The organism is Salsipaludibacter albus (assembly GCF_019798055.1).
Classification (GTDB): domain Bacteria; phylum Actinomycetota; class Nitriliruptoria; order Nitriliruptorales; family Nitriliruptoraceae; genus Salsipaludibacter; species Salsipaludibacter albus.
In genome coordinates, this window is sequence record NZ_JAHOPH010000003.1 from 56,928 (window position 1) to 172,270 (window position 115,343).

Here is a 115,343-nt window from a genome sequence, read left to right on the forward strand (position 1 = left end):
GGTGCCCAGGAGTTGAGTAGGGGTATCGACTCGTCTTGCGGGACAATTGTTGGCTATCGTTCAGAGAGTCGCAGGCAGACCTAGCTCATGGCGGCGAGCGAGGGTCTCGAGACCGCTGCGTTTTGACGCAATCAGGGTAGAGCAAAGGGCCTGAGCGAGCTCGTTATCCAGCGAATTGAAGTCATCGCGACCGTCCAAGACTGTACGGATGAAGTTGACGTTGGTGCGTTCTCCCAGTCCAGATATCGCAGGCAGTACGCGTGATACGACGAGCCGTGACGGCGCAAAGGGCTCTTCGCGCATTCGGTTGACAAGGGCAGAAACTCTGCCATAGTCGACATCGGAAGGATCAACGTGAAGACGAAGCCAGTCCACAAATACTTCCGAAACTAGCGTGTCGGATATGTCGAGAAGGAGCGCGGCCTCCTCTTCGGAGGCATTCATCGCGATGTATCGAGCCAGTCCTTCAGAGAAGTGCGTTCGCACGAAGCGATCAGGAAACGTGTCGACCCCATGATCGAGCCATGAGTGTTCGAGGGAGGGATCCAAATCGAGGCTCGAAAAAAGAGAGCCGAGTTCGTCCCAGCAACTGTCCTGGCGCAGAATAGACTCTAGGAAGAAGCGAAAAATAAGTGGCGATCCGAGAATCTGCCGCCTAAGCGATGCCACGGCCTCGGCACACCCAACAGCCCTTGCCGACAATCTAAAGCCGTTGTCCGTCCAGAGTGCGAGACTATCGACTATCCAACCCCTTACGGCCGCATCCTGCACTGCAGGAAGTTCCTCAGCGATGGTCGTCGCGACCTCGGACCGATCGCCCCCCCGCCGGAAAGACAAGTCAAGTACTTGTAGATAGGGAAACCCCTGGGAACCCAGGAAGGCTGAAGTCCAACTAGCGGGAGCCGGGGCCTGCAAATCAGATATCTTGAAGCCAGCCGTCGTCCAGCGCTCTTCCGTTGCCAGCAGCCCGTCCACTGTCACGCGAGGAAGGTCGTTGACCGCAGCCCGCACGACATCCCATCCATGATGACCGCCAGCAGCGATGAGGATCGCAAGAGGCCACGGGAAGGATGAAGACACAAAGTCGCGCTGAACTTCTCCCAATGCTTCGAGAACATCTACCATCGCCCGCAAGTCTAGATCTGAGTCCGTTCTCAACAGGCGCACGAGTGGTCTCAGAGAGGCCCACCCAGGCTGCTCAAGTGAAAGCAGCCACTCCAAGTCACCGGCGATAACTCCGTCGCTGTCTCTGAGGGATGTAAAACTGACTCTAGCAACAGAACCCGAGGGACTAGAGCGCAAGTCACCATCATCTTCCCTTCGCAGTAAAGCCGAGACAGATCTGCGCCCCTTTCCTAGGTGAATCGTGCGCGCATCCAAAACATGTTCGAGATCATGGCCACCTAGCAAGAAAGAAGTGTCAATTGGTATCGGTCCTGACATCTCCAGCGAATCTCGAATTAGATCGAGGGACGTGCCAGCCAGAACAGGCGAATGGATGTGGGCAGCCACAATCCCCGACTGCGTCAGCTCCTCGAGCATTTCTGGCTCTTCGAGCCGTTCTCGGACTCGATCGGAACGATCGGCCAGGTCGAGCGCAAAGGACAGAAGGGGAATGTCCGGGTTGGATGCGGCCAGCTTCTCAAGGACAAAGTGTTCAAACACCTCTAGCGCAGCGTGGTCATCCAGCATAGTAGCGGCGTGGATCCAGCCGTGGCCACGCTTTCCAACAGCCTTAAGGACTTCACGTGCGAGGGACTTCCGAAACTTCGGGGCACTTACCGAACCGTCCTCAAGTAGATCTCGAGCCAAGTCCGCACCCGCGCAGTACCACCCGAGCAAGAAGTCTTCCGTAGGCTCGTTCAAGAATTGGCATGTCTGAACGACAACTCGGCCCAAGTAGCCACGCCTGGCAAAGATGCCTCCGGCAAAGAAGAGAAGCACATTGCGCCAGCTTGTCAGCGCACCCATGTACTCGAAACGAGCCTCAACCTCGTCGTCAGGGGCGTCGAGCAACGCCTGAGCTGCCATGAACTCTTGAAGTGAGCGGATCTCGAAACCTACTTGAAACTCCTCTAGCTCTACTAGGAAGACCAGCCGCTGAGCAGCGGCTTCCATAATTTGCTCGGAAATTTGTTCCAGTTCATCCCCTGAGTAGCCTTGGCTAGTGAGTTGTCTGCGAACGATGGTTCGCAATTCATTCCGCGAGAGTCGGGCGTCCGTTCCACCGCTTGACTCAGCCTCGATCTGCAGTCGGAGACCAACGTGCCTGTGAATAGCCTCGATGTCGATCCTGTGGCTTCGCAGGATCGCACTGGTATCGATGCCGCGTTCGAGCTCTCTGTTGTACATGACAGTGAAGTATGAGTCGAAGAGTTCAAATCTCTCGCGTGGCGGCGCTCCGATACGCTCCAGCAACGTAGTCATAATTGTGACTTGCAGAGGCGTGGTCATGAGCCGTTGAGTAGAAGGTTCTTCGGCGGCAGTGTTCAACCTTCTAACTGTGGTGCGCTGCTTCTCGGTGTCGCCACGGAACCGAGCGGTGACCAGCTTCTTTGCGTATGAAAGCGCGGACCTCGCGTCCAGGTTTTGAAGCGTCAGATGTATATATCCATCTTCGAACTCCGCCGAGTATCCCTGCGGTCTTGTGGTAACTACTAATTGCAAGTTCGTATCGGGAGATGCGACATCCACTGATAGTTCCGTGATTGCCTGGACAACGTCAGACCGATTCGACGAAGCGGGCACTTCGTCAAGCCCGTCCAACAAGATTGCGACGGGTGTCTTGCGAAGCCACTCTCGAAGTTGTGCGACAGAAAGATCTAGATCGGCAATCTCGGAGAGGCGCTTGCATAGGTACCGGATCAGCGATTGAGAGTTGCTAGTATCAAGCCACTTTGCGAATGACGGTAGATCAACGTGGAACGGAAACCGCGAGACCGGAGGTAGGGTCAAGGCTTCACTGGCGAGGCCTTCTTCGACGTCCCGAAGGATCTTGATGGTTTCCTCTGATAGCCTGTCCTTCGGTACTCGACCAAGAATGGCGGCCCGCTGAGCTTGGGCATAGAACTGGATGATGGTGGACTTGCCTTGACCTGGCCCCCCAAGCAAGACGAATCGTGATTCGAGTCGACTCTTCGCCTGCGATCTCGAATCTTCGGACTCCATACTGATGGGTTGTTGCCCTCCTGACAAGAGAGCATTCATGACTGTCTGAGACGGTTCTCCCCGTCCGCGCCCCCTTGTCTGAGTACCTGCTTGAACATCGATGTCCGTGAAGACGTTTCCAATCAGGATCCGACGATCGGTGGAGACGGTAGTTTGTTCCAAGCGGGCGTATTGGTCCCTCAGGAACTCCTTTTGCATGGCCAGCTCAATGCCTTGACGAACAGTTTCTTCGAAATCTTTAACTTGTTCACACAAGACGGCTATTATGTCAGAAGGCGTTATGAACTCCGAGTAGGTTTTGCGGACGGTGTCATGAATATCTAGTAATCTGCAGAGTTCAGAGTAGTCCCATACTCGGTAGTCGATCAGGGAGGAGTTCTGCTGGTACTCCTTGAGTTTTCGGCTAGCTGAATCCTTTCCGCCCGTTCTCAGAACTCCACTTAGCGATACATTTGTGGCAAATATATAATAGGCGGGAATCCTTTTTGCGTCTGATAGAGATTTGAGCTCACTGGACAATTGGCTGAGCGCCCAAGGGGAATCATTTTGTTTCAGTACCTGGCGATACTTGACTTGAATTATGCCTGGCTTGTCCCACGCAGCGTCATCCGATCGATATTTCGGTACCTCTCGAAACGTCCCGTCGCGCTGCCCGTCTCGTCCGTCCCCGAATACCACGGTCGTTGGGCCAAGTTCCGCTTTGGCCAAGGCGCCAACCATGTGTTCGAAGTACCTGGGCCCGAGGCGTTGGAAGTCATAATCGCTCATACAGTCCATCCTGCAAACAAGGTGTCCCTCTTGGTGGAGCGGTCGCGAAGTGCTGATGGGTCTCGACAGTCTTGCGATCAGTCGTGAGATTTCTTGTAGGAGGCTAGCGCTGGATGACTACGGATGGTGGCTGAGGGAGGTCTGCTTGAGTCCTGCAAATGTGCTAGACGGAGCCGGCCACCAAGATCCTGATCGACCGCGACACCGACACCATCGTTGGTGCGCACATGTTCGGGCCTGAGTACGGCGAACTCATCAACTTCTGCGCCCTGGCCATCAAACTCGGCCTCACCACCCGCCAGCTCAAATCCATGACCGCCAGCTACCCAAGTGTGGGCTCCGACCTCGGATCCATGCTCTGACACCACAACCTGTCCACCCACTCGCCGCCACGGCACAAGCCGCGGGATGTCTGCGCACTGACCGTCAGGACCTGGCCCGCCGCCCGACCGGCCGCGCACAGCGATTGTCCTGCTCTCAACAAGGGAGTACGGGTATCTACGGGATCTCCGAGGTTCCGGAGCACCTGAACGGAGCGGCGCGACATCGCACGCCTGGATATTGCACGCCTCGCAAGGTCCGGATCCTCATTCAAGTCGGCGTGGTCCGTTGGCCCGCGGGGTTGGCGGGCCGGGGTTGTGCCGCGGTCAGCGTCGGGTTGGACCAGGGCGGCGGCGATCGCACTGTTGGTGGAGCCTCCCATCCCTTCCTTCGTACCCAGCCTTCGGTCGATTGTCCGTCGGTTTGTAACTCGTGGTCATCTTTCGTGTGCAACGTGGAGGCTGGTCAACGTGGGGTGGCGTCGTGCGAGTGCGGGGTCGGTGCTCAAGGTGCGGCGATGGCGTGCTGGCGTCGTGGGTCGCAGGTCTGTGGGGAGAGTTGAAGAAGAGGTTGAGTTCGTACAACCTGCGTCGGTTCGACGGTTTGGTCGCGCGCCGCGTCGCCGTCGAGGATGCCGTCGTCAGTGTCGCGACCTGAGCGCGTCCGGACCTGACCCGCCGAGCGCGACACCATTGATGGGGCAGGACCGGGGCAGGGGTCGGCGACCTGCTGGCGGCCAGCACCGGAGAGGGCTTCTCCCGACCGGTGCTCGCATGGTCGGTCGCATTAGGGTGAACCTGCATGACGTCAGGCCTCAGGCCATTCTGGTGAGGAGTTCGTCGACTGTGGCCCGAATGCTGGCCATCGTCCTCGATGTGCGAGTCGAGATGAACCCGCTCCACCAAGACCCGGTCCGTCCGCAGATCGGCCAGCGCGGGTACGTCGTCAACCCGCTTCGCGCTACTCCCTCTGTGAGGCTCGACCCGGACGTTCCGATGTCTGTCCACGAACTGGAACCGGACGTGCGCTACCGCAGCTGCGGCTTCGAGTACTTGACGGACGGCGATGGCCTGCCTGCGAGAGTCGAGGTCTCTTGGCTCTGATCGAACCCCGAGCTCGCTTCCGTCACCGAGCACAACAACGCACCGCGCCCCTAGGGAGTGCGATCAGCCGGGCACACGGTGGGCACATCATCGCGGTCAGTCTCGGAGGCTTCGCGTCCGGCCCGAACCTCATCCCGCAGGCGGCCAACGTGAACGTGTCCACCTACGCCCGGGTCGAGCACGGATGGCGGCGAGTCGGGGCCGGGGCGATTCGATCGTGAAGACGGACAGCATCTACCGGTCGCTCAGCTCCATGACGCGCAGGAACATCCAGAGGGCTCGTCCAACGTTCAGGGCCACGAAAACGACCGCCCACATGGCGACCCACCCGAGCCACCCCCACCCGAAGGACGTGTCGACCACCCAGCTCAGCGCCACCAGACCAGTGCCGAGAAGGGCACGGCCGATCGACATGACCCATGTCTTCGTTAACTTCGTCATGGAGCGCTCGTCGCGCAGGTGTGGGCTGCGGCTCCGAACAAGGCGAGCGATGCTCAGGGCGGCCATTAGAAAGCCGGTGACTGTGGCCAGCCACGTGGCCGACTGCACCATCAGAGTCCTGCGTGAAGCCTCATCGACGACGGCCCACAGGCCGAAGATCCAACTCAGGACGAGCCCCGTGCCAACCGCAACCGTGGCGATGACGAAGTCCCTGCCAGGGCGATCAAGGATTTGCACTCTGACTTGGCGGTTGCCCCAGCGTCCGAGGGCTACCGCCAAGAGAACCATTTGGCTCCGTCGAGTGGTCTCTGGCGCTTCCGACCTACTCGTCGTCGCTAGCGAGGATTCGGGCGAGGCGACCATGCTCTGCATCATAAGCCCCTTCGATCGCGGAAACAGCATGTGTCCGGAGAACGCTCCGGCTCTCTCCAACGTCCACCTGGATCCGGTGGATCACCAGTTGCTCTAGGAGGTCGATCGGTTCGGCGCCATCCTCGTAGTCCATTCGCAATTTGGCGCGCTTCACCGTTCCTCGACGCTCGAGAGCGCTGATGAACCGTTGAATCCAGCCCTCCTCCTTCACCGCCTCGGTCTGGTCGTCGTCGTCATCCCACCAGATCGACATGGAGATCTTCTTCGGGTCGCCCGTCGACCGCCTCGCATGATCCACCATTGAGGCGACTCCCGTCGCGTCGTCGTCGTCATCGTCGATCACGGGAAGGAGATCATCCACAGTGATCGAAAGAGACTTCAACTCGTTCCCCTCCTGCAGCTGCGCAACTACGTCCGGCTCGATCACGGGGTGCAGGGACACCCGGTACGTCTCGGCCGCGAACGACAGATAGCGGCCCAATCCGGCTGAACTGGGACCATCAGTGTTGCGGAGCACTGCGACAAGGGGCGCGTCGAACAGCACCAAGTTCGTGCCCTCGCCCAAGCTGCGACCCTCACCGATGGCGTCTTCGAGGCGAGTTATGTTCCCGTCGTCATCGATGAGCTTGGGGAAGCCGGTGTCTCTGATGCGGTGAACGCGAATCCAACGGCGTCCGTTGATCATGTCAGCGTCTGCGATCATCTGAGGTCGAGTGCCGTGCTGACGATCGCCCATCGGTAACCCAACGATCCGATCATGAATGGCCTTGACCTCGGCGGCGGTGCAATAGGGCCGAGTCTCGGATTCCACGCGGTGAAGGGTGTAGAAGTCGACAGTTGCTTTGGGCATCTGGGGGGACCTATCTGTCAGGGCACGCGCACATCCATCGGGGGACGATCGGCAAACTCAGAGCGAGGATCGGGTGGCCTGATACGCCCCGCACGCCAAGCGCTCCGGAACAGGATCTGAGTCCCAACTAGTGGGGACTCTCGTCACCCGCCGAGAACTAGGCGTCATGTGCCTCACTGGGGCGGGACCGGCCGCGAAAGTGTCGAGACCCTTTGATCAACCGCTGGGCTGACAGAGGCCCGGATCCCCATTTCGAGTCGGCGTGGTCCGGTGGCCCGCGGGGTTTGTGGGCCTCGAGTTGTGCCGCGGTCAGCGTCGGGTTGGACCATGACGGCGGCGATCGCACGGTGGGTTGAACCCGCCCGCCCTTCGTCATGCCCAGCCTCCGATCGATGGTCGTCCGGCCGTAGCCCGTTGTCATGCCGGCAGGGTCGGATGATCGAAGTGTCGGAGTAGGCCGCCCTTGATCGGTCGAGATGGTGGCGCGTGTTGTTTGGCCGTGTTGTCAATCTGCATGCGGGGGCGCAGGTGTTGTGGGCGGCGCAGGCGAGTCGGCCCCAGCGTGTGGCAGTGTTTACGGGCACACCGATGAGTCTCGGGGCCCTTGAGCACCCAGGCGAGAGTGGCGACACCGGCGGGCTCTCCGAGCTCTCGTAGGGCCTGTCCGCCAGGGCGGCTCGCTTCTTTGGGGTTCGAGTGCCGACGCATGGCGGGTCAGGCGGCAACGTCGATCATGTGGCGCCTTCGAACAGGTAGGCCAAGGCTGGCCTGGTGTAGGCGATGCCGCGGCCTGAGCGGTGGAGCCACTCGACGGTGATCTCCTGGTCGCGCTTGGGGATCATGGAGGAGTCGAGGTCAGTGGTGCGGACCCGGTGGCGCCCGGACCGGAGCCCATCTGGATTTTGGACTTCGCCGCCGCTCGCGCTGCGTCGTGGCCCGGAGTAGACCCTCCCCAAGGGCGGCCGTTTGAGAAGGCAGCTGGGTTGGTGGTGTCACCCCCAAAGCACAATCCGGCTGTTGTGGTCTCTTGCTAGTCGCCGTGGTCCGCTGGCTCGCCGGGTGGGCGGGCCTCTGTTGTGCCGCGGTCAGCGTCAGGTTGGACCAGGGCCGGCGGCGATCGCACTGTCGGTGGAGCACTCGTACGTTGCTTCGTACCAAGCCTCCACTCGATTGTCTGTCTGGAAGTTGTCAGTGTTCGTGGGCCAGGTGGAGGTGGTCGCGATGCGCCGCGTCGTGGAAGTGGCCGGGACGGTCTTCGAGGTGAGCCCAGGGGGTGCCGACCTCGTTGGGTCGCAGGTCCGGGGGGAGGGTGGAGAGCCAGAGGGTGAGGGTGTAGGCGTCGCGGTTGGTGTCGGTGACGGGGGTGCCGTTGACGGTGAAGATGTCCATGCCGCGGCCGTACCAGTGGTTGGAGACGGTGCACCCGGGGTAGTTGCCGCCGCCGACGCATTTGGAGTGGCCGGTCTGCAGGCTGGTGACGGAGATGGTCCAGCGGTCGGCGGCGCGGGCCATGATGGCCAGGATGCGGTTGTCGATCCGCCGGGCGGTGATGTCGTCCCGGCCGCCCTCGTAGATGCTGATCCGGGGATGGCTGAGGACGGTGTCGACCAGGACTGGGTCGCCCGGCCCGGCCGGGGTGGCGGTGGCGTAGCGGTCAGCCCAGTCGAGAACACGGTCGACGTAGTCCCAAGAGTGGTTGTAGCTATAGATGGCCTGGCGGAGCCGTCCGCGTTGTGCGGCACCGCCGTCACACAGCAGGCCGGCGGCGGCGGGGATGGCGTCGTCGGCGTCGTGGGGGTTAGCGATCCCGTCGCCGTCGCCGTCGACACCCATCGAAGCCCACGTCGACGGGATGAACTGCATCGGCCCGACCGCCCGGTCATACACCACGTCCCCATCGAGCACGCCGCCGTCGGTGTCCCGGATGAGCGCGACCGGACCTAACCCGTCGAGGGCCACGCCGATGATGCGCGGGGCGATGATCCCGTCGGGTCCGGGTTGGCTGCCGCCGATGCGGCCGTGGTCGGACTCGACCTTCCCGATGGCGGCGAGCACGCTCCAGGCCAGTCCAGGGCACTGGTCGGCGGCGTGCTGGTAGGCGGCCAGCATCGGTGCGGGGATGTCAGCCAGGGCCTCGCCGGACGGCGACGCACCCGGGGCGTGGTCGGTGGCGGTGGCGACCACCGCGGCGGGCAGCACGAGGAGTGCGAGCAGCACCAGGGTGGCTGCGGCGACGGCGATCTTGACCATGGAGACTCCTGTCAGAACGCGGCGTCGTCGACGAGCCACCGGCCGTCGACGAGCACGACGGCGACGGCGACGGTCTCGAGTCGCACGCCGTTGTCGGTGGTGCGGTGGACGATGACGTCGGCGAGGACGCGGCCGGGTTGGAGGTCGCGGGTGATCGTGCCTTCCACGGTCACCCGGCCTGTCGAGCCGGTCGTGTGGCGGGTTGGGGTGAGGAGGGTTGCGGCGAGCCGGTCGGTGGTGAGCTGCTCGAGTGCGTCGAGGTCGTGGGTGGTGTAGAGGGCGGCCGCGAACGCCTCGGCGGCCGCCAGGGCGGAGTCGAGATCGGCCGGCGCCTGAAGCGTGTCAAGCGCTTCTCGGGCAACTGTGGACGGCGACTCACTGGTCGGAACCGCGGGCGGATCAGGCGCGTCGGGACGCAAGCCAATCCAGAGTCCGATGACCGCTGCGACCAGCGCCGCGCCGACGGCCAAGCACCGCAATTCGTGGCCAATCATGGTCGATTCCGCCTCCCTTGACCCATTCCGCCGTGCTGTCGGAGCGCTTCGACATCTGGGCCGTGCTGTCAACGCCGGCGCCAGTGTTTATCCACAGCCCCCGAACCAGCAGTCCGATCGGTCCGTCTGTGGGCAACCCTTGGCCCATGACCGACCGGCCGACGCGGCCGGTGCCCGAGGCGGAGGACCCCATGACCAGTTTCGAAGCCGACAGGGAAGACGTCGTTCCGATCGATGCCCTGGATGACGCCGCGTCGAGGCTGCACGGCAGCGGCGACACGGGGGCGCAGCTGCGGACGGATCCCCCTCCGGCGCCGCGAGTCGCGTGCAGCGTCCTCACCGGCGCCGCCACGACCGGTGAGCCGACCGAGGCGACCGATCCGCCGCCGGCGGCCTCCGCCCTGCCACCCCCGTCAAGCGCGCAGCCCGTGGCGCCGTTGACCGCGGGCGACATCAGCGAGGACCGGCTCCTGGATGACCGGACCTCCGGCCCCGACTCGGGGTGGCGCCGGGCGGTGCACTGGCTCACCGGCGGGCTCGTCTCGCCGCCGCCGTCCAAGGCGGAGCTGGCCGAACGGGCCGAGATCGCCACGGTGAAGACGCCGGTGCGGGGCAGCCGGGTGATCGCGGCGGTGTCGACCAAGGGTGGGGTCGGCAAGACCACCACCACGGTCAACCTCGGCCACACCTTCGCGGCCCACCGCGGCGACCGCGTCGTCGCGCTGGACGGCAACCCCGACGCCGGCTCACTCGGCTACCGCATCCGCAACGAAACCCCTGCCACCGCCGACGACCTGCTCCGCCAGCTGGATGACGTGTCGCGGTATGCCGACATACGGGCGTTCACCTCCCAGGCCGCATCACGGCTCGAGGTCGTCGCCGCACCGGACGACCCGCGGGCCTCCACAGCGCTGGGCGAAGCGGACTACCGGCGGCTGCTGGGCCTGTTGGAGGCGCACTACCAGCTGATCCTGGTGGACTGCGGCACCGGGATCCTCGACGACGCCACCCGCGGCATCGTCGACCACGCGGACCAACTCGTCGTCGTCACCGCCCCATCGGTCGACGCGGCCCGGGCCACGTCGTTCCTGTTGGACTGGCTCGAAACCCACGGCCACGCCGACCTCGTCGCCGACGCCGTCGCCGTGATCAACGCCGCCCCGTCGGGCCGCAACAGCCTGGTCGACCTTGACGAGGTCGAAGCCCACTTCGCCGCCCGGTGCCGCACCGTCGTGCGGATCCCGTGGGACCGCCACCTCGCTGCCGGCGCAACCACCGGCCTCGACCTGCTCCACGACACCACCACGGCCGCCTACCGGCGTCTGGCGGCCGCCGTTGCTGAAGGGTTCACCCCCACCCCCCGAAAAGGAGAACACCCATGGTGAACACCACGATCCTCACCGACCTCCCTGCCCGCCTCCTGGGGCAGGTCAATGCCGACCCGGACACCTCCCAGCTGCCCGGCGGCCAGGTGTTGCAGAACCTCACCGACGGGGTGATGGGCTGGGCCCTGATCCTCGCCCTGGTCGCCCTGCTCGCGTCCTCCGCGGCGTGGGCGCTGGGCGCCAATTCGCAGAACCACCACTACACCACGGCCGGCAAGCGTGGCGTGATGGTGTCCGGCCTCGCGGCGCTGTTGATCGGTGCGGCGCCGGCGATCATCAACTTCTTCTTCAACTCCGGGACCGGGGTGTCCTGACATGGGCACCACGACCTGGACCCTGGACCCTGCCCGGCACCGTCGACCGTCTCGTGCTGTCCGCCTCGGCACAGGACTAGTCGCACTGGTGGTTGCGGTTGCGGTCGGGGTGGCCATCGGCCGGGTGACCGGCGATCCGGGGGGACCGCCCGCCCCGGCCGATGGCCCAACCCTCACCCGCACCGCCCCGTCTGGCCCCGGACCGACCCGGACCGTCGACGGCGTCCCGGTCGGCTACACCCGGACCCGTGCCGGCGCCATCGCCGCAGCCGCCAACTACGCCGTCGTGCTGGACAGTCCAGCGGTACTTGACGCTGCCAGGGTCGGACCTGCGCTCGACCAGATTGCCACTGATGTGGCCCGAGCTGACCTTCGTGAGCAGTTCGCACGCGCCGCTGCGCTTATCGAGGAACGGCTGAACCTCGACACCGATCAGCTGGAGTCCTCGGACATCGCGATGCGAAGCGCCCCACTGGGCTACCGCGTTGTCGAGCACACCCCCGACACCGCGACGATCGCGGTATGGGGTACCAGCGTCTTCGCAGCGGCCGGTCGTCAAGCAGTCGGGCCCGCTTGGGGCACCACCGAGGTCGGCCTGCATTGGGAGGCAGGGGACTGGCGAGTCGCCTCCCTTGAGACCACTTCGGGCCCTGTCCCGCCCGAGGCGGGATCGGAAATGGGCGGCGTGGTCGCATCCCAGATCAACCGCTTCGAGCCGTTCTGGCAGATCCCACCTGTGAAGGAATGAACATGCGCCTTTGGCCTGCCTGTTTCCTCATCATGCTCGTGCTGGTCACCCTCCCCGGAGGCGTCGCTGGTGCCCAGTCGACGCCGGAGCCATCCCCAGCTGGTCAGCCCACTAGCCCGTCGCCCGACCCAAGCGTGTGCGACATCCCCGGGTGGGGCGTGGAGAACCTCGCATGTGAGGCCATCACGGGTGCCATTGATGCTGGCGCCGGGGCCGTCGTGGCTGGCGGGGCCAAGGCTGCGCTCGCGGGGATCGTGGAGTTCGTGATCGACGGGACTGGGTGGCTGCTCGGCCAACTCACTGGCCTGATCGACGGGTCCACCCGGCCTGATGTCACGTCGGGCTGGTTCCGGGGCGCTTACGGGGATATGGCCGCGATCGCCCTGTTGGGGCTGTTGCCGTTTCTGTTGTTGGCGATCATTCAGGGCATCGTCCGTCAGGACCTCGGGCAGCTGGTGCGGTCGGCGTTCGTGTTCGTTCCGCTGGCGGCGTTGGGGACCGGTGCTGCTGTGGTGGTGGTGGACATGCTGGTCACGATCACCGATGGGATGTCGAACTGGATCGGCCGCAATATGGGGTCAGATCTGAACGACTTCGCTACCGGCCTGGGTACCGCGGTCGCTGCGTTGGCGTTGCCGACCGGCGGGGCTGCGGCCGGGTTCGCGGCGCTGTTGGGGGCGATCGTGGTCGGATTTGCGACGTTTGTGATCTGGCTTGAGCTGGTGTTGCGGCAGGGCGCGATCTACGTGGCGGTGCTGTTTCTGCCGTTGGGGTTCATGGCGATGGTGTGGCCGGCCACGGCGCATTGGCTGCGGCGGCTTGTGCAGGGGCTGGTTGCGATCATCCTGTCCAAGTTCGTGATCGTGGCCGTAATGGCGCTGGCCGCGACCGCGTTGGACACCGACGTCGCCACCGATGGCTATGGGGTCGTGGTGGGTGGCGGTGCGCTGCTGTCGCTGGCTGCGTTGGCGCCGTATGTGCTGTTGCGGTTGATTCCGGTGTTCGATGCGGGGATGACCAGCCAGCTCGAAGGGACGTTGCGTCGGCCGACGGCGGCGGTGGCGCCGCCGGGTGGTGGCCGCAGCCAGATCGCCCACATGCTCCACCAGCGCCTCGCCAACACGGGCGGCGGGGCCGGACCGACGGTCGCTGCAGCGGGGGCGGCGGGTGGCGGCCCGAGCGGGTTGATGGGCGCGGTCGGACTGAATGGCGGCAAGCCGGGTGCCGCGGCAGTCGCCGGGGGAGCGGCCGCGGCCGGGACGTTGGGTGTGGCGACTGCCGGTGCGAAAGCTGCCCAAGCGGGGCTCGGTACGGCGTCCCAGACCGGTGAGGCGACCGTGTCGAAGGGCACAGAGTCGGAGTCGAAAGGTCGCCTCCCCCGCGCTGGTGCTTCGGGTGACGTGGCCTCCACGGAGGGTCTGGGCGGGTCGCCTGCCTCGCAGGATGGGCCATCGCACAACGGCACCGGCCTCCCGCGACAGGACGGAGTCCGTGGCCCTGCAATCGGTCCTACTCAGCCATCCTTGGCCAACGGTCACCAGCCGTCGACCCCCTCGGGCAACGACGACCCGCCTCCGGGCCGTCCTCCCGGACCGCCTGGCCCGGGACTCGAACACCTCCGGATCCACCCGCTCGTCGACGAGCCGGGACCTGATCCTGATGGGAGGCAGCCATGAGTGCGGTCGAGCCACGCCGATACGAGTTCGGATCGGCTGCCGAGGACGACACGTTGATCGCCGGGCTGAGGGCCGGCCAGGTCGCCGTCATCGTCGTCGCCCTTCTGCTCGCCGTCATGACGATCCGTCGGGCCACCAACACTGCCGGGCTGGGCGTGGCGCTGGCGATCGTCGGGTCGGCGGCGGTTGCGGCGTTCTGGCACATCGGCGGCCGCACCGTCGAGCAGTGGATCCCGATCGGCGCCCGCTGGCTCGCCCGGCTCGTCACCGGCAAGACCCGCCACCTGTCGACGTTGCCGCTGTTGGGCGAGACCGATGACGGCAAACCCAACCTGCCACCCGACACCCTCACCGGCGTCGAGATCCTCTCTGCCCCGATCAGCGGGCAGTCCGGCCGGACGGTGGGGGTGGTGTGTGACCGCAAGACGGGCGTGTACGCGGCGGTGTTGGCGGTGCGGGGGCGCAGCTTCCAGTTGGCCGACACTCCCGAGAAGCAACGCCGCCTGGCCGGCTGGGGCGCGGTGCTTGCAGGGTTGGCGCGGGCGTCGTCACCGATCCACCGGCTGCAGTGGGTCGAACGCACCGTCCCCGACGACGGCGACGCGATGGGCCGCTACCTCGCCCGCACCGTCGCCGTCGACACCGGCCACCCCTCCCTCGCGTCGTACCTCGAGCTGGTCGACCAAGGTGGCCCCGCCGCCCCCCAGCACGAGACCTTCCTGGTCGTGTCCATCTCCACCCTCAAGGCCCGCCGGCAGGTCAAGCAGGCCGGCGGCGGCGACTCCGGCGCCGTCGCCGTCCTGCTCCGGGAAGTGTCCGCACTGCGACGCCGGCTGCCGTCAGCCGAGGTCCTCGTCGACGGGCTCCTGCCACCCCGCATGGTCGCTGCCGCGATGCGGACCGCGTTCGACCCGCACGCCCGCATCGGCATGGCCCGCCGCGCCGCGGCAGCTGACGACGAGGCAGGGACGGATCCGGCGAACGCCTGGCCGCTGGCGACCGAGACGGCATGGGGGTCGTATCGGTCGGGGCCGGTGGTGCATGCGACCTACTGGGTGGCGCACTGGCCCCGCACCGCCGTCGGCGCCGACTTCCTCGCCCCCCTCCTGCTCGGCACCGGCGGGATGCGCACCATCGCGTTGACCATGGAACCGGTCTCGCCGCTCAAGGCGCACCGGCAGGTCGAACAGCAGGTCGTCAAGACCATGGCCGACGAAGAACTCCGCGCCAAGGCTGGGTTCACGTTCACCGCCCGCCGCCGCCGCGCCCAGGAAGCCGTGTCCCGACGCGAACAGGAACTGGCGGACGGACATGCCGACTACCGCGTCGCCGGCTACGTCACCGTCACCGCCCAAGACGATGGCGAGCTCGAGGGGGCGTGTGGGGAGCTGGAGCAGGCCGCTCAGCAGTCCCACCTCGAGGTCCGCCGGCTGTACGGGCAGCAGGACGTCGCGTTCACCTGGACCCTCCCGCTCGCACGAGGGCTGGGATCGTGAGGGCCGGGGCGGGGGCGCATCGGGTGTCGACGGCGCATCTGCAGGCGGCGTATCCGTTCGTGTCCGAAGGCGGCCTCGGCGGCGAGGGCGTCTACATCGGCCGCGAAGTCCTCGGTGGGGCGTTCTGCTACGACCCCTGGGTGCTATACCGACGCGGGGTGTTGACGAATCCGAACATGCTGGTCGCCGGCCAAGTCGGCCGCGGCAAGTCGTCGTTCGTCAAGACCTACCTGTGGCGCCAACAGGTCTTCGGCCGCCGCGCCTGGATCATCGACCCCAAAGGCGAATACGGCCCCCTCGCTGCGGCCTGCGGAATCGATCCGATCCGCATCGGGCCAGGCTTGCCCGTCCGCCTGAACCCGCTCGCACCCACTGCCGAGACCGTCGACCGCGCCGCCGTCGACCGCGCCGCCGTCGACCGCCGGCGGATCTCGCTGCTCACGTCGCTCGCCGCCTCCTCGCTCGGGCGCACACTTCAGCCCGAGGAACAGACCGCGGTCGAGCTCGCGGTTACCACCGCAGCCGGCACACACGGCGACGAGCTGGTGTTGCCGCAGGTTGTGGATGCGTTGTTGTGGCCCGACGACGACACCGCCGCCCAGGTCGCCTCCGACGCCGACGCGTTTGCCCAGGCCGGCCGTCAGGTCGCCCTCGAGCTGCGGCGGCTGTGTCAGGGCGACCTGGCCGGGATGTTCGACGGCCCCACCACGGCCGGGATCGACCTCGACGCCCCCGTGGTGGTGTTGGACCTGTCGGCGTTGTATGGGTCGGACGCGCTCGGGCTGTTGATGCTGTGCGCGACCGCATGGCTGCAAGCCTCCCTCCAGGCACACGATCACGAGGACCGGCTGATCTTGGTGATCGACGAGGCCTGGGCGATCCTGCGCCACCTCGAGATCGCCCGCTGGCTGCAAGCCTCCTGGAAACTGTCGCGGCAGTATGGGGTGGCAAACATCGCCGTCGTCCACCGCCTGTCCGACCTCACCGCCGCCGGCGCGCACGGCTCTGAACAGGTCGCCCTCGCCCAAGGCCTGCTCGCCGACTCCGAGACCCGCGTCGTCTACGGCCAATCCCCGGCCGAAACCGACCGCGCTACCGATCTGCTCGGCCTGACCGACGTCGAGGCCGACATCCTGTCCGAACTGGGCCGCGGCGTCGGCCTGTGGCGGGTCGGCGCCCGCTCCTTCCTCGTCGAACACGTCCTCGGGCACACCACCGAGCGGGTGATCGTCGACACCGACGCCAGAATGGGTTGACGGATGGCCACTTCGACCGCGCCCACGTCCCGGCCGCCGAAGCCCGGGCGGATGTCCCCGCTCGAACTGGTCGTTCTCTCGACCCTTGGTGTAGTGGTCGGCGCCACCGCACTCGTGTGGACCACCGCGCAAGTGTCTGCGAAGGTCTGGTTGGGGGAGTCGCCGCAACTGGGGCTTGTCGACACCGTCCCCGTCCTGCTCGCTCTGGTCGACAGTCCCGGTGATCCGGCCGCGGCGTTCCCATCTGAAACCGCCGTACTCGTTCCCGGACCTGTTCCGTTCTGGACCACCCTCGCACTGCTGCTCCTCGTCCCACTGGCGGTGGCGATCGTGTTCCTTCAGTGGCGCATCCGCCGCCGACCCCCCGAAGTCGACACGTCGGCCCGGTGGGCCACCACCAAGGACCTCAAGCCACTCATCGTCAAGAGGCCCACCCCGGGCAGGCTCACCCTCGGCACCGCCCACGGCAGGTTGTTGGCGGCCGAGCCGGGCCACTCCCTGATCGTCATGGGACCCACCCAGTCCGGCAAGACCTCCGGCCTGGCCATTCCTGCCATCCTCGAATGGGACGGCCCCGTCCTCGCGACCTCGGTCAAGACTGACCTGCTCGACGACACGATCACCACTCGCCTCGACCGCGGCGATGTGTGGATCTACGACCCCACGGACACGGTCGCCGACTTCCCATCTGCTACGTGGTCCGCTCTGGCCGAATCGACAACCTGGCAGGGCGCGCTGCGAACCGCGACCTGGCTCACCGACGCCGCGCGCGACGGCGGCTTCCACGATGCCGACTTCTGGTACGCCAACGCCGCCAAACTCCTCGCTCCCATGTTGTACGCGGCAGCCACCTCCGGCCGCACCATGACCGACGTCGTCCGGTGGGTCGACGTGCAGGAACAGCCCGAGGTCGACCTTGAACTCGAGGTCGCCGGGAACCCCGACGCCATCGCCGCGTTCGCCGCCTCAACCGGCCGCGAGGACCGTGCCCGCTCGTCCGTCTACACCACCGCAGAAACCATCCTCCGAGCCTTCGCCGACCCCGCCGTCGCACGCTCCTCGACGACCAGCGAGATCGACCCGGCCCGGCTTCTCGACGGCGGCAGCCACACCCTGTACGTGTCCGCACCCATCCACGAACAGGCCCGGCTCCGACCGCTGTTCACCGCCCTCATCCAGTCCGTGCTCACCGCGGCCTACGACCGCGCCGCCGGTCGTAGTCGGCTCGACCCGCCCCTGCTGGTCGTGCTCGACGAAGCCGCCAACATCGCCCCCCTTCCCGACCTCGCCCAACTCGCCTCGACCGCCGCCGGACTGGGCATCCAGCTGGTGACGGTGTGGCAGGACCGCGCCCAGATCGCCCACCGCTACGGCGCTTCAGCCGCCACCGTGGTCAACAACCACCGCGCCAAGCTCGTCCTCGGCGGCGTGGCAGACACCGCCACCACCGGCGACGTCGCCCAACTGGTCGGTGAGACCGACGTGGCCCGACACTCCACGAGCACCGATGCCGACGGCCGAGTAACAGCCACTGAGGCGACACAGACACAGCTGCTTGCGTCGGCCTCGATGATCCGCACCATGCGACCCTTCGAGGGCCTGCTGGTGTACGGAAGCTTGCCGCCCGCCCGCCTGCGACTGCGGCCCTGGTTCGAGGGCCGATGAGCACTCGGCTCGCGTCTGGGCCGACTCGGAGAAGGGCTTGCCGACACCTGGCGGCTTCTTCCCTGATGACGTCACGCCACTGCTCAGCGAGCAGTGACGGGTGCACCAGGGACTCGCCTCACCGTCGACCATCGGTCGCCTCGGGCTTCTATCGGACTCTACGCTTCCGGCCTAAGACGACCGTGGGAAGATCTAGACTTGGGTGTCTCTGCAGTTCTTGACCAGATCCGGGCGACGGCCACCAGCGAGTACGACAAAGGCGCTGCCTTCGAGCGGATGATGGCCTCGGCCTTTCGACTTGATCGGACATACCGAGAGCGCTTCGAGAAGGTCTGGTTGTGGGCGGACTGGCCCGACCGCCCGGGGTTAGATCTGGGCATCGATCTCGTGGCGAGGACCAGTGACGGTGGACTGATCGCGATCCAGTGCAAGTTCTACGCAGCAGAGCACCAAATCACCAAGTCTGACATCGACAGCTTCTTCACCGAGAGCGGTCGACAACACCTCATAGACGGTGTCCTGCGCGGTTTCGACGAGCGCATCATCGTCGCGACTAGCGACCAGTGGTCGACCAACGCTGAAGGGTCACTCGACAACCAGACCATCCCTGTTATCCGTATCGGGGTTGACGAACTCGACCAGATGACCATCGACTGGGATGCGTTCGATCCTGGCAGCCCGTCGGATCTCGTTCCAACAGCGCGCCACGAGTTGCGGCCGCACCAGACAACGGCCGTCGACAAAGTCCGGTCGGGCTTCTCGTCTTCGGACCGCGGGCAGCTCGTGATGGCTTGCGGCACTGGAAAGACGTTCACGAGCCTGCGAATTGCCGAAGAACATGCCGGTAAGGGGGCGACGGTGCTATTTCTGGCTCCGTCGATCGCGCTGATATCCCAGACTCTGAAGGAGTGGACGGCCCAGACGAAGACCCCGATCCGTCCCTTCGCGATCTGCTCGGACACCACGGCCGGCAGACCGGTGGAGGGCGAGCTCGGCACGCCCTATGACCTGGCGGTTCCACCGACCACAGACGCGGCCGCACTTCAACAAGCCACCGCGCACACACCTCGAGACGACGCCATGACGGTGATCTTCTCGACGTACCAATCCATCGCCGTCGCCGCAGACCTGCAAGCTGCGACCGGCCTCACCTTCGACCTGGTGGTGTGCGACGAGGCTCACCGCACTGCCGGTACCACCGAGGCTGGCGAGGACGCGACCGCGTTCGTCACAGTGCATGACAACGAGCTGATCCCAGCAGCCAAGCGGTTGTACATGACCGCCACGCCGAGGGTCTACAAGCCGGCAGCCAAGACCGACGCGACCGAACACGACGTGATCGTGGCGTCCATGGACGACCCGGAGGTGTTCGGTCCGGAGTTCCACCGGCTCGGGTTCGGCCAAGCCGTCTCGCTCGGGCTGCTAGCTGACTACCGAGTCCTCATCATGACGGTCGGTGAGGACGCGATCAGCGAGTCCTTCCAAGACCTGCTCTCGACCGACGGGAATCTGAATCTGCCGGACGTCGCCAAGATCGTGGGCTGCCTGGCCGGGCTCGGGAAGCGTCGTGGCGTCGGCGCAGGGGCGTTCAGCGGCCTAGACGAGCCGATGCGCCGTGCCGTGGCGTTCTGGTCCACCATCGCAGAGTCGCAGCAGTTCGCGGAACAGTTCGACCTGGTCGCCGAACGCTACGTGGAGATGCAGGAGGAGGAGGGCCGCGAAGTCATCGACCTGCGCGTGCCAACGCGGCACGTCGACGGCACCACCAATATCCGTGCGCGACGCTCCGACATCCGATGGCTCAAAGGCGACCCGGCCGACGACGAGTGCCGCGTGCTCACCAACGCCAAGTGCCTGACCGAGGGCGTCGACGTCCCGGCGCTGGACGCCGTCATGTTCCTCAAACCCAAACGATCCACGGTCGACATCGTCCAGGCCGTCGGCCGCGTGATGCGCAAACCGCCGGGCAAGCAGATGGGCTACATCATCCTGCCCGTTGTAGTCCCGACCGGCCAGTCTGCCGAGACCGTGCTGGAGTCCAACACCGACTACGACGTCGTCTGGTCGGTGCTCCAAGCCCTCCGCAGCCACGACGAGCGGTTCAACAGCTACATCAACCGCATCCAGTACCTGTCGGACTCCCCCTCGGAAGACCCGGACAACCCGATCCAGATCGTTGACGTCGACGCCGACCTCGGCACGGACGATGACAGCGCGAGCCAGCTCACCTTCGGTGGATTCTCGTGGCAGGACTGGACAGCAGCGATTTACACCCGAATCGTCAAGAAGGTCGGCACCCGCGGCTACTGGGAGGACTGGGCAGCCGACGTCGCCGACATCGCACGTCGACACCACCAACGAATCCTCGACATCCTCAACCAACAGCCCGAGGCCAACGAAGCCTTCGCAGGATTCCTGGCCGGACTGCGCGTCAACCTCAACGGCGACATCTCACAGGACGACGCCATCGCCATGCTGTCGCAGCACCTCATTACCGCGCCCATCTTCGAAGCACTGTTCGACTCCAGCAGCTTCGCTCTAACCAACCCGGTCTCGCAGGCCATGGCTGAGATCACGTCGGTCCTCGACCAGTACAGCCTCGACACCGAGACCGCGTCGCTGGATCGCTTCTACGACTCCGTGCGGCAGCGCGTCGAAGGGATCCCGCCTCAAGACGGCGCGGCCCGCCAACGCATCATCAAGGATCTCTACGGACGCTTCTTCGCCAACGCCTTCCCCGAGACCGCCAAGTCACTGGGCATCGTCTACACGCCAATTGAGATCGTCGACTTCATCCTCCGAGCCGCCGAAGCCGTCCTCGCCGAACACTTCGACGGCGCATCCATGTCCGACGAGGGCGTTCATGTTCTCGACCCGTTCACCGGAACCGGGACGTTCCTCGCCCGTCTGCTCCGATCAGGCATCATTCAGCCCAGCGACCTGGCCCGAAAGTTTGCGAACGAGCTCCACGCCAACGAAATCCTGCTGCTGGCCTACTACATCGCCGCCGTCAACATCGAGACGACCTACCAGCAGATCGTGGACTCCGAGGAGTACACACCGTTCCCCGGCGTCGTCCTGACCGACACCTTCGCCATGGCCGAAGGCAACGTCGCCCTCACGCTCGACGTCTTCCCGATCAACAGCGACCGCGCACAGAAGCAACGCGAACTCGACATCCGCGTCATCGTCGGCAACCCCCCTTACTCGGCGACCGGCAACCTCGCCTACCCGGCCCTAGACAAACTGATCGCCGACACCTACGTCGCCAAGTCGGCCGGCACTCGGTTCGGCTCGGTCTACGACGCCTACATCCGAGCCATCAGATGGGCCTCACAGCGCGTGCTCGACTCGACTCTGGGGGGCGTGGTGGCCTTCGTCACCAACGGCGGCTTCATCGACTCCAACGTCATGGACGGGCTGCGTCTGACCCTTGCCGACGAGTTCCACCACGTCTACGTCTACAACCTGCGCGGCAACCAACGCACTGCTGGCGAGCTATCACGAAAGGAGGGTGGAAAGGTCTTCGGCAGCGGCAGTCGCAACACCGTGGCCATCACCCTCCTGGTCTCGCTTCCGGGAGACCCTCCACCGGACGGCGCCCAGATCCACTACATCGACATCGGCGACTACCTAAGCAGAACAGACAAGCTTCGCATCTTGGACAACAATCTCCGGCCTCAGGGCGCTGCCCAGGCAAAGCTGGCCGACCTCCCGTGGACACCCATCGAACCCAACGCCTATGGCGACTGGATCAACCAGCGGTCAGCGAAATTCGAGGACTTAGTCCCGCTTCACGACGACGATGAAGGTTCGATATTCGCGATCAGGTCACACGGCCTGAAGTCGAATCGAGACGCCTGGAACTACAACTCCTCCGAGCAGGGAGTCAGGACGAACGTCGAGCGCATGCTCGCTCACTACAACGACCAGGTCACGGCATTCGCTCAAGCGCACCCAAACCTCACCGGAACGCAGTCGAAGCGCGCGAAGATCGCGAAAGCGACGGTCGATCGAGACCCCACCAAGTTCAGTTGGGACCGAGCTGACTACAAGCGCCTCGTGGACGGCCAGACCTACAGCATGGACGACGCCGTGCTGCAGCCGGCCATGTACAGACCGTTCGTTTCAAGACACGCAAACTCAGGTCGGCTGCTGAACAACACCGTCTACAAGCAGCCGCGGATCTTCCCGTCCGCAGAGACGGCCAATCTAGCGATCGGGGTGCTGGAACCCGGGGGGAGCGCTCCCTTTACGGCCCTCATGGTCGATCGGCTCCCCGACGACAAGCTGGCTGGCGCTGGCAACGCCATGCAGTTCCTGCCCCGCTGGATCTATCCCGACAGGGATGTCGCCTCGACCGACCAGACCGAACCGGGCAGCCGTCGAGACGGGGTGACCAACCACGCCCACGAGCTGTTCCAAGTAGCCGATCCCGACATCACCAAGGACGACATCTTCTTCATCGTGTACGCCATCCTCCACCACCCGCAATACCGCGACACCTTCGCCAACGACGTCGCTAGATCACTGGCACGAATCCCCGTCCCCGACAAGCCCACCACACTTCGCGCTCTTGGCGAGGCGGGACGCCAGCTCGCGTCGCTGCATGTCAGTTACGACGACGTGCAACCCTGGCCCAAGCTCACCATCGACCGAAGAGACGACTTCGATCAAGCCAACCGCGACCACCTGCGCATCACGAAGATGCGCTATGCCAAGAAGCCCAACCCGAGCGACCCAGGCGGCCGAAAGATCGATGACAAGTCGGTGCTCGTCTACAACCCGTGGATCACCATCCGCGGCATCCCCGAGCGCGCCCATCATTACCGGTTGGGGTCACGCTCCGCGCTGGACTGGGTCGTTGATCAGCAGCGAGTCAGGACATACACGAAGTCCGGCATCACAAACGACCCGAACGACTCGGCTGACGAGCACGACGACCCTAGCTATCTGCTGAACCTGATCGGTCGAGTCGTCACCGTGTCAATGCAGACACTCGACGTCATCGAGGGTCTCCCAGACCTGGAGATGGAGTAGCGAGAAGCCGAACCGTGCTGGGAGGCTCGGCAGAACGGCCCGGCACCTCATCGTCGAAGCAGGTGATAGGGCTTGGTCGCCATCCAACATGAACTGCCAACCCTAACGACCCTTGGGCTTCTTGGCCCGATCGGAGCGGTCGCAAGCCAGAGCGACGAGGTCGTGGCCTTCCAGTTGTACTTCGTACGCCTCTACCGCGGCTGAGTTCTCGGCGGATCGTCTCACCCCGTGGACTTGCCGTCGTCAGTCTCCGACCAACCTCAGGTGCCGTTCGCCGGATTTGGAAGTGGCCGCTCGGGGAGGGATGTCCCCGCCCACCGGAGTCAAGGCCAGCCCAAATACAACTTTGTCCAGTTCGGCGACGGGAATCTGCAGGGTTTCGGCCACATGCGTACGTCCCAGTTGCTCGTCAGCTAGAGAACCGAAGACCTTGAGCAGCACCTGTGATGACTCGCGTTGCATGCCGTTGGGCTCGGTTTTCCTAAACCCCTGCTCGCTCAATTCGATGTAGACAGATCGGTACTGCCAGTCACTCAGCAGACCAAGGTCGTGCATTCTGTAGGCAAGCGCAGCAGCTGAAACACCCCAGCGCCGCTTGTCCTGAATGAGGTGCGACAGTCGAGCCCCCGCGCGAGCCTCTGCCAAGACACTGCCACGGGGCATCAGGAATGCCGATCCAAACCGCTTTGCCTCTGTCTCAGCGGCCCGACCCCTAGGCCGGTCATGCCCCCAGTGCAGGACCAGATGACCCAGCTCGTGGGCGGCATCCATGCGGCTTCGCTCTGCAGTCTTGAGCGTGTTCAAGAAGACGTAGGGCAATCCATCGCTGTTCCAGAACGAGTAAGCATCAATTTCAGCGCACTCGTCAGCCAACGAAAAGACCCGTGTGCCATGGGCCTCGAGGAGATGAATCATGTTCGACACGGGACGCTGACCTAGGCCCCACTCCTGACGGACCGCCTCAGCCGCTGTCTCGGGATCGACCCCGGTGAGCTTTGGCACATCGATGCTTGGAAGTACGAACTGGTCATCGATCCAGGTTGCCAGGGAACTCGCGTACCAGGCTGAGGCGAACGCTTGCTTCTGCTGTCGCGCCGTAAGGGTTGAGAGGGCACGAAAGCTTGCGGCAGCCAACCGAGGTTCGGGAAGGTCCGGTCCGGTGAAGTAACTCTCCGGAAAACCCAACGCTTCTGCGAGCCTCCGCACGGTCTCGCTGCTGGGTTCCTGGTCGGCGTTGTCACTCTCGTAGGCGGACAGGCTCCGTGTCGAGACGCCGGCGGCCTCTGCGAGCGCACGCTTCGTCATCCCTCGCCTCTCGCGGGCGAGAGCCAGGCGGATTGGACTGAACCTCGGCAAAGTGTGTCCCCGTACAGTTTGCGCTTTGGCTTGTCAGGCTCGCCGGCGGATGTCAATGTCGACGTCGTCGACATCCTCGGCTGCGAGTGGGGCATCCTCAGAGAACGGCTCCGGCAGGTGCGGGATCGGCGACAGGATGATGCGCTGTTGCCAGCCGGTCACCCGACCCGTTTCATCCATGTTGACCGGCAGGGACAGCTCAACGCGGATCTCCTCGGCCTCGTCATCGACGTAGTGCAGCAGCAGCCAAGTACGCACCCCCTCATCGGGTAGAGCGCGAGGGCTCGGGAACTGCTCCGCGACCATCTCGAACAGCGAGAGCTGGTTCTTCGCAGTGCGCGATCGCGTCAGTGGGCCTTTGGTCGTCCGGGTGGCGACGACTTCACTGGCACGACCGGTCGCCGCGTTGCCGGCCGCCACGGCAATCGCGTCCTGGCCGGTCGGGCTGATGACTGTGGCGTAGTTGGATGCATTGTTGGACTGCCATTTGGCAGCCACGAGTCGGTCGCGTAGCGCGCGGACGATCTTGCCCCACGCGATGATCCCCGGCACCGAGGGGGGCTCATGGAGCGTGCAACTGAACGCGTGACGCAGCCCCCACTCAGCGGACTCGAGCAGCAGGGACTCTGTCAACCCCAGTGCGGCAAGAGCGGCGGCCGTCTCCTGCCCCTCGTGGATCACGGTCGTGTCGACAGCCTGCGGGTGACTGATTCCCATCATGATCCTCATCTCACACACGCCTCTCGGCCCAGAACGGTTCCCGGCTACGGCGCTTCGCGTTACGGTACCTCACATGAGGTCGCAAAACCCGCAACCTCAACCCACGGCCAAGGAGTCGGGCCGTCGAGGAGCGAAGTGACGTGCTAGCAGAAGGGCATGCCGCCACCTAGCTCAGGTCCAGCCTTGACGAGTGTTCATGGGACCTGTTCGGCCCCCAGCGGTGCGGCTTCGAAGGAGCTCGCGGAGTAGGTCGCCGGTCGCTTCCTGGTGAGCGGCATTCCTGGGGACGGAAGGCGGCGGTCCAAGAATTGAGTCGTGCGACACGTTGAATCGGTGCCGGTAGTCCAGGAGGACGTGCCGGATCAACGACGGGCAGCGATGTGTCGACCAAGCCGTGGCCATGCACGGCACTAGTCCGACGTGATCTACCGCCCGATGCCTGCCGATCACCGGCACGAGCACACGGCCCGGGATGGACAGAAAGAGACGTCCCCGAGGCATCCGTGACCGCCCTCAGCCCCCAGTCGGCTCTTCCTTCCCGCCATCAACGCTCAAGAGCGTGGCTGCGGTCGGGAGAGATGGCAAGGTCTGAGTTGTTCCGTCGGAGCTGTTGCTGGATGGCTTGCGTGAGTCGGGCGACCTCGCTGCGGGCTTCCTGCTGCTCTTGGTTTGTCGGGAGTGGGCCAAGTGCGGCGTCGCCTTCGACTTGGTAGCACTGCCGGTACTCCTCGATAGCGTCGCGCGCTGAGTCCCACTGAAGTCGCTGCCAGGTGTTGTGGGCGGGTGGTTGACCGAGGAGCTTGGTGACGTATAGCGGTGGCGCTTCCAGGCTGTGCTTGGTGGCCTCGACCTGCTCACGGTGGGAGACCCGGGTTTGCAGGTCCGCAACTTCGCGGTCGAGTTCGGCAAGGCGGCTGGCGTGCCTAGACGTGGAGGATCCGGCCTCGCGTTCTGCGACATGCCCCGCCTCAACGATGTCGCGCTCTCGTTCCACCCACTCGAGGAGACCTCGAAGGTCGGACTGGGCCGAGCGTTCGACGTGTCGCGCGAGCGGCCGCTGGGGAACACGTTGCAGTTCGGACACGGCGAGCTGTCCGTCGCGGCCGGTTGTGAGCTGCAGAAGGATGGCGCTCCAGCGGTCGTGTTGTTCCCGGGCGGTGAGCGATGCGTGGATGCGGCCGTCGGCGTAGCGGGTGAGCTGGGGGGTGCCGATGTCGCGTGGGTGTACGGGTCCACCGTGGGGGAAGACACGGCGGGGGTTCAGTTGGATTTGGCGCTGTGCTGCCGGGGTGAGGTAGGGGGCGAGATGCTGGGGCGGGCGCAGTCCCCGTTCGACCTCGAGGTGGAGGCGGACGAGGCTGCCGATGACCTCGACGATCTGGTCGTCGGTCAGGTGGCGTGCGTCGGCGCGGGCGGGCTGGTCCGCGAGGGCTGCTGCCGGTGCCGGGGTCATGGCAGCTCCTTTGTCAGGCTCGGCGACGGGCGGGGAGGTCGCGCACGGGTGTTGGGTCGTGGACGTCACGGTCCGGCTGACGGTGGGCGTCGGGGAGTTGCGACGCGATCGCGTCGTGGGCACGTCGTTGGGTCAGGTCGGATGGCCGGGGGCCGAGAGGGGTTCGTGGGTCGTCGATGCCCCAGGTGGTGCGGTAGTGCTCGATCGCGGTGACGAGGGCGGTCCACCCGTTGCGCTCGGCCGGCGTGTCCGGGCGCGGCCCAAATGTGCTGGTCAGGTGGTCGGAGAGTTCGTGGCCAGCAGCGACTGATCGGAGGTGGGCACGGCGGCCGAGCTCCTGGTCGACGTCCTCGAAGGCCTCCAAGAGGTCCGATAGCTCGTGTGAGGACTCCGGGTGGGCGAGTCCGCTTGCGACCTCTGCGAGGTGCCGCTCGGTCATCTCCAGTGCCGCCTGGACCCGCGCGGTCTCGTCGGGGTTGGGCCGGCGCCGCCAGCGGCTTGGCGGCTTGGCCTCGAGCGCGTCGAGCTGCTGGGCCAGTTCGTCCACTCGGGCCGTGAGCTCGTGGTGGCGGGCCTCGACTTGGTCGTGGTTCGGTGTCGGCTCGGTCCGGGCGGCTTGGAGTAGCCGAGTGCGCAGTTGGTCGTGCACGGCCTGCAGGTCGTGGTCGTCGCGGCCTGTGAAGTCCTGGCCGGTGTGGTCGAGCGCAAGGTGTTGGCCTTGGGAGCGACGTAGCCGGGCGGCCAACCTCCGGGCTGCGTCACCCGTAGCCCCGAGGACGGTGTCGTGGCCGGCTGGGTCCGGGATCGGGTCGGCGACGATGTAGAGGTGGTTTTGGTGGCGGCCGCGGGACAGGGCGACGTAGCCCCACTCGCGGTACATCGCGTCGGAGCCGAGGATCCAGGTGGCGTCGGTGGTGAGGCCTTGGGCCTTGTGGCCGGTGATGGCGTAGGCGTGGTCGACGTGCCCGGCGTCGAGGTAGCTGGCCGGCAAATCGACGGGCCGGTTGCCGACGTCGATTCGGATGGTCAGGGTGCGGGCCGCTTCGTCAACGCTCTCGACTTTCCCGCGGGTGCCGTTGACGACGTCGAGGCGGCGGTCGTTGCGCAGGCACACGATCCGGTCGCCGGCCTGAAACGTGCTGCCCCCGACGTCGAGCTCGGGGCCGGTGAGTTCGCCGTCGGCGGCCATCCGAGTCCGGGCGCGGGTGTTGAGGTCGTCGACGTCGGTCCGGCGCAGGGCGACCATGACGCCGTCGAGGTCGTGTTCGGTGCGGGCGTGCCACCAGTCGGACACGAGTTGTTCGCGGGCGGCGTCGACGGTCTCGCCGATGTGGATGCGGCCGGCGGCGTGGTAGGCGGACAGTCCGGTGGTGGGGTCGCCGTTGCGGAGGTGGTCGAGGGCGTCGCGTTCCCAGCCGGCGGACTGGCGGCGGTTGTCGGACAGCTCGATCACGTGCAGTCGGTTGGCGAGTCCGCGGAGGAGCCCGCCCGCGTCGATCTCGGGCAGCTGGTAGGGATCGCCGACGAGGACGACCTTGGCGTTGGCCGTGGCGGCGGCGTCGAGGAGGCGGGCGAGCTTGCGGGTGCCGACCATCCCAGCCTCATCCACCACCAGGACACTGTTCGGTGCGAGCCCGCCGTGGTGGGGGTGTTCGACGTCGGCGAGGAGCCGGTCGATGGTGTAGCTGTCGATCCCGGCGCCGGTTTCGAGCTCGAGGGCGGCGCGGGCGGCCAGAGCGGTGCCGATGACGCGCCGTCCGGAGGCGTGCCAGGCGGCGCGGGCGGCGTCGAGGGCGTAGGTCTTGCCGGCGCCGGCCTTGCCGATCACGACCTCGATCCCGGCTCCGGATCCGGTGAGGCGGCGGACCATGGCGGCCTGTTCGCCGGCGATGGACGGTCGGTCGGCCAGCACCCGATCCACCGTTGCGTCGTCGACGATCGCGACGCCGGCGCTGATGCGGGTTGTGGACTGGTGGACGAGGCGTTGTTCGAGGGCGAGCAGGTCGGGGGTGGAGTAGCGGGTGTCGTCCGGCAGGGCCGCCACTGCGGTGCCGTCGGGTCGGCGGATCACGTCGCGCGACGACAGCAGCTGCACCGTGCCGTCGGGCTGGTCCAGCGCCACGACGCCGCCCGCCTCGTCGTCCAGCAGCACGTCGGCAAGGCGCTCGACACGGCCGATGGGGGAGCCGTCGGGAAGCTGTTGGCACCAGGCCCGCAGGACGTCTCGCCGGGTGAACGTCGAGGCACGAGCCGTCAACCCGTCCGGTCCGAGCAGCTCGTCTGCGACGCCGGCCAGTCGGTCGCCGGCGACCGGCTCGAGGACCCGGCTGTGGACGATGGCGGAGAGCTCGGCGGGGTCGAACCCGAGCTGAGTGGCCTGGTCCGCCCAGCGGTCGCGGAGGGTGGCCTGGTCGGGGAGGTCGGCCTTCGATTCGCGGGTCTCGAGTGTGGCGATCTGGGCGGCGCGGGCAGAGGTCTCTCCGCGTCGTTCCATGAGGTCGAGGATCTCGGCGCGGCGCTGGGAGAACGCCTCGATCACCTCGCGGGGCACGCCGGTCAGATCCGCGGTGCCGTTGGTGACTGGGGTCCAGGCGACGCCGAGGGTGCGGGTGAGGTGGTCGCGGAGGTGGGCTTGGTAGAGGTAGCCGGCGGTCTTGGCATGGGCATACAGACGTCGTGAATCGACGGTGCGCCACTGGCCGTCGTCGGCGGCCTGGGCGAGGTTGGCGACCAGGACGTGGGTGTGCAGCAGCGGGTCCCCGGCCCGGGAGGTGCGGTGCATGAACGCCGCAGCAACTGCCCCCGTGGTCGGGACCCGTTCGGCGCCGCCGCGGCCGCGGCGGGTCCAGACGGCTTCGCGTTCGAGGTAGCCCACCGCGGCTTCGATTGCGTCGTCGTGGGCTTGGCGGACCTGGTCGGCGACGTCGTCGTCGCCGAGCCCATACAACAGGGACACCGACTTCGGAGCACGGAAGGTCAGGTCGAACCCGGGCACGGTCCGCTGCCGCTGCGCCAACAGCGGCGCATCATCAGCCGGGTCTCGGCCACCCAGCACGGTCCGCAGTTGCTCCGGCGTCACACGTCCTGACAGGCCGAGGGTGTCGGCGCCGCCGCCGAGCCAGCGGCCGGGGAGCTCGCCGTGGCCGAAGTAGTACTCCTCCACGCCGTCGGCGACCGTGGCGAGGTAGTAGTCCTCGCCGCCGGGGGCCATGCGACCGATGTTCAGCATCACCGATCACCCCCGCCGGAGGCGTCACCGGAGCCGTCACGGCGGGGGTGTGCATCCCCCGGTGCCAGTCTGTGTGGTTGCTTCTGGAGGTCGGACGGAACGTCCGTGTAGTGGTCCTCGTAGTTGGGGGTCTGCGTGGTCACTGGGGTGACCTCGCTGTGGAGCTCCTCGAGGTGTTGGAGCTCTGGTGGGTCGTCGTCGAGGACGACGATCTCGGTGTTGATGTGGGTGGTGCATCGTTGGCCTGGCTCCTCGACGTGTTGGCTGCAGATGCATCGGGGTGTCCACACTTGCGTGGCGGTCGGGTCGGTCAGCAGGTCGAGGTGACGTCCGGGCTGGCAGTACACGCACTTGCACGCGACGTCGTCGACCAGGCGTGTCCGGTAGGCGTTGGGGCAGCCGACGGCCCGGCGGCGAGCCGCGTCGGCTTCGCGACGCTCACGGGCCCGGCGGTTGGCCTCGGCCAGCGACACCAGGGTGCGTTCGTGCTCGGGGTCGATGTAGCTGCTGAGCAGGTTCGGCTTGCCGGCCGGGGCGGTCCCGGTGTTCGCGCCGGCGAACGCCACCCGCTGTTGCGCGACCAGCTCGCCGTGCGTGCCCGGTGTCCCCGCGACCGCGGAGGCCTCGACCACGACGCCCAGCCGTGCGGTGGCGGCCGCGACCCGCTCGGCGACCCGGCGGGCGCGCCGGTGTGCGGTCTCGACCCGGGTGCCGCCGGCGACGGTGTAGGTGACCGCGACGGTGTAGGTCGCGGCGTTGCGGAACTCATCGGTCTCGTGGGGCGCGGTCATGGCCGACCCCCCGAGGTCGAGGCCGTGGCTGGGTCGTGGCCGGGGGATGCCAGGACGACATCGGCCAGGTCGACGAGTTCGCCGATCAGGTCGCGGGCGAGCTCACGCACCGTGGCGCGGATGTCGCCGCCCCCGTTGACCGCGGCCTCGTGGATCGCGCCGGCCAGCTCGAACAGCCGCCGCAGCTGCGGCGCGTACTCGGCGCCGGGCGTGTCCCCGTCGGGGTCCACCAGGTGGAGCCGTCCAGACCGCTCGGGGTAGGTGCGCCGGTAGGTCTCGATCGCACCCCACACGAGCTGGTAGGCGACGTAGTGGTCGAAGGGCACCCGCAGCTCGTCGGCGACGTAGGCGTCGGCGTCTCCCTGCGGGATGCCCTCGGCGATCGCGAGCTGTTCGATCGCTGCGAGGGTGGGTTCGTGGTCGTGGTTCATCTCGGCTCCAAGCTGCGCGAGGCGGTCGTCGTGCGTTCGGTGGTCGGGGTGTCGAGGTCTGGCAGGAGACGCGCCACACGGGCCCTCAGCGGCGCCGCGGGGCCGGTCTGGGTAGGTGGCTCGGGCAGGGACTCCTCGACGCCAGGGGGACGGCTGGCCGGTCCGGAGGACCCGCGAGAGCCGGGCGCTGGCGTGGGGTCGCCTGCCAGGAGGCGGGGGAGGAGGTCGGCGAGCGGCGCACCCGGATCCGCACGGTGGGCGGCGACGGCCCAGCCGACGATCTGGGCGGTGGCCACCGGGACCGACCGGCGTCCGACCACGCCGGCCAGCGGTGACGTGTGGACCTCGAGGGCTCGGGCCAGCTGGTCGTTGTCGAGCGCGCCGGACACGGCGGCTTCCCATCGCGTGCTGCGATCGAGCTGGCGATCCTCCCGCTGACGAGCGAGGCGCCGAAGGGCCCCGTCCCGGGCCCGCAAGCGCCGGGCCTTCCGCTCACTGCGCAGCTGCTCGGCGGCCTGGGAGACGTCCCAGCCGTCACGGATCGCGGTGACCACCCACCCCGCTGGACTGCGGGCCTCGGTGACCTCGACGGCGTCCAGCACGTCGACGACCTGGGCGACCGGATGCGCGGCGATCAGCGACCGCGCCTGGCCGTCCGCGACGCCCACGCTGACGAGCCGCTCGATCAACTCAGCGTGTTCGCCCGGGTCTCCCTCGAGCTCGTGTGACGAGTCCAGGTCGGTCGGGTCGTCCGCGACCGCGGAGGAGAAGTCCTGCTCAGGCTCACCGAGACGGCTGGTCGGCGGCGGCTCGTCGTTCGATTCGCGCGCGGTCTGTTGTTGTTCTTCTTCTCCAACAACAACTTCTCTGTTATGTCGCAAATCACGGTGTCGCGTGGATTGCGACACGGTGGACGGCACCGTGTCGCAAGAATTGCGACACGGTCTGGAAACGTCGTCTGTGGACGATTCAGCCCGATCTGTGGATTCGGCCGCAGAGTTATCCACAGTTGCGGGATTGTGGGTTGACGAGACGTCATGGGAGTTGTCCACAGCCGCGCGATTGGGGGTTGACGCCGCAGTGGCGCCCGACGGTGGGGTGTGGGTGAACCGCTCCAGGCACGCTGACGGGTCCAGCACGTAGCGCGACGCGGCGTACATCCCCGAGCCCGCCTCGCGGTGCTCCTCGTGCAGCACGAACCCGTGGTCGCGCAGCCGCCCGAGGTGCTTGGTGACGGTGTTGTTCGCCAGACCGAGGTTGTCGGCCAGGCGGCGGACGTTGGTCTCGGCGACCAGCCTTCCTGCGTCGTCGAGCCGGGCGTCCAGGGCGATGTCTTCCAGGATCGCCCACGCGATCGGGCCGACGGCACGCTTGACGGCGCGCGACGAGGGGAAGACCTTGGCGAAGGGTTCGGCGCGGCCGATGATGCGGCCGTCGGACAGCACCCGGCCGAACTCCTGGCCGAACGCGACGATGTCGCGTGCCTGCAGGCCCCGGTCAGCTCCGTCGGCGGTCATGGCGCGACCGCGGCTCGAGCTCTCTCCGGAGGTCGGTCCCGACCCGGTGGCCAGGCCAGTCGAGGCAGGTCTCCGAAACGTCGATCGCCTGACTGGGGGTCAGACGATTCGGGCCGTTCTGGGTACACGAGAGGTACACGCGAGAGGCTGGATTCGGCATGCAGGCACCGGCGTCGCCTGACTTTCTGCGACGAGTTTTCCCTGCTCAGCGGCATGTTCCGACCCGGCCCACCGGGTGCCGCAACGGCCCTGTTCCGACTACGGATCAGGCGGCCGGGGGTTCGAATCCCTCCCAGCGCGCAACGCGAATCCGGCCCCCGGGGCCGGATTCGCCGTTTCGGGCTTCGGGCCCGTTGCCGTCGAAGACGCCGGGTACGCCTCGGGTCACGACTGCGGGATCTCGGGCCGCTCCCGGGTACACGAATCCGCCCGATGGGTACACATTTCGCGGCAGGTCGACCGGGGCATGGGGCCGGGTCGTCGATGTTCAGGAGCGTCCGTCTGGGGGTGGAGTCGGTGTCTTCCGGGGGTGCAGGTGCCGGGGGCTCACGGTGGGCCCGGAGGACTCGTGCGACGTGCTGTGCTGCCTTGGCCTGCATGCCCGGGAGGACGTGGCTGTAGACGTCGAGCGTGAACGCGGTCGAGTGGTGACCGAGCCGCTCGGAGACGATCTTGGGGTTCACGCCTGCCTGCAGCCACAGGGTCGCCGTTGTGTGCCGGAGATCGTGGAGGCGACAGAGTCGACCGGGAAACCGGGGAGAGGCGGGGTGGTCTCCCGTTGCCGTGCCGTCAGGGCGTGCTGGGCGGTGGCTCGTGCGAGGCGCGCAGGACCGGGCGGCACGGCGCGCGGTGGACGGGTTCAGGATCACCCGTTCCGTCCAGGAGGTCCAGCAGCCGCAGGACCGCCCATCGGCCCATGGCCTCGTCGCGCAGCGCCATGGTCGTGAGGGGCGGATCCATCCCCTCGGCCAGGGCCTCCTGGTCGTCGAACCCGACGATGGAGATGTCGCCGGGGATGGTCAGTCCGCGTGCCCGGATGGCCTGGTAGGCCCCGCTGGCGATGCGATCGTTGAAGCAGAACACGGCCGTCGGAGGATTTGTCGAGGTCGAGCAACCGACCCACGGCCGTGCGCCCGCCGACCGGGGTGATCGGGTCGTCGGTGTACACGACCAGGTCGGGGTCCGGCTCTAGTCCGACTTCGGCGAGCGCCCGGTGGTAGCCCTCCAGGCGCAGCGTCGCTGCGGGGACGTCGTGGTCGTCGTTGATGAACCCGATCCGGCGGTGGCCGGCGGCGGTCAGCAGGGCAGTGGCGTCATGGCCCCCGACCTCGTCGTCCGGGACGATCGCGGACACCCGACGGTGCGGGTCCCACGCATCGAGCAGCACGACCGGGGTGTCGGACAGGTCGGGTGTCGTCTGTTGCCCGGTGGAACAACGCTCCGAAGACCAGGCCGTCGACGCGGCGGTCGCGGAGTGCCTCGACCGCGTCCACCTCCCGTTCGGGGTCACCCTCGGTGTTGGCCACCAGCAGCATCTACCCGCGCTCCTGCTTGGCGACCGAGCGGACGCGCCGCTGGGTGTCCTCGGCGAGCCTCGTCTCCCTGTTGTCGAGCATCAGGGAGACAGTGGTCTTGGAGACACCCGCGACCCGTGCCACGTCCGCCATGGTGACCCGTTGCCCCGCAGAGGCGGGATCCGTTCTGAAGGCGTCGTGGGCCCCTGTCGACGACGTCCCTCCGTCAGGCAAGGTAGGAGGCCAGCGGGGTGGGGTCGGTGAGCGTGAGGTGATCCGGTCCTGGTCGGTTGACGAAGCCAAGCACCTGCAGCACGCCGTCGCGGTCCCGCACGACCTTGTTGCTGTACGTCCCCGGAAGGCCCAGTGGCCGCATGTCGGTGAGGTCGACCGGGCCCAGCGGTCCGCCCATCGGGACGACGAAGCTGCCGCTGGTGACGTCCGGGCTGCGCCGATCGGGGCGAAGGACGTCCGGGTCGTAGCTGAACACGAGCGCGTGCCGACCCTTGGACTCCGGCGCGAGGTCCACGACCTGGGGGACCTCGAGGTGGCCAAGGCCGGAGGCGGCCGTCAGGGGAGCGCCCACCTCCCACCGGACGAGGTCGCGGGAGTGGGCACGCCCGATCACGCCGGCTCCGGTCGTGGGGCCATCGGGCACCCGGGCGGTGATCAGTGCATGGAAGCCGTCATCGTCCGGGTCGACCATGACCCAGGGATCGCGCCACGCGAGGTCGTGCCACCGCGTGTCGTCGGACAGTTCGTACCAGCGCGAGTCCGCCTCGATGACGGGGTTGTCCGGATGCCTGGTCCAGGTGGCGAGGTCCGGCGAGGTCGCGAGCCCGATCCGTTGGACCAACCCGTCCTCGGCACGGCTGCAGGCCGTGTAGAGCATGGCCCAGCCGCCCCGGGGATCGGCGACCACCGACCCGGTCCACAGCGCGAGGTCGTCCCAGTTACCGGGCGCGGCCGGGACGAGCACATCGCCGTGGGGTGTCCAGGTGTGGAGGTCGTGCGACGTGGCGTGGGCGATGGCGGCGTTGAAGTGGCGCAGGTCCGGATCGCCCAGCGAACGCGGCGCCCGCAGGTGGAACAGGTGGTAGGTGTCGCCGTCGTCGGCGAGCCAGAAGTCCCAGATCCAGTGGTCGTCGAGCCGGAACGTCACGTCGTGACCCCAGCCGCTCGATGCATCGTCGGTTCCATTCGTCAGCCCTTGACGCCCGAGGATGCCACGCCCTGGACGAAATAGCGCTGGCCCAGGAGGATGGTGAGCAACGTGAACGACGAGACGAACATGTAGACCGCGAACTTCCGAGACCGGCTGCTCATCTACGTTTCGGCTGGCGATCACGAGAGTGCGCGCATCGAGAATGGATCGGGTGGCATGGACAGCGTGATCGCGGACGAGCTGGGTTCCGTCGTCGCCGAGGGCGAGCTGACGGGTGCCGTCACGATCCTCTGGCAGGACGGCCGCGTCGTGGACGCGTCGACCGTCGGCTGGCAGGACGCGGTCGGTGGAGAGGCCATGCGCCGGGACACGCTGTTCCGCATCGCGTCGATGACCAAGCCGATCACCTCGACCGTGGCACTGATGCTGCACGAGGAGGGCCGCTTCGCACTGGACGACCCCATCACCCAGTGGGCGCCAGAGATGACGAACCTGCGCGTGCTCCAGGGCGGCACGGGTTCACCCGCGGATGCTGTCGCGGCGCGGCGGGACATCACGTTCGGTGACCTGCTGACCCATCGTTCCGGGATCACCTACGCCGAGTTCCAGCACGGGACGTTCGCCGAGGACTACGCGGCCGCACTGGGCAGGCACATCGACAACGAGCTCACGCCAGACGAGTGGGTCGAGCGGCTGGGCGGCCTGCCGCTGGTCGACCAGCCGGGCAGCAACTTCCACTACGGGCACTCCACCGACCTGCTTGGGTTCCTGGTCGCGCGGATGGAGGACGCGCCGCTCGCGGACGTGTTCGACCGACGGCTGCTGGATGCACTCGGGATGACCGACACCGGCTTCACCCTCACCGCGGAGCAGGAGACGCGACGTGCAGCCGACCACGGCTTCGACGACGATGGCCACCCGGTCGTGCTGGACGAGGTCCCCAACGGTCACGCGCTTGCCCGCCGTCCACCCGGGCTGACCTGGGTCTCCGGCGGGCAGGGCCTGTGGTCCACCGCCGACGACTTCCTGACCTTCGCCCGCATGTTCGTCGGGGACGGCGCGGTGGACGGCGTCCGGCTCCTGCGACCGGACACGCTGGCGCTGATGACCTCCAACCACCTCACCGAGCACCAGCGCGCCATGGCCGAGATGCTGGGCAGGCACCTCTTCTCGACGGGTCACGGCTACGGACTGGGCGTCGCGGTCGTCACCGACCCCGAGCGCGCGGATCCCACCGTGTGCGGGGGCGGGGTCGGCGCCGTCGGGTGGCCCGGCGCCTACGGAAGTTGGTGGCAGGCGGATCCCGACGACCGCTCCGTCATGGTCCTGCTGACCCACAACATGGTCACCCTCGACCAGCTGTCACAGGGCGTCGGCTTCGGCGCCTGGGACGCGATCACGCGATTCCAGTCGGTCGGATCCGCCATGCTCGCCGCCCAGGGCGGACAGGGAGGATCCTGAGGCAGCGAGCGTCCCCTCGTCAGCCCTTCGCGACCGCCCGGCCCGACCCCGTCGAGGGGGTCGGGCTCGGGGGTCCCGCGGCGGTGCAGTGGCTCAGTCGGTGCCGTACGCGGCGGTCCACTCGGCCACCGCGTCGTCCCAGACCGCGCGGTCCCGGGTGATGGTGAAGCACTCCTCGGGCAGCTCGCCGGGGAAGTCCCCCTCACCGAGCCACACGACCACGTTGTTCGAGCAGGTCTCGAGGTACTCCTCGGGCACCAGCAGTTCACCATCGGTGGGTGCCTGGTCGACCCGGAACACGTTGTCGTACACCGACAGGTTCGGGGCCAGCCCGATCTTGTCCCACTTGAAGAACTTGCCGTGGCCGGGGGCGTCGCCCTTGTAGACGGTCGGCATGGGCTGCAGCCGGATCAGCGAGCGGCGGATCGTCCACTCGTTGCCACGCCCGTCCGACTCCGGGTCGGCCGACGACCGACGCGCGCTCAGGGCCGTGTAGCACCCGTCCAGGAACGAGTCCTCGAGGACCCCGGTGTGCAGCGCGTCGTTCTCGATGCAGTCGTCGCGGATGAAGCTGAGGTGGAGTCGGCGCAGGACGAAGTTCGACGCCTCGTCCTTGAGGTTGATGGCGTCACCCTGGTTGTGCATGCGCAGGTCCAGCAGGGTGAAGTCCGGTGCGTAGATCGAGAACCCTGCCCGGTCGTGCATCTGGTCCCACGTGTCCGAGTCCGGGTAGCGACCGTCCACGGTCCCGCCCTGCCAGCACATGTCGGCGGCCGTGCCGATGCGGATGGGGTCGTCGCCGACCTCGATCCAGCTGGCCGTCCTCGCGTCGACGCTGGTGGGGACCTCGATGTCGCGGTCGTGCCAACGGTCGGTCTGGGCACCGGAGATGGTCACGACGCGACGATCCGTGGGGCATCCCTCGAGGTTCGGGGGCGGGTCGGTCGGGTCCGGGTCGACGGGGGGCTCGGTCGGGTCCGGGTCGACGGGAGGATCGGTCGGGTCCGGGTCGACCGGCGGGTCCGTGGGGTCCGGGTCGACCGGGGGATCGGTGGGATCCGGCTCGGTCGGCTCCGCCGTCGGGCTCGGATCGGGATCCGGATCCGGGGTCGGGTCCGGATCCTGCGGCTGGTCGCACTTGGGATGGTCGGGCCGGGTGGCGCAGTGGTCCTTGCCGCCCTTGCCCTTGTCGGGCGGGGCCAGCGCCAGGCCGGCGACGACCACCAGGATGGCCAGCAGCAGGGGGAGGAGGCGTCGGCGGACCGTGGACCGCCTGCCGTCGTGGTCGGGGGGTGGGGTGGGGGGTTTCGCGGGCGACATCGTGGTCCTCGGGTAGGTCCACCCGAGCACGCGGCAGCCGCACCCCCCCGGGTGTCGGGCTCGCCCGACGTGCTCCACCACGGTCCCGAGGGAAAGCGGTTCGAGGGACATTAGCCCCTTGCGGAACGGCCTCGACCGTGTTCGGCACTGTCCGAAGGCCCCGGCCCTTGGCCACGCGTTGCGTGACCGCCGTGGATGCCGAGCCACCCGGGCACATCAGACGGTTCGTCGCACCCACTGGGGGCAGACGGCCCCGAGGCCACGGCGCCAAGTCTTCGTCGACTCGCTCACCCCTGCGGGTCGAGCTCGCCCTCGAAGTCGGGGACCGGGCGCTGGTCCGCCTCCTCCTGGGTCGCAGCCACGCCGTTGTCCTCGATGTCGTCGATCAGCCACGACATCTCCTTGATCTCCCTGCGCTGGGCCCGGATGATCTCGTCGGCCAGCTCACGGACCCGGACGTCGTCGATGTTCGCACGCTCGCTGGTCAGGATCGCGATCGAGTGGTGCGGGATCATCCCTCCCATGTAGGCATCGTCGTCCACCAGCACCTGGGCGCGCGACATCCACAGCGCCCCTGCACCGAGCACGATCGCCAACCCGATGACCAGCAGGTTGAGCCGCACGTTGCGATACATCATCGACCACATGAAGCCCAGCATCACCAACGCCATCGCGGCACCCATCAGCACGGCCATGTAGACGCGCTCCTGGCTCCACCGCACGTGGTCCAGCTGGAACACGTTGGTGTAGGTCAGCGCGAACATCACCACCGTCGACGTCAGGATCATCGCGCCGAAGCGGAGGTACTGGCGGACCTCGCCGCTGCGGTCCTGGCGGTCTCGGTGTCCCTGCGACACCTGGCTGGTGTCCATGTTCTCGTCCTTTCCCGACTCGTCAGGGGGCACGTCCAGTGGTATCGAACGGCGCGTGGACGCGTCGTCCGAACGGTCGGGCGGACGGTGGGGGCCCCGCCGCGTCGGTCCGGGGGACAGGGGTCGGAGGGACGAGGCGGACTCGTGGCATGCAGGCCTACGGTGGGTCGATTCGGCCGACGGAGACATCATGGCTTTCTTCCCGAGCGGCAGCCACCGGTGGGCCAGCCACCAGAGCTGGTGGGTCCGTCACTCGCTCAGCCTCGTGCTGGTCGCCATCCTGGTCGTCCAGACACTCGCCTTCCACCTCTCGGAGGTGCCGGACTGGGTGGCCGACCAGCAGGTCCACGGGGGATCGACCGCCCTGTGGCCCGCCTACTGGCTGCACTTCTCGGCCGAGTGGTTCGTGTCGGTACTGGCCGACACGTACGGCGCGTTGCTGCTGGTCCTGCTGACCAAGTGGTTCTACGAGCAGGGCAGTCAGGAGTCCAACGACGCCGGCGACGACTGACGACATGAGCCGAGCGGTCGATTCCTCCGGGCTCTCCGGCTATCATGCATGCCGCCTGTGGAGCTCCACGACCCCGTCCAGGCACGATCCAGACATCGGTTCGCACGGACTCCGGACCCCGGTCCGTCGCGTGGCCCGACGTGGGCCACCTGACGAAAGGCCTGACCGCATGGTCGACCAGCACGCGCTCGTTGGCGCCTTCGAGGACTTCGCGGACGCCACCCTCCACGCCTACGACATCGGCGAGATGCTCTACCGGGTCACCGACCAGGTCGTCGAGGTCCTCGACATCGACGGGGCCGGGGTCTCCCTGGCACGCGGTGGCGAGGCCCTGCAGTTCGTGACGGCCACCGACCGGCGCGCCGCCACGATCGAGGACGCGCAACTGTCCGAGCGCGAGGGGCCCTGCCAGCAGGCGTTCCACGACGGCAAGCAGGTCGCCGTGGGTGACCTCGAAGAGGACTGCCCGTGGCCGGACTACGGCCGCGCCGCCCTCGACCGCGGGATCCGCGCCGTGGCCGGGCTGCCGATGCCGGTCGGCCGGGACCGCATCGGGGCGATGGACCTGTACCGGGCCGCCCCCGGCCCCTGGACCGACGAGGAGTTGCGCGTCGCCCAACTGCTCGCGGACATGGCCTCCGGCTACATCCTCAACAACATGGAACTGTCCGAGTCCCGCTCACTGACGATGCAGCTGCAGGAGGCGCTCGACAGCCGGGTGGTCATCGAGCAGGCCAAGGGCATGATCTCCGGTCGCAGCGACATGTCGCCCAACGAGGCCTTCGAGCTGCTCCGGCGTCATGCCCGATCCACCGGCACGCGACTCCACGACCTGTGCCGAGGGGTCGTGGACGGCGACGTCACCCCGGCCGACCTGCACGCCTGAGTCCGGGCTCCACTCCGCCTGTCGTCGCGTCGCCGGGCACGGGTGCGCCGATTCCTGCCGCCGGACCGCCGCGACGCGGTCAGGAGGTGGAGACGCGCACGACGACGACGGGTCCGGCCCACGGGTCCAGCTCCTCGCGGTCGATGACCACCGAGTCCCAGTCCACCGCGTCGAGGTCCTCCCAGGTGCGGACGTAGCCCGAGACCGGCTGGCCGTCGACCGGCCGGCCTCCTGTCCACTCGCCGACGACCGTGGCGCGGAAGTCCCATGCGACCCCGTGCTCGGCGACGTGGGCCTCGGCGCTGTCCATGTCCTCCACGCCCCACACCACCTCGACCCGGGCCGGCGAGCCGGTGCCGACGGTCGTGCCCTCGGCCTCGATGCGCCCGAGCTCCTCGGCCCCCGCTGGTGGTTCCAGCAGCGGCAGCTCCCGCAGGGTCGCCACCTGCCCGCCGACCGATCCGCACGCGGCCAGGAGCGCCGCGGCCATCCCGGCCACGAGCATGCGCGTCACGATGGGGACCCGTCGCCCCGGGGCCGTCCGCATGGCACCGCCCTCGCCGTCGTCCGCACCGCTGTCGTCGCCCGCGATGCTAGGCAGCCGACGACCTCGCAGCCCCCAACGGCCGGCCGGCCCCTCACCGCGGTCCCCGGGGCCGGGCCCTGTCGTCGGTCGGGGGCCGGCGCTAGCGTCCAGCGCATGGCCAAGAACGAGCACGGTGACCCGGTGGAGCTCGACGCCGGTGTCCGGACGGTGACGATCACCAGCCCGGACAAGGTGATGTTCCCCACCCACGGCCAGACCAAGCTCGACCTGGCCCGCTTCTACCTCGCCGTGGCCGAGCCGTTGATGAACGCCACCCGTGACCGCCCGGTCCTGCTCCAGCGTCATCCCAACGGGGTGCGTGGCAAGAGCTTCTACCAGAAGCGGGTCCCCGACTCGGCCCCCGACTGGTTGACGACCACGACCGTGTCCACGGTCAACGGCACCGAGTCCCGGGCCCTGGTGATCGCCGACATCGCCCACGTGCTGTGGGCGGTCAACATGGGCTGCCTGGGGCTGCACGTGTGGCCGTTCCGGGCCAGCGAGCCCCACGACGCCGACGAGTTGCGGATCGACCTTGACCCGTCGCCGGGCACCACCTTCGACATGGTGCGCGAGACCGCGGCCGAGGTGCGTGACTTCCTGGCCGACGAGGGCATCACCGCCTGGCCCAAGACCACCGGCTCCAAGGGGCTGCACGTCTACGTCCGGGTCGAGCCCGGCTGGGACTCCTACGACGTCCGCCGTGCGGCGGTCGTCGTGGCACGCGAGATGGAGCGTCGTCGCCCCGACCTCGCCACCGACAAGTGGTGGAAGGAGGAGCGTGGCGAGCGGATCTTCGTCGACTTCAACCAGAACGCCCCGCACAAGAACGTGTTCGGTGCCTGGTGCGCCCGCCCCCGGGTCGGCGCGCAGGTCTCGACCCCCTTCTCGTGGGACGAATTGGCCACGATCGACCCCGAGGTGCTGACCCTCGCGACCGTGCCGGACCGGGTCGCCGAGGACGGCGATCCCTGGGCCGGGATCGACGACGCGCCCCAGTCGATCGCGTCACTGGTCGAGCGCTTCCACGCCGACCTGGCCGACGGCATCCCCGACGCGCCGTGGCCGCCGGTCTATCCCAAGCAGCCCGACGAGGCCCCCCGCGTCGCGCCCAGCCGGGCCCGCACGGACCCCTGACCCGACGCCGGGTTCGGGGCGATGCCCACCGGGGTCCGGGACGGCGTCTGTAGGCTCGGGACCATGTCGTCCACCTCCGCCCGCGCCCTGTACCTGGCGGCCGTCGAGCCGCAGTCGGGGAAGTCGCTCGTCGCCCTGGGACTGATGGAGGTCCTCAGCCGGCGGGTCGGTCGGCTGGGCTACTTCCGCCCGGTCGTCACCGGCGACGACGACCACCGCGTCGCGCTGATGCGGGAGCGCTACCAGCTGGACGGCCGCGCCGCGTACGCGTGGACCGACGAGCAGGTCGACTCGCTGCTGGCCGAGGGCCGCGAGGACGAGGTCGTCAAGGGCGTCATCGAGGCCTACCGCCAGCTCGCCGCCGAGTGCCGGTTCGTCGTCATCGAGGGCAGCGACCAGACCGGCACCCGCTCCGCCCTGGAGTTCGAGTTCAACGCCCGGCTCGCCAGCAACCTCGGCGCGTCGGTGGTCGCCGTGCTGCACGGCCAGGGCCAGGAGCCTCGGGAGGTCGCCGAGCACGCGCGCCTGACCCAGCGGATGCTGGCCGACGAGGGCGTGACGACCACCGCGATCGTGGTGAACCGGGCCGCGCGCGACGACCTCGACGAGCTGCGCGAGGCCCTGGGCCAGCTGGACGTGGTCACCTCCGCCGTGCCGGAGCACCCCGTGCTCGGCATGCCGACCCACGGCGAGGTCGTCGCCGCGCTCGGGGCACGCGAGGTCGTCGTCGGTCCGCTGGACTCCGAGGTGCCCGTGACGTCGGTCAAGGTGGCGGCCATGTCGCTGCCGAACCTGCTGAGCCGGCTGGAGGACGGCGCCCTGGTGATCGCCCCCGGCGACCGCCCGGACGTGCTGGTCGGCGTCCTCGCCAGCCGGCTGTCCGACACCCAGCCCGACGTCGCCGGGCTGATCCTGTCCGGTGGGCTCGACCCGGCCCCCGAGATCCTCGACCTGCTCGCCGGGCTGGGCGGGGTCCCGATGCCGATCCACGCCGTCGACACCGACACCTACGACACGGCCGAGGCGGTGTCCCGGGTGTCCGGGGTGATCCGCACGTCCTCGGGACGCAAGATCGCGACCGCGCTCGGCCTGTTCGAGGAGCACGTCGACGTCGACGCCCTCCTCGACCGGCTGGAGGTGGCGCGCTCGGACCGGGTCACCCCGATGATGTTCGAGTTCGACCTGATCGAGCGGGCCCGGCAGGACCGCCGCCACATCGTCCTGCCCGAGGGCACCGACGGTCGCGTGCTGCGAGCCGCCTCGCTGCTGCGCGCCCGCAACGTGGTCGACCTGACCGTCCTGGGCGATCCGGAGGACGTCCGCCGGGCCGCCTCCGCGGCCGGGGCCGAGCTCGACGACATCCGGATCGTGGACCCGGCGACGTCCGAGGACCGCCACCGCTACGCCCGGGCCTACGTCGAGGCCCGTTCCCACAAGGGCATGGTCCTGGACCGCGCCGAGGAGGTGATGGGTGACGTCAGCTACTTCGGGACGATGATGGTCCACCTCGGCGACGCCGACGGGATGGTCAGCGGTGCCGCCCACACCACCGCCCACACCATCCGGCCCGCCTTCGAGTTCGTGGGCACGCGCGAGGGCGTGTCCAGCGTGTCCAGCGTGTTCCTGATGTGCCTGCCGGACCGGGTGCTGGTCTACGGCGACTGCGCGATCATCCCGAACCCGACCCCCGAGCAGCTCGCCGACATCGCGGTGTCGTCGGCGGCCACGGCGCGGATGTTCGGCATCGAGCCGGCCGTCGCGATGCTGTCGTACTCGACCGGGACCTCGGGTGCGGGCGAGGACGTCGACCGGGTCACCGAGGCGACCCGCCTGGCCCGCGAGGCCGCCCCCGACCTCGCGATCGAGGGACCGATCCAGTACGACGCGGCGGTCGACGCGGGCGTCGGGCGCAAGAAGCTCCCGGAGTCGTCGGTCGCCGGTCACGCCACGGTGTTCGTCTTCCCCGACCTCAACACGGGCAACAACACCTACAAGGCCGTGCAGCGCTCGGCCGGCGCGATCGCGATCGGACCGGTGCTGCAGGGCCTGCGCAAGCCGGTCAACGACCTGTCGCGGGGGTGCCTGGTCGACGACATCGTCAACACCGTCGCGATCACCGCCATCCAGGCCCAGGAGGCCGACGCGACGGGGGACGCCACGGGGGACGAGGCCGGGGACGCGGCCGGGCATCCGGCGACCCCATGAGGGTCCTGGTCCTCAACACCGGGAGCTCGTCGGTCAAGTACGAGGTGTTCACGCGCTCCGACGCCGCCGGCGACCTGTCGTCGGTGGTGTCCGGACTGGTCGAGGGCGTCGGCGAGACGTCCGGCGCCGTGCACGTGACCCCGGCGGGTGGCGCGACCGAGACCGAGGAGCGTCCCGTCGCCGACCACGACGCCGCCCTCGGGCTGGTCGTGGACGCGCTGGCCCGCACCGGTGCCGACGAGGACCTGGTGGCGGTCGGCCACCGGGTGGTGCACGGCGGCGAGGACTTCACCGCACCGACCCTGCTGACCGACGAGGTGGTCGCGCGCATCGACGAGCTCGCGCCACTCGCCCCGCTGCACAACCCCCCGGCCGTGGCCGGCATCCGGGTCGCCCGCCGTCGCTGGGGCGACCTGCCACACGTGGCCGTGTTCGACACGGCGTTCCACACCACGATGCCCCCCGCCGTGTACCGCTACGCCGTGCCCGAGGACTGGTACCGCGAGCACGGCGTCCGGCGCTTCGGCTTCCACGGGACGTCGCACCGCTACGTCGCAGGCGCGGCCGCCCGGTTCCTGGACCAGCCGCTGGAGGACCTGCGCCTGGTCACCCTCCACCTGGGCAACGGCGCATCGGCGTGCGCGATCGCCGGTGGTCGCTCCGTCGACACCTCGATGGGGTTGTCCCCGCTGGCCGGGCTGGTGATGGGCACCCGGTCGGGTGACCTCGACCCGGGCGTGGTCTTCCACCTCGTCCGCGGAGGCACCGACCTCGCCGAGGTCGAGCGGGTCCTCAACCGAGCGTCCGGACTGGTCGGGCTGGGGGGCGCCAACGACGTGCGGGTCCTGCGGTCCGCCGCGGCCGACGGGGACGGCGACGCCCGGCTCGCCCTGGACGTGATGACCCGGCGGATCCGCCAGTACGTCGGTGCCTACCTGGCCGAGCTCGGGGGCCTGGACGCGCTGGTGTTCACGGCCGGCATCGGCGAGCACGACGCGGCGACCCGTGCCGAGGTGGTCGAGCCGCTGGGCCACCTGGGGCTGCGACTGGACCCGGAGGCCAACGGCCACGCCGACGCCGGCGACGGCCCGGTGCGGATCAGCCCGCCGGGGGTGACCCCGGCCGTGCTGGTCGTGGCGACGGCCGAGGAGGCCACGATCGCCGCCGACACCCTGGCCATCGTCGAAACCTGAGACATCGGTCCGAGGACGATCGTTACCGTTGGGCGCGGGACTTCGACCGCGACCCGGGGGACCACTGCGTGACGGCGCACGTCTGGTACGCCGCCTACGGCTCCAACTGTGACGACGATCGCTTCGCCTGCTACCTGCGGGGCGGGCGACCGCGGGGCTCGACCCGGGACCACGTCGGGTGTCGGGACACGACCGCCCCGACCGCCACGACCGTCCTCGACCTGCCCCATGCGTTGTACTTCGGGGGCTGGTCGCCGTACTGGCGTGGCGCGGTCGCGTTCCTCGACCCGATGCCCGACCCGGACGTGCGCACGTTCGCGGTCGCCCGCCGGATCACCGTCGAGCAGTTCGCCGACGTCGTCGCCCAGGAGTGTGGCGACGACGAGCTGGGACGGGTCGTGTCGCTGGAGGCGGTGGCGTCCCACGGGCGCCACGACCTCGAGGGCCACTACGGCACGGTGCTGGGCCTCGGCCAGCACGAGGGCGAGCCGGTGGTGACCTGCACCAGCGCGGTGGCGCGCGAGGTCGGCGACCCCGCGCCGGCCTACCTCGACACGATCCGTCGAGGCCTCGGCCGGTTCCACGCCCCCGACGTGCTGGACCCCTACCTCGCCGGGCTGTCCCGGGTGTCCCAGACCGTCGGCGCCTGACCGTCGGCGCCCGGCCGCACGGGCTCCCGGGCCCGCGTCGCCGCCGACCGTGGCATCCTCGGGCGAGACCACGGAGCGCGCCATGCCAGACGACCCCACGTCCACCGACGACACCGGATCGGCCACGAGCGGCTGGACGCCGCCGGCCTCCGCCGAGGTCCACGAGACCTGGCCCGGCCCGGACGGACCGGTGGCGGTCACGACCCGGGCGGAGTGGATCGTCCTGCGTGAGGAGGACCGACCGGTCGCCGAACTGTTCTCGGTGGCATGCACGGCCGACGACGCCGGCGCGGACCGACCGGTGACCTTCGTCTTCAACGGCGGCCCCGGGGCGTCCTCGGCCTACCTCCACCTCGGGGCGCTGGGTCCCCGACGGGTCGCGTTCGCCGCCGACGGGACCCTGTTGCCACCACCCAGCCGACTGGTCGACAACACCGAGTCGTGGCTCGCCTTCACCGACCTGGTGTTCGTGGATCCCGTCGGGACCGGGTTCAGCCGCGTGGTCGACCACGGCACGACCCGCGAGCCGAATGCACCGAACGGCTCTGCGGCGTCGGGCCAACGGGACAAGGACGACCCGAAGCCCGACCCCAAGGCCTTCTTCGGGGTCAAGCGGGACCTGGAGTCGCTCGGCGAGTTCGTGACGCGCTGGCTGTCGACCCACGAGCGCTGGTCGTCACCGGTGCTGATCGCGGGCGAGAGCTACGGCGGGTTCCGCGCGGCCAAGCTGGTGCGGTCGCTGCCCGAGACCTGGGGGGTCGGGCTGAGCGGGGCGATCCTGATCTCGCCGGCCATGGAGTTCGCCACGCTCGACCCCACCGACTACGACGTGCTCCCCTGGGTCGACCTGCTGCCGACCATGGCCGCCGCGGCCGCCCACCACGGCCGGTCCCGTGCCTTCGACCGGGACACCCCGCTGGACGACGTGCTGGCCGGTGCCCGCGAGTTCGCCACCGGGCCCCTGCTCACGGCCCTGGTGCGCGGCGCGTCGATGCCGGCCGACGACCGTGACGAGGTGCTCGGCCGGCTGGCCGACCTGCTGGGACTGGACGCCGCCTTGGTCAGCCGGGCCGAAGGTCGCATCTCCATGGAGGTGTTCGCCCGCGAACTGCTGCGTGACGAGGGACGACGGCTGGCGCTCTACGACGCCTCGCAGTGGGTCCGCGACCCGTTCCCCGACCGCGACAGCTTCGGCGGTCCCGACCCCAGCCTGATGGGCATCGGCCGGGTCTACGCCGCCGGGATCAACCAGCGCCTGCGGGGCGAGATCGGGGTCGAGACCGACCGGCCCTACGAGCTGCTGAGCTACGACGTCAACGAGTCGTGGAAGGTCGACCTTGACAACCGCCATGGCCTGGACGGGCCGATCGGCGCCACCGACGACCTGCGCTACGGGATGGCGCTGGACCCGTCGGTCCAGGTCCTGGTGACCCATGGGTACTACGACCTGGTCACGCCGTTCCACGCGTCGGACCGGCTCCGGGACCTGATGCGGCTGGACCCGGACACGGCCGCCCGGGTCCACCTCCAGCACTTCCCGGGCGGGCACATGTTCTACGGCTGGGACGCCAGTCGGCGGGACTTCCGTGACCTCGTCGCCGGCTTCTACGACGACGCGGTCCGGCTGGACTGACTCCGCACGCGGTGCCCGGCCGGGGGCAGGCGTCAGGCCGGCTCGGCCGGGAGGTCGAACAGGGGGAACCACCGGTCGGTCTCGAGGAACGACTCGATGCCGGCGACCTCGCCGTCGCGGATGGTCAGGACGTGCAACGCCCAGGGGGAGTGGCCGCCCTCGGGGTCGGCGCGCCACTGGGCGACCGCCGGCATGCCGTTGGCAGCGACCAGGCGCAGCTTCGAGCCACGGCAGCCCGCTCCCGGTCCCTCCATCCAGGCACGGACCTGGTCGCGACCCTGGATCCAGAAGTCCCACGGTGGCATCGACTGGGTGGCGTCCTCGTGGAGCAGCTCCTCGAACGCGTCGAGGTCGTAGCGCTCGAAGGCGTCGAGGTAGCGGTCGAGCAGGCGACGCTGCTCGTCGTCGGACGGCGTGTAGAGGTCGCCGGCGTCGAGTTCCCGGTCGGCGAGGGTCGCCCGGGCCCGCTGCAGTGCACTGTTGACGGCGGGGACGGAGGTGTCGAGCAGTTCGGCGACGTCGAGGGCCGGCCAGCCCAGGACCTCGCGCAGGATCAGCACGGCGCGCTGCTTGGGTGGCAGGACCTGCAGCGCCGCGATCAGGGCCAGGCGCAGGGTCTCGCGCACGACCGCCCGGGTCGCCGGGTCGGCGTCGTCGGGGACCACGCGACCGTCCGGCATCGGCTCGACCCAGCCGTGGGCCGGGGTGGGGTCGCCGAACCGGTCGTGCACGGTCGAGGCCGGCCCGAGGTCCATCGGCAGCGCCCGCCGCGGTCGCTGGCGCAGGTGGTCGATGCAGCGATTGGTGGCGATCCGGTACAGCCACGTGCGCAGCGACGACCGCCCCTGGAAGTCGGGCAGTGCCTGCCACGCACGCAGCAGGACCTCCTGCACGACGTCCTCGGCCTCGGTCGACGAGCCGAGCATCCGGTAGCAGTAGCCGGTCAGCTCGCGCCGGTACTGCTCGAGGTCGGCCGGCCGGGGGAGGTGGGCCGAGGCGGGCGGGGTGAGGGCGGTGTCGGTCATCGTGGGTCCCGGATCGTGGTCCCGTGGGATGGCTGCACGATACGCCTCCCCCGCGAACGCTGCGACGACCGTCGGACACTGACCGACCGCGAGACGACGCGTGACCGGCCCCGAGGCAGACCCCCACCGTTCGTCCTCCCGACCGGAACACCTGCGATCGAGACCCGTTCGCACTGGTGACACAACCCAGGAGGCAGGCATGGCCGTGCGACGAGTTGTCGGAGTGACCGAGTTCGGTGGACCCGAGGCCCTGGAGGTGCACCGGGTCGCCCAGGTCGACCCGGCACCGAGCGACGTGGTCGTCGCGGTGCGCGCCGCGGCGGTGAACCCGACCGACACGGGCCTGCGTTCGGGGAAGTACGGCGACTTCGACTGGGACCCGCCGTACGTGCCCGGGATGGACGCCGCGGGCCGGGTCGTGGCCATCGGTGCCGACGTGGACGGGCTGTCCATCGGTGACGAGGTCATGGCAGCCGTGGCACCTGCGCGTCCGGCCGGCGGGGCCTACACCGACCTGCTGACGGTCCCGGCCGCGCAGGTCATCGCGATCCCCGACGGTGCCAGCGTCGAGGAGGCCGCGACCTTGCCGATGAACGGGATCACGGCCAAGATCGCCCTGGACGCGCTGGACCTGGCCGAGGGCGAGACGTTCGCCGTGCTCGGCGCCGCCGGCCAGCTCGGCAGCCTCGCCATCCCGTTGGCGAAGAACCGGGGCCTGCGGGTGGTGGCGGACGCCGCGCCCGAGGACGCCGACCTGGTGCGGTCCTTCGGGGCCGACGAGGTCGTGGCTCGCGGGGACGACGTCGGTGCGGCGGTGCAGTCCGCCACGGACGGCGGGGCCGACGGGGTGTTGAACGCATCCCTGCAGGACGACCAGGCCCTGGCGGCGGTCCGCGCCGGCGGCGGGATCGCGGCCGTGCGTGCGTTCGACGCCACGCCCGGGGACGACGTCGAGGTCCACCGGATCTCGGTGTTCGACCACCTCGACGATCGTGCTGCGCTGGAGGAGCTGCGGACGCTGGCCGACTCGGGCGACATCCAGCTGCGGGTCGCCGGGACCCACGCGCCCGAGGAGGCCGCCGAGGCCCACCGACGCCTCGCCGAGGGTGGCGTGCGCGGGCGCCTGCTCATCCTGTTCTGAGATCGCCGTCGGCCGCGCGCGGTCCTAGCGGGCGCAGTCGATGCAGGTGGTCGTCGACGGACGGGCCAGGAGCCGCTCGACGCCGATCGGCTCACCGCATTCCATGCAGGTGCCGAACGTCGGGTCGTCGGCGAGCCGCTGGCGTGCCTCGCCGACGTGCTCGAGGTCGGTGCGGGCCTTGTCCAGCAATGCCTGGGCCTGGGCCCGCTCGAACCCGATCGTCGCGCCGTCGGGGTCGTGCTCGTCGTCGATGTTGGTCTCGCGACCGGACTCGACGAGCTCGGCGATCGTGCGTTCGAGGGCGGCGATGCGCTCCGTGATGCGGTCGTGGTCCTCGGCCAGGCGCTCGTCGATCACCTGCCGGTCGTCGCGGGTGGGGAGCGGAGAATCGACTGGCATTCGCGTCATCCTGCCGTACGGAGGAATCGGCAACGATATCCCGCCGTGCCGGGGGTGCAACCCCACCCCGCACAACGCGGCGAACCCGACGCTGGACCGTCGCGGTGACACCCGGGACCGGGCCCGGCGGGCAGACGTGCGGCGACCCCGGCACGGTCGAGCGTGCCGGGGCCGCCGCGGTGTCACACGTGGGTCAGGTGGTGGCCTCGGACGGCATCATCGACGTCATCTCGGAGCCCATCTCGCTGGCCTCGTCGGTCGCCGTGTCCTCCGTCGCGGCGTCGTCGGTGTCCCCGTCGTCGCTGCCACATCCGGCGGCCAGGAAGGCCGTGGCGGCAAGGGTGGCTGCCAGGATCTTTCGTGCGCGCATGGTGGTTCCTCGTGGTGGTCGCCGCGGTCGGACGGCGGGGGGGACGGCCGTGCCGGTGGGCGCGACCGCTCGTGCGCGTCGGGCGGCAGGCCGCGCGACGCGACCAACTATCGCGATCGTTGGTGGTGGTGTCAACCTGGCGCGACCACCGTGGTGCGCTGGGCGGACGGGTGCGTGCGAACACGTCGCCGTCCGCGCGCCCGCGTGGCGTGGTGGATCGCCGTCAGGAGGCCGTCGCAGCCGTGCCCTCCGTGGACAGCAGGACCACCACGTCGTCGGGCCGCAGGCCCAGCGTGTCACGTCGCCCCGGCGCACCCGGCCCGGCCAGGACCTGTCGCGCGCCCGCGAGCGTGGCCGCGCCGCTGGGGCCCGACGACACGCCGTGATCGCCCAGGTCGTCCGACGCCGCGCGTGCCTGGTCGTCGCCGACCGTGCAGGCCGCGTCCAGCCCGGCGTGCAGCACCGGCCAGCCCAGGGCAGACGGCGTCCCGCAGTTCAGCCCGGCCATGACGGTGTCCTGCGTCGCCACCGTGGTCCGCTCGTCCTTCCGCAGGCTGGCCAGGACACACGCCGCCGACGTCGGCTCGACGGCCAGCACCGCGGGGGCGCGCGTCCCCGGCCCACGGCTGCGGGCGTGGGTGACGACGGCCTGCGCCAGGGATCCCACGCCGACCGGGACGACGAGGAGTCCCGGGGCGGGCAGCCCACGCGCGGCGAGCTGGTCGTCGACCTCCTCCAGCATGGTCGCGTAGCCCTCGACGATCCGGGCCGGCACGCGGGTGTAGCCCTCCCAGGCCGTGTCCTGGACCAGCGCGCCGTCGGGCAGGTCGCGGGCGAGGTCGGCCGCTCGCCCGACCGTGGTGTCGTAGTCGACGTCCAGCACCTCGACCCGCGCGCCCTCGCGCTCGATCGCGCTGATCGCCCCGGCCGGGACGGTGGACGGCGCAAGGATCGTGGCGGGGAGGTCGAGGTCGGACGCGAGCCGGGCCACGGCGCGGCCGTGGTTGCCGTCGGTCGCCGTGACCAGGTGCACGGGGTGGTCGTGGGCAACGGCACGGACCCGGTCCCAGGTCAGTGCGTCGGGGGACAGTCCGGCCCGCGTCGCGACCACGTCCGCGATCGCCCACGAGGCCCCGAGGACCTTGAACGACGGCAGTCCGAACCGCGACGACTCGTCCTTGACCACGACGGTGCCGACGTCCAGCTCGGCGGCCAGGTCGGGCAGGTCGACCAGGGGAGTGGCCGCGTGGTCCGGCAGGCTCTCGTGGAAGGCCCGGACGGCGCCGGGCGGGGGATCGCAGGTCCAGTGGCGGGCGTCGGGACGGGCGAACCAGGCAGGTGAGGACATGGCGCCATGATGCCCGTCGGTCCGGTCGCGCGTCGGTCGCGCCTGGGTCGCGGCGTCGGTCGCCCGCCGATCGAGGTCCCGTCCGGGCCGTCCCGGTCCCGTCCGGACCGTCCCGTCGCCACACTGGGACCCGACACGTCGAGCGGAAGGCTGCACGATCACTGCGCCGCGTCCTGCGTCCTCCACCGGACCGGTGCGCCGTCCGGACGAGGACTCGGCGGTCGCCCCGGAGATGGTCGTCGGCGGCGACGGGCATCGTCCGCGGCATCCCGGCGGCCCCGGTCCGGAGCCCTCGGGTCGTTGGCGCACCCGAACCCTGGTCGTCGCGCTCGTGGTCGTGGTGGCCGCCGGGGCCACGGTCCTGGTCGTGTCGCGACGTGGCGCCGGCCTGGTCGCGCCGGACGTGGCCGCACCACTGCCGGGAGTGCCGCAGGCCCAGGTCGTCGAGCGCTGGACGCGGCCCGTGGACCGCCCGGTCAGCGACCTGGTCGTCGTCGGCGACACGGTGGTGCTGGTCGAGCTCGCCCCGCTGCGCCAGGGGCTCGCGGCTGGCGTGCTGCTGACCGCGCTCGATGGCCGCGACGGGAGCCCACGCTGGCAACGACGCGTGCCGGGCCGGTCACTGGTCGTGCTGTCGGACGGCCGAGGTGGTCGGGGGGTCATCGACGTCGCGTCGGCCTTCGACGTCCCGTCGACCGTGCGCGGCCTCGCCCTCGCCGACGGCGCGGAGACCTGGTCGTGGCCGGCCAATGGGGCGCGACGGATCGGCTGGGACCGGTCGGGTGCGGTGGTGATCGTCGGGGAGTCCTGCGTCACGTTGGAGGAGGACGGTCCCGACGTGGGGTCCGGGACGACGGACGCACGGACGTGTGACGAGGCGGGTCGGCCCCTGCTGGACGTGGTGGCTGCGCTGGGTGACCGGTCCTGGCGGGTGCACGGCGACCCGGACGGCCGCCGGGTGGACGGGCGGTCGGCCAGGCTGGTGGTCGAGGCCTCGGACGGGCGGGTCGTGGGATCGCTCCCCGGGTCGGACCGCGTCGTCCTGGACGCGTTCGACGACCGGCCGCTGGGCGGTCAGCTGACGACGGCGGGCCTGCTCGTGGCCGGACCGGCCGACTCCCTGGGTGGTGACGGTGGTCAGCACGCGCTCGGCCTGCTCACCGTGCCGGAGCTGCGTCCCCGCTGGATCGCGCCGGTCGTGGCGCCGGCCGAGCGCGTGGCGTCCAGCCCGTCGCTGGTCGCCGTGCTGACGCGGTCCGACGACGGCCGGGCGCGGCTGGCGGTCCTGCGGTGACCCGCCCGGTTCCGACGCCCGACCGTGGTGTCCGGGTCAGCTGCCGGCGGCGGCCAGCATCTTCACCAGCTCGCGGTTGAACGCGGGGAGGTCGTCGGGGTTGCGGCTGGTCACGAGGCGCCCGTCCACGACGACCTCCTCGTCCACCCAGTCCGCCCCGGCGTTGGACAGGTCGGTGCGCAGGCTCGGCCACGACGTCATCCGTCGACCGTCGACCACGCCGGCCTCCACCAGCGTCCACGGCGCATGGCAGATCGCGGCCACCGGCCGGTCCTGCCGGACGAACGCGCCGATGAAGGCAACCGCGTCGTCGTGCATCCGCAGGTTGTCCGGGTTGGCGACACCGCCCGGCAGGACCAGCGCGTCGTAGTCGTCGGGGTCGGCGTCGGCGAAGGTGACGTCGACGTCGAACGTGTCGGCCTTGTCGAGGTGCTCGAAGGCCTGGACCGTGCCGGACTCCGGAGCGATCAGGCGTGGCGTGCCGCCGGCGTCCTCGACGGCCTGCCACGGCGAGGTCAGCTCGACCTGCTCGATGCCCTCGTTGGCGACGGCGAACGCGACGACCGTCCCGGAAAGGTCGGTGCTCGGGGTGCTGCTCACGATGTGCCTCTCGATCGGTGGACCTTCCACCGTACGAAGCATCCATGGGGCCACGTCCCCCCCGTTCGCCCACCCGCCGATCGGCCGGGGAGCGGGATGGCGAGACCCGTGTCGTCCGCCCATCGCGCACCTCGGGGCCAACCCGGTCCGTCGGGGCCGCTCGGACGGGGCCCGACCGACCGGGGGCAGTAGCGTGACCCGTCCGGACCCGCCAATGGGGGTGGGCTCCGAGTCGATGACCCGGGTTCGCGGGTCGATGGGGAGGAACGCGCAATGCAACACATCCAGACTGGGTCGAAGACGACCATGCGATCAGGGATCGTGCTGGCCCTGGCCGCACTGGTCCTGGCACTGGTGGCCACCGCGCCGCCGACCGAGGCCGGGCCGAAGGGGGTCGACTTCACGCTGACCGTCCTGCACAACAACGACGGCGAGTCCGACTTGCTCGCCAGTTCCGAGGACACCGATCCCGGGGCAGGGACGATCAGCCGGTTCGGGTGGCTGCTCGACGACCTTCGCGACGACGCGTTGGCCGGCCCGACCAAGGCCCGTGGCAAGACCGGCGTGATCGCCATCACGGCCGGGGACAACTTCCTGGCCAGCCCCGAGTGGCAGGCGAGCCTCGACAAGGGCGTCCCGTTCTACGACGCGATCGCCCTGGACCACATCGGCTACGACGCGTTCACCATCGGCAACCACGAGTTCGACTTCGGACCCGAGGTCCTGGCCGACTTCATCAACAGCTTCTCGGGTGGCGACGTCTTCCTGAGCGCCAACCTCGACTTCTCCGACGAGCCCTCGTTGCAGGCGCTGGTCGACGAGGGTCGGATCCGGCCCAGCATCGTCGTCAAGGAGCGTGGCGAGCGCATCGGCATCGTCGGGGCGACCACCCCGGAGCTCGACGAGGTCACCAGTCCCGGTGACGTCGAGGTCGACGAGGACGTCGCAGGCGCCGTGCAGGACGAGGTCGATCGCCTGACCGCGATGGGCATCGACAAGATCCTGCTGTCCAGCCATCTCCAGGACATCGACAACGAGCTCGCGCTCGTGACCGAGCTGAACGACGTGGACGCCGTCATCGGCGGCGGCGGTGGCGAGGACATCGCCGGCAACTATCCGCTGACGGCCGTGGACGCCGACGGGACCACCGTGCCGGTCGTGACCGTGCCCGGTGACTACTTCGACGTCGGGCGTCTCGTGCTCGAGTTCGACAAGGCCGGCCACGTCATCGGCTACGGCGGTGCACTCGAGCCCGTCACCTCCGACCTCCCGCAGGACCCGTACCTGGTCGAGCAGGTCGAGGAGCCCGTGAGCGCCTACCTCGCCGAGCTGGCCGACACCATCATCGCGACCAGCGAGGTCGGGCTGAACGGGATCCGCAACGACGTGCGGTCGCGCGAGACCAACGTCGGCAACCTGATGACCGACGGCTTCCTGGCCACCGGGACCGCGCTCGCCGCCGAGTACGGCGTGCCCGAGCCGCAGGTCGCGCTGCAGAACGGTGGCGGGATCCGCAACGACTCGATCATCGGGCCGGGCGAGATCAGCCTGCTCGACACGTTCGACATCGCGCCGTTCACCAACTTCGTCGCGGTGATCCCGGACGTCGCACCCGCCGACCTGCTCGCCGCGGTCGAGCACGGCCTGTCCGGCCTGCCGAGCGCCGCCGGCTCGTTCGGCCAGTGGGGCGGGCTGACCATCACCTACGACGTGGCCGAGCCGGCCGGGTCGCGGGTCGTGGACATCGTCCTCGACGACGGCACGGTCGTGGTCGACGACGGCGTCGTGGTCAGCTCCGAGCCGATCACCATCGCCACGATCGACTTCCTGGCCCAGGGCCAGGACGGCTACGACATGCTCGAGTCCTACGACTTCACCCGCGTGGGCGTGTCGTACCAGCAGTCGCTGGCGGACTACCTCGAGCAGCTCGGCACGATCACGGCGGCGGAGTACGCCGACCCCGTCGCGCCGGGCGACCGCGATCGCATCATCCCGGTGTCGTAGGGACGACCGCGACCGGCGCGCGCCGGACGATGGTGGAGGGCCGACCCCGACGGGTCGGCCCTCCGTCGTCGGGGCAACCTTCAGGCGTCGTCGGCCAGGAGGCGGGCGATGGCGGACTCGTCACGATCCAGCCACGTCCGGGCGCGGGCCCGCGCGAAGCGCTCGGGCAGCTCGCCCGCGTGGAACGCCCGTGGCACGGCCGGGTGCACGTAGCTCTCCCGGGCGACGTCGCGCGTGTTGTTGAGGCGGTCCGCGGCCGCGTCGAACCCGACCAGCACCAGCCGGTCCAGGTCGTCGTCGGGCGCCACCTCCAGGTCGGCCAGGGCACGGCCGGCGGCCACGGTGCCACCCCACACCCGGAAGTCCCGGGCGCTCCAGGGCTGGTCGGTGACCGACTCCAGCCAGCCGTTGACGTCGGCGGAGTCCACGTGGCGGGTGCCGCGGTCGTCCTCCCAGGTGAACAGGCGCTCGTCGGACCGCTCGGCGCAGGCAGACACGGCCCGGGCGAGCCGCCGATCGGCGACGGAGAGCTCGTGGCGGGCCCCGCCCTTGCCGACGAAGTCGAAGCTGACGCTGGCCGTGGTCGCCTCGACGTGGTCCGTGCGCAACGTGGTGAGCCCGAACGACTCGTGCTCGGTCACGGACTCCGGGTTGCCGATCCGCACCAGGGTCTCGTCCAGCAGGGCGACGACCAGTGCCAGCACCCGCAGGCGTGGGTCGCTGCGCTGGCGCAACCCGCTGTCGACCGCGTCACGGACCAGCGCGAGTGCCTCGGGGAAGGCGGCCAGGCGGGCGTACTTCGCCTCGTTGCGGGCCACCCGCCAGGCCGGGTGGTAGAGGTGCTGCTTGCGACCGGCGTCGTCACGTCCGGTCGCCTGGACGTGTCCGTCCGGATCGGTGCAGATCCACACGTCGGTCCAGGCCGGGGGCACGACCAGCTCGGCCATCCGGGTCTTCGTGGCGTCGTCGGTCAGCCACTCGCCGTCGGGACCGCGGTAGGCGAACCCGGTGCCACGCCGGACCCGGGTGATCCCGGGCTCGTCGTCGTCGACGTGGCGCAGTCCGGCCGCCCGGGCCGTGACCTCGGGGTCCTCCATCGTGACGTCGTCGCGGTTGCCAGCGGACACGAGTTCGGTCTCCCGTGCGGAGTGGTCGGGTCGACGGCAGACGATAGGGCGCCTCGGGTGGTCCGTTCGCCCGGACGCGGGGGACCCCGAACGTGACCCGCGTCGGGGTGGGGCGGGCTCGCGGAGGTGCCGGTCCCGGGGGATAGGCTGCGGCAATGGCCATCCCGTCCCTGCGCGTGTCGATCGGGCTCGCCGTCGGGGTGGTGGCGGCAGTCGTCCTTGCCGTCGTGCTCCTGTCCGGTCCGCCCGATCCCGTCGCCACGTCCGTGCGCATCCCGGTGGCCGACGACGTCACGCTCGACGCGACCCTGTGGATCCCCGACGGCGTCGGTCCCGAGTCCCCGGCCTCGGCGGTGCTGGTCGCCCACGGGTTCGGCGGGTCCCGGGACAGCGTCGCGGACGACGCCCGGGCGCTGGCGGCCCGCGGGCACGTCGTCCTCGCCTGGTCGGCGCGTGGGTTCGGGGGCTCGGGTGGCCGCATCGGGCTGAACGACCCCGACGCCGAGATCGCCGACGTGTCGGTCCTGGTGGACTGGCTCGCGGAACGGCCGGAGGTCGTCGCCGACGGGCCCGGCGACCCGCGCGTGGGCATGACCGGCGCCAGCTACGGCGGTGGCGCGACGCTCCTCGCGGGAGCAGCCGACGACCGCATCGACGCGCTCGTGCCGATCAGCGCGTGGCACTCGCTGGCGGACTCGCTGTCGCCCAACGCGGCCGGCACGACCACCGGCGTGCTCAAGCAGCAGTGGGTGAGCCTGCTGTTCGCCACGGGCTCGACGCCGGGTGGCCTGGGAGGCCTGCTGGGTCCGGCCGCCACGGCCCCCCCGGACGCCGCCGCCGGTCCCGGTGGGCCGCTCGACGCCGTCGCGGGCGCGTGCGGGCCGTTCGATCCCCGGCTGTGCGCCGCCTACGCGGCCAGTGCCGAGGCCGGGCGGCTCACCGACGAGGCCGAGGACCTGTTGCGACGGGCCGACCTCGTCGACCGCCTCGCCGACGTCACCGCACCGACCCTGGTGGTGCACGCCCGGGGCGACACGCTGTTCCCCCTGTCGGAGTCGGTCGCCAACGCCACCGGCATCGCCGCCACAGGCACCCCGGTCGCCCTGCGCTGGCTGCCGGGTGGCCACGACCTCGGCTCTGCCGAGGGCAACACCGCCCGGGTGCGGACCCTGGTCGGCGACTGGCTCGACCGGTGGCTGGACGACCAGCCGGTCGACACCGGACCCGTCTTCGCGTCCGTGGCGCGCAGCCCCGGGGCCGACCGCACGGCCGACGAGCTGGTGCCGGTCGCCGTCACCGACACGCTGGCCGCGTCCGCCGACGGTCGGCTCGTCACGACCGGGGACGCCCAGTCCGGCGAGCGCTCGTGGATCACCCCGCCCGGTGGCGTGCCGGCGGCCCTGACCAGCCTCCCGGGTGGCGGTGCCCTGGGCGAACTGTTGCCGCCGACCGACCTGCCGGGCCAGCACGTCGCCTTCCAGACCGAGCCGCTGACAACCGACCTGGAGGTGCTCGGCGCGCCCACCCTGGCGTTGGACCTGGACACGTCGGGCGACGAGGTCGTGCTCTTCGCCAAGTTGCTGGACGTGGCACCCGACGGCTCGGTGACCCTGCCCCAGCAGGCGGTCGCGCCGGTCCGGCTGGGCGACCTCCCTGCCAGTGCCACGATCGCCCTGCCGACGCTGGACCACACGTTCGCCGCTGGCCACCGCGTTCGGCTGGTCCTGGCCGCCACCGACCAGGCCTACGCCAACCCCCGCGCGACGGCCGTCACCACGGCGACCGTCGGTGCGGGCGCGACCCTGGCCGTGCCCACCGTGGCCGGACCGGTCCCCGACGGCACGGCGTTGGCGCTGGCCCTGGCCGCGGTGGCTGGCCTGGTGGTGCTGGGGACCGTGCTGGTGCTGGTCGCACGTCGCCGCCGGACCACCCACGAGGTCGCGGTCGATCCGGGCCAACCCGCCGTGGTCGTGTCGGGCCTGCGCAAGACCTACGCCAGCGGGTTCGTCGCCGTCGACGGGATCGACCTCGAGGTCGGGACGGGCCAGGTGTTCGGCCTGCTCGGTCCGAACGGTGCGGGCAAGACCACCACCCTGCGGATGCTGCTCGGCCTGGTTGCGCCCACCGCCGGCGAGGTGCGCCTGCTCGGGCACCGGGTGTCGTTCGGCCATCCCGTGCTGCGCCACGTCGGGGCGCTGGTCGAGGGTCCGGGGTTCGCCCCCTACCGCTCGGGCCGGGACAACCTCCTGGACTGGTGGCGGGCCGGGAGTCGGCCGCTCGCCGAGGCACACCTCGACCGGGCGCTGGAGGTCGCGGCCCTCGGCGACGCCGTGGATCGCCCGGTGGGGGAGTACTCGCACGGGATGCGCCAGCGGCTCGCCATCGCCCAGGCGATGCTGGGCGACCCACCGCTGCTGGTCCTGGACGAGCCCACGGACGGCCTCGATCCCGGCCAGATCCGCGGCATGCGTGACCTGTTGTCCGGGCTGGCCACGGAGGGGCGGACCGTGCTGGTCTCGAGCCACCTGCTGGCCGAGGTCGAGCAGGTCTGCACCCACGCGGCCGTCCTGGTGTCCGGCCGGGTCGTGGCGGCCGGCCCGGTCGCCGAACTGGCCGGCGCGACCCGCAGTGTCGAGGTGCGCGCGGTCGACGAGGCGGGCGCGGAGGCGGTCCTGGTCGACCTGCTGGGCCGACCGAGGGTGCAGCGCCAGGGGTCGGGCCTGGTGGCCGACCTCGACGGCCGTCCGTCCGAGGAGGTCGTCGCCGCCCTGGTGGCGGCCGGCGTCGGGCTGCAGTCGGTCACGCCACGGCGCCGGCTCGAGGACGCCTTCCTGCAACTGGTGGAGGCCGGACGATGAGGACCGAGTTGTGGCGCCAGCTCGCCCGCCGTCGGACCCAGTTCGCCTGGCTGGGCACGGCCCTGGTGCCCGTGATCATCGTGGTCATCCTGGTGCTCAACGGCGGTGGCGACGGGGACGGCAACGGCAACGGGGACCCGACCGGGCTGTTCTCGCTGGCCACGGCGTCGGGGCTGAACTTCGCGCTGGTGGCGGTCGCCGCCATGAGCGGGTTCCTGCTGCCGGTCGTCGTCGCCCTGTTCGCCGGCGACAGCGTGTCGTCCGACGCCGGCTGGGGCAGCCTGCGCTACCTGTTGGCCCGCCCGGTGGGTCGGTCGAGGCTGCTGGGGCGCAAGCTCGCCGTGGCCGTGCTGCTCGGGCTCGTGGCCGTCGCCATCGTGCCGCTCGTCGGGGCGGTGGCCGGCACCATCGCGTGGGGCTGGGGGGCGGTGCAGACCCCGTTCGGGACCCTGCCGGTCGGCACCGCCGTGCCGCGGCTGGTCGCGATCACGGCCTACGTCGCCTGGTCGACGGCCTGGGTCGCCGCCCTGGCGCTGTGGCTGTCCACCGTCACCGACGCCCCGGTCGGTGCCGTCGCCAGCACGATCGTGATCGTCATCGTGGTCCAGATCCTCGACGCGATCACCGCGCTGGGCGACATCCGTCGGTGGCTGCCGGTGCACGAGTCCACGGCCTGGGTCGCCCTGCTCGACACGCCGGCCCGGACCGACGAGCTCGCACGAGGTGTCCTGTTGCAGGTGCCGTGGGTCGTCGTCTTCCTCGCCCTGGCCTTCTGGTGGTTCCGTCGCAAGGACGTCCTGTCCTGACGGCCCGAAGGACCCGGTGGAAGGGGCCACCTCGGCACCTGTGCCGACTGGTCCGGTCCCGCACCCTCTAGCATGACGCCACCGAGAGAGGCGCCGCGATGCGACGGTCCGACGACACCTTCCTGGTCGTGGTCGGCACGATCGTGGGCATCGTCGCCGTCGGCCTCATGATCGCCGGGGTGGCGGTCCTGCTGGTCGGCTCGCTCGGCTCCGAGGACGGCTGGTTCGAGGGCCCCCCGGTCAGCCTGTCCACTGACGGCAGTGCGGTCCGCACCGAGCGCCTCTCGCTGGGCGCCAACCCGGGTCCGTGGTTCCCCGACGGCGGGGCGGTCCGCCAGCGCGTCACGATCACGCCCAGCTCGCCCGACGAGCCGGTGTTCGTCGGTGTCGCCCAGTCCGAGGACGTCGATCGCTGGCTGGCGGACAGCGGGTACACGACGGTCCTCGGGGTCGACGGTGACGGCCGGACCGAGGTCGAGGTCGTCGAGGGGGCGAGGTCGCCCGCGCCGCCGGGCGACCAGGACTTCTGGGAGGTGTCGGCCAGCGGCACCAGCCCCACCGCCATCATCTGGGACACGCGGTTCGGCACCTGGGAACTGGTGGTCGCCAACGCCGACGGCAGCGCGGACGTCGCCGTCGCCGCCGAGGGCCAGGTGCGGCTGCGGCTGGCCGGCCAGGTCGGTTGGACGATGGTCGCGGCCGCCGTGGTGGTGGGCCTCGTGGCCCTGGTGATGCTCCTGACGGCGTTCCGCCACCGCCGTCGAGACGCCCGCATCGAGCGGCGGGAGGCCGCGCTCCACTGATCCCGGGGTCGGAAGACACCGGGAAGCGGGTCCCCGCCGGGCGAGACGATGCGCGTGCGTGCTCGGTCAGTCCGGGTCGACGTGGCGGGCAGCCCACGCCGCCGCCGCAGTCCGGGAGTCCACTCCCAGCGCCTGGAGGATGTTTCCGACGTGGTCCTCGACCGTCCGCGGGCTCAGGTGCAGTCGATCGGCCACCTGTGCGTTGGACAGGCCCTCCGACACAAGGGTCAGCACCTCCTGCTGCCGGGCCGTCAGGACGTCGTCGGTGCGCGGCTGGGGTCGCCCGGACTCCCCCAGGCTGCGCAGCAACCGGCCGGCACGGTCGGCGTCGGCGGCACCCAGTCGCGCGAGGCCGTCCAGTGCGTGGCGAGCGTGCTCGCGGGCCAGTTCGGGCTCCCCCGGCGTGAGCCACGTGGCGTACTCCAACCGGGCCACGCCCAGCTCCCATGGAAGTCCGGCCGTGGCCAGGGCTGACAGTGCGGCCCCGAAACTCGGCGAAGGGTCGTCACCGCTGGCCACGGCGATCCGGGCCGCAGCCAGTGACGACCGACCCAGCACCGCCGGGTGGCCGGTCGTCGCCGCGAGTCGCTCGAGACGGTCGTGGAGCCCACGGGCCTCCTCCCCATGACCACTGGCGAGCTGGGCGACGATCGCGAGTTCGACCAGTCCGGTGTCGGCCAGGGTGGCGGTCTCGGGCACGGCGCGGACCACCACGTCGCGCGCGACTGCTGGGCGCCCTCGGGACAGTGCCAATCGGCCGCGGGGCAGGGCCATGGCAGGATGGTCTTCGAAGCCGGCCATCAGTCGCGCGGCCTGCTCCAACCTGCCCTGTCGGATCCGCAGGTCGGCCAGTCGGGCCGTCGGCTCGACGAAGCTGGGCCGGTAGGAGCGTGAGAAGACGTCGCGGGCCTCCTCGAAGGCCAGTGCCGCCTCCTCCCAACGTCCAGCCGACGTCAGCACGCCACCCCAGTGGGTCCGGCAGATGCCACGGATCGGTCGCTCACCCGTGGTCGTGACGTAGCCGTCGACCGTGTCCAGCCACTGCTCGGCCCGATGGACCTCGCCGACCAACTCGCAGGCATGGAACAGCGTGCACCAGATCTCACCGACCGCCCACGGGTCGTCCACCAGTCCCGCCGTCGCGGCTGCCACGGCCTCGTCCAGCAGCGCCATGCCTCGTTCCACCCGGCCCTGCTCGACCTCGGCCTGGCCGAGGTAGGCGAGTGCGTCGAACTCCAACGCAGGATCGTCGAAGCGGCGGCCCAGCTCGACGGCCCGCGTCGCTCGTCGGTGGCGGACGGCCGGATCCGCGCTGATGCAGGCCCGGAAGACCTCCACCCAGCCGGTCTCCCGGCAGGGGGCGCCGTGCCGGTCGAGCATGCGGTGTGCGTGGCCGACCCAGGCCTGCATCGCCGCCCCGTCGCCGTTGACCAGCGCGTGCAGTTGCGCGAGGTGGATGGCCACCCCGGCCGCCGCGCGGGCGTTCCCGGCCTCGCGGTGCTCGCGATGCGAGGTGGCGAGCAGGTCGAGCGCCTCGGCATGGTGGCCCTGCCAGTAGCGGGCCTTGCCGAGGCCCTCGAGCGCGTCCGGCCCCGGCCGTCGCTGCCGCGCCTCGGCGAAGGCCCGTTCGGCCGCCACCCAGTCGGCCGCCTGCAGGGCCGCGCGACCCCGTGCGACCAACTGGTCCCGTGCGGGCACCGGATCGTCGTCGGCTGCGGGTGTCGGACGCATGGCCCCATCATGCCACGTGCCCCGTGTCGGTCCATCCCGGATCACACGGGTGGGAGCATGTGCGGTCCGGGTCGCGGGGCCGATCCCCGTGGTTCCACGGATGCATCGCCGTCCCCTCCAACTGCATGATGGAACCACCACGTCGGGGCCGCGCCCCGCCGACACGACAGGTGCCGATCCGCGAGGACCCCATGACCGACGCGACCACCGTCCAGGCCCCGGACGACCCCGGACACGCCCAGGATCCCCGTGCCGCCGCTCGAGCCGACCCGGCAGCATCGACTGCCGGCTGGCAGCTCGACGACGACGCTGCCCGCGCCTACCAGCACCACCTCGTGCCGGCCATCTTCGACCGGCTCGCCCGTCGCCTGGTCGAGGTCGCGGAGGTTGCCCCGGGCGACCGCGTGCTCGACGTCGCCTGCGGGACCGGCGTGGTCGCCCGCGCTGCAGGCCGCGTCGTCGGGGACAGTGGTCGGGTCGTGGGCGTGGACGTCAACGAGTCCATGCTGGCCACGGCTCGGGCACTGGACGACGGCATCACCTACCTGGCCGGAATCGCCGAGTCCCTGCCGGTCGGCGACGACCAGGTGGACGTCGTGACCTGTCAGCAGGCCCTCCAGTTCCTGCCCGATCCTGTCGCGGCCGTCGCGGAGATGCGCCGGGTCGCGGTGCCGGGCGGGCGCGTGGCCTTCAGCGTGCTGCGTGGCCTGGCAGCCAACCCCGTGTACGAGGTGTTCCGGTCGGCGCTCGAGCGCCACGCCGGTGCGGAGGCAGGGCGGATGATCGCGTCACCCTTCGGCGGGGGCGACGGCGAGGCCCTGCGCGAGACCGCGCTGGCTGCGGGCCTCGAGCAGGTCACGGTGCGCATCGCCGTGGACGAGGAGCGGTTCCCCTCGGTGTCCGACTTCGTCCACCACGAGGCCGCCAGTTCCCCGCTCGCGGTCGAGTTGGCGCGCCTCGACGAGGGCCGTCGCACCGCCCTGGTCGACGACCTGGAGTCCCGCCTCGCCTCCCACCAGGACGATCTCGGCCTCGTCTTCGCCAACGAGACGTGGATCGTGACCGCGCGGGCCTGAGCGATGGGCACGGGCCGACGTCCGGTGTTCGCCACGGGCACCCGCCTCCTACGATCGTCCGTCCGATCGTTCGGGTCGTCCCGGGAGGTGGCAGGTGCAGCAGATCGTCCCCGAAGTCGGCCTGTCCGCCGATCCCGTCCATGGTGAGGGCCCGATCTGGGACGCCCGGAACGGCTGGCTGCACTGGGTCGACGTGACCGGTGGGGTCGTCCACACCCTCGACCTCGCGACCGGCCGGGACCGATCCCTGGTGCTGGACCAGATGGTCGGCGCAGTCGCCCTGCGTGAGGCCGGTGGCCTGGCGGTCGCCGGGGAGCGAGGCTTCGGGCTGCTGGACCACGACGACCTGGTCCGGGACGGCACGATCGACCTCCCCCTGGTCGCCGAGGTCGTCGGTGACCCGACGATGCGCTTCAACGACGGGGAGTGCGACCCGTCCGGCCGGTTCTGGGCCGGGGCCATGGCCAAGGAGGCGACCCCGGGTCGTGGCCGGGTCCACCGGCTCGATCCCGACCGCACGTCCGAGCAGGTGCTGGCCGGGATGACGGTTCCCAACGGCATGTCGTGGTCCGACGACGGCGCGACGCTGCTGCTGGCGGACTCGGCCTCGACGTCGGTCGACCTGGTGGACGTGGAGGTGGCCACCGGTGGCGTGCTGGGCCGGCGACCCCACCTGCGCCTGCACGACGGACCCGGCGTGCCCGACGGCATCACGACCGATGCCGAGGGCGGGACCTGGGTGGCGCACTACGCGGGGGGCGAGGTCCGCCGGTACCTGTCCGACGGCCGGGTCGACCGGATCGTCGAGCTGCCGGTCTCCAAGCCGACCAGCTGCTGCTTCGCGGGCGACGACCTCGACCAGTTGTGGATCTCCACGACCTCCGAGGAGCTCGACCAGGACGAGCGACGGGCCCAGCCGCACGCCGGGTCGCTGTTCGTGTGCGAGCCCGGCGTCGTCGGCCGCCAGCCGTTCCGCTTCGCGGGATGACGGTCGGAGGTCAGACCGCGGCCAGGGCCTGGTCCAGGTCGGCCAGCAGGTCGGCGGCGTCCTCGATGCCGACCGAGTAGCGCACCAGCCCCTCGGGGATCCCCGCGATCGCACGTTCGTCGTCGGTCAGCTCGACGTGGCTGGTCGTGGCCGGGGGGCCGGCGATCGTCTCGACCTGGCCGAGGTTGGCGGCGAGGTAGGCGTAGCGCAGGTTGCCCAGCACGGTCTCCACGGCGGGGAACCCACCCTCGACCGCGAAGCTGAGCATCCCGCCGAAGCCGTCCATCTGCCGCGTGGCGACGTCGTGGTGGGGGTGGGTCGGCAGGCCCGGGTAGTTGACCGCCGTCACCTTGGGGTGGGTGGCGAGGTGCTGGGCGACGGCCAGCGCGGTCTCGTTCTGGCGCTCGACCCGCAGTCCGAGGGTCTTGAGGCTGCGCAGCATCAGGGCGGCCACCTGCGGGTCCATGCCGGTCCCGATGATCTCGCGCAGTCCGTAGATGCGCTCGACCAGGGCCTTCGAGCCGACGGCCACGCCACCCAGCACGTCGCCGTGGCCACCCAGGAACTTCGAGGCCGAGTGCAGCACCACGTCGGCGCCCAGCGTCACCGGGCGGGTGTTGATCGGCGTGGCGAACGTGTTGTCGACCACGGTCACGGCACCGACCTCGGCGGCCGCGCCGGCGAGCCGCTGCAGGTCGAGCACCTTGCAGGTCGGGTTCGTCGGCGACTCGAGGTAGAGCAGGTCGCAGCCCGCCCGGACCTGTTCCTCGATCGCCTCGTGGTCGTCGGTGTCGAGGACGTCGCACTCCACGCCCCACGCCGGCAGGATCTCGGTGAACAGCAGGTAGGTGCCCCCGTAGGTGTCCTTGACGGTGACGACCCGGTCGCCCGGACGCAGCAGTGCCTGCAGGGTGGTGAAGATCGCGGCCATGCCGGTCCCGAAGCTGGTGCCGGCCTCGGCCTCCTCCAGCGCCGCGACCTTGGCCTCGAAGTGGTCGGTCGTCGGGTTGGAGTTGCGGGCGTAGATGTGGCCCTCGGCCTCGCCCAGCGCGACCGCCCGCCACGAGGCAACGTCGGGGTAGGCGAAGGCCGAGTTGGCCACGATCGGCGGGACCACGCTGCGGGTCGTGGGGTCGACCTCCTCGGTGAGGTGGACGGACTTCGTCGAGGGTCCGGGCGTGGTCATGCTGGCTCTTCCGCGATGGCTGGGACACGAGGAACGGCCCTCGCGGGGCCGGACCGCGCAGTCTACGCCTCCCACCCGTCCGCCGGCACGACGCCCCCCGGGGGTCGGCCTCGAGCGGGTGCAATCCGGTGCGGGTTCCGCTCGGTCCTGCACCCGCTGGCGACCTGCCGTGCACCAATCCGTCGAGCGGGTGCATTCCGGTGCGGGTTCCGCTCGGTCCTGCACCCGCTGACGAACTCCCATGCGTCGATCCGTCGAGCGGGTGCACTTCGGTGCGGGTTCCGCTCGGTCCTGCACCCGCTCGGAGGGGTCGCCCGGCCGGGGGCCGCCTACGGTGGCGCTCGGTCCCAACACGGCACGGACGACAGGACGACACGGCATGGGTGACTACGTCGGCGCGGTCGACCAGGGCACGACCAGCTCGCGGTTCATGGTGTTCGACCACGGGGGCAACGAGGTCGCGCGCCACCAGCTCGAGCACGAGCAGGTGCTGCCGCGGGCCGGGTGGGTCGAGCACGACCCGGTCGAGATCTGGGAGCGCACCTCGACGGCGATCCGGGGTGCCCTGTCCCGGGCCGGCCTGGGCGCGGAGGACCTCGCCGCGGTCGGGATCACCAACCAGCGCGAGACGACGGTGGTGTGGAACCGCCGGACCGGGCGCCCGTACCACAACGCCATCGTCTGGCAGGACACGCGGACGGACCAGATCGCGTCCCGCCTCGAGCGAGACGGCCACGGGGACCTGCTGCGCCAACGCTCCGGCCTGCCACCCGCCACCTACTTCGCGGCCGGGAAGGCCCAGTGGATCCTCGACAACGTCGACGGTGTCCGTGACGCCGCCGAGGCCGGTGACGCGATCATGGGCACGATCGACACCTGGCTGCTGTGGAACCTCACCGGCGGCATCCACGGCGGCGCCCACGTCACCGACTCGACCAACGCGTCGCGGACCATGCTGATGGACCTCGACACGCTGGACTGGGACGACGAACTGCGCGGCCTGTTCGACCTCCCGGCGTCGATGCTGCCCGAGATCCGTCCGTCGTCGGACCCGGACGGGTACGGCGAGACCCTGGCCAGCGGGCCGTTCGGGGGGTCGGTGCCGCTGACCGGTGACCTGGGCGACCAGCACGCCGCGATGGTCGGACAGGTGTGCTTCGCGCCCGGCGAGGCCAAGAACACCTACGGCACCGGCAACTTCATGCTGCTCAACACCGGCGCCGAGCCGATCCGGTCCGAGCACGGCCTGCTGACCACCGTGTGCTACCAGTTCGCCGACCAGGACCCGGTCTACGCCCTGGAGGGATCGATCGCCGTGACCGGCTCGGCGGTGCAGTGGCTGCGCGACCAGCTGGGCATCATCGACGACGCGGCCGAGGTCGAGACCCTGGCCCGCCAGGTCGACGACAGCGGCGGCATGGTGTTCGTCCCGGCGTTCTCCGGCCTGTTCGCCCCGCACTGGCGCTCCGACGCCCGTGGTGCGGTGGTCGGCATGTCGCGGTTCAACACCAGGGCCCACCTCGCCCGGGCGACGCTGGAGTCGATCTGCTGGCAGTCACGCGACGTCGTGGACGCGATGGTCGACGACGCCGACCTCGACCTGCAGGTGCTCAAGGTCGACGGTGGCGTCACCGCCAACGACCTGTGCATGCAGATCCAGGCGGACGTGCTCGGGGTCGACGTCAGCCGCCCGGTCGTGACCGAGACCACCGCCCTGGGTGCCGCCTACGCCGCCGGGCTGGCCGTCGGGTTCTGGGACGACACCGACGAGCTGCGCTCCCACTGGCAGGAGGACCGCCGGTGGGAGCCGGAGTGGGACGACGACCAGCGCGCCGAGGGCCTCGCCCGCTGGCACAAGGCCGTCGACCGCACCCTCGACTGGATCGACGTCGACGATTGACGTTGTCCCCCGAACTCTCCTCGAGCGTGATGGCCTGGTGCACCAGTCTGCGGTGATCGGTCACGCTCGGTGGTGGGGGTTCAGGGCGCGGGGGCGGTTCGCGATCAGGACCAGCCGCGGGTGTCCTGGGGGCGCAGCGGCTCGCCGGCCTCGGCCCTGGCGACAAGCGAGGCCGGGGGCGTGAAGCGGTCGCCCCAGCGGTCGGCCAGTTCCTTGCAGCGGGCCACGAACCCGGTGGTGCCGCCCGGGTAGCCGTCGACGTACTGGGCGACGCCACCGGTCCACGCCGGGAACCCGATCCCGAAGATCGAGCCGATGTTGGCGTCCGGGAAGGTCTCGATCACGCCCTCGTCGAGGCACTTCACGGTCTCGAGCGCCTCGGCGAACAGCATCCGCTCCTGCAGGTCGACCAGCAGCGCGTCGTCATCGTCCCGGCGGTGGGTGTCCGGGTCGGCCCCGAACGCCTCGGCCAGGCCCGGCCACAACCCCACCCGGCGGCCGTCCTCGTAGTCGTGGAACCCGGCACCCGACGAGCGGCCGCCACGGTCGAACTCCTCGACCATGCGGTCGAGCACGTCGAAGGCGGGATGGCGCTCGCGCTCGATGCCGGCCGCCGCGTCGGCGTCGGCAGCGGCCTTCTCGATCAGCCGTGGCAGGGTGAGGGTCAGCTCGTCCATCAACTGCAGCGGGGGCGCCGGGTAGCCGGCGGCGGACCCCGCCCGCTCGACCATCACCGGGCTGATGCCCTCGCCGACGGCGGTGACGGCCTCGTTGAGGAAGGTGCCGATCACGCGGCTGGTGAAGAACCCCCGGGAGTCGTTGACGACGATCGGGGTCTTGGCGATCTGCTGGACGACGTCGAAGGCCCGCGCGAGTGCCTCCGGCGAGGTCCGCTCGCCACGGACGATCTCGACCAGGGGCATCTTGTCGACCGGTGAGAAGAAGTGCAGGCCGAGGAAGTCCTCGGGGCGCTGCAGGGACTCGGCCAGGTCGGTGATGGGCAGGGTCGAGGTGTTGGAGCACAGCAGCGCGTCGTCGGCCAGGTGTGGCTCGACCGCGGCGTAGATGTCGGCCTTGACCTGCGGGTCCTCGAACACCGCCTCGATCATCAGGTCACAGCCGGCGGTCTCGGCGGCGTCGGCGGTGGGGGTGATGCGGTCCAGCAGCGCCTCGGCGTCGTCGGCGCTCATCCGCCCGCGATCCCTTGCCTTGTCGGCCAGGCCACGCGAGTAGTCCTTGCCGTGGTCGGCCTTGTCGAACGTGGTGTCCAACAGCACGACGTCCATGCCTGCCTTCGCGCACGACCAGGCGATCCCGGCGCCCATCATCCCGGCACCCAGCACGGCGACGCGGGACGCCGTCCGGCGCTCGACGCCGTCGGGTCGGGACCGGCCCTTGTTGATCGCCTGCAGGTCGAAGAAGAACGCCTGGATCATGTTCGTGGACTGCGGCGAGTTGCACACCAGGTCGACGAAGTAGCGGTTCTCGATCTCGAGCGCGCGGTCCACCGACACCTGCGCGCCCTCGACCGCCGCCGACAGGATGTGCTGGGGTGCGTGGACGTCGGCACCCTTCAGCTTGGAGGTCAGGGTGGCGGGCACGGCCGGCAGGGTCGCGGCCAGCTTCGGGTGGGACGGCGCGCCACCCGGGATCCGGTAGCCGGGGGCGTCGTGGCGCTGCACGGACTCCGGGTGCTCGGTGATGAACGCGCGGGCACGGTCGAGCAGGTCCGCGGGGTCGGCGACGACCTCGTCGACCAGTCCCAGCTCGTGGGCCTTGGCGACCCGCAGGCGCTGGCCGCGGGTCAGGACCTCGGTCAGGGCCGGCACCAGGCCGAGCAGCCGCACGGTCCGGACCACGCCACCTGCGCCCGGCATCAGCCCCAGGGTCACCTCGGGCTGGCCGAGCCGGGTGCCGGAGTCGTCGACGACGACCCGGTGGTGACACATCAGCGCCAGCTCGAGCCCGCCGCCGAGCGCCGTCCCGTTGATCGCCGCCACGACCGGGACGCCGAGCGTCTCGATGGTCCGCATCGCGTCGCGCATGGCGGCGACGTTGGCCGCGACCTGCGTCACGTCGTCGGGACCGGCCGCGACCAGCAGTCGCAGGTCCCCGCCGGCGAAGAAGGTCGGCTTGCCCGAGGTCAGGACCACGCCGGTGACGTCGTCGAGCTCCCGCTCGAGCCGGTCGGCCACGGCGACCAGGTCCTCGCGGAACTGGTCGTTCATGGTGTTGGTCGACTGGTTCGGGTCGTCCAGGGTCAGGGTGACGACGCCGGCGTCGTCACGGTCCCAGGCGATGGTGGTGGTGTCCATGGAGTGTCCTCGCAGAAATCGTCGCGTTGCGGTGCGCAGGGGTGTCGGCCGGAACCGAGCGGTTCGCGGCCGAGCGGTCAGACCCGCTCGATGATGGTGGCGATCCCCATGCCACCGCCGATGCACAGGGTGACGATGGCGGTGGACAGGTCACGGCGCTCGAGCTCGTCGACCATGGTCCCCAGCAGCATCGCGCCGGTGGCGCCCAGCGGGTGGCCCATGGCGATCGCGCCACCGTTGACGTTGGTGACGTCGCGCTCGACCCCCAGGTCGCGCATCAGCTTGAGCGCGACGGCGGCGAACGCCTCGTTGATCTCGACCAGGTCGATGTCGTCCATGGTCATGCCGGCGCGGTCGAGCGCCTTGCGGCAGGCCGGACCCGGGCCGACCAGCATGATGGTCGGGTCGGTGCCGACCACGGCGGCCGACCGGATCACGGCACGCGGGGTGAGGTCGTGGCGACGGCCGGCCTCCTCGCTGCCGACCACGACCAGGGCGGCGCCGTCGACGATGCCCGACGAGTTGCCGGCGTGGTGGACGTGGTCGATCCGCTCGACCCGCGTGTACTTGGCAAGCGCGACGTCGTCGAAGCCACCCATCTCACCGATGCCGGCGAACGACGGCTTCAGGCGGGCCAGGTCGTCCAGCGTGGTGCCGGGGCGCATGTGCTCGTCGCGGTCGAGGACGACGGTGCCGGCGCGGTCGACGACCGGGACGATCGAGCGGTCGAAGCGACCGTCGGCCCAGGCCTTGGCGGCGCGCTCCTGCGACTCCACGGCGAACCGGTCGACGTCGTCACGGGTGAAGCCCTCGGTGGTGGCGATCAGGTCGGCGCCGATGCCCTGCGGCACGAAGCCCAGCCCCATGGCGGTCTCGGGATCGGTCGCCGACGGGTCGCCGCCCGAGCCCATCGGGACCCGCGACATCGACTCGACGCCCCCGGCCAGGACGAGGTCCTCCCAGCCGGACCGGATCCGCGCCGCGGCCTGGTTGACCGCCTCCAGGCCCGACCCGCAGTAGCGGTTGGTCTGGTTGCCGGCGACGACCTCGGGGTACCCGGCGGCGAGCACGGCCGTGCGGGGCAGGACACCACCCTGGTCACCGTGCGGCTCGACGATGCCCATCACCACGTCGTCGACCAGGGCCGGGTCCAGGCCCGGGTTGCGCTCACGGACCGCCTCCAGGACGGTGCTGGCCAGCGTGACCGGCTTGACGGTGTGCAGGGCACCCGTGTCCTTGCCGCGCCCGCGGGGGGTGCGCACGGCGTCGTAGACGTAGGCCTCGGTCATGGTCGGTCTCCGGGATCGGGGTCGCCCAGTGTGGGCGTGGCGGTGGGGCGGGGCGTGGGTGCGGTCGGGTGGCGGTCGTGCAGGTCCGGGTCGGTCGCCGCCGGCGCCTCGGCGACCGGGGGCAGGTCGGGCAGCGGCATCGTGGCGAGCCGGTGGGCCTCGCCAGGGTCGATGCCCAGCGCCCGCAGGACCAGCTCCGCGGCGGTCGAGCCGCCCTCGCGCCAGGTCTGGTGGCCCTCGAGCACGAGCCACATCCCGGTGATCGTGGTGCCGGTGAGCATCGACTGGACGCCGGGCAGCAGGTCGCGCGTGATCGTGTAGCGCCCCTGGTCGATGCCGCGCACGACGTCGTCGACCGGGGCGGTGGACCACAGTTGCTGGAGGCTGGCGTTGCTGAGCCCGAACCGGGCGACGAAACGCCCCCAGTCCGGCTCGTCGTGCGCGCGACGGATGCAGAAGCGCAGGGCGTTGGCCAGTCGCTCCGCCGGGTCCCCGACCGTGGCGAAGCTGGCCCGCATGCGCGTGTGCATCTCGCGGCTGAGGTCGATCGCGACCTGGTGGAACAGGTCGTCCGGCGAGTCGATGTTGTTGTAGACCGTGCCGCGGGCGATCCCGGCGACCTGGGCGAGCTCGCTGACGGTGACCTCGCTGCTGCCTCGCTGGGCGAACACCTGCAGCGCCGCGTCGTGCAGCCGCTGGCGTGCGGCTGTCGTCGGCATCGAGGTGCTGGTCACGGACTCCCCGGGGTTGGCGGTGCCGCGACTGTACATGGGTGTTCAAACCCGAGCAATCGTGTCCGATCCAGGACGACGTGGTTCGGCCGGGAGCACCCTCCCGATGTGCGCTGATCCCAGCGATGTGAGTTGTGCGCGTGGACGCGTCGAACTCACATCGATGACTCGAAGTCACATCGCGTGGAGCCGACGCATCGCCGCGGGGGCGCGTCGAGGGCAGACGGTGGGTCGTGGCGGGTCAGGCGTCGGCCAGGGCGGCGTCGACCAGTTCGCGGGCGGCGGCGATGATGGCGTCGAGGTGGTCGGTGCCACGGAACGACTCGGCATAGATCTTGTAGACGTCCTCGGTGCCCGACGGCCGGGCGGCGAACCAGCCGTGGTCGGTGCCCACCTTCAGCCCGCCGATCGCCGCGTCGTTGCCGGGAGCGCGGGTCAGCACGGCGGTGATCGGGTCGCCGGCGAGCTCGTCGGCGTGCACCTGCTCGGGGGACAGGCCCTTCAGTGCGGCCTTCTGGGCCGTCGTCGCCGGCGCGTCGATCCGACGGTAGACCGGTGCGCCGAACCGCTCGGCCAGGTCGTCGTAGTGCTCGCCGGGGTCCCGGCCCGACACGGCGGTGATCTCCGCTGCGAGCAGGCACAGCACGATCCCGTCCTTGTCGGTGGTCCAGGTGGTCCCGTCACGTCGCAGCAACGACGCGCCCGCACTCTCCTCGCCACCGAAGGCCAGCGAGCCGTCGGCCAGCCCGTCGACGAACCACTTGAACCCGACCGGCACCTCGACCAGGCGACGGTCCAGGTCCGCGACGACCCGGTCGATCATCCGCGAGCTGACCAGCGTCTTGCCGATCCCGGCCTCCTGCGGCCAGTCCGGTCGGTGCGCGAGCAGGTGGCCGATGGCGACGGCGAGGTAGTGGTTGGGGTTGAGGAGGCCGTGCGAGGGCGTGACGATGCCGTGGCGATCGGCGTCGGTGTCGTTGCCGAAGGCCACGTCGTGGTCGTCCTTCAGCGCGATCAGGCCCTGCATCGCGTACGCCGAGGAGCAGTCCATCCGGATCTTGCCGTCCCAGTCACGCGTCATGAACGAGAACGTGGGGTCGACGGTGTCGCTGACGACCGTGAGGTCGAGGTCGTGGCGCTCCGCGATCGCGCCCCAGTAGTCGACCGCGGCCCCACCCAGCGCGTCGGCACCCATGGACACGCCGGCCGACCGGATCGCGTCGAGGTCCAGCACGGACGGAAGGTCGTCGACGTAGGCCGCGAGGTAGTCGTGGGTGCCGACACCGTCGGCGGCGCGGGCCCGGTCGGTCGGCAGCCGCCGCACGCCGTCCAACCCCGCGGCCAGCAACTCGTTGGCACGCTGCTCGATCGCGGCAGTGACGTCGGCCGCGGCGGGACCGCCGTCCGGTCCGTTGTACTTGTAGCCGCCGTCCTCGGGTGGGTTGTGCGACGGCGTGATCACCACGCCGTCGGCCTTCACGTCGTGGTCGCGGTTGTGCACGATGATCGCGTGCGACAGCGCCGGGGTCGGCGTCCACCCGTCCCGGGCGTCGATCCGCACGGCCACGTCGTTTGCCGCCAGCACCTCGATGGCGGTGGCGAAGGCCGGCTCCGACAGGGCGTGGGTGTCGCGGCCCAGGAACAGCGGCCCGTCGATGCCGGCCGCGCTCCGGACGTCGCACACGGCCTGGCTCATGGCGGCGATGTGGTCGTCGTTGAACGATCGCGACAGCGACGACCCGCGGTGCCCGGAGGTGCCGAACGCGACCGCCTGGGCCGGATCGCCCGGTTCGGGCCGGTCGTCGTGGTAGGCGGTCAGGAGGGCGTCGACGTCGACCAGGTCGCCCTCGGTGGCGGGACGACCGGCGAGTTCGTGGCTGGCCATGGCAGCTCCAGGTGCGGGGACCTCCCACGCTAGTGCCGGTGGCTGCGCGGATCCCCCGCCCGGATAGGGTGCGCCCTCGACGACGACGCCGGAGGCACCGTGGACGATCGCGACCTCGACCGCCTGCGCGACCTGCTGACGTCGGGACCGGTCTGGGGTGCCGAGGTCGACCTGCAGTACCGGGTCCTGGCCCTCACCATCGAGCCGACGTCGGACCGCCACCCGCAGGGCGACGCCGAGGACCGGCGGCTGCAGGTCCTGCTGCACCCGGTCGGGGCGATCGCGGCGGCGCTGGTCCGCCACGAGCCCGGGCCCGCACCCGACGACGCCCCCCGCCGGACCGTGCTGCGCTTCGACCAGGCCCAACTGCCGGACGTCGTCGCGGCCCTGGACGGCGCCGACGTTGTCGGCGATCCACTGCCCGACGCGCTCCCGAACCTCGACGCCATGGAGGAGCGGCTGTCCCTGCGCGGTGTCGCGCAGGTCGCCGAGGGCCATCGCCTCCCGCTCGCCCTGCACCTGGTCGCCGACGACCTCACCCTGGACCTGTGGGCGACCTTCGACGACGTGGAGGTCCGCACGCCCGACGGCGAGGTTCTCGCCGACTGGTGACATGCGAAGGGGCGCCCCGCAGGGCGCCCCTCCACGATGGTGCGTGACCTCAGTCGCGGTCACCGTGGTCGTGGTCGTGGTCGGGGGACAGGCCACCGCCACCCTCGGCGAAGGTGCCCTGCGGACCGTCGAGCTCGACGGTGTCCACGGTCGGGCCGCTGATGTCGATGCCCTCGACACCATTGACGGCCTCGGTGGACGCCGCCAGGCTGAAGATCGCGTAGCCGATCGCGTCGACGTTGACCTCGACGGCCTCGGCGCTGACGTTGTCGATCGTGTCACAGGCCTGGTGGTAGCACTGGTCGAACGACTCGCCGGCGATGCCGCCCCAGATGGCCTCCTGCTCCTCGGTCTTGACGACCTCGGCGCCGGTGAACAGGCCGCTGGCCGGGATCCCGACGTCGATGAACGCCTGGTAGTCCGAGCGCCCCGAGAACTCCGAGTCCTCGTAGGGGATGTCGTTGTAGGAGTAGTACGCCTCGAACAGGTCCTCCAGCTCGGCTGAGCCCGCCGGCACGTTGGCCGTGGCCTCGAAGGTCGACTGGTCGGCGTCGTACACGCCGTAGATGAAGTTCGGCGAGCCGACCATGTCGAAGTTGATGTACAGCGCGATCGCGTCGTACTCCTCCTGGGTCAGGCCGAACTCGGGGTCGAACACGTACTTGTCGGAGCCGACCAGGCCGGACTCCTCGGCACCCCACCACGCGAAGCGCAGGGTGTTCTGCGGGGTGAACTTCTCGTTGTTGGCGAGCTGGAGCGCGACCGACAGGATCGCGGCCGAGCCGGTGCCGTTGTCGTTGATGCCCGGGCCCTCGGGGACCGAGTCCAGGTGCGCACCCGCCATCACGACGTTGTCGGTGTTGCGACCCTCGAGGTCGGCGATGACGTTCTCGGTGTCCTTGGTCTCGGAGATCGCCTCGACCGAGAGGCTGACGGTGTGCTCGCCGGTCGCGAGCATCTCGCCGGTCTCGTAGGTGGCGTCCACGACGGGGATGGTGATGTCGTCACGCTCACCCAGGGTTCCACCGACCAGGCCGAAGCGACCGTCGGCGTTGCCCTGGTTGAAGATGATCGCGCCCTCGGCACCGGCGGCCTGGGCGTTGGCGGCCTTGTCACCGAACGCGCACGTCCCACGCTGCATCAGCGCGATGTCGTTGTCGCCGGAGAAGTCGAGGCCGTCGAAGTCGCTGGCCTCGCAGCCGGAGGACGACGTGTTGCCGAGCCCGAGGTCGAGGTCGACCGCGATGACGTTGCCGTCGGTGACCGAGCCGGAGCCGGAGTAGCTGAAGCTGTCGGTGTCGATGGACTCACCGTCGATCGTCAGCGAGCTCGAGACCTCCTGGTAGGTGATGAAGCTGAACACCTGGCGCTCGACGGTGAGGCCCGCGTCCTCGAGGAGGCCCGCGACGTAGTCGGCGGACTCGTCGTAGCCGGACGTGCCGGAGGCGCGGTTGTCGTCGTTGGCGTCGGCGATGGCCTGGAAGGCCTCGAGGTGGGTGTACACGTCGTCGCCGTTGACGCACTCGAGGAGCTGTTCGATGTCCTTGAGGTTGCGCTTCTCACAGCCCTTGTCGGAGGGGCCGGCGGACGCCACGGTCGGCAGCATCGCCGCGGCCAGCACCACGGCGAGCGCGCCACCCAGGGCACGCATGCGGGATCGGATCTTCATTGATCGGGTTCCTTCTTCATGGGAACGTCCCGGAATCCCGGGACGCCTGTGCAACGATGTGCGGGCCGGAAGATAACGGCTGGGCGAGGATCGGCCGCTGTCCGTCCGTTCACCGCGCGGCAGGGCGGACTGACGAGCCCACTGGTGGTGTTTCACCCTCGAAACACTTTCGAGGGTCCCCGGAGACGCCCGCCGAGGGCCCCCGACGCGGGCCTCAGCCCCGCGGCGGTGGTGGTTGGCAGGTCTCGCAGGCGTAGGCCCAGCGGCCGGCCAGGTCCCACCGGCGGATGTCGGTGCCGCAGTCCCGGCAGTGGTCGCGCTTGTAGACGTGCACCCGCTGGTCGCGGCGCATCCGGGACCGCGGCCGGCCGATCACGTCGGGGTCGGTGGTGACGATCCGCCCGTAGCGCGTGCCGTAGCGCATCCACTCCACGAGCGTGTCCCACATCGCGTCCCAGGTCGCCTTGGGCACCTCGGCGGCCGGCACCTCCGGGTGCAGCCCGTACACGTGCAGCACCTCGGCGCGATAGACGTTGCCGACCCCGGCCAGCACGGCCTGGTCCATCAGCGCCCGGCCGATGCCGACCCGTCGACGCTGCAGTGCCGCCCACGCCTTGTCCGGGTCGGCATCGCTGCGCAACGGGTCCGGTCCGAGCCGGTCGATGATTGCGCTGACCTCGTCGGGGGTCAGGAGCTCGCAGGCAGTCGCGCCCACCAGGTCGATCGTGTGGCCCCGGTCGTCGGCGTCGGCGTCGTCGGCGTCGGCCGTCCGGTTCGACACCCGCATGCGGGCCGTCTGGCGCGGCGTGGGTGGGGGACCGTGGTGGGTGAAGAACCGGCCGAACAGCCCGAGGTGGACGTGCACGACCCCGCCGGTGTCGTAGTCGTGGAACAGGTGCTTGCCGTAGGCGCTGGCGCGCTCCAGCACGTGCCCGTCGACCAGGTCGGCGCCGTCGAAGCGCTGCTGGGGCGACGTGACCCGCACGCGGGTGCCGGCGAACCACTGGTCGTGGTGGCGCGCGAGGCGGTGGAGGGTGTGCCCCTCGGGCATGGTCGCTCCCGTGTGGATCGCTCGTCGGCTGGACGGCGGACCGTATCGGGGGGTTCCCACCGATCGGTGGGCGCCGCGGACGACGTGATCCCCCGCCGCACTAGGGTCGTCGGTCCGTCGCGCCCACCGTCCGGGGAGGAGGACCCACGTGCCGATCGTGGCCCACTCCGACCTGCCGGTGTTCGCCGAGCTGGCGGCGTCCGGGCACCCGGTCCTGGGCCTGGAGGAGGCGCGGTCCCAGGACATCCGGGAACTGCACGTCGGGTTGCTCAACATGATGCCCGACGCGGCCCTGCAGGTGACCGAGCACCAGTTCCTGCGGCTGGTCGGGTCCGCCAACCCGATCGTGCAGCTCTACGTCCACCCGTTCACCGTCCCGGGCCTGGTGCGTGACGACCCGGCGCGGGCCCACATCGCGAGCCACTACGAGTCGTTCGACCGGCTCGCCGACGAGGGACTCGACGCGCTGGTGGTCACCGGGGCCAACGTGTCCAACCCACGCCTGCCGGACGAGGCGTTCTGGGAGCCGCTCGGCGAGGTGATGGACTGGGCGGTCGACCACGTGACCTCGGTGCTGTGCTCGTGCCTGGCCACCCACGCGCTGCTGGAGCGGTCGCACGGGATCGAGCGTCACCGCATGGCCACCAAGCGCTGGGGCGTGTTCCCGCACCGCGTCGTTGCGCCGGACCACCCACTGTTGGCGGGGACCAACACGCGCTTCGACGTGCCCCACTCGCGCTGGAACGAGGTGACCTCGCGGCAGGTCCGTGACGCCGGGATGCAGGTCCTCGTCGAATCGGTCGAGGGCGACTTCCACATGGGGACGAGCGCCGACGGGATCCGCACGGTGTGGCTGCAGGGCCATCCCGAGTACGACCGGGTCAGCCTCCTCAAGGAGTTCAAGCGCGAGGTCGACCGCTACGTCATGGGTGACCTCGACCAGCTGCCGCCCTACCCCGACCACTACCTGTCGGCGTCGGCGGCACGGGTCGCGCGTGCCCACCTCGACGACGTGGCCGTGGCCCGGGAGCGCGGGACCGCGCCGCCGCCGTTCCCCGAGGAGCGCCTGTCCGCCGACCTCGACAACACCTGGACCGACACCGGCAAGGCGGTCTTCACCAACTGGCTGGGACTGGTCTACCGCCTGACCGACCTTCGTCGCGGCGTGCCGTTCATGGACGGCGTCGACCCCGACGACCCCCTGGGCCGCCGGGACCACCCGCCCTGAGACCCCCAGCCACGCCCAGTTCCCGACCCTCCCACCCCGACCACCCACACGACCGCCCGACCCGAGGAGCACTGCCCATGCACGACGAGACCCTGGCCATCCACGCGGGCTTCGAGCCCGACCCGACCACCCACGCGGTGGCCGTCCCGCTCTACCAGACCGTCGCCTACGAGTTCGACGACGCCCAGCACGGCGCCGACCTGTTCAACCTTGCCGAGCCGGGCAACATCTACACCCGGATCATGAACCCGACCCAGGACGTGCTCGAGCAGCGGGTCGCCGCCCTCGAGGGCGGGGTGGCCGCGCTGGCCACCAGCTCCGGGATGGCCGCGATCAACTACTCGCTGCTCAACCTGGCCCGCGTCGGCGACAACATCGTGTCCGTCCCCCAGCTGTACGGCGGGACCTACACGCTGTTCGCCCACATGCTGCCGTCGCAGGGCATCGACGTGCGGTTCGCTGCCGACGACAGCGCCGAGGCGCTGGCCGCACTGATCGACGACGACACCAAGGCGGTCTTCCTCGAGACCATCGGCAACCCGGCCGGCAACATCCCCGACCTCGAGTCCATCGTCGAGATGGCCCACGCGCACGGGGTCCCGGTGGTCGTCGACAACACGGTTCCCACCCCGGCGCTGTGCAAGCCGATCCAGTGGGGTGTCGACGTCGTCGTGCACTCGCTCACCAAGTACATGGGTGGGCACGGCAACTCGGTCGCCGGGATCATCGTCGACGCGGGCACGTTCGACTGGCTCGAGCACGCCGACCGCTTCCCGCAGTTCTCCAACCCGGAGCCGGCGTACCACGGGCTGGTCTACACCGACGGGTTCGGCCCGGCCGCCTACATCGGGCGGGCCCGGACCGTCGCGCTGCGCAACACCGGCTCGGCGATCAGCCCGTTCAACGCGTGGCAGGTCATCCAGGGGCTGCAGACCCTCCCGCTGCGGATGGAGCGCCACACCGACAACGCGTTGGCGGTCGCCCGGTACCTGCGCGACCACGACAAGGTCGAGTGGGTCCAGTACGGCGGGCTCGAGGAGGACCCGAACTTCGACCTGGCGCAGAAGTACACCGGCGGGCGCCCTTCGGGCCTGCTGTCGTTCGGCATCCGTGGGGGCTACGACGCCGGGGTGAGGTTCCACGACAACCTCGAGGTGTTCACCCGCCTGGTCAACATCGGCGACACCAAGTCGCTGGTGGCCCACCCTGCCTCCACGACGCATCGCCAGCTGGACGAGTCCGAGCTCGAGACGGTCGGGGTCACGCCCGACATGATCCGCCTGTGCGTCGGCATCGAGCACATCGACGACCTCATCGCCGACATCGAGCAGGCCCTGGCCTGACCGTCGCCTGACGCCTGGCCGCCCACACCCGCCCCCGTCGAGTGTGCGTCCTCCTCCCGCCGCCGGGACCAGGGCGCACACTCGACGTGGTTGTGGGTCAGTCGCTCAGGAGGAGGCAGGAGTCGCCGAACTCGTGCCACAGGTAGGGGCCGGCCAGCGCGGCCGCGTAGGCCCGTGCCACCAGGTCGCGTCCGGCCACCGCTTCGAGCAGCAGGAGGTGGGACGCGCCCGGCGGGTGCCAGCCGGTCACCAGCCCCGACACCACCCGGGCAGGCCGGTCCGGGCCGAGCACGAGGTCGGTCCAGCCACGGCCGGGACGGACCATGCCCCGGTCGTCGGCGGCGCTCTCGAGCGCCCGGGTCACGGTCGTGCCCACGGCCACCACGCGGCGCCCGGCCGCACGGGCCCGGTTGACCAGGTCCGCGGTCGTCTCCGGGACGGCCCACGGCTCGGGCCGCGGCGGCTCGTCGTGGTCCTGGGACGAGACCCCGGCATGGAGGGTGACCGGGGCGAGGGTCACACCACGACTGACCAACTCCGTCACCAGCAGTGGCGAGAACGGGCGCCCAGCGCTGGCCATCTCGGCGCTCGCGCCGCCCGACACGGGGTCCCGCCCCCCGGCGGGTGGTGCCAGCCGGGCGAAGGTGGTCTGGTACGCCGCCAGGGGCCAGCGCCTCGGCGCGTGCCCGTAGGTGATCGGGCGGCCGTGGCGGGCGAGGTGGTCGGTGAGTGGCCCCGGCACGTCGACGTCGGCCGACCACAGGCGCTGTCCACCGGTGGTCGGTCGCCCGTCGGCGGCCCGGAGCGTCACCGTCCCGCCGTGGTCCAGCCGGACCTCGGTGCCGGGGGTGGCGTCGAGGACCGGGCCGGACCCGTCCGGCAGGCGCAACTCGACGATCCAGTGGTCGGCGTGGCGGGTCGACAGGTGCACCACCACGCGGTCGTCCCCGCGGGTGCCGTCCAGCGCCGCCGGCATCGTCGGGGTCGTGTTCACGACCAACAGGTCCCCGGGGGTGAGATGCTCGCCGATCCGGTCGAAACGGGTGTGCGAGACCAGACCGGCACGCGCCACGAGCAACCGGACCCGGTCGCGGGCCACCCCGCGCTCCTCGGGTGGCCCGGTGGCCTCGCGTCCCGGCGGCAGGTGGAACGACACCGGTGCCGGCGCAGCCAGCGTGGTCCGGGCGCTCATGCGGCCACCTCCCGGCCGTCGGTGGGGGCCTCGCCGGGGGAGGGCTCGTGCGTCGCCGCCCAGTCGGCCAGGCGGTGGCGCCCACTGGGCGGGCGGGCCTCGACCAGTGCGACCAGGTCGTCGACCACGGCCTCGGGCAGGGGTCGGTCGGAGATGTCCTCGCCGGGGTAGGCAGCCTGGTGCATGGCGGTGCGCAGGTCACCCGGGTCGATCGCGTGGACGGCGAGGTCGGGGTGCTCGACCGCCAGCACGGCGGACAGGTGGTCCAGCGCCGCCTTGCTGAGCCCGTACCCGCCCCAGCCCTCCCACGCGCCGACCGACGCGTCGCTGGTCACGTTGACCACGGTGGCGTCCGGTGCGAGGTGTGGGGCGAGGGCCTGGAACATCGCCAGTGGCGCGACCGTGTTCACCTCCAGCAGCTCGGCCAGCTCGCCCGGCGCGAGGTCCACGAGTCGGGGGAGCGGGCTGGGACCGAGCGTGCTGGCATTGTTGACCAGCAGGGCGACCGGGCCGATCTCGGCGGCGGTCTCGGCGAGCCAGCGCCGGTGGTCGGCGTCGGTCACGTCGCCGACCACGGCCCGGACGGTGCCGGTGCTCCCGGACCTTCGGACCTCGTCGACGGTGGCCAGCAGGTCGCCCTCGGTCCGGGCATCGAGCACCAGGTCCCATCCGGCGCGGCCGAGTGCGCCGGCCAGGGCGCGACCCAGTCCGCGCGAGGCCCCGGTGACGACGGCCAGGCGTCGCTCGGGGTCGGGGGGCGCGGCGTCGGTGTCGTCGGTGTGCGTGGCATGGCGGGTGGTCACGGTGGCTCCTCGATCGGGTTCGGGAGGAACGTAGAAGTTGAAGTCAACTTGAAGTCAAGTCGTCCGTCCGGAACACTTGCCGACAGCCCCGCACCCCCGACCCCGAGGAACCCGGGTGGACGCCCCACTGACCGTCAGCCAGGTGGCCGAGCGCAGCGGCTTCGCACCGTCCGCACTGCGCTACTACGAGGCCCAGGACCTGCTCGAGGCCGAGCGGACCGACGGGGGACAGCGCCGGTACCGGCGCGACGTGCTGCGCCGCCTGGCGTTCATCGCGGCCGCCAAGCACGTCGGCCTGACCCTCGACGAGATCCGTGCCGCGCTCGACCTCCTGCCCGACGGCCGGACCCCCACGAAGCGCGACTGGCAGCGGATCTCGCGCTCGTGGCGTGATCGGCTGGACGCCGAGATCGCGGCGCTGGAGGACCTGCGCGACGGGCTCGACGGCTGCATCGGGTGCGGCTGCCTGAGCCTGTCGTCGTGCGCGATCAGCAACCCCGACGACCAGTCGGCGCGTCGGGGACCGGGCGCGGTGTTCCTCCCCGCGCCGCTGCACCCGGACCCCGCCGCCTGACGTCCCCCCGACGTCCCGGCAGGTCGGGGGTTCCGTCGGGGTTGCTCAGATCCGCCGTTGCCGAGTCGTGTCCAGCCACCAGCCGTGCGGATGGGCGGTCGCGGTCGTGGTCTCGGCCCGGCCCCCGCCCCGCCACCGGAAGGTCGCCAGGACCGTGACGTCCAGCCCCGCCACGCCGGGTGGCCAGGGCAGGCCAGGGGTGCGGTGGGGGGACTCCAGGGCGACCAGGGTGTGGTCGCGCTCGCGGCCGACCTGGTCGAGCAGGTCGACGAACGTGTCCTGGCGCGCCACCGGCAGGTAGTTGAGGACCCACGAGGTCGTCGCGACCGGGTGCAGGTCGTCGGGGACCTCGGCGACGACCTCGACCAGGTCGGTCACGACGTCGCCGCGTCGCACCGGCGGTGGGTCCTCGCGCGCGACCTCCACGGCGGCGCGCAGACGTTCGAAGCGCTCGAGCTCGTCGGGCCACACGCAGGCGAGCAACCAGGCGACGTCGTCCGGATCGTCGACGTGCGCGGGGGACCGGTCGATGCCCAGCCGCCACGCCACGGGCGGTGGCTCGGCCGGCAGCCATGCGGGTCCGGTCACGTCGCAGGTGACCTGCACGCCGGGCTCGCCGGCCAGCACGACCTCGCCGGCGCGGGTCGACCAGTGGTGGCTCCAGCGGTCCATCAGGAGGTTGAGCCCGGCGCTGGTGCCCAGGTCGAGCAGGCCGACCGGCCCCTCCCGCTCGGCGGTGGCCGCCACGGGCGGCAGCAGCACCGCGCTTCGGCCGACCTCGTTGGTCTGCATCGAGCGGTCGGCGACGATCTCGGCCAGGTCGTCGCGACGCGTGGCGAGGAAGTCGGTGAAGTCCCGGACGGCGGTGTTGCGTCCGGGCGCCCCGCGGTCCGGCAGGGTGGCGTAGTGACGGCCGAGCGGGTGGTCGTCACCACGCAGCAACAGGGCGTGGATGGCGGCGAACAGCAACACGGGGTTGCGCTGGGTCGACGGGGCGGCCGCCAGCAGCGCCGCCAGCTTCGGGTCGCGTGCCACCGCCAGGGACAGGTGGGCGTACAGCGGCGCCGTCTGGCGCGCGGTCGCGGCGAAGCCACGGAAGGCCGCACTGGTCGCGGCCGGGTCGAAGGCGTCGTCGTGGTGGTCCGCCATCGGCCTCAGCGGTAGTTCGTGAAGCGCAGGGGCGCCTCGTAGTCGTTGTCGCGGACCAGCTTCTGGATGGCCTGCAGGTCGTCACGCTTCTTGCCGGACACGCGGACCTGGTCGCCCATGTTGGTCGGGGTCACCTTGAGCTTGGTCGCCTTGACGTCCTTGACGATCCGCTTGGCGAGCTCGGGGGTCAGGGTCGTCACCAGGCCGACGTCGACCCGGGTCCGGCCACCGGAGACGGGCTGGTGGTCACCGACCTCCATGACCTTGAGGCTGACCTTGCGCTTGAGGAACTTGTCGCGCAGGACCTCGACCGCGGCATCCACGCGACCCTCGGAGTTGGACTCCACCTTGATGCCCTCGCGCTCCCCGGTCCACTCGATCACCGTGTCGGTGTCCTTGAAGTCCCAGCGCTGCCGGACCTCCCGGGCAGCCTGGTTGAGGGCGTTGTCGACCTCTTGCAGGTCGGCGCCGGCCTCGATGTCGAAGCTGGACTCGGCCATGACGGTTCCTGGGACGGGATGGTCGGGCAGCCTAGGCGCTGGTCGTGGCCGTGGCCCCGGGTTGGCACACCCCCCGCCGGCCAGTACCCTCCCTCCGTCCACGGAGGGATGCCCGAGTGGCCAAAGGGACCCGGCTGTAAACCGGTTGGCTTAGCCTTCGCAGGTTCAAATCCTGCTCCCTCCACGCACGACCTCCCGGCACCACTCGCCGGGTACAACGGTGCCCGGCAACGGGTGCTCGCATCACGTCCCGGCCTCGTCGCCCCCGCGGTGGCGTCCGGCTCATCGCGAGTCGGATTCGAACCCCGGTGGGGGTGGGCGCTAGGCTGGGACATCGTGCCCTCGTAGCTCAGTCGGTAGAGCACATCCATGGTAAGGATGGGGTCCGCGGTTCGATTCCGCGCGAGGGCTCTGGTCGCACGCTCCCGCCCCGGGGCGGCCGACGCCATCGGGCGTCGACGCCGAGCCCGGGTCTCGGGTCTCGTTTCCCGGGTCTGTTCCCCCGGAGCGTGGTGATCCGCCCGGCGGCGTAGCTCAGGGGTAGAGCAAGCGGCTCATAATCGCTGTGTCGGTGGTTCGAGTCCACCCGCCGCTACCAGGACGGTCCCGGCCGACGCACCTGTCGACCGGTGGCCGCTCCGACCCAGGCGGGCCGACAAACGGCCACCGTCGGGGGCCAACGGTCTGCGGCTATGCTTCCCGGGCACGTTGGCAGCACGTCTGCCAGTTCACCTGCGCCACCCACGACGTTGCGTGGCGCTCGACATCGACGCCCTTCGCAGGAGGCCTTCCGAGATGGCCAAGGAAAAGTTTGAGCGGACCAAGCCGCACATGAACATCGGCACGATTGGTCACGTGGATCATGGGAAGACGACGTTGACTGCGGCGATCACGTTCGTGTTGGCCAAGCATGTCGAGGGCAATGTTGCGTCGGCGTTTGACCAGATCGACAAGGCGCCGGAGGAGCGTGAGCGTGGGATCACGATCAACGTGTCGCATGTGGAGTACGAGACGGACAATCGTCACTATGCGCACGTGGATGCTCCGGGTCACGCGGACTATGTCAAGAACATGATCACGGGTGCGGCCCAGATGGATGGGGCGATCCTGGTGGTGTCGGCGGCGGATGGTCCGATGCCCCAGACGCGTGAGCACGTGTTGTTGGCGCGTCAGGTCGGTGTCCCGAAGCTGGTCGTGGCGCTCAACAAGGTCGACATGGTCGATGACGAGGAGTTGTTGGAGCTGGTGGAGATGGAGGTCGCCGAGCTGTTGGAGTCCTACGAGTTCGATGCGGACACCCCGATCGTGCGGGTGAGCGCGTTGCAGGCGTTGGATGGTGACGAGGCGGCTGAGCAGGGTGTGTTGGACCTGATGGCGAAGGTCGACGAGTATTTCGAGGTTCCGGAGCGTGACACCGAAAAGCCGTTCTTGATGCCGATCGAGGACGTGTTTTCGATCACGGGTCGTGGCACGGTGGTGACGGGCCGCATCGAACAAGGTGTGGTGAACGTGTCGGATTCGGTGGAGATCGTGGGGATCAAGGACACGACCGAAACCACGGTCACGGGTGTGGAGATGTTCCGCAAGCTTCTGGATCGTGGTGAGGCTGGCGACAACGTGGGTGTGTTGTTGCGTGGCACGAAGAAGGACGATGTGGAGCGGGGTCAGGTGTTGGCCCAGCCGGGGTCGATCACGCCGCACACGAAGTTCGAGGCGCAGGTGTACATCCTGGGCAAGGACGAGGGTGGGCGTCACACGCCGTTCTTCAACAACTATCGGCCGCAGTTCTACTTCCGGACCACGGACGTGACGGGTGCGGTGGAGTTGCCGGATGGTGTCGAGATGGTGATGCCGGGTGACAACACCGAGATGACGGTGGAGTTGATCGCGCCGATCGCGATGGACGAGGGTCTGCGGTTCGCCATCCGTGAGGGTGGCCGCACCGTGGGTGCCGGCCGCGTCACCTCCATCCTCGAGTAGGAACAACCACCACCGGACGGGGTCGGCCACGTCGGCCCCGTCCGCTCGTGCACCGCAGTCGTGCCGGGGGGCGTCGCACCGCGATACGGTGGGACGCCACGATTCCCGGGCCCTGCGCCCGACCCGCGATCCACGGATCGCCCCACAGACTTTCCTGACACGACGAACGCTGCCCGGTGTCGGGCGCGAGGAGAACGACGATGGCCAAGAGCATCAATCGGCCGAAGGTGACGCTTGCCTGCCCGGAGTGCAAGGAGCGCAACTACATCACCACCAAGCACCGGGTCAACCAGCGCGAGCGCATCGAGTTCAAGAAGTACTGCCCCCGCTGCCGGGAGCACACCCTCCACAAGGAAACCCGCTAGACCCCAGACTTCTCTCCGGCCCGCCGACCCACCATCGGTACGTGGCCACACACGACCCCCGGATCCCGCCATCCGGGGGTCGTCCCTTTGGGGCGAGGACCGGCCTGGACGCGCGTCAGTCCAGGAGGTGGTCGAGGAGGTCGTCGACGTCCGGGTCGGGGTGGTCGCGCAGCGGGGCGAGGCTCCGGTAGACCTCGGCGGCGGCGTGGTGGAAACCGTCCGGGAGGTCGTGGGTGGCCATCGTGGCGGCGATCTCGTCCAGCTCGCCCGCGAAGCGCCAGGCCTTGGCTGCCAGCGCCCCGGCGCGACCACTGCGCTCGGTGACCCGCATGCCCGGCAGGGACCGGTCCCACTCGGCCAGGACCTCGCCCTCGACCCCTTCGGCCCGGGCCATCGCCCGCAGTGCCACGGCAAGAGCCGCCGTCCCCTTCGTCCAGCCGGCGAAGCCCATCTTGAGTGCCGATGCGGCTCCCACCGGTCCGTCGAGCGCGACCACCTCCAGTGCATCGTCGTCGAACAGCGCCGCGACGTGGTCGGCCCCGGCACCCGACAGGTACAGCCGGGTCGGGGTCTCGTCGCCGCTCTCCGGGGGGCCGCCGACGACCGAGCCGTCGACGAACGTGGCGAAGCGCTCGGCGATCGCGCGGGCCGTCGCCGGCCGCACGGCGTTGGCGTCGACGTAGGTCCCGTCGAAGCCGGCAGCAGCCACCGCGTCGGCCACGTCCATTGCCGCCGACGGCGGGCACAGGGAGAGGACGACGGCGGCGCGGTCGGCGAGGACGTCGATCGTCGAGACGTCGTCGAGCCCGGCGGCGTCGGCGCGGCGTCGGGTCGCCTCCGAGCGGTCCCGACCGGCCCACACCACCCGATGGCCGGCGCCGACCAGCAGGCCACCGACGGTGGCTCCCATCGCCCCCGGGTTCACCAGCCCGATCACCGTCGTGTCCATGCCCGCCATGCTAGGCCGCCCCACCTGCCCCTCACGGCCGTGTGGGTGCACATCGGTGCGGAAGTCGCTCGGTCGTGCACCCGCTCGGCCGGGGCGGTGGCGGGGGTGGTGACCGGGTGCAGATCGGTGCGGAAATCGCTCGGTCGTGCACCCGCTCGGCCCGGGTGGTCGCGGGGGGTGGTGACCGGGTGCAGATCGGTGCGGAAATCGCTCGGTCGTGCACCCGCTCGGGTCGGGTGGTCGGGGGAGCGGGGCCCGAGGTCGTGGGCGGGGCGTAGCATCCAGTGGCGACGAAGGAGTGACGCGTGGCGCTGAACACCGACCGGATCGGCCACACGTATCCCCCGGTGACCTACGACGTCTCGCGGGCCAAGATCCGCGAGTACGCCGCGGCGCTGGGCGAGACGGACCCGCGCTACTCCTCCGACGGCGACGACTGCGTGGCACCGCCGACGTTCGCGGCCTGCTTCACGATCATGCAGGGCGCCGAGGCGATGCTCGGTGACGACGAACTGGGGGCCCACTTCAACCTGGTCCACGGCAGCCAGGGCTACGAGTGGGGCGAGCGGGCCCTGCGACCCGGTGACCGCCTGCACCTGACCACCCGCATCGCCGACATCGTCGTGCGGCGCGGCAACGAACTGCTGACGCTCGAGGTCGACTGTCGCTTCGCCGACACCGACGAGCGGGCGGTGCTGTCGACCTCGATGCTGGTCCTGCTGGGATCCGCGCCGACCGACGACCCACGTCCGTGCGCGACCGAGGGGGCCTGAGATGGCGACCATGGACCTCACCGACGTCGCAGCGGGTGACGAACTGCCCGTGCTGGCCCAGACCGCGACGCTGGAGACCTCGGTCGCCTACGCCGGTGCGTCGACCGACCTCAACCCACTGCACTACGACGCCGACGTCGCGGCCGACATCAGCCCCACCGGCGGGATCATCGCCCACGGCATGTACTCGATGGGCCTGGTCTCCCGACTCGTGACCGACTGGGCCGGGGGACCGGAGCACCTCGCCGCCCTGGACGTGCGCTTCACCCGTCCGTGGCCGCTGGGCACCGAGGCGACCTTCGGCGGCACCGTCAAGGAGGTCGGCGAGGACACCGTGACCGTGTCGCTGTGGGGTCGCGACGCCGACGGCAAGGCCATGCTGCGTGGTTCTGCGAGCCTGCGACGCTGACCGTCGCAGGTGGTCGCCCGGCCCGCGCATGCGGTTGTGGGGGGGTCGGGGGGTCGGTACGCTGGACCGACGCTGCCTTTGACGAGGCAGCGTTGCCGTGTCGGACGCACGCTGCATCCCACAATTCCAGGATCGCTCGTGGGTCCGACCGGTACCCACGGGAGTAGCTCAATTTGGCAGAGCACCGGTCTCCAAAACCGGCGGTTGGGGGTTCAAGTCCCTCCTCCCGTGCCACACCGGACACACGCCGGGACGCGTGAAACCCCCCGACGCCGTCGTCCGGCCGGATCCCGCAGCCTTCCACGATCGACGAGTATCCCATGAGCCGTGAGGACGAGCGCGCCGCATCCCGGGCGCGACGCCAGGCCGACCAGGTCGACACCACCGACACCGTCGCCGCATCGGTCGGGTCGGAACGCCGTGGACGCGTCACGCCCCCCCAGTACCTCCGCGAGGTGCGGGGCGAGCTGCGCAAGGTGGCGTGGCCGTCGCGACGCGAGGTCGTCAGCTACACCATCACCGTCCTGGTCGTGACCGCCGTGCTGACCCTGATCGTGTGGGGCATGGACTGGGTGCTGCGCAACGCCGCACTCGAGTTCCTCTAGACCGGCCCCGCAAACCCCCCCGCCAAACCCCGGATCCCCGCCGGATCCGTGCGACCGCCGTCGACCGTGCAACCACGAAGCGAGATCCACGTGACTGATTCCGACACCACCGCCGAGGCCACCGACGTGGTCGACCCGGCCGTGTCCGAGGACGCCACCGACGACGCGACGTCCGTCATGGACGACGCCCAGGACCCGGCCGTCTCCCAGCCGTCGGAGGACGTCGGCGAGCAGCCGGCCGGCGACGACGCGCCCACCGACGAGGTGGTCGACTCGGTCGGCGACGACCTGGCCGCAGACGACGTCGTGGGTGCCGTGGAGGACGATGCGCCCGCGGCCGACGACGACGACGAGGTCGCGGCGGACGACGCTGACGACGCTCCCACCGACGACGCTCCCACCGACGACGCTCCCACCGACGACGGCGACGACCTCGACGCGCTGCTGGGTCTGGCAGGTGCGGACGACGACACCCCTGCGGACGACGAGACGGCCGCTGCCCCCGAGGCCGACGCCGACGACGCCGACGACGCCTCCGACGGCGACGATGCCACGACGCCCGAGGACGGCGACGACGAAGCGGCCGAGGAGCCGGTGGTCCGCCGCCGTCCGGAGTCCATGGCCGACGTGCGCGACCGGCGGGACCTGATCCGGCTGCCCGGCGACTGGTACGTCGTGCACACCTACTCGGGCTACGAGCAGCGGGTCAAGGACAACCTCACCAACCGGATCGAGGCGCTGGCCGCCGAGGACCGGATCTACGAGCTCGTGATCCCCACCGAGGAGGTCACGGAGTTCAAGAAGGGCAAGAAGCAGACGTCGGAGAAGAAGTTCCTCCCCGGCTACGTCCTGATCCGCATGGACCTCGACGACGAGACCTGGAACATCGTCCGCCACACCCCGGCCGTCACCGGCTTCGTGGGTGCCACCGCCTCCAAGCCGGTCCCGCTGTCGCTGCGCGAGGTCGCCGCGACGCTCAAGATCCCGGACCGGCTCGAAGAGGAGTCCGAGGGTGACGAGACCGAGGAGGAGACCGCGAAGTCGCAGGTCGCCGAGATCGACCTCGAGGTCGGCGAGACCATCCGGGTCACCTCCGGACCGTTCGCGGACTTCACCGGCACCATCGCCGAGATCAACCTCGACCAGGCCAAGCTGCGCGTGATGGTCAGCGTCTTCGGCCGCGAGACCCCGCTCGAGATGCCCTTCGACCAGGTGGCGAAGATCACCTGATCGACTCCACACGAACACCGACCACCCACGTTGTGAGCCCCTGGCGAGCAACGTGAATGCGCCCGCAGGGCGCGCCCCGACCGTGGGAGGGAGCCGCCGACCGGCGGACCCGTCTGCACCACGAGGAGAACACGCACCATGTCCAAGAAAGTCAGCGGCTTCATCAAGCTGCAGATCCCTGCCGGGCAGGCCAACCCCGCACCCCCCGTGGGTCCGGCGCTGGGCCAGCACGGCGTCAACATCATGGAGTTCTGCAAGGCGTTCAACGAGCGCACGCAGCAGCAGTCCGGGGACATCATCCCGGTCGAGATCACGGTCTACGAGGACCGCTCCTTCACCTTCATCACCAAGACGCCGCCGGCGGCCCAGCTGCTGCTGAAGGCGGCCGGGCTGAAGTCGGGGTCCGGTGAGCCGAACCTCAACAAGGTCGGCACGGTCACCAAGGACCAGGTCCGCGACATCGCCGAGAAGAAGATGCCCGACCTCAACGCCATCGACGTCGACGGCGCCATGAAGATCATCGAGGGCACCGCCCGCTCGATGGGCATCACCGTGAAGGGGGCATGACGATGGCGAAGCACGGGAAGAAGTACCGCGCAGCCCAGGCACGCCTGGAGGACGGCCACCTGTATGGCCCCGCCAAGGCGTTCTCGCTGCTCAAGGAGATCAACGGCGCGAGCTACGACCCCACGGTCGAGTGCGCGTTCCGGCTGGGGGTCGACCCCCGCAAGGCCGACCAGATGGTCCGTGGCTCCGTGGGCCTGCCCCACGGCATCGGCAAGACCGCCACGGTCGCCGTCGTCGCGGGTGGTGCCAAGGCACTGGAGGCGACCGAGGCCGGGGCCGACCACGTCGGCACCGACGAACTGGTCGAGCAGCTCCAGGCCGGTGACCTCATCGACGACCTGGACGCGATCATCGCCACGCCCGACCAGATGGGCAAGCTCGGACGGCTGGGGAAGGTGCTGGGCCCGCGTGGCCTGATGCCCAACCCGAAGTCCGGCACCGTGACGATGGACGTCGCCAAGGCCGTCAAGGAGATCAAGGCCGGTCGGGTCGAGTACCGCACCGACCGCCAGGGCAACGTCCACACCGTCCTGGGGAAGGCCTCGTTCACCGTCGACCAGCTGATGGACAACTACACCGCCCTGCTCGACGAGCTCCTGCGCCAGCGTCCCGCGTCCGCCAAGGGCCGGTACCTGCGCACGGTGGCCGTGTCGACCTCGGCGTCGCCGTCCATCCCGCTCGACCCGGCCGCCTCGCGCGACCTGGTCGAGGATGAAGAGGCCTGACTCGCTTCGCTCGGTCACGTTTGAGAACTCGCTGTGCTCGTTCTGCGGGCTGCATGAGGTGAGGCAATCGACAGAGGGCCCCCGCCGGATCGGCGGGGGCCCTCGTCGTGTCGGTGGGGCTGGTCAGCGGGCCTGGTGCGTGGCGACCAGGTCGACGAGCTCGGCGTGGAGGGGGTGGTCGGTGGGGATGCCCATGACCTGGTCCACGACGGCGTCGGCGTCGTGCTCGTCCAGCACCTGCGCGAGCTCGGCGGCCTCGGGGTCGTCGGGCGCGTCGAAGTCCAGGCCGGCACCCATCGCGGTGACCAGCGCGTCGTGGTCCATCCCGCGCTCGGCGAGCTGGGACGCCGGACTGACGAAGCGCTCGTTGCGGGACAGCTTGCGCAACGGTGCCCGGCCGACCCGCGCGGTGGTGTCGGGCAGGTGCGGGTTGGCGAACCGGTCGAGGATCCTGTCGACGTAGGCGGCCTGCACCTCGGGATCGATGCCGTGCTTGGCGACCACCAGCGCGGCGGTCTCGTCCAGCACCGCCCGGACCCGGCTGGCCACGTCGTCGTCGGCCAGCGCGTCGGCGATCCGCTCGATGCCGACAGCATGGCCGAACCAGGCGGTCGTGGCATGTCCGGTGTTGACCGTGAACAGCTTGCGCTCGATGTAGGGCCCGAGGTCGTCCACCCAGGTCACGCCCGGGATGTCGGGCACGGCGCCCGCGAACGGGGTGCGGTCCACGACCCACTCGAGGTAGGGCTCGACCGCGACGTCCAGGCCCGGATCCTGGTCGGGCACGATGCGGTCCACGGCCGTGTTGGCGAACAGCGCCCGGTCGTGCAGGTCGCCGTCGTGGCCGGCGGTCACCCACGCCTCCTCGACGTGGCCCTGCAGGATGTCGGTGGCGTTGATGGCGTTCTCGCAGGCCAGGACGGCCAGGCGTGGCGCCTCGGGTGACCGTGCGGCGATCCCGTCCGCGATGGCCGGGGCGAGGTGGACCAGCACGTGCGCCCCGACCGCGGTGGTGACGATGTCGGCGGCCGCGATCTCGGCGACCAGCTCGTCGGCCTGCTCGGCGGAGTGCACGGCCCGGAAGCCGTCGACCGTGTGGGTGGCCGGTTCCCGGCCGACCTCGTGGACCTCGTAGGAGTCCGCATCGCCGAGGGCAGCGATCAGGTCGCCGTCGACGTCGGCGAACACCAGGTCGTGGCCGGCCCGGTCGAGCAGGAGCCCGACGAACCCGCGCCCGATGTTGCCGGCGCCGAAGTGGACGGCCGACATCAGACGACGGCCTGCTCGAAGATGTCGAGGACCTCCTGCGGGGTGGTCGCGGCGTTCAGCCGGGCGAGCTCGTCGTCGTCGGTGAAGATGCCCGCGATGGCGGCCAGCAGGCTGAGGTGCTCGTTGCCCCGGCCGGCGATCCCGACCACCCACGTGACCGGCTTGCCGTTCCAGTCCAGGCCCTGGGGATACTTCACGACCGACATGACCGTGCGCTCGACCATGCCCTTGGCCTCGTTGGTGCCGTGCGGGATGGCCAGGCCGTTGCCCATCGCCGTCGAGGTCGACGCCTCGCGCTGGTGCATCGCGTCGATGTAGCCCTCCTCGATCGCACCCGTGTGCATGAGCAGGGCGCCAGCTTCGTCGATCGCGGCGTCGCTGTCGTTGGCCACACCGTCCATCACGATCGTGTCCGTGGTGAGCACCGGTGGGCCGGTCTGGGTCTCGGTCGTCGTGTCGGTCTGGGTCGCCGCCTGGGTGTCGGTGCGCACGGCGGTCGCCGTGGCCGCGCCGGCGGCGGCACCGCCGGTCGCGCCCCCGCCGCCGCCCTCGCGCTGCTGGCGGATCATCTCGACGATCTCGTCGTACTTCGGCGAGTTCATGAAGTCGTCGACCGACACGTGCACCGCCGAGCCCGTCTTCTGTGCGGCGCGCGGGGTGAGGTCCTGGTGGCTGACCACCAGGTCCCAGTCGTCCTGCAGGTCCGAGATGGCCTTGTTGGTCACCTCGACGTCGTCGTAGCCGGCACCGTGCACCTTCCGGCGCAGCAGCGAGGCACCCATGGCCGACGACCCCATGCCGGCGTCGCAGGCGAACACGATCCGGCGGATCGGCTCGTCGTGCTCGGCGATCGCGTCCGTCCCGGTCAGCACGCCGGCCACCGACGACTTCTTGCCCTTCATCGTCTCCATGTCGGACGTGGCGCTGGCCAGGTCGCCGTCGACGTCCTTGGTGACCCGCAGCAGGAAGACGGTCAGCGCCCCCGAGACCGCGGCCGCGGCAAGCACCGACACGGTGATCCAGAGGATGTCGCCGCGGGCAGCCACCGCCCACACCGCGAAGATCGATCCCGGTGCCGCCGGCCCCACGAGGCCGGTGCTGAAGAGCACGTTGATGAACACGCCGGTCATGCCACCGGCGATGGCCGCCAGCACCAGGATCGGCTTCATGAGCACGTACGGGAAGTAGATCTCGTGGATCCCCCCGAAGAACTGGATGATGATGGCGCCCGGGGCCGATGCCTTGGCGACGCCCGTGCCCGCGATCCAGTAGCCCAGCAGGATGCCCAGGCCCGGTCCGGGGTTGGCCTCGAGCAGGAACAGCACGGACTTGCCGGCCTCGGCCACCTCGGCGGTGCCGAGCGGGGTCAGGATGCCGTGGTTGATCGCGTTGTTGAGGAACAGGATCTTGGCGGGCTCGATGAAGACCGAGGTCAGCGGGAGCAGCCCGTTGTTGACCAGGGTGTTGACCACCTCGGCGGCGAAGTCACTGAAGCCGGTGACCAGCGGGCCGATGATGTAGAAGCCGAAGACCGCCAGGATCCCGCCCAGGATCCCGGCCGAGAAGTTGTTGACCAGCATCTCGAACCCGGGCCGGATCCGGTGGTGGACCAGCCCGTCCCACTTCTTGATGAGCCAGCCACCCAGCGGCCCCATGCCCATCGCCCCGATGAACATCGGGACGTCGGATCCCACGATGACGCCCATGGTCGCGATGACACCGACCACGGCGCCACGGGTGCCGTACACCATCGCCCCACCCGAGTGGGCGATCATGATCGGCAGCATGTAGGTGATCATCGGGCCGACCAGCCCGACGTGGGCCACCCCGTCGGCGTTCTCGCCGAAGCCGCCCAGTTCGGGGACCGGGAACCAGCCCACCTCGATGAACAACGCCGTGATCAGGCCCCAGGCGATGAACGCGCCGATGTTGGGCATGATCATGTTCGACAGCGCCGTGCCGAATTTCTGGACGCGCGTGCGGACACTGGTCCAGGTGGAGTTCTCCGAGGTCGTGCTCGTCGTGCTCATGCGTGGCTCCCAGGGTTCGTGTGGCGACCGACCACATCGGGGCAACCCTAGGGCTTGGACGTTGCCCATGAGGGCGTGACGGGCAACGAGTTTCGGGAGGCCGTGCGAGGGCGTCCGCGGGGCGCTGCTAGGTTCGGCGCCCGAGCCGGGGAGGGGACCGCGCCGGCGGCGACGTCCGCCAGGTCCTGCGACCCATCGGCTCGACCGCCACCAAGAGGAACCGCGATGGAGACCCTCGACGCGCCGACGACGGCCCGCAACCGGGACCGTGCCGCCGCCACGGTCGCCGCCACGCCCACCGGCCTGCTGATCGGTGGTGAGTGGCGTCCCGGTTCGGCCGGTGACGAGCTCGACGTGCTCGACCCCGCCACCGGCGACGTGGTCGCCAGCGTCGCGGAGGCCACGCCCGAGGATGCCGTGGCGGCGATGGACGCCGCGGTCGCGGCCCAGCCGGCCTGGGGTGCGAGCTCGCCGCGGGAGCGCAGCGACCTCCTGATGCGTGCGTTCACGGCGCTGATGGACCGACAGGACGACCTCGCGGCGATGATGACCTTCGAGATGGGCAAGCCGCTGGCCGAGGCGCGTGGCGAGATCGCCTACGCCGCCGAGTTCCTCCGCTGGTTCTCCCAGGAGGCCCTCCGCATCGAGGGCCGCTACGGAATCGCGCCCAGCGGCGCCAACCGCGTGCTGGTCTCGCCTCGCCCGGTCGGACCGACCGTGGCCGTCACGCCGTGGAACTTCCCGATGGCGATGGGGGCGCGCAAGCTGGCCCCGGCCATCGCCGCCGGCTGCACCACGGTGCTCAAGCCCGCCGAGCAGACGCCGCTGTGCTCACTGGCCCTGGCCGACCTGCTGGGCGAGGTCGGTGCCCCCGACGGGGTCGTCAACGTGCTCAACACCAGCAACCCCGGCCCGGTCGTCGACGCCCTCCTGCACCACCCCGGCGTGCGGAAGCTGACCTTCACCGGCTCGACCGACGTCGGTCGCCTGCTCCTGCGCAGCGCGGCGGACCAGGTGTTGCGGACCTCGATGGAGCTGGGTGGCAACGCCCCGTTCGTGGTGTTCGACGACGCCGACCTCGACGTCGCGCTGGACGGTGCGATGGACGCCAAGCTCCGCAACACCGGCCAGGCGTGCACGGCGGCCAACCGGTTCCTGGTGCACCGCGCCGTGGCCGACGACTTCACGGCCGGCCTCGCCGAGCGGATGCGGGACATGGTGGTCGGGCCGGGCCTGGACGAGTCGGTGCAGGTCGGCCCGCTCGTCGACCGCGCCGCCCGCGACAAGGTCGAGCGGCTCGTCGGGGACGCGTTGGACCGCAGTGCACGAGTGGTGGTCGGCGGCGAGCGCCCCGACGGTGTGGGCTGGTTCTATCCCCCGACGGTCCTGGCCGACGTGGACCGGGGTGCCGACCTCAACCACGACGAGATCTTCGGGCCGGTCGCCGCGATCAGCACCTTCGACGACACCGACGAGGCCATCGCCATGGCCAACGACACCATCCACGGGCTGGTGTCCTACGTGTTCACCCGCGACCTCGACCGAGCGCTGGACCTGGTCGACCGGCTCGACACCGGGATGGTCGGGATCAACCGTGGCCTGGTCTCGGACCCGGCGGCGCCGTTCGGCGGTGTCAAACAGTCCGGGCTGGGGCGCGAGGGCGGCAGCGAGGGGATCTGGGAGTTCCTCGAGACCCGTTACGCCGCGATCGGCACGTCTGGCTGACCGAGGGCTCCACGAACGAGCGTCGGGCCCGACCGTGTGGTCGGGCCCGACGTGGTTCGTCCTCGTGCGGCGGTGACGGCGGGGCCGCGGCGTTGCCGACGACCTCGGTGCGTTCAGGCGGGACCAGTTCCTTCAAGCCTCACGAGCCGGTGGTCCGGGTTGGAGTCGCCACCATCCCCTCGTCGGGGGAGCGGCGTTGTAGGCGAAGCGCCGCTAGCGCCCGGCCACCTCCAGGGTCCCATGGAAACAACTGCTGTTCAAATGGACCACCTCCTCTCTCTGGTGCGCGCAGTGTGCCATGTCGCATCGTCGTTGTCAGGACCTCGCCGGCGAGGTGCGCGGACCGTGCAGGCCCCCGCTGTGTGCGGTCTCCCGCACGCGGCAGACCGCGGAATGTGGACCCGGCCCGTCCACGTTGACCGGTGCATGCGTGACTTCGACGAGACCTTCGACGTGGTGGTGGTCGGCGCGGGCCAGGCGGGCCTGTCCACCGCCCGGCACCTCGTGCGCCGCGGGCTGGTGCCGGGGCGCGACATGGCCGTGCTCGACGCCGCGGACGGCCCCGGCGGTGCCTGGCGCGAGCGTTGGGACACCCTGACCATGGCGCGGGTCAACGGGATCTTCGCCCTTCCGGGCCTCGACCTGCCAGCGCCGGATCCTGCCGCCCGGGCCAACGTGGTCCTGCCGGACTACTTCGCCCGCTTCGAGCAGCAGTTCGACCTGCAGGTGCGCCGGCCCGTCCGCGTCGACGCAGTGCACGACGCCACGGACGGTTGGTTGGCGATCGAGCTGGCCGACGGACAGCGCCTGGGCACGCGCGGGCTGGTCAACGCGACCGGCACCTGGACCCGTCCGTTCTGGCCGACGGTGCCGGGCGCCGCCGACTTCGCCGGCCGCCAGCTCCACACCCACGACTGGCCCGGCGGGGCCGCGTTCGCCGGCGCGCGTGTCGTGGTCGTGGGCGGCGGCATCTCCGCCCTGGGCCACCTCGACGAGCTGGCCGGGGTGGGCGCCACCACGTGCTGGGTGACTCGGCGGCCACCCCGCTGGCGCACCCGGGAGTTCACGAGCGAGCACGGACGCGAGGTCGTGGCACGGGTCGATGCGCGGGTGCGGGCCGGCCTGCGGCCGCGGTCGGTCGTCGCCGAGACCGGCCTGCCCCTGACCGAGCGGGTCCGTGGCCTGCGGGCCGCCGGACACCTCGATCGTCGCCCGATGTTCGACCTCGTCACCCACGACGGCGTGGCGTGGACCGACGAGGCGGACCGCGTCACCGACCGGTTCGACGCCGACGCGATCGTCTGGGCGACGGGCTTCCGCTGGGCCCTGGACCACCTCGCACCACTGGACCTGCGGACGCGGCACGGTGGCGTGAGGATGGACGGCACCCGCGTCGTCGCCGACCCGCGCGTCCACCTGGTCGGCTACGGCCCCTCCGCCAGCACCGTGGGCGCCAACCGCGCCGGCCGCGCCGCCGTCACCGAACTCCTCGCCCACCTCCAGCGAACCTCGTCGACGACCGACGCTGCGTGACCTTCGAAGCCCATCTGCCTCGTCGAGTGTGCGGATCGCTCCGGGATGCTGGGGCGGGAAGCACACCCGACGTCCGGGGCTAGGTGATCCCCAGTTCGGCGTCGAGGTTGCGGGCGAAGGCGTCGCCGGTCCGGGTCATCGCCTGCTTCATGACACCCTCGACGGCGCGGGTGGACAGCCGGGGCAGGGGCAGGTCGACGTGGAGGGTGATCGAGATGGACACGGTCGTGCCGGTCGGGTGATCCTCGAGTTCGTACCAGCCGTCGGCTCCGGCCCACTCGTTGCGGCCGGGCGCCGGCGTGTGCGCGTAGTCGATCCGCTCGGGGGGCGTGAACTCCATCGTCTCGGTGAAGACCGGGGCGACCTCCATGCCCAGCCCCTTGATCCCGGCGAGGTGCCAGACCCAGGTGTTCCCGTCGGCCTCGATGCGGCGGACCAACGGCGTCAGGTCGGCCAGCAGGTCCGGGTCGGTCAGCACCTCCCAGATGCGTTGCCGTTCGGCACGCACGACGGCCGTGGACGTGTCGTTGGCACTGAAGGTGGTCACGCGAAGGCCCAGTGGTCGGGGGATCCGGTGTGCGGGCCCGCGGTGGAGCGCGCTCCGGCGTGGTCGAGACTAGGGGAGCCTGCGGTCGCGGGAGTGGGACCGACGGCCGGTGGACGGGGGTCGCCTCGACGGCGTCGCCGAGCCCCCGGTATGCTGGCACGAACATTGCCAGAGACCGTTGGTCGCCTGCCATCCGGCAGGTCGAAGGCTCGGGTCCTCCCCACTCCCCACGTCATGTCGACGCGGACGGGACGGACACCGAACGGCCGACGCAGGTGTGGACACGCGACGCCGCCCGCACGAGGGTTGGTCGATCGCGACCTTCCGCCCCTGCGTCTCCCCGCAGGGGTTTCGTCGTTCCCGGGTCGTCCGACGGTCGTGAACCGAACGGAGACGATGTGGCACGACCTGACAAGGTTGCTGCCGTCGCCGACGTCAAGGACCGTTTCGAGTCCTCGGCGGCGCTGCTGCTGACCAACTATCGCGGCCTGACCGTGGGTGAGCTCGCCGAACTGCGAGCCGAACTGCGCAAGGCCAACGCGAGCTACCGCGTCAGCAAGAACACGCTGATCCGTCGTGCGATGCACGACGCGGGCGTGGAGGGCCTCGACGAGATGCTCGTCGGCCCGACCGCCCTGGTGTTCTGCGCCGACGACCCCGTCGGGCCCGCCAAGGCGCTGAAGGCCTTCACCAAGGACCACCCCCAGCTCGAGTTCAAGGGTGGCTTCCTGGAGGGTGGAGTGCTGGACGCCGACGCGGCGCTCAAGCTTGCCGACCTCGAGTCGCGCGAGGACCTGCTGACCCGGCTCGCCGGGCTCATGCACGGGGCACTCGCCAACACCGCTCGCCTGCTCGCTGCCCTGCCCGAGAAGCAGGCACGTCTGCTGCAGGCCCTGGTCGACGCCGGCGGTTTCGCCGGCGGTGACGGGGCCGAGGCCACCGAGGCGGCCGACCAGGCCGCCGCGGCGACCACGGACGACGAGCCCGAGGCTGCTGCCGACGCCGACGCCGACGAGCCGGAGGCGGCTGCCGACGACGCGAATGCGGACGCGGACGAGCCCGTGGCGACCACGGACGACGAGCCCGAGGCTGCTGCCGACGAGCCCACCGCCGAGGCGGACGACGAGCCGGAAGCTTCCGACGAGTCCGACGCCGACGAGTCCGACGCCGACGAGAGCTGATCGACGCGCCGAACGCGACGTGACGACGACAGAACAACCCCCACCCCGACCCACCACGACATCGCACGAACGCGGCGACCACGCTGCGAGAAGGGACGCCATCATGGCGAAGCTGACCACCGACGAGTTGATCGAGGCCTTCAAGGACCTCACGCTCATGGAGCTCTCCGAGCTCGTCAAGAAGTTCGAGGAGACCTTCGAGGTCTCCGCGGCGGCCCCGGTCGCCGTTGCTGCCGGCGGCGGTGCCGCTGCCGGTGCCGAGGCCGAGGAGGAGAAGGACGAGTTCGACGTCGTCCTGACCGCCGCCGGCGACAAGAAGATCCAGGTCATCAAGGAGGTCCGTTCGCTGACCTCCCTGGGCCTGAAGGAGGCCAAGGAGCTGGTCGAGTCCGCTCCCAAGGCCGTGCTCGAGGGCGTCGCCAAGGACGCCGCCGAGGACGCCAAGGCCAAGCTCGAGGAGGCCGGCGGTTCCGTCGAGCTGAAGTGAGCTGAAACCACGGCACCACGACGAGGGGCGGTCCCGACCGGGGCCGCCCCTCGTCGCCGTCGGTGGGCCGGCGCAGGACGGACCCGGGCCGGAACGGTCCGTCGCCGGCGCAACCCAGGCTTCCGAGGGGCCTGGCATGCAACGAGATGGTGCGGAGCCCGCCGTCAAGGCCGATCGTGGGGTGGCCGACCGGCCAACGGATGCCGCCCTGCGACCGTCTACGGTTGATCGTCGACGTGATTCCCAACCAACAAGGACGTCACCATGCCCCGCAGCCTCATCGGCATTCTCATCGCCATCATCCTCATCATCGTCATCGTGATGCTGGTGACCTGATCGCGATCCACCGGCCCGACGCGCCCTGCGCGTTCGGCCGGACAGGCGCGTGGCCGGGTGGGGCCCTCTAGCCTGCCCGGCCACACCTGTCAAGGAAGAGTTGGCGTCGAGGGCCATTCGGGGTATGCTGTCCAGTCCGCCGTAGCCCCGCCGTCGCATTCGTGGTGATCTGACACGCTCACACTCCAATTTCGCGGTTTTCCGCTCCCGCAGCCCTGCCTGCGCGGGAGCGTGTTCTCGTTGAAGTCGGTTTCGTAGTCCCGCCCAGCACTCGCTCCCGCTCTTCGTGGTGCCTCATCGTGCGCTGAACGCGCATGCCATGCCGCCCCCCGCCGAATCAGGGTCGCGAGTCGTTCGGCAACCCCGTCCGCGACGGATGCATCCCGTCCACCCCTGCCGCCAAGTTTGGCTCGACCTCCAGGAGGTCCCCGTTGGCCACCGTCACCGATCGTCTCAGTTTCGCCCGGATCCGCGAGGCCCTTCCGATCGAGCAGCTCGACCTGGTCGCCATTCAGCGCGACTCCTTCGCCTGGCTGCTCGCCGAGGGTCTGCAGGAGATCTTCGACGAGCTCTCCCCGGTGGAGGACAGCCAGGGGAAGATGTCGCTGTCGTTCATGGACCACCGCTTCGAGGAGCCCAAGTACTCCGAGGAGGAGTGCAAGGAGAAGGACTACACCTTCGCCAAGCCGCTCTTCGTCACGGCGGAGTTCCTGAACAAGGACGACGGGACCATCAAGTCCCAGACCGTCTTCATGGGCGACTTCCCGGTCATGACCGACCAGGGCACGTTCATCGTCAACGGCACCGAGCGCGTCGTCGTGTCGCAGCTCGTCCGCTCGCCGGGCGTCTACTTCGACACCTCCGTCGACAAGACGACGGGTCGTGACGTCTACGGCTGCAAGGTCATCCCGGGCCGTGGTGCGTGGCTGGAGTTCGAGGTCGACAAGCGCGACCTCGTCGCCGTGCGCGTCGACCGCAAGCGCAAGCAGCCCGTGTCGGTGATGTACCGCGCCCTGCAGGCGTTCGAGTTCTCGGACGAGACCGGCCAGTACGAGCTGGCCGAGCCCGAGGTGCTCAACACCCCGATCCCCGACGAGGACATCCTCGAGTTCTTCGGTGGCGCCGAGTCCATGGCGCTGACCCTGGAGAAGGACAACACGGGTCGCACGCCGGCCAACGCGCTGGAGGAGATCTACCGCAAGCTGCGTCCGGGCGAGCCGCCGTCGGCCGACCAGGCCGGCCAGCTCCTGCTGGGCATGTACTTCCAGTCCAAGAAGTACGACCTGCAGCGGGTCGGTCGCTACAAGATCCTCGGTGACGAGAACGACGTCGAGGGTCGCGTCAAGCACGGCAAGCTGTCCGACGAGTACGAGAAGCTGGGCTTCGAGCGCCAGGACGGCCACACCCTCACCCGTGAGGACGTGCTGGCCACGATGTCCTACCTCGTCAAGCTCCATGCCGGCGAGTCGGGCTACGACACCGACGACATCGACCACTTCGGCAACCGCCGCCTCCGCAGTGTCGGCGAGCTGATCCAGAACCAGTTCCGGATCGGCCTGTCGCGCATGGAGCGCGTGGTCCGCGAGCGGATGACGACCCAGGACATGGAGGCGATCACGCCCCAGACCCTGATCAACATCCGTCCGGTCGTGTCGGCGATCCGCGAGTTCTTCGGCACCTCGCAGCTGAGCCAGTTCCTCGACCAGACCAACCCGCTCACCAGCCTGACCCACAAGCGTCGCCTGTCGGCGCTGGGACCGGGTGGCCTGTCGCGTGAGCGCGCCGGGTTCGAGGTCCGCGACGTGCACCCGTCCCACTACGGCCGCATGTGCCCGATCGAGACCCCGGAGGGCCCCAACATCGGCCTGATCGGGTCGCTGGCGACCTATGCCCGGATCAACCCGTACGGCTTCATCGAGACGCCCTACCGCAAGGTGGTGGACGGTGAGGTCACCGACGAGTTCGAGTACCTGACGGCCGACCTCGAGGACCGCTACGTCATCGCCCAGGCCAACGCGCCGGTCGGCGACGACGGGTACTTCGAGGCCGACCTCGTGTTGGTCCGGTCCAAGGGCGGCGAGGTCCGCGAGATCGCGCCGAAGCTGGTCGACTACATGGACGTCTCGCCCCGCCAGATCGTGTCGATCTCGGCGGCGCTGATCCCGTTCCTCGAGCACGACGACGCCAACCGCGCCCTGATGGGTGCCAACATGCAGCGCCAGGCCGTCCCCCTGCTGCGCGCCGACGCACCGCTGATCGGCACCGGCATCGAGGACAAGGCCGCCAAGGACGCCGGTGACGTGGTCATCGCGCGCACCGACGGCGTGGTGGTGGAGGTCGCGGCCGACCACATCGTCGTCAAGACCGACGACGACGACATCGACCGCTACTACCTCACCAAGTTCCAGCGCTCGAACCAGGGCACGTGCCTCAACCACCGTCCGATCGTGGTCGAGGGCCAGCGCATCGCCGCTGGCCAGCCGCTGGCCGACGGGCCGTCCACCGACCAGGGCGAGCTCGCCCTGGGACGCAACCTGCTGGTCGCGTTCATGTCGTGGGAGGGCTTCAACTACGAGGACGCGATCATCCTGTCCGAGCGGCTGGTCCGCGAGGACGCGCTGACCTCGATCCACATCGAGCAGCTCGAGGTGGACGCGCGCGAGACCAAGCTGGGCCCCGAGGAGATCACCCGGGACATCCCCAACGTGTCCGAGGAGATGCTGGCCAACCTCGACGAGGAAGGCATCATCCGCATCGGCGCCGAGGTCGTGCCGGGCGACATCCTGGTCGGCAAGGTCACGCCCAAGGGCGAGACCGAGCTGACCCCCGAGGAGCGCCTGCTGCGGGCGATCTTCGGCGAGAAGGCCCGCGAGGTCCGTGACACGTCGCTGAAGGTGCCCCACGGCGACCGCGGGATCGTGATCGGCGTGCAGAAGTTCTCGCGCATCGAGGGCGACGACCTGCAGCCCGGGGTCAACGACCTCGTGCGGGTCTACGTCGCCACCAAGCGCAAGATCACCCAGGGCGACAAGCTCGCCGGTCGCCACGGCAACAAGGGCGTCATCTCCAAGGTGCTGCCGGTCGAGGACATGCCGTTCCTCGCCGACGGGACCCCGGTCGACATCGTCCTCAACCCGCTGGGCGTGCCGTCGCGCATGAACGTCGGCCAGGTGCTGGAGACCCACCTCGGGTGGGCCGCTGCCAACGGCTGGGAGTTCGACGGCGTGCCGGACTGGTTCGCCGCGTCCGGCTGGGGCGACGAGCTCACCGACGTCGAGGGCCCCGTCCGCCTGGCAACGCCGGTCTTCGACGGTGCCAACGAGACCGCCCTCAACGACCTGCTGCTCAACACCCGCAAGACCGACGAGGGTATGCGGCTGGTCGACCCCAACGGCAAGGCCCAGCTGTTCGACGGCCGCACCGGCGAGCCCGTGGATGCGCCCATCACCGTGGGCTACATCTACATGCTCAAGCTGCACCACCTCGTGGACGACAAGATCCACGCCCGGTCGACCGGCCCGTACTCGATGATCACCCAGCAGCCGCTGGGCGGCAAGGCCCAGTTCGGTGGCCAGCGCTTCGGGGAGATGGAGGTCTGGGCCCTGAAGGCCTACGGCGCCGCCTACGCCCTGCAGGAGATGCTGACCATCAAGTCCGACGACACGGTCGGCCGCGTGAAGGTCTACGAGGCGATCGTCAAGGGCGACAACATCCCCGAGGCCGGCATCCCCGAGTCGTTCAAGGTGCTGGTCAAGGAGATGCAGGCCCTGGCGCTGTCGGTCGAGGTCCTGGCCGACGACGGGTCCGAGATCGAGTTGCGTGACAGCGACGAGGACCAGTTCGGTGCCGCCAACTCGCTGGGCATCGACCTGTCCCGTCCCGAGCGGCCCACCGCAGACGCCTGAGTCCCGCCGGACCCGGGTCGCCACCACGTCGTGGCGACACCGGGTCGGCGACGACGGTTTTTCAACAGTTTGGTTCACCCGCGGCCCACCGGGTCGCACGAAGGTTTGGAGCACGTTCATGCTGGACGTCAACCACTTCTCCGCACTCCGCATCTCGCTGGCCGAGGCCCACCAGGTGCGCATGTGGTCCAACGGCGAGGTCAAGAAGCCCGAGACCATCAACTACCGCACGCTCAAGCCCGAGAAGGACGGCTTGTTCTGCGAGAAGATCTTCGGTCCCCAGAAGGACTGGGAGTGCGCCTGCGGCAAGTACAAGCGGGTCCGCTTCAAGGGCATCATCTGCGAGCGCTGTGGCGTCGAGGTCACCCGCTCCAAGGTCCGGCGTGAGCGCATGGGCCACATCGAGCTGGCCGCCCCGGTCACCCACATCTGGTACCTCAAGGGTGTCCCGAGCCGCCTGGGCTACCTGCTGGACATGTCGCCCAAGGACCTCGAGAAGATCATCTACTTCGCGTCCTACGTGATCACGTCGGTCGACACCGACGCGCGTCACGACGCGCTGGCGGACATCCGCGCCGAGATCGACGAGGAGAAGTCCGAGATCGAGCGGCTCTTCGAGATCGACCGGGCTGACCTGCTCGAGGAGCTCGAGGTCACCCTGGCCGACCTGGAGTCCCAGGGCGCCAAGGCAGACGTGGTCAAGAAGGAGCGTCGCGAGATCGAGAAGCGGCTCAAGCAGCTGTCGCTGCGTGCGGCGGCCGAGCAGGAGCACCTCGACAAGGTCTACGACACCTTCAAGAAGATCAAGCCCAAGATGCTGATCAACGAGGAGCTGGTCTACCGCGACATGCGGGACCGCTACGAGGACTACTTCACCGGTGGCATGGGCGCCGAGGGTGTCCGTGACCTGCTCGAGCGCATGGACATGGAGGCCGAGTCGATCGAGCTGCGCGCCACGATCAAGGACTCCAAGGGCCAGAAGAAGCAGCGCGCCACCAAGCGCCTCAAGGTCGTCGAGGCCTTCCGCACCACCGACAACAACCCGGCGTCGATGGTGCTGGAGGCCATCCCGGTGATCCCGCCGGACCTGCGTCCGATGGTGCAGCTGGACGGTGGCCGCTTCGCGACCTCCGACTTGAACGACCTGTACCGCCGGGTCATCAACCGCAACAACCGCCTCAAGCGACTGCTCGACCTCGGTGCCCCCGAGATCATCGTCAACAACGAGAAGCGGATGCTGCAGGAGGCCGTGGACGCGTTGTTCGACAACGGCCGTCGTGGCCGTCCGGTGACCGGGCCGGGCAACCGCCCGCTCAAGTCGCTGTCGGACCAGCTCAAGGGCAAGCAGGGCCGGTTCCGCCAGAACCTGCTCGGCAAGCGCGTGGACTACTCCGGTCGCTCCGTGATCGTGGTGGGTCCCCAGCTGCGCCTGCACCAGTGCGGCCTGCCCAAGCAGATGGCGCTGGAGCTGTTCAAGCCGTTCGTGATGAAGAAGTTGGTCGAGCAGAACTACGCCCAGAACATCAAGTCGGCCAAGCGCATGGTCGAGCGCCAGCGCCCCCAGGTCTGGGACGTCCTCGAGCAGGTCATCGAGGACCACCCGGTGCTGCTCAACCGCGCCCCGACCCTGCACCGCCTGGGCATCCAGGCGTTCATGCCGACCCTGGTCGAGGGCAAGGCCATCCAGCTGCACCCGCTGGTGTGCACCGCCTTCAACGCCGACTTCGACGGTGACCAGATGGCGGTCCACCTGCCGCTGAGTGCCGAGGCGCAGGCCGAGGCCCGCGTGCTGATGCTGTCGTCCAACAACATCCTGTCGCCGGCGACCGGTCGTCCGATCGCGACGCCGACCCAGGACATGGTGCTGGGCATCTACTACCTGACCTACGCCGCGGGTGAGCCGGGCGAGGCCGGCGAGGCGGTCTTCCCGCCCGCCGACGTCGACCGCGGTTCCCTGCCCGTCTACAGCTCGGTCGGCGAGATCGAGATGGCCATCGACCGCCGGACGCTGGGTGTGCAGGACTGGCTGTGGCTGCGCGTGCGTGGCAAGCAGCTCGACCCCGAGCTGCGCAGCGAGGCGTTCGCCGGCGACGAGGCGTTCGCCGAGGGTCGCGAGGAGCAGGCCCCGATGCGGGTCCTGACCACCGCGGGCCGCGCGATCATCAACGAGATCCTGCCCGACGAGTTCCCGTACGTGAACTACACGCTGACCAAGAAGGGCATCGGCGACGTCGTCAACCGCACCACCGACCAGTTCAAGCGGTGGCAGGTCGTCGAGATCCTCGACGCCCTCAAGGACCTCGGCTACAAGTTCGCCAGCCGGGCCGGTGTCACCGTCGCGATCGCCGACGTCGAGACCCCCGACACCAAGCCGGCCATCCTGGCCGACGCGGACGACAAGGCCCAGTCGATCGAGAAGCAGTTCGCCCGCGGTGTCATCACCGACGCCGAGCGACGCCAGGAGCTGATCGACGTCTGGAACGACGCCACGACCCGGGTCGCGACCGACATGGAGGCCAACTTCACGGTCACCAACCCGTTCTTCGTCATGGCCAACTCCGGCGCCCGGGGCAACATGACCCAGCTGCGCCAGATCGCCGCCATGCGTGGACTGGTCGCCAACCCGCGGGGCGAGATCATCCCCCGCCCGATCAAGTCCAACTTCCGCGAGGGCCTGTCGGTCGCCGAGTACTTCATCTCGACGCACGGCGCACGCAAGGGCCTGGCCGACACCGCGCTGCGCACCGCCGACTCCGGGTACCTCACCCGGCGCCTGGTGGACGTGTCGCAGGGCCTGATCATCCGCGAGGAGGACTGTGGTTCCGCGCGCGGGATCGGCGTGACCGTCGGCGAGCGTGACTCGGCCAGCCTGTACGGCCGCGTGCTCGCCACCGACGTCACCTTCCCGGGCAGCGACGAGGTCTTCATGGCCGCCGGCACCCACGTGGCCGACCAGCAGGTCCGTGACCTGCGTTCGGTCTTGGTCAAGGGGATCGACCCCGCGACCGGCGAGGCGCTGGAGACCACGGCCGACAGCGACGAGGACCGCGCGGTCGTCGTGCGCAGCGTCCTGACCTGCGACACCGAGGTCGGGATCTGCCGTGCGTGCTACGGCCAGATGCTCGCCACCGGCGAGATGGTCGACAACGGCGAGGCGGTCGGCATCATCGCCGCCCAGTCCATCGGTGAGCCGGGCACCCAGCTGACGATGCGGACCTTCCACACCGGTGGTGTGGCCCAGGCCGACGACATCACGCAGGGTCTGCCCCGTGTCATCGAGCTGTTCGAGGCTCGCAGCCCCAAGGGCAAGGCCGAGATCGCCCGGATCTCCGGACGCGTGTCGATCGAGGACCTCGAGGGTGGCCAGCGCCTGCTGACCATCTCGGGCAGCCGTGACCGGATCGAGGAGTACGAGCTCCCGCGTGGCACCCGCCTGTTCCGTGACGAGGTGTCCAGCGTCGAGATCGGCAACGGCGCCGAGGTCGAGGTCGGCCAGCAGCTGACCACCGGCGCGATCGACCCGCACGAGCTCCTCGAGGTGCTGGGCGTCCGTGCGGCGCAGCTGCACCTGGTCGCCGAGGTCCAGGAGGTCTACCGCAGCCAGGGCGTGCCGATCCACGACAAGCACGTCGAGCTGATCGTCCGGCAGATGTTCCGCCGCGTGGCGGTCGTCGACGCGGGCGACACGACCTTCCTGCCCGGCGACAACATCGACCGGATCAAGTTCCGCAACGAGAACGCCCGGGTGCTCGAGGAGGGCGGCCAGCCGGCTGCCGGTCGCGAGCAGCTCATGGGCATCACGAAGGCATCGCTGGCCACGGACTCGTGGCTGTCGGCGGCGTCGTTCCAGGAGACCACGCGCGTGCTGACCGAGGCGGCCCTGGAGGCCAGCTCGGACCCGCTGCAGGGACTCAAGGAGAACGTGATCATCGGGAAGCTGATCCCGGCCGGCACCGGCGTGAAGGAGTATCGCCAGGTGCAGGTCGGCCACACCGAGGTGCCCGAGCAGGCACTGCCGGCCGACATCGCCGAGTACCTCGCGTCCACCGAGTCCTACGAGGGCGACGGGTCCTGGGGCTTCGAGGGCGGCTGGGGCTTCGACGACTTCACCGCCAACTGATCCGACCGACGGGCACCACGCCCGATCGGCCAGCACGAACGGGGCGTCCCCACGGGGGCGCCCCGTTCGTCGTCGGGAGGGCCGTGGGTCAGGCGGCGGCGGTGGTGCCGTTCGTGGTCACCTCGGTGCCGTCGACCATGGCCAGGAGCCGGTCGAAGACCGCCATGCGGTCGAACTGCAGGGCGTGCTCGCGGGCCTGCCGGCGCCACTCGGCCCGTTCCCGAGGCTCCATGGTCACCGCCCAGTCGATCGCGTCGGCGATCGCCGCCGGGTGGTCGACCGGCACCACGATCGCGGTGTCGCCCACGGCCTCGGGGATCCCGCCGGTCATGGTCGTGATCGCCGGACCACCGCCGGCCAGCATCTCCTCGGCCAGCGCGATCCCGAAGGTCTCGACGAACTCGCGTCGGGGCTTGCTCGGCAGGACGTAGGTGGCGCAGCCGGCCATCAGGTGCAGCTTCTCGGCGTCCCCGACGTCGTCCAGGAAGTGGATCCGGTCGGCCACGGCGGTCTCGCTCGCCCGGGCCCGCAGCTCGTCGGCGGCCGGACCGGTGCCCGCGACCACCAACGGGAGTCGCTCGCGCGCCGCGCAGCGTGCGTAGCCGTCGACCAGGTCGTCCACGCCCTTGGCGCGGGTGAGCCGGGACAGGTAGAGCACGTAGCCGTCCGTGTCGAGGCCACGGCGGGCCAGGACCCGGTCGGTCTCGCGCGGGTCGAGGTCGAGGCAGGCCGTGCTGTCGATCGCCGGGTGCGACACCCGGATGCGCTCGAGGCAGCGTGGGGCGAAGTCGGTGCCGAGGGCGGCGTCGACGTGGGTGGCGGCCTCGACGATCAGGTCACGGGTGTAGCCCGACACCGCCAGGCAGTGGTCGTTGCCGAGGTAGGTGGTGAACAGGTGGGCGGCCACGCCGACGCGGCCCTCGCCCACGGCAGCGCGGGCGATGTCGGTGATGTCGGACCCGACCGCCTCGGCCAGGGTGGTGATGTCGCCGGCCGCTCCGGTGGCGCGTGCGGCCGCGAGCGCCTCGGCCACCACCATGGCGTGGGGCAGCAGGTACAGCGACATGGCAACCGTGGGCACCCCGTCGGTGAACAGCTCGACGAGCCGCCCGACCAGCCCGGCCGTGTGGCGTCCGTCGGGGACCTTGTAACCGCCGACCGGGTCGGGCCGCTCGACCGTGATGCCGGGGGAGTAGGCCAGGATCGAGTCGGCCGGCTTCAGTGGCAGGCCCAGTGCCTCCAGGCGATCCACGGGCCAGGTCAGGATCCGCACGTCGTCGAACCCACGCTGGAGGGCGGCCTCGGCCAGGTTGCGTGCCTCCACGGAGTGGCCGCAGATGACCGGGTCGGCCCGGACGACGAGCACCAGCCGGCGGGTCGGCGGACCCTCGGCGGGTCGGCCGCTGGCGGCGAGGTGGGGCGTGCGACGGGTGGTCATCGGTTGCTCCTGGGGATGCCGAGGGAGGGGTCACCGGCAGACGGGGGCGGGTGGTCGCCACCCCAGCCGGACGGCCGGGGTCCGAGGTCGATGCGGATGGTGGAGACCTCGCGCAGCGCGCGGCTGTCGAGGTGGGTGGCGTGCAGGGGCGTGTCGTCGACGGTGACCGACTGCACGTGGTTGGGGGGACCGCCGGGCTCGGGTCGGGTCCAGCCCGTGGTCTCGATCGACAGGTCGTGCCCGCCCACGTCGATGCGGGCATGGGGGAAGGTCGGGGCATTCACCAGGAACAGGTGCTGGCCCGCGACCGGGAACAACCCCAGCGACGCCCAGACCAGCCACGAGCTGAGGCCACCGGAGTCGTCGTTGCCCGGCAGGCCGCCCCGGCCGGTGCCGAACTGGTTGGTGACCACCGCGTGCACGACCTCGGCGGTGCGGTCCGGGCGCCCCGCCCAGTGGTAGGCCCACGGGGCCTCCATGTCCGGCTCGTTGTTGAGTCCCTCGAACCGGTCGAGGGCGTAGCCGCGGGCGACCTCGTCGCCGAACGGCGGGCCCCCCAGCTGGGTGACCGGTGGGGCGTCGAAGCCGAAGAAGCGGTCGAGCAGGTCCACGAAGCGGGCCGGTCCGCCCGCCAGGTCGATCCGCGCCGCCATGTCGTGGACCAGTCGGAACGAGTAGTTCCAACGTCCGCCCTCGTAGAAGGTCGAGTCGACCAGCAGGCCCGTCGACGGGTCGAAGGCGTTGACCCACTGGGCCGCGAGCTCGTCGAAGCGCTTCGCGAGGTGGTCGTCGCCGACCAGCCGGGCAACCCGGGCCGTGCACGCGTAGCCCTGGGCGAGGTCCAGCGTGTGGCTCACCGGGTGGGTGACGCCGTGGTCGACGAACTCCTCGCCCCACGCCCGCCGCAGGTCCGCGTGCAGGTGCACCAGGGCCCAGTCCCAGTCGATGCCCTCCAGCCCCAGGGCCGCGACGTCCCCGACCAGCGTGTGCGCCAGCGCGCTGGCCTGGCGGAAGAACCGGTCGGCCCCGCGGGCCATCCGGTAGCCGATCGGGAGGTTGCCCTCCTCCTCGCAGATCTTGAGCAGGGCGTTGACCAGCTCGACCGCCCGGTCGGGGGCGATGGTCGTCAGCAACGGCAGCTGGGTCTTGTAGATGTCCCACATCGTCGAGATGTCGAACACCCAGGGTCCACCACCGGGCCAGAACGGGGACTCGTCGGCCGCGAAGCTGGGCTTGACCAGCGAGTGGTACAGGGCCGTGGCGAACGTCGTCGTCGCGTCGTCGTCGCCGCCCTCCACCGTCACCCGGTCGAGGTGGTCGGTCCAGGCGGCGACCGTCGCGTCGCGTCGGCTCGTGAACACCCGCTGGCCGTGGCCGCAGTCGGACCGGAGGTTGGCCTCGGCCTGCTCGACCCCGCGCAGCGAGAAGCCCAGCCGCACCTCGACGGTGTCGCCAGCGGCCGCCGGGCCCATGACCATCAGGCCGAACGGGCGCAGGGTGGTCTCGCGGATCGAGTCGAACTCCAGGCGGCTGCCCCCGGCCATGAGCCGCCGGTCGTACCACAGCATCTGGCGCCAGTCGGGCGTGTCGAACTCGGCATGCACGGCGATCGGGACACCCTCGAACGCGACGGTGCCGCGGGCCACGCCGGGGGCACGGTTCTCGAGCGCGGCGCGGACCGGCACGGTCGACCCGTGGTCGATCGCCAGGCCACCCAGCGAGAAGTCCATCACCACCCGGGCGTCGGCGTGGGCCGGGAAGGTGTAGCGGTGCACGGCGCTCTTGGGCCCGACGGTGATCTCGCAGCGGATCCCGTTGTCGAGGGTGGCCGCGTAGGAGCCCGGGCTCGCGACCTCGTCGTGCAGTGCCCACTGGGTCCCGAGGTCGTCCAGCGGGGTCAGCATCGGGGTGACCCGGAAGTAGTTGTAGTACTTGCGGATGGCGCCGGTGCCCGACTGTTGGAAGTGGGTGAACCCGGAGGCCTGCAGCCGGTCGAACAGGGGCAGCGGGACGCCCTCGGTGGACAGCTGGTGGGTCCCGTACCCGGTGGGGTAGGCGCCGGAGTAGGCACAGGCCGACACCATGCCCAGCGGGTGGCAGGCACCCGGATGGGTGTTGCCGACCTGCGGCTTGGGCCACCACCACGTCGCCGCCAGCCCCCGTGGCGCCGGCAGGTCGGTGGCCGCGGTGCCGATGAACGGGTCGACGGCGCCGATCACGGGTGAGGCCCGAGGGTCTCGCCGGGGAAGCGCACGCGCGACCGTGACGGGGGCGGGTGCGGTCGGTCGGGCATGGCGCGACGCTAGGTCCCGATCGGGTCGCCAGTGTTACGTCGACGTGACGATCCGGCGTCGCGGGCGGGCGTGGGGCGGCGACACCGGCGGTTGCCCGCATCGGGCCGTCACGGTCCCGGGGGTAGCATCGGCGGCCCACGTCGAACGCCCGGATCCCATCCATGACCGCGTCCTCCGCGGGTGCGGACGAGACTGCCTCGACCGCACCCGACCAGCCCCCAGCCCGCAGCGACGGCCGCTCCGACTTCACCCGGCTGCCGCCCACGATCGACCTGCCCGCGACCGAGCAGGCCATCCTCGAGCTGTGGGACGACATCGACGCGTTCGAACAGTCCGTGCAGCAGCGTCCGGCCGACGACGAGTACGTGTTCTACGACGGTCCGCCCTTCGCCAACGGCACGCCCCACTACGGCCACCTGCTGGCGTCCACGACCAAGGACGTCGTGCCGCGGTACTGGACGATGCGTGGGCACCGGATCCACCGCCGCTGGGGCTGGGACACGCACGGCCTGCCGGTGGAGATGAAGGTCGAGGAGGCGCTGGGCGTGCGCGGCCCGGCCGAGATCGAGGAGTTCGGGGTCGCGGCCTTCAACGAGGCCTGCCGTGCACTGGTGGACCAGACCGCCGACGACTGGGACTACGTCGTGCGTCGGCTCGGCCGGTGGGTCGACATGGACCACCCGTACCGCACGATGGACACCGACTTCATGGAGTCGGTCTGGTGGGTCTTCGACCAGCTGTGGGACAAGGGCCTGGTCTACCGGTCGGTCAAGGTCCTGCCGTACTCGTGGGGCGCGACCACGCCCCTGTCCAACTTCGAGGCCAACCTCGACTACCGGATGACCGACGACCCGTCGATCGTGGTGCGGATGCCGGTCGTGGCCGGCAACGACACGGTCCCGGACGGTGACGACCTGCTCATCTGGACCACCACACCGTGGACCCTGCCGGGCAACCTGGCGATCGGGGCCGGCCGTGACGTGACCTATGCCCGGGTCCGGGTCGACGACGACGGGACGACCCGCCACCAGTGGCTCGCCACCGACCTGGTCGAGACCGTGCTGCCCGACGGCGACGTCGTCGCGACGGCGTCCGGGGCCGACCTGCTGGGCGTGCAGTACCAGCCGCCGTTCGACCACTTCGGCGAGGAACGCGACCGCGGGGCCTTCCGGGTGCTCGCCGCCGAGGAGGTCGAGACCGACGAGGGCACCGGGCTGGTCCACATGGCGCCGGCCTACGGGGAGATCGACTTCCTGACCCTTCGCGAGGCCGGGCTGGACGTCCTGATCGACTACGTCGACGCCGACGGTCGCTTCACCGAGCTGGTGCCGGAGGTGGCCGGGGTCAACATCAAGGAGGCCGACAGCACGCTGCTGCGCCTGCTGGGTGACGCGGGCCTGGTGGTGTCCTCGGGGACGATCAACCACTCGTACCCGTTCTGCTACCGGACCGGCACGCCACTGATCTACAAGGCCGTGCCGACGTGGTTCGTCGAGGTGACGAAGCTGCGCGACCGGCTGGTCGAGCTCAACCACGACATCCACTGGGTCCCCGAGGCGATCGGCGAGGCCCGGTTCGGCAACTGGCTGGAGGGCGCCCGTGACTGGGCGGTCAGCCGCAACCGCTACTGGGGCTCGTGCATCCCGGTCTGGGAGTGCGAGGCGTGCGAGCGCCAGGAGTGCCTGGGCTCGATCGACGAACTGGAGGAGCGCTCCGGCCAGCGTCCCGACGACCTCCACAAGCACGTCCTGGACCCGATCACCTACCCCTGCCCGGACTGCGACGCCACGATGCGCCGTGTCCCCGAGGTGCTGGACTGCTGGTTCGAGTCCGGCTCGATGCCCTACGCCCAGCTGCACTACCCGTTCGACAACGTCGAGCAGTTCGAGGCCACCTTCCCG

Annotated in this window: 88 protein-coding genes, 4 tRNA genes and 3 pseudogenes (1 of these 95 only partly in view); 51 read left to right on the plus strand and 44 right to left on the minus strand. The window is 70.0% G+C overall.

Translation table 11 applies throughout. The annotated features are described in order from the left end of the window. Window positions 1–60 precede the first annotated feature (60 nt). Window positions 61–3,936 carry an NACHT domain-containing protein gene (locus tag KR546_RS03065; RefSeq protein WP_238443234.1) on the minus strand — a complete coding sequence of 1,292 codons (3,876 nt, stop codon included), beginning with the start codon at window positions 3,934–3,936 and terminating at the stop codon, window positions 61–63. 167 nt (window positions 3,937–4,103) lie between these two features. Here KR546_RS03065 and KR546_RS03070 point away from each other — a divergent pair. The 3 genes and pseudogenes from KR546_RS03070 to KR546_RS19890 all read left to right on the plus strand — a co-directional run. Then, window positions 4,104–4,298, plus strand: a pseudogene (locus KR546_RS03070) (dihydrolipoyl dehydrogenase family protein); the annotation flags it as partial. An 813-nt stretch (window positions 4,299–5,111) separates the two neighbouring features. Continuing rightward, window positions 5,112–5,360 carry a hypothetical protein gene (locus tag KR546_RS03075; RefSeq protein ID WP_238443235.1) on the plus strand — a complete coding sequence of 83 codons (249 nt, stop codon included), beginning with the start codon at window positions 5,112–5,114 and terminating at the stop codon, window positions 5,358–5,360. After that, on the plus strand, window positions 5,351–5,581 hold the full coding sequence (locus KR546_RS19890) for a DNA/RNA non-specific endonuclease (protein ID WP_420804233.1): 231 nt from the start codon (window positions 5,351–5,353) through the stop codon (window positions 5,579–5,581). The genes KR546_RS03075 and KR546_RS19890 overlap by 10 nt, the downstream gene beginning before the upstream one ends. Window positions 5,582–5,594: 13 nt before the next feature. Here KR546_RS19890 and KR546_RS03080 read toward each other — a convergent pair whose 3' ends face one another. The 4 genes from KR546_RS03080 to KR546_RS03095 form a co-directional block, all read right to left on the minus strand. Next, on the minus strand, window positions 5,595–6,089 hold the full coding sequence (locus tag KR546_RS03080; RefSeq protein WP_238443236.1) for a hypothetical protein: 495 nt from the start codon (window positions 6,087–6,089) through the stop codon (window positions 5,595–5,597). 34 nt (window positions 6,090–6,123) lie between these two features. Further along, on the minus strand, window positions 6,124–7,023 hold the full coding sequence (locus KR546_RS03085) for a DUF6731 family protein (RefSeq protein ID WP_238443237.1): 900 nt from the start codon (window positions 7,021–7,023) through the stop codon (window positions 6,124–6,126). A gap of 1,188 nt (window positions 7,024–8,211) precedes the next feature. After that, window positions 8,212–9,273, minus strand: a complete 1,062-nt coding sequence (locus KR546_RS03090; RefSeq protein ID WP_274387517.1) for a lytic transglycosylase domain-containing protein — start codon at window positions 9,271–9,273, stop codon at window positions 8,212–8,214. An 11-nt stretch (window positions 9,274–9,284) separates the two neighbouring features. Further along, window positions 9,285–9,767: a hypothetical protein gene (locus KR546_RS03095; protein ID WP_238443238.1), complete on the minus strand. Its 483-nt coding sequence runs from the start codon at window positions 9,765–9,767 to the stop codon at window positions 9,285–9,287. Window positions 9,768–9,958: 191 nt separating this feature from the next. Here KR546_RS03095 and KR546_RS03100 point away from each other — a divergent pair, with 191 nt between their 5' ends. The 8 genes from KR546_RS03100 to KR546_RS03135 all read left to right on the plus strand — a co-directional run bounded on the left by KR546_RS03100 (window position 9,959) and on the right by KR546_RS03135 (window position 23,347). Next, window positions 9,959–11,152, plus strand: a complete 1,194-nt coding sequence (locus KR546_RS03100) for a MinD/ParA family ATP-binding protein (RefSeq protein WP_238443239.1) — start codon at window positions 9,959–9,961, stop codon at window positions 11,150–11,152. Continuing rightward, window positions 11,146–11,466, plus strand: coding sequence for a DUF6112 family protein (locus KR546_RS03105; RefSeq protein WP_238443240.1), 321 nt, complete (start codon window positions 11,146–11,148; stop codon window positions 11,464–11,466). Before KR546_RS03100 ends, KR546_RS03105 begins: the two co-directional genes overlap by 7 nt. Window position 11,467: 1 nt before the next feature. Beyond that, window positions 11,468–12,214: a DUF8175 domain-containg protein gene (locus KR546_RS03110; protein ID WP_238443241.1), complete on the plus strand. Its 747-nt coding sequence runs from the start codon at window positions 11,468–11,470 to the stop codon at window positions 12,212–12,214. 158 nt (window positions 12,215–12,372) lie between these two features. Then, window positions 12,373–13,890 carry a hypothetical protein gene (locus KR546_RS03115; protein WP_238443242.1) on the plus strand — a complete coding sequence of 506 codons (1,518 nt, stop codon included), beginning with the start codon at window positions 12,373–12,375 and terminating at the stop codon, window positions 13,888–13,890. Next, a complete protein-coding gene (locus KR546_RS03120; RefSeq protein WP_238443243.1) occupies window positions 13,887–15,386 on the plus strand; it encodes an SCO6880 family protein in 1,500 nt (499 codons plus the stop codon). The genes KR546_RS03115 and KR546_RS03120 overlap by 4 nt, the downstream gene beginning before the upstream one ends. Window positions 15,387–15,409: 23 nt before the next feature. Beyond that, complete coding sequence (locus tag KR546_RS03125) at window positions 15,410–16,642, plus strand: VirB4 family type IV secretion system protein (RefSeq protein ID WP_238443244.1); 1,233 nt, start codon at window positions 15,410–15,412, stop codon at window positions 16,640–16,642. A 132-nt stretch (window positions 16,643–16,774) separates the two neighbouring features. Next, a complete protein-coding gene (locus tag KR546_RS03130) occupies window positions 16,775–18,307 on the plus strand; it encodes a type IV secretory system conjugative DNA transfer family protein (protein ID WP_238443245.1) in 1,533 nt (510 codons plus the stop codon). Between the two features lie 198 nt (window positions 18,308–18,505). Next, window positions 18,506–23,347 carry a type ISP restriction/modification enzyme gene (locus KR546_RS03135; RefSeq protein ID WP_238443246.1) on the plus strand — a complete coding sequence of 1,614 codons (4,842 nt, stop codon included), beginning with the start codon at window positions 18,506–18,508 and terminating at the stop codon, window positions 23,345–23,347. A gap of 243 nt (window positions 23,348–23,590) precedes the next feature. Here the strand turns inward: KR546_RS03135 and KR546_RS03140 are convergent, their stop codons facing one another. The 12 genes and pseudogenes from KR546_RS03140 to KR546_RS18965 form a co-directional block, all read right to left on the minus strand. Beyond that, the gene (locus KR546_RS03140; protein WP_274387518.1) at window positions 23,591–24,703 is read right to left on the minus strand and encodes a helix-turn-helix domain-containing protein; all 1,113 of its coding nucleotides are present in this window, start codon (window positions 24,701–24,703) and stop codon (window positions 23,591–23,593) included. A 33-nt stretch (window positions 24,704–24,736) separates the two neighbouring features. Beyond that, window positions 24,737–25,432 carry a hypothetical protein gene (locus KR546_RS03145; RefSeq protein WP_238443248.1) on the minus strand — a complete coding sequence of 232 codons (696 nt, stop codon included), beginning with the start codon at window positions 25,430–25,432 and terminating at the stop codon, window positions 24,737–24,739. Between the two features lie 535 nt (window positions 25,433–25,967). After that, on the minus strand, window positions 25,968–26,876 hold the full coding sequence (locus KR546_RS03150) for an Rv3235 family protein (protein ID WP_238443249.1): 909 nt from the start codon (window positions 26,874–26,876) through the stop codon (window positions 25,968–25,970). Window positions 26,877–26,889: 13 nt separating this feature from the next. Then, a complete protein-coding gene (gene mobF / locus KR546_RS03155; RefSeq protein WP_238443250.1) occupies window positions 26,890–30,105 on the minus strand; it encodes a MobF family relaxase in 3,216 nt (1,071 codons plus the stop codon). Next, window positions 30,105–30,896, minus strand: a complete 792-nt coding sequence (locus KR546_RS03160; protein WP_238443251.1) for a hypothetical protein — start codon at window positions 30,894–30,896, stop codon at window positions 30,105–30,107. The genes mobF and KR546_RS03160 overlap by 1 nt, the downstream gene beginning before the upstream one ends. Next, entirely contained in the window at window positions 30,893–31,327 is a 435-nt protein-coding gene (locus KR546_RS03165; RefSeq protein WP_238443252.1) for a hypothetical protein, read from the minus strand. The genes KR546_RS03160 and KR546_RS03165 overlap by 4 nt, the downstream gene beginning before the upstream one ends. After that, window positions 31,324–32,844, minus strand: coding sequence for a hypothetical protein (locus KR546_RS03170; protein ID WP_238443253.1), 1,521 nt, complete (start codon window positions 32,842–32,844; stop codon window positions 31,324–31,326). The genes KR546_RS03165 and KR546_RS03170 overlap by 4 nt, the downstream gene beginning before the upstream one ends. Further along, on the minus strand, window positions 32,841–33,713 hold the full coding sequence (locus tag KR546_RS18960; protein ID WP_338019081.1) for a tyrosine-type recombinase/integrase: 873 nt from the start codon (window positions 33,711–33,713) through the stop codon (window positions 32,841–32,843). Before KR546_RS18960 ends, KR546_RS03170 begins: the two co-directional genes overlap by 4 nt. Continuing rightward, window positions 33,634–33,975, minus strand: a pseudogene (locus KR546_RS03180) (substrate-binding domain-containing protein); the annotation flags it as partial. The gene KR546_RS18960 and the pseudogene KR546_RS03180, both read right to left, overlap by 80 nt. A 404-nt stretch (window positions 33,976–34,379) precedes the next feature. Beyond that, entirely contained in the window at window positions 34,380–34,511 is a 132-nt protein-coding gene (locus tag KR546_RS19895; protein WP_420804234.1) for a LacI family DNA-binding transcriptional regulator, read from the minus strand. 73 nt (window positions 34,512–34,584) lie between these two features. Continuing rightward, a complete protein-coding gene (locus KR546_RS03190) occupies window positions 34,585–35,520 on the minus strand; it encodes a glycoside hydrolase family protein (RefSeq protein WP_238443255.1) in 936 nt (311 codons plus the stop codon). Window positions 35,521–35,561: 41 nt separating this feature from the next. Then, the gene (locus KR546_RS18965; RefSeq protein WP_274387519.1) at window positions 35,562–35,684 is read right to left on the minus strand and encodes a hypothetical protein; all 123 of its coding nucleotides are present in this window, start codon (window positions 35,682–35,684) and stop codon (window positions 35,562–35,564) included. A gap of 55 nt (window positions 35,685–35,739) precedes the next feature. Between KR546_RS18965 and KR546_RS03195 the strand changes: the two genes are divergently transcribed. After that, window positions 35,740–36,984 (plus strand): serine hydrolase domain-containing protein, encoded by a 1,245-nt coding sequence (locus KR546_RS03195; protein ID WP_238443256.1) that lies wholly within the window; start codon window positions 35,740–35,742, stop codon window positions 36,982–36,984. A 93-nt stretch (window positions 36,985–37,077) separates the two neighbouring features. Here KR546_RS03195 and KR546_RS03200 read toward each other — a convergent pair whose 3' ends face one another. Continuing rightward, window positions 37,078–38,304: a hypothetical protein gene (locus KR546_RS03200; protein WP_238443257.1), complete on the minus strand. Its 1,227-nt coding sequence runs from the start codon at window positions 38,302–38,304 to the stop codon at window positions 37,078–37,080. Window positions 38,305–38,591: 287 nt separating this feature from the next. Next, window positions 38,592–39,176: a DUF305 domain-containing protein gene (locus tag KR546_RS03205; protein ID WP_274387520.1), complete on the minus strand. Its 585-nt coding sequence runs from the start codon at window positions 39,174–39,176 to the stop codon at window positions 38,592–38,594. A gap of 190 nt (window positions 39,177–39,366) precedes the next feature. Here KR546_RS03205 and KR546_RS03210 point away from each other — a divergent pair, with 190 nt between their 5' ends. Together KR546_RS03210 and KR546_RS03215 are read left to right on the plus strand one after the other, a co-directional pair. Next, window positions 39,367–39,687, plus strand: a complete 321-nt coding sequence (locus tag KR546_RS03210; protein WP_238443258.1) for a hypothetical protein — start codon at window positions 39,367–39,369, stop codon at window positions 39,685–39,687. A 169-nt stretch (window positions 39,688–39,856) separates the two neighbouring features. Beyond that, window positions 39,857–40,573: a GAF and ANTAR domain-containing protein gene (locus KR546_RS03215; RefSeq protein ID WP_238443259.1), complete on the plus strand. Its 717-nt coding sequence runs from the start codon at window positions 39,857–39,859 to the stop codon at window positions 40,571–40,573. Window positions 40,574–40,652: 79 nt separating this feature from the next. Here the strand turns inward: KR546_RS03215 and KR546_RS03220 are convergent, their stop codons facing one another. Next, window positions 40,653–41,087, minus strand: a complete 435-nt coding sequence (locus KR546_RS03220) for a hypothetical protein (protein WP_238443260.1) — start codon at window positions 41,085–41,087, stop codon at window positions 40,653–40,655. Between the two features lie 186 nt (window positions 41,088–41,273). Between KR546_RS03220 and ligD the strand changes: the two genes are divergently transcribed. The 5 genes from ligD (at window position 41,274) to KR546_RS03245 (ending at window position 47,977) form a co-directional block, all read left to right on the plus strand. Then, the gene (gene ligD / locus KR546_RS03225) at window positions 41,274–42,296 is read left to right on the plus strand and encodes a non-homologous end-joining DNA ligase (protein WP_238443261.1); all 1,023 of its coding nucleotides are present in this window, start codon (window positions 41,274–41,276) and stop codon (window positions 42,294–42,296) included. Window positions 42,297–42,359: 63 nt separating this feature from the next. Next, entirely contained in the window at window positions 42,360–44,501 is a 2,142-nt protein-coding gene (pta, locus tag KR546_RS03230) for a phosphate acetyltransferase (protein WP_238443262.1), read from the plus strand. Next, window positions 44,498–45,694: an acetate/propionate family kinase gene (locus tag KR546_RS03235; RefSeq protein WP_238443263.1), complete on the plus strand. Its 1,197-nt coding sequence runs from the start codon at window positions 44,498–44,500 to the stop codon at window positions 45,692–45,694. The genes pta and KR546_RS03235 overlap by 4 nt, the downstream gene beginning before the upstream one ends. Window positions 45,695–45,762: 68 nt before the next feature. Further along, window positions 45,763–46,344: a histone deacetylase gene (locus KR546_RS03240; protein ID WP_238443264.1), complete on the plus strand. Its 582-nt coding sequence runs from the start codon at window positions 45,763–45,765 to the stop codon at window positions 46,342–46,344. Window positions 46,345–46,426: 82 nt separating this feature from the next. Further along, the gene (locus KR546_RS03245; RefSeq protein ID WP_238443265.1) at window positions 46,427–47,977 is read left to right on the plus strand and encodes a S10 family peptidase; all 1,551 of its coding nucleotides are present in this window, start codon (window positions 46,427–46,429) and stop codon (window positions 47,975–47,977) included. Window positions 47,978–48,009: 32 nt separating this feature from the next. Here the strand turns inward: KR546_RS03245 and KR546_RS03250 are convergent, their stop codons facing one another. Continuing rightward, window positions 48,010–49,002, minus strand: a complete 993-nt coding sequence (locus tag KR546_RS03250) for a sigma-70 family RNA polymerase sigma factor (RefSeq protein ID WP_238443266.1) — start codon at window positions 49,000–49,002, stop codon at window positions 48,010–48,012. 199 nt (window positions 49,003–49,201) lie between these two features. Between KR546_RS03250 and KR546_RS03255 the strand changes: the two genes are divergently transcribed. Beyond that, window positions 49,202–50,143, plus strand: coding sequence for a quinone oxidoreductase family protein (locus KR546_RS03255; RefSeq protein ID WP_238443267.1), 942 nt, complete (start codon window positions 49,202–49,204; stop codon window positions 50,141–50,143). 24 nt (window positions 50,144–50,167) lie between these two features. Here the strand turns inward: KR546_RS03255 and KR546_RS03260 are convergent, their stop codons facing one another. From KR546_RS03260 to KR546_RS03270, 3 genes are all read right to left on the minus strand, one after another. Continuing rightward, complete coding sequence (locus KR546_RS03260) at window positions 50,168–50,542, minus strand: TraR/DksA family transcriptional regulator (protein WP_238443268.1); 375 nt, start codon at window positions 50,540–50,542, stop codon at window positions 50,168–50,170. 193 nt (window positions 50,543–50,735) lie between these two features. Beyond that, complete coding sequence (locus KR546_RS03265; RefSeq protein ID WP_238443269.1) at window positions 50,736–50,912, minus strand: hypothetical protein; 177 nt, start codon at window positions 50,910–50,912, stop codon at window positions 50,736–50,738. A 223-nt stretch (window positions 50,913–51,135) separates the two neighbouring features. Next, the gene (locus tag KR546_RS03270) at window positions 51,136–52,260 is read right to left on the minus strand and encodes a diaminopropionate ammonia-lyase (RefSeq protein ID WP_238443270.1); all 1,125 of its coding nucleotides are present in this window, start codon (window positions 52,258–52,260) and stop codon (window positions 51,136–51,138) included. 193 nt (window positions 52,261–52,453) lie between these two features. Here KR546_RS03270 and KR546_RS03275 point away from each other — a divergent pair, with 193 nt between their 5' ends. After that, window positions 52,454–53,554, plus strand: coding sequence for a hypothetical protein (locus tag KR546_RS03275; protein ID WP_238443271.1), 1,101 nt, complete (start codon window positions 52,454–52,456; stop codon window positions 53,552–53,554). Window positions 53,555–53,590: 36 nt separating this feature from the next. Here the strand turns inward: KR546_RS03275 and KR546_RS03280 are convergent, their stop codons facing one another. Beyond that, on the minus strand, window positions 53,591–54,154 hold the full coding sequence (locus KR546_RS03280) for a type 1 glutamine amidotransferase domain-containing protein (protein ID WP_238443272.1): 564 nt from the start codon (window positions 54,152–54,154) through the stop codon (window positions 53,591–53,593). 306 nt (window positions 54,155–54,460) lie between these two features. Between KR546_RS03280 and KR546_RS03285 the strand changes: the two genes are divergently transcribed. Then, window positions 54,461–56,158, plus strand: coding sequence for a bifunctional metallophosphatase/5'-nucleotidase (locus tag KR546_RS03285; RefSeq protein WP_238443273.1), 1,698 nt, complete (start codon window positions 54,461–54,463; stop codon window positions 56,156–56,158). Between the two features lie 80 nt (window positions 56,159–56,238). On the opposite strand, the gene KR546_RS03290 is transcribed toward KR546_RS03285, so the two are convergent. Beyond that, window positions 56,239–57,285, minus strand: coding sequence for a DNA topoisomerase IB (locus KR546_RS03290; RefSeq protein WP_238443274.1), 1,047 nt, complete (start codon window positions 57,283–57,285; stop codon window positions 56,239–56,241). 155 nt (window positions 57,286–57,440) lie between these two features. On the opposite strand from KR546_RS03290, the gene KR546_RS03295 reads away from it, so the two are divergent. From KR546_RS03295 to KR546_RS03305, 3 genes are all read left to right on the plus strand, one after another. Beyond that, window positions 57,441–60,143: an alpha/beta fold hydrolase gene (locus KR546_RS03295; protein WP_238443275.1), complete on the plus strand. Its 2,703-nt coding sequence runs from the start codon at window positions 57,441–57,443 to the stop codon at window positions 60,141–60,143. Further along, window positions 60,140–60,949, plus strand: coding sequence for an ABC transporter permease (locus KR546_RS03300; protein ID WP_238443276.1), 810 nt, complete (start codon window positions 60,140–60,142; stop codon window positions 60,947–60,949). The genes KR546_RS03295 and KR546_RS03300 overlap by 4 nt, the downstream gene beginning before the upstream one ends. A gap of 98 nt (window positions 60,950–61,047) precedes the next feature. After that, window positions 61,048–61,752, plus strand: coding sequence for a hypothetical protein (locus KR546_RS03305; RefSeq protein WP_238443277.1), 705 nt, complete (start codon window positions 61,048–61,050; stop codon window positions 61,750–61,752). 66 nt (window positions 61,753–61,818) lie between these two features. On the opposite strand, the gene KR546_RS03310 is transcribed toward KR546_RS03305, so the two are convergent. Continuing rightward, on the minus strand, window positions 61,819–63,483 hold the full coding sequence (locus KR546_RS03310) for a LuxR C-terminal-related transcriptional regulator (protein ID WP_238443278.1): 1,665 nt from the start codon (window positions 63,481–63,483) through the stop codon (window positions 61,819–61,821). A 191-nt stretch (window positions 63,484–63,674) separates the two neighbouring features. On the opposite strand from KR546_RS03310, the gene KR546_RS03315 reads away from it, so the two are divergent. Next, a complete protein-coding gene (locus tag KR546_RS03315) occupies window positions 63,675–64,559 on the plus strand; it encodes a methyltransferase domain-containing protein (protein WP_238443279.1) in 885 nt (294 codons plus the stop codon). 94 nt (window positions 64,560–64,653) lie between these two features. Then, window positions 64,654–65,547 carry an SMP-30/gluconolactonase/LRE family protein gene (locus tag KR546_RS03320; protein ID WP_238443280.1) on the plus strand — a complete coding sequence of 298 codons (894 nt, stop codon included), beginning with the start codon at window positions 64,654–64,656 and terminating at the stop codon, window positions 65,545–65,547. A 10-nt stretch (window positions 65,548–65,557) separates the two neighbouring features. Here KR546_RS03320 and KR546_RS03325 read toward each other — a convergent pair whose 3' ends face one another. Then, window positions 65,558–66,733 carry an aminotransferase class I/II-fold pyridoxal phosphate-dependent enzyme gene (locus tag KR546_RS03325; RefSeq protein WP_238443281.1) on the minus strand — a complete coding sequence of 392 codons (1,176 nt, stop codon included), beginning with the start codon at window positions 66,731–66,733 and terminating at the stop codon, window positions 65,558–65,560. Window positions 66,734–67,112: 379 nt separating this feature from the next. Between KR546_RS03325 and glpK the strand changes: the two genes are divergently transcribed. Further along, window positions 67,113–68,633, plus strand: a complete 1,521-nt coding sequence (gene glpK, locus KR546_RS03330) for a glycerol kinase GlpK (RefSeq protein ID WP_238443282.1) — start codon at window positions 67,113–67,115, stop codon at window positions 68,631–68,633. Between the two features lie 104 nt (window positions 68,634–68,737). Here glpK and KR546_RS03335 read toward each other — a convergent pair whose 3' ends face one another. From KR546_RS03335 to pgm, 4 genes are all read right to left on the minus strand, one after another. Next, a complete protein-coding gene (locus tag KR546_RS03335) occupies window positions 68,738–70,948 on the minus strand; it encodes a 3-hydroxyacyl-CoA dehydrogenase NAD-binding domain-containing protein (RefSeq protein WP_238443283.1) in 2,211 nt (736 codons plus the stop codon). A 77-nt stretch (window positions 70,949–71,025) separates the two neighbouring features. Next, entirely contained in the window at window positions 71,026–72,237 is a 1,212-nt protein-coding gene (locus tag KR546_RS03340) for an acetyl-CoA C-acetyltransferase (RefSeq protein ID WP_238443284.1), read from the minus strand. Further along, on the minus strand, window positions 72,234–72,971 hold the full coding sequence (locus KR546_RS03345) for a TetR/AcrR family transcriptional regulator (RefSeq protein ID WP_238443285.1): 738 nt from the start codon (window positions 72,969–72,971) through the stop codon (window positions 72,234–72,236). The genes KR546_RS03340 and KR546_RS03345 overlap by 4 nt, the downstream gene beginning before the upstream one ends. 238 nt (window positions 72,972–73,209) lie before the next feature. Continuing rightward, complete coding sequence (gene pgm / locus KR546_RS03350; RefSeq protein WP_238443286.1) at window positions 73,210–74,853, minus strand: phosphoglucomutase (alpha-D-glucose-1,6-bisphosphate-dependent); 1,644 nt, start codon at window positions 74,851–74,853, stop codon at window positions 73,210–73,212. A 99-nt stretch (window positions 74,854–74,952) separates the two neighbouring features. Here pgm and KR546_RS03355 point away from each other — a divergent pair, with 99 nt between their 5' ends. After that, window positions 74,953–75,465, plus strand: coding sequence for a hypothetical protein (locus KR546_RS03355; RefSeq protein ID WP_238443287.1), 513 nt, complete (start codon window positions 74,953–74,955; stop codon window positions 75,463–75,465). 49 nt (window positions 75,466–75,514) lie between these two features. Here KR546_RS03355 and KR546_RS03360 read toward each other — a convergent pair whose 3' ends face one another. Continuing rightward, a complete protein-coding gene (locus KR546_RS03360) occupies window positions 75,515–77,134 on the minus strand; it encodes a M20/M25/M40 family metallo-hydrolase (RefSeq protein ID WP_238443288.1) in 1,620 nt (539 codons plus the stop codon). A gap of 214 nt (window positions 77,135–77,348) precedes the next feature. Then, entirely contained in the window at window positions 77,349–78,185 is an 837-nt protein-coding gene (locus tag KR546_RS03365; protein ID WP_238443289.1) for an Fpg/Nei family DNA glycosylase, read from the minus strand. 148 nt (window positions 78,186–78,333) lie between these two features. Between KR546_RS03365 and metA the strand changes: the two genes are divergently transcribed. Both metA and KR546_RS03375 read left to right on the plus strand, forming a co-directional pair. Continuing rightward, entirely contained in the window at window positions 78,334–79,413 is a 1,080-nt protein-coding gene (gene metA / locus KR546_RS03370; protein ID WP_238443290.1) for a homoserine O-succinyltransferase MetA, read from the plus strand. Window positions 79,414–79,490: 77 nt separating this feature from the next. Then, entirely contained in the window at window positions 79,491–80,756 is a 1,266-nt protein-coding gene (locus tag KR546_RS03375) for an O-acetylhomoserine aminocarboxypropyltransferase/cysteine synthase family protein (RefSeq protein ID WP_238443291.1), read from the plus strand. A gap of 97 nt (window positions 80,757–80,853) precedes the next feature. Here the strand turns inward: KR546_RS03375 and KR546_RS03380 are convergent, their stop codons facing one another. Then, entirely contained in the window at window positions 80,854–81,948 is a 1,095-nt protein-coding gene (locus KR546_RS03380) for an S-adenosylmethionine:tRNA ribosyltransferase-isomerase (RefSeq protein WP_238443292.1), read from the minus strand. Further along, complete coding sequence (locus KR546_RS03385) at window positions 81,945–82,751, minus strand: SDR family NAD(P)-dependent oxidoreductase (protein WP_238443293.1); 807 nt, start codon at window positions 82,749–82,751, stop codon at window positions 81,945–81,947. Before KR546_RS03385 ends, KR546_RS03380 begins: the two co-directional genes overlap by 4 nt. Window positions 82,752–82,866: 115 nt before the next feature. On the opposite strand from KR546_RS03385, the gene soxR reads away from it, so the two are divergent. Continuing rightward, entirely contained in the window at window positions 82,867–83,325 is a 459-nt protein-coding gene (gene soxR / locus KR546_RS03390; RefSeq protein ID WP_238443294.1) for a redox-sensitive transcriptional activator SoxR, read from the plus strand. 45 nt (window positions 83,326–83,370) lie between these two features. Here the strand turns inward: soxR and KR546_RS03395 are convergent, their stop codons facing one another. Continuing rightward, complete coding sequence (locus KR546_RS03395; protein WP_238443295.1) at window positions 83,371–84,474, minus strand: DUF2332 domain-containing protein; 1,104 nt, start codon at window positions 84,472–84,474, stop codon at window positions 83,371–83,373. Window positions 84,475–84,479: 5 nt separating this feature from the next. Continuing rightward, the gene (locus KR546_RS03400) at window positions 84,480–84,974 is read right to left on the minus strand and encodes a YajQ family cyclic di-GMP-binding protein (RefSeq protein WP_238443296.1); all 495 of its coding nucleotides are present in this window, start codon (window positions 84,972–84,974) and stop codon (window positions 84,480–84,482) included. 102 nt (window positions 84,975–85,076) lie between these two features. Between KR546_RS03400 and KR546_RS03405 the strand changes: the two genes are divergently transcribed. The 5 genes from KR546_RS03405 to rpmG all read left to right on the plus strand — a co-directional run bounded on the left by KR546_RS03405 (window position 85,077) and on the right by rpmG (window position 87,319). After that, a tRNA-Tyr gene (locus KR546_RS03405) sits at window positions 85,077–85,158 on the plus strand. A gap of 154 nt (window positions 85,159–85,312) precedes the next feature. Next, window positions 85,313–85,385: transfer RNA gene (locus KR546_RS03410), tRNA-Thr, on the plus strand. Window positions 85,386–85,497: 112 nt separating this feature from the next. Continuing rightward, window positions 85,498–85,572, plus strand: a tRNA-Met gene (locus KR546_RS03415). Window positions 85,573–85,769: 197 nt separating this feature from the next. Next, entirely contained in the window at window positions 85,770–86,954 is a 1,185-nt protein-coding gene (tuf, locus tag KR546_RS03420; protein ID WP_238443322.1) for an elongation factor Tu, read from the plus strand. 200 nt (window positions 86,955–87,154) lie between these two features. After that, complete coding sequence (gene rpmG / locus KR546_RS03425) at window positions 87,155–87,319, plus strand: 50S ribosomal protein L33 (RefSeq protein WP_238443297.1); 165 nt, start codon at window positions 87,155–87,157, stop codon at window positions 87,317–87,319. Between the two features lie 115 nt (window positions 87,320–87,434). Here rpmG and KR546_RS03430 read toward each other — a convergent pair whose 3' ends face one another. After that, on the minus strand, window positions 87,435–88,268 hold the full coding sequence (locus KR546_RS03430) for an NAD(P)-dependent oxidoreductase (RefSeq protein WP_238443298.1): 834 nt from the start codon (window positions 88,266–88,268) through the stop codon (window positions 87,435–87,437). A 305-nt stretch (window positions 88,269–88,573) separates the two neighbouring features. Between KR546_RS03430 and KR546_RS03435 the strand changes: the two genes are divergently transcribed. The 7 genes from KR546_RS03435 to rplA all read left to right on the plus strand — a co-directional run bounded on the left by KR546_RS03435 (window position 88,574) and on the right by rplA (window position 92,577). Then, window positions 88,574–89,041: an FAS1-like dehydratase domain-containing protein gene (locus KR546_RS03435; RefSeq protein ID WP_238443299.1), complete on the plus strand. Its 468-nt coding sequence runs from the start codon at window positions 88,574–88,576 to the stop codon at window positions 89,039–89,041. A 1-nt stretch (window position 89,042) separates the two neighbouring features. Next, on the plus strand, window positions 89,043–89,450 hold the full coding sequence (locus KR546_RS03440; RefSeq protein ID WP_238443300.1) for a MaoC/PaaZ C-terminal domain-containing protein: 408 nt from the start codon (window positions 89,043–89,045) through the stop codon (window positions 89,448–89,450). Between the two features lie 157 nt (window positions 89,451–89,607). Beyond that, a tRNA-Trp gene (locus KR546_RS03445) sits at window positions 89,608–89,684 on the plus strand. A gap of 86 nt (window positions 89,685–89,770) precedes the next feature. Next, complete coding sequence (gene secE / locus KR546_RS03450; protein ID WP_238443301.1) at window positions 89,771–90,055, plus strand: preprotein translocase subunit SecE; 285 nt, start codon at window positions 89,771–89,773, stop codon at window positions 90,053–90,055. 90 nt (window positions 90,056–90,145) lie between these two features. After that, window positions 90,146–91,285, plus strand: a complete 1,140-nt coding sequence (gene nusG / locus KR546_RS19550) for a transcription termination/antitermination protein NusG (RefSeq protein ID WP_238443302.1) — start codon at window positions 90,146–90,148, stop codon at window positions 91,283–91,285. A gap of 138 nt (window positions 91,286–91,423) precedes the next feature. Continuing rightward, window positions 91,424–91,852 carry a 50S ribosomal protein L11 gene (rplK, locus tag KR546_RS03460; RefSeq protein WP_238443303.1) on the plus strand — a complete coding sequence of 143 codons (429 nt, stop codon included), beginning with the start codon at window positions 91,424–91,426 and terminating at the stop codon, window positions 91,850–91,852. Between the two features lie 2 nt (window positions 91,853–91,854). Next, window positions 91,855–92,577, plus strand: coding sequence for a 50S ribosomal protein L1 (gene rplA, locus KR546_RS03465; RefSeq protein ID WP_238443304.1), 723 nt, complete (start codon window positions 91,855–91,857; stop codon window positions 92,575–92,577). A 123-nt stretch (window positions 92,578–92,700) separates the two neighbouring features. Here the strand turns inward: rplA and KR546_RS03470 are convergent, their stop codons facing one another. Together KR546_RS03470 and KR546_RS03475 are read right to left on the minus strand one after the other, a co-directional pair. Further along, window positions 92,701–93,846, minus strand: a complete 1,146-nt coding sequence (locus KR546_RS03470; RefSeq protein WP_238443305.1) for a mannitol-1-phosphate 5-dehydrogenase — start codon at window positions 93,844–93,846, stop codon at window positions 92,701–92,703. Continuing rightward, complete coding sequence (locus tag KR546_RS03475; protein ID WP_238443306.1) at window positions 93,846–95,876, minus strand: PTS mannitol transporter subunit IICBA; 2,031 nt, start codon at window positions 95,874–95,876, stop codon at window positions 93,846–93,848. Before KR546_RS03475 ends, KR546_RS03470 begins: the two co-directional genes overlap by 1 nt. 225 nt (window positions 95,877–96,101) lie before the next feature. Here KR546_RS03475 and KR546_RS03480 point away from each other — a divergent pair, with 225 nt between their 5' ends. Both KR546_RS03480 and KR546_RS03485 read left to right on the plus strand, forming a co-directional pair. Continuing rightward, the gene (locus KR546_RS03480; protein WP_238443307.1) at window positions 96,102–97,601 is read left to right on the plus strand and encodes an NAD-dependent succinate-semialdehyde dehydrogenase; all 1,500 of its coding nucleotides are present in this window, start codon (window positions 96,102–96,104) and stop codon (window positions 97,599–97,601) included. 426 nt (window positions 97,602–98,027) lie between these two features. Further along, the gene (locus KR546_RS03485) at window positions 98,028–99,134 is read left to right on the plus strand and encodes an FAD-dependent oxidoreductase (protein ID WP_238443308.1); all 1,107 of its coding nucleotides are present in this window, start codon (window positions 98,028–98,030) and stop codon (window positions 99,132–99,134) included. Window positions 99,135–99,213: 79 nt separating this feature from the next. Here KR546_RS03485 and KR546_RS03490 read toward each other — a convergent pair whose 3' ends face one another. Continuing rightward, on the minus strand, window positions 99,214–99,681 hold the full coding sequence (locus KR546_RS03490; protein WP_238443309.1) for an SRPBCC family protein: 468 nt from the start codon (window positions 99,679–99,681) through the stop codon (window positions 99,214–99,216). A 398-nt stretch (window positions 99,682–100,079) separates the two neighbouring features. Here KR546_RS03490 and rplJ point away from each other — a divergent pair. From rplJ to KR546_RS03510, 4 genes and pseudogenes are all read left to right on the plus strand, one after another. After that, window positions 100,080–100,682, plus strand: a pseudogene (rplJ, locus tag KR546_RS03495) (50S ribosomal protein L10); the annotation flags it as partial. Window positions 100,683–100,965: 283 nt separating this feature from the next. After that, window positions 100,966–101,349 (plus strand): 50S ribosomal protein L7/L12, encoded by a 384-nt coding sequence (gene rplL / locus KR546_RS03500; protein WP_238443311.1) that lies wholly within the window; start codon window positions 100,966–100,968, stop codon window positions 101,347–101,349. Window positions 101,350–101,999: 650 nt separating this feature from the next. Next, window positions 102,000–105,590: a DNA-directed RNA polymerase subunit beta gene (rpoB, locus tag KR546_RS03505; RefSeq protein WP_420804235.1), complete on the plus strand. Its 3,591-nt coding sequence runs from the start codon at window positions 102,000–102,002 to the stop codon at window positions 105,588–105,590. A gap of 118 nt (window positions 105,591–105,708) precedes the next feature. Next, window positions 105,709–109,710 (plus strand): DNA-directed RNA polymerase subunit beta', encoded by a 4,002-nt coding sequence (locus tag KR546_RS03510; protein WP_238443313.1) that lies wholly within the window; start codon window positions 105,709–105,711, stop codon window positions 109,708–109,710. An 88-nt stretch (window positions 109,711–109,798) separates the two neighbouring features. Here KR546_RS03510 and KR546_RS03515 read toward each other — a convergent pair whose 3' ends face one another. After that, window positions 109,799–111,148, minus strand: coding sequence for a glycosyltransferase (locus KR546_RS03515; RefSeq protein ID WP_238443314.1), 1,350 nt, complete (start codon window positions 111,146–111,148; stop codon window positions 109,799–109,801). Further along, window positions 111,145–113,367, minus strand: a complete 2,223-nt coding sequence (locus tag KR546_RS19555; RefSeq protein ID WP_238443315.1) for a glycoside hydrolase domain-containing protein — start codon at window positions 113,365–113,367, stop codon at window positions 111,145–111,147. The genes KR546_RS03515 and KR546_RS19555 overlap by 4 nt, the downstream gene beginning before the upstream one ends. 236 nt (window positions 113,368–113,603) lie before the next feature. On the opposite strand from KR546_RS19555, the gene ileS reads away from it, so the two are divergent. Then, window positions 113,604–115,343 carry the 5' portion of an isoleucine--tRNA ligase gene (gene ileS / locus KR546_RS03525; RefSeq protein WP_238443316.1) on the plus strand. It continues 1,503 nt past the right edge of the window, so only the first 1,740 of its 3,243 coding nucleotides appear in the window; the start codon lies at window positions 113,604–113,606; its stop codon lies off the right edge, out of view.

What these genes read in the sequence shown, in the direction of transcription:
- KR546_RS03105 (WP_238443240.1), top strand. Translation starts at nt 11,146, where the DNA reads ATGGTGAACACCACGATCCTCACCGACCTCCCTGCCCGCCTCCTGGGG.
- rpoB (WP_420804235.1), top strand. Translation starts at nt 102,000, where the DNA reads ATGCCATGCCGCCCCCCGCCGAATCAGGGTCGCGAGTCGTTCGGCAAC.
- KR546_RS03325 (WP_238443281.1), bottom strand. Translation starts at nt 66,733, where the DNA reads ATGACCACGCCCGGACCCTCGACGAAGTCCGTCCACCTCACCGAGGAG.
- rplK (WP_238443303.1), top strand. Translation starts at nt 91,424, where the DNA reads ATGTCCAAGAAAGTCAGCGGCTTCATCAAGCTGCAGATCCCTGCCGGG.
- KR546_RS03315 (WP_238443279.1), top strand. Translation starts at nt 63,675, where the DNA reads ATGACCGACGCGACCACCGTCCAGGCCCCGGACGACCCCGGACACGCC.
- KR546_RS03245 (WP_238443265.1), top strand. Translation starts at nt 46,427, where the DNA reads ATGCCAGACGACCCCACGTCCACCGACGACACCGGATCGGCCACGAGC.
- KR546_RS03375 (WP_238443291.1), top strand. Translation starts at nt 79,491, where the DNA reads ATGCACGACGAGACCCTGGCCATCCACGCGGGCTTCGAGCCCGACCCG.
- KR546_RS03475 (WP_238443306.1), bottom strand. Translation starts at nt 95,876, where the DNA reads ATGAGCACGACGAGCACGACCTCGGAGAACTCCACCTGGACCAGTGTC.
- KR546_RS03080 (WP_238443236.1), bottom strand. Translation starts at nt 6,089, where the DNA reads ATGGTTCTCTTGGCGGTAGCCCTCGGACGCTGGGGCAACCGCCAAGTC.
- KR546_RS03205 (WP_274387520.1), bottom strand. Translation starts at nt 39,176, where the DNA reads ATGGACACCAGCCAGGTGTCGCAGGGACACCGAGACCGCCAGGACCGC.
- KR546_RS03270 (WP_238443270.1), bottom strand. Translation starts at nt 52,260, where the DNA reads ATGTCCTCACCTGCCTGGTTCGCCCGTCCCGACGCCCGCCACTGGACC.
- KR546_RS19895 (WP_420804234.1), bottom strand. Translation starts at nt 34,511, where the DNA reads ATGGCGGACGTGGCACGGGTCGCGGGTGTCTCCAAGACCACTGTCTCC.
- pgm (WP_238443286.1), bottom strand. Translation starts at nt 74,853, where the DNA reads ATGGCCAGCCACGAACTCGCCGGTCGTCCCGCCACCGAGGGCGACCTG.
- KR546_RS03120 (WP_238443243.1), top strand. Translation starts at nt 13,887, where the DNA reads ATGAGTGCGGTCGAGCCACGCCGATACGAGTTCGGATCGGCTGCCGAG.
- KR546_RS03235 (WP_238443263.1), top strand. Translation starts at nt 44,498, where the DNA reads ATGAGGGTCCTGGTCCTCAACACCGGGAGCTCGTCGGTCAAGTACGAG.
- KR546_RS03360 (WP_238443288.1), bottom strand. Translation starts at nt 77,134, where the DNA reads ATGAAGATCCGATCCCGCATGCGTGCCCTGGGTGGCGCGCTCGCCGTG.
- KR546_RS03210 (WP_238443258.1), top strand. Translation starts at nt 39,367, where the DNA reads ATGGCTTTCTTCCCGAGCGGCAGCCACCGGTGGGCCAGCCACCAGAGC.
- rplL (WP_238443311.1), top strand. Translation starts at nt 100,966, where the DNA reads ATGGCGAAGCTGACCACCGACGAGTTGATCGAGGCCTTCAAGGACCTC.
- KR546_RS03145 (WP_238443248.1), bottom strand. Translation starts at nt 25,432, where the DNA reads ATGAGGATCATGATGGGAATCAGTCACCCGCAGGCTGTCGACACGACC.
- KR546_RS03095 (WP_238443238.1), bottom strand. Translation starts at nt 9,767, where the DNA reads ATGATTGGCCACGAATTGCGGTGCTTGGCCGTCGGCGCGGCGCTGGTC.
- pta (WP_238443262.1), top strand. Translation starts at nt 42,360, where the DNA reads ATGTCGTCCACCTCCGCCCGCGCCCTGTACCTGGCGGCCGTCGAGCCG.
- KR546_RS03165 (WP_238443252.1), bottom strand. Translation starts at nt 31,327, where the DNA reads ATGAACCACGACCACGAACCCACCCTCGCAGCGATCGAACAGCTCGCG.
- KR546_RS03110 (WP_238443241.1), top strand. Translation starts at nt 11,468, where the DNA reads ATGGGCACCACGACCTGGACCCTGGACCCTGCCCGGCACCGTCGACCG.
- KR546_RS03250 (WP_238443266.1), bottom strand. Translation starts at nt 49,002, where the DNA reads ATGACCGACACCGCCCTCACCCCGCCCGCCTCGGCCCACCTCCCCCGG.
- KR546_RS03395 (WP_238443295.1), bottom strand. Translation starts at nt 84,474, where the DNA reads ATGGCGGACCACCACGACGACGCCTTCGACCCGGCCGCGACCAGTGCG.
- KR546_RS03305 (WP_238443277.1), top strand. Translation starts at nt 61,048, where the DNA reads ATGCGACGGTCCGACGACACCTTCCTGGTCGTGGTCGGCACGATCGTG.
- KR546_RS03160 (WP_238443251.1), bottom strand. Translation starts at nt 30,896, where the DNA reads ATGACCGCGCCCCACGAGACCGATGAGTTCCGCAACGCCGCGACCTAC.
- KR546_RS03075 (WP_238443235.1), top strand. Translation starts at nt 5,112, where the DNA reads ATGCTGGCCATCGTCCTCGATGTGCGAGTCGAGATGAACCCGCTCCAC.
- KR546_RS03285 (WP_238443273.1), top strand. Translation starts at nt 54,461, where the DNA reads ATGCGATCAGGGATCGTGCTGGCCCTGGCCGCACTGGTCCTGGCACTG.
- tuf (WP_238443322.1), top strand. Translation starts at nt 85,770, where the DNA reads ATGGCCAAGGAAAAGTTTGAGCGGACCAAGCCGCACATGAACATCGGC.
- KR546_RS03195 (WP_238443256.1), top strand. Translation starts at nt 35,740, where the DNA reads ATGGACAGCGTGATCGCGGACGAGCTGGGTTCCGTCGTCGCCGAGGGC.
- ligD (WP_238443261.1), top strand. Translation starts at nt 41,274, where the DNA reads ATGGCCAAGAACGAGCACGGTGACCCGGTGGAGCTCGACGCCGGTGTC.
- glpK (WP_238443282.1), top strand. Translation starts at nt 67,113, where the DNA reads ATGGGTGACTACGTCGGCGCGGTCGACCAGGGCACGACCAGCTCGCGG.
- KR546_RS03340 (WP_238443284.1), bottom strand. Translation starts at nt 72,237, where the DNA reads ATGACCGAGGCCTACGTCTACGACGCCGTGCGCACCCCCCGCGGGCGC.
- KR546_RS03470 (WP_238443305.1), bottom strand. Translation starts at nt 93,846, where the DNA reads ATGTCGGCCGTCCACTTCGGCGCCGGCAACATCGGGCGCGGGTTCGTC.
- KR546_RS03100 (WP_238443239.1), top strand. Translation starts at nt 9,959, where the DNA reads ATGACCAGTTTCGAAGCCGACAGGGAAGACGTCGTTCCGATCGATGCC.
- KR546_RS03485 (WP_238443308.1), top strand. Translation starts at nt 98,028, where the DNA reads ATGCGTGACTTCGACGAGACCTTCGACGTGGTGGTGGTCGGCGCGGGC.
- KR546_RS03090 (WP_274387517.1), bottom strand. Translation starts at nt 9,273, where the DNA reads ATGGTCAAGATCGCCGTCGCCGCAGCCACCCTGGTGCTGCTCGCACTC.
- KR546_RS03440 (WP_238443300.1), top strand. Translation starts at nt 89,043, where the DNA reads ATGGCGACCATGGACCTCACCGACGTCGCAGCGGGTGACGAACTGCCC.
- KR546_RS03510 (WP_238443313.1), top strand. Translation starts at nt 105,709, where the DNA reads ATGCTGGACGTCAACCACTTCTCCGCACTCCGCATCTCGCTGGCCGAG.
- rplA (WP_238443304.1), top strand. Translation starts at nt 91,855, where the DNA reads ATGGCGAAGCACGGGAAGAAGTACCGCGCAGCCCAGGCACGCCTGGAG.
- KR546_RS03265 (WP_238443269.1), bottom strand. Translation starts at nt 50,912, where the DNA reads ATGCGCGCACGAAAGATCCTGGCAGCCACCCTTGCCGCCACGGCCTTC.
- KR546_RS03300 (WP_238443276.1), top strand. Translation starts at nt 60,140, where the DNA reads ATGAGGACCGAGTTGTGGCGCCAGCTCGCCCGCCGTCGGACCCAGTTC.
- KR546_RS03215 (WP_238443259.1), top strand. Translation starts at nt 39,857, where the DNA reads ATGGTCGACCAGCACGCGCTCGTTGGCGCCTTCGAGGACTTCGCGGAC.
- KR546_RS03430 (WP_238443298.1), bottom strand. Translation starts at nt 88,268, where the DNA reads ATGGACACGACGGTGATCGGGCTGGTGAACCCGGGGGCGATGGGAGCC.
- KR546_RS03085 (WP_238443237.1), bottom strand. Translation starts at nt 7,023, where the DNA reads ATGCCCAAAGCAACTGTCGACTTCTACACCCTTCACCGCGTGGAATCC.
- KR546_RS03200 (WP_238443257.1), bottom strand. Translation starts at nt 38,304, where the DNA reads ATGTCGCCCGCGAAACCCCCCACCCCACCCCCCGACCACGACGGCAGG.
- rpmG (WP_238443297.1), top strand. Translation starts at nt 87,155, where the DNA reads ATGGCCAAGAGCATCAATCGGCCGAAGGTGACGCTTGCCTGCCCGGAG.
- KR546_RS03310 (WP_238443278.1), bottom strand. Translation starts at nt 63,483, where the DNA reads ATGCGTCCGACACCCGCAGCCGACGACGATCCGGTGCCCGCACGGGAC.
- KR546_RS03260 (WP_238443268.1), bottom strand. Translation starts at nt 50,542, where the DNA reads ATGCCAGTCGATTCTCCGCTCCCCACCCGCGACGACCGGCAGGTGATC.
- KR546_RS03295 (WP_238443275.1), top strand. Translation starts at nt 57,441, where the DNA reads ATGGCCATCCCGTCCCTGCGCGTGTCGATCGGGCTCGCCGTCGGGGTG.
- KR546_RS18965 (WP_274387519.1), bottom strand. Translation starts at nt 35,684, where the DNA reads ATGAGCAGCCGGTCTCGGAAGTTCGCGGTCTACATGTTCGTCTCGTCG.
- KR546_RS03150 (WP_238443249.1), bottom strand. Translation starts at nt 26,876, where the DNA reads ATGACCCCGGCACCGGCAGCAGCCCTCGCGGACCAGCCCGCCCGCGCC.
- KR546_RS03170 (WP_238443253.1), bottom strand. Translation starts at nt 32,844, where the DNA reads ATGACCGCCGACGGAGCTGACCGGGGCCTGCAGGCACGCGACATCGTC.
- KR546_RS03480 (WP_238443307.1), top strand. Translation starts at nt 96,102, where the DNA reads ATGGAGACCCTCGACGCGCCGACGACGGCCCGCAACCGGGACCGTGCC.
- KR546_RS03065 (WP_238443234.1), bottom strand. Translation starts at nt 3,936, where the DNA reads ATGAGCGATTATGACTTCCAACGCCTCGGGCCCAGGTACTTCGAACAC.
- KR546_RS03335 (WP_238443283.1), bottom strand. Translation starts at nt 70,948, where the DNA reads ATGGACACCACCACCATCGCCTGGGACCGTGACGACGCCGGCGTCGTC.
- KR546_RS03515 (WP_238443314.1), bottom strand. Translation starts at nt 111,148, where the DNA reads ATGACCACCCGTCGCACGCCCCACCTCGCCGCCAGCGGCCGACCCGCC.
- KR546_RS03400 (WP_238443296.1), bottom strand. Translation starts at nt 84,974, where the DNA reads ATGGCCGAGTCCAGCTTCGACATCGAGGCCGGCGCCGACCTGCAAGAG.
- mobF (WP_238443250.1), bottom strand. Translation starts at nt 30,105, where the DNA reads ATGCTGAACATCGGTCGCATGGCCCCCGGCGGCGAGGACTACTACCTC.
- KR546_RS03255 (WP_238443267.1), top strand. Translation starts at nt 49,202, where the DNA reads ATGGCCGTGCGACGAGTTGTCGGAGTGACCGAGTTCGGTGGACCCGAG.
- secE (WP_238443301.1), top strand. Translation starts at nt 89,771, where the DNA reads ATGAGCCGTGAGGACGAGCGCGCCGCATCCCGGGCGCGACGCCAGGCC.
- KR546_RS03365 (WP_238443289.1), bottom strand. Translation starts at nt 78,185, where the DNA reads ATGCCCGAGGGGCACACCCTCCACCGCCTCGCGCGCCACCACGACCAG.
- KR546_RS03380 (WP_238443292.1), bottom strand. Translation starts at nt 81,948, where the DNA reads ATGAGCGCCCGGACCACGCTGGCTGCGCCGGCACCGGTGTCGTTCCAC.